Annotated in this window: 98 protein-coding genes (1 of these 98 only partly in view); 60 read left to right on the top strand and 38 right to left on the bottom strand. The window is 70.9% G+C overall.

Going from position 1 to position 113,247, the window contains the following annotated elements; genetic code table 11:
* A protein-coding gene (locus tag DES41_RS00485; protein ID WP_114464936.1) for an FAD-binding monooxygenase crosses the window boundary here: on the top strand, positions 1-174 show its 3' portion. Its footprint begins 1,728 nt before the window's first position; the window shows 174 of its 1,902 coding nt (coding positions 1,729-1,902); its start codon lies beyond the left edge, outside the window; it ends in the stop codon at positions 172-174.
* On the opposite strand, the gene DES41_RS00480 is transcribed toward DES41_RS00485, so the two are convergent.
* From DES41_RS00480 to DES41_RS00450, 7 genes are all read right to left on the bottom strand, one after another.
* Entirely contained in the window at positions 171-1,793 is a 1,623-nt protein-coding gene (locus DES41_RS00480; RefSeq protein WP_170168057.1) for a sensor histidine kinase, read from the bottom strand. The two genes, DES41_RS00485 and DES41_RS00480, sit on opposite strands and share 4 nt — an antisense overlap.
* A gap of 241 nt (positions 1,794-2,034) precedes the next feature.
* On the bottom strand, positions 2,035-2,829 hold the full coding sequence (gene hpaI, locus DES41_RS00475) for a 4-hydroxy-2-oxoheptanedioate aldolase (protein WP_211332860.1): 795 nt from the start codon (positions 2,827-2,829) through the stop codon (positions 2,035-2,037).
* 8 nt (positions 2,830-2,837) lie between these two features.
* Positions 2,838-3,650 carry a 2-oxo-hept-4-ene-1,7-dioate hydratase gene (hpaH, locus tag DES41_RS00470; RefSeq protein WP_114464930.1) on the bottom strand — a complete coding sequence of 271 codons (813 nt, stop codon included), beginning with the start codon at positions 3,648-3,650 and terminating at the stop codon, positions 2,838-2,840.
* A complete protein-coding gene (locus DES41_RS00465; protein WP_114464928.1) occupies positions 3,647-4,525 on the bottom strand; it encodes a fumarylacetoacetate hydrolase family protein in 879 nt (292 codons plus the stop codon). The genes hpaH and DES41_RS00465 overlap by 4 nt, the downstream gene beginning before the upstream one ends.
* Positions 4,522-5,409: an amidohydrolase family protein gene (locus DES41_RS00460; RefSeq protein WP_114464926.1), complete on the bottom strand. Its 888-nt coding sequence runs from the start codon at positions 5,407-5,409 to the stop codon at positions 4,522-4,524. Before DES41_RS00460 ends, DES41_RS00465 begins: the two co-directional genes overlap by 4 nt.
* 2 nt (positions 5,410-5,411) lie before the next feature.
* Positions 5,412-5,825: a RidA family protein gene (locus DES41_RS00455; protein WP_114464924.1), complete on the bottom strand. Its 414-nt coding sequence runs from the start codon at positions 5,823-5,825 to the stop codon at positions 5,412-5,414.
* 2 nt (positions 5,826-5,827) lie between these two features.
* A complete protein-coding gene (locus DES41_RS00450; protein ID WP_114464922.1) occupies positions 5,828-6,799 on the bottom strand; it encodes a Bug family tripartite tricarboxylate transporter substrate binding protein in 972 nt (323 codons plus the stop codon).
* A gap of 207 nt (positions 6,800-7,006) precedes the next feature.
* Between DES41_RS00450 and DES41_RS00445 the strand changes: the two genes are divergently transcribed.
* Both DES41_RS00445 and DES41_RS00440 read left to right on the top strand, forming a co-directional pair.
* Positions 7,007-7,627, top strand: coding sequence for a flavin reductase family protein (locus tag DES41_RS00445; protein ID WP_114466759.1), 621 nt, complete (start codon positions 7,007-7,009; stop codon positions 7,625-7,627).
* Positions 7,624-8,433, top strand: coding sequence for an IclR family transcriptional regulator (locus DES41_RS00440; RefSeq protein WP_114464921.1), 810 nt, complete (start codon positions 7,624-7,626; stop codon positions 8,431-8,433). The genes DES41_RS00445 and DES41_RS00440 overlap by 4 nt, the downstream gene beginning before the upstream one ends.
* Here the strand turns inward: DES41_RS00440 and pbpC are convergent.
* The gene (gene pbpC / locus DES41_RS00435; RefSeq protein WP_114466758.1) at positions 8,381-10,534 is read right to left on the bottom strand and encodes a penicillin-binding protein 1C; all 2,154 of its coding nucleotides are present in this window, start codon (positions 10,532-10,534) and stop codon (positions 8,381-8,383) included. The genes DES41_RS00440 and pbpC overlap by 53 nt on opposite strands.
* A 60-nt stretch (positions 10,535-10,594) precedes the next feature.
* Here pbpC and DES41_RS00430 point away from each other — a divergent pair, with 60 nt between their 5' ends.
* Complete coding sequence (locus tag DES41_RS00430) at positions 10,595-10,846, top strand: antitoxin (RefSeq protein WP_114464919.1); 252 nt, start codon at positions 10,595-10,597, stop codon at positions 10,844-10,846.
* The gene (locus tag DES41_RS00425) at positions 10,843-11,277 is read left to right on the top strand and encodes a type II toxin-antitoxin system VapC family toxin (RefSeq protein ID WP_114464917.1); all 435 of its coding nucleotides are present in this window, start codon (positions 10,843-10,845) and stop codon (positions 11,275-11,277) included. Before DES41_RS00430 ends, DES41_RS00425 begins: the two co-directional genes overlap by 4 nt.
* 8 nt (positions 11,278-11,285) lie before the next feature.
* Here the strand turns inward: DES41_RS00425 and DES41_RS00420 are convergent, their stop codons facing one another.
* Positions 11,286-17,135: an alpha-2-macroglobulin family protein gene (locus DES41_RS00420; protein WP_245965528.1), complete on the bottom strand. Its 5,850-nt coding sequence runs from the start codon at positions 17,133-17,135 to the stop codon at positions 11,286-11,288.
* A 34-nt stretch (positions 17,136-17,169) separates the two neighbouring features.
* Positions 17,170-18,216 carry a DnaJ C-terminal domain-containing protein gene (locus DES41_RS00415; protein WP_245965527.1) on the bottom strand — a complete coding sequence of 349 codons (1,047 nt, stop codon included), beginning with the start codon at positions 18,214-18,216 and terminating at the stop codon, positions 17,170-17,172.
* Positions 18,217-18,371: 155 nt separating this feature from the next.
* On the opposite strand from DES41_RS00415, the gene DES41_RS00410 reads away from it, so the two are divergent.
* Positions 18,372-19,526, top strand: coding sequence for a fatty acid desaturase family protein (locus tag DES41_RS00410; RefSeq protein WP_170168056.1), 1,155 nt, complete (start codon positions 18,372-18,374; stop codon positions 19,524-19,526).
* A gap of 6 nt (positions 19,527-19,532) precedes the next feature.
* On the opposite strand, the gene DES41_RS00405 is transcribed toward DES41_RS00410, so the two are convergent.
* The 8 genes from DES41_RS00405 to DES41_RS00370 form a co-directional block, all read right to left on the bottom strand.
* Entirely contained in the window at positions 19,533-20,339 is an 807-nt protein-coding gene (locus DES41_RS00405) for an SAM-dependent methyltransferase (protein ID WP_114464911.1), read from the bottom strand.
* 113 nt (positions 20,340-20,452) lie between these two features.
* Positions 20,453-21,682: a tetratricopeptide repeat protein gene (locus DES41_RS00400; protein WP_170168055.1), complete on the bottom strand. Its 1,230-nt coding sequence runs from the start codon at positions 21,680-21,682 to the stop codon at positions 20,453-20,455.
* Positions 21,679-22,638: a DMT family transporter gene (locus DES41_RS00395; RefSeq protein ID WP_114464907.1), complete on the bottom strand. Its 960-nt coding sequence runs from the start codon at positions 22,636-22,638 to the stop codon at positions 21,679-21,681. The genes DES41_RS00400 and DES41_RS00395 overlap by 4 nt, the downstream gene beginning before the upstream one ends.
* 53 nt (positions 22,639-22,691) lie before the next feature.
* Positions 22,692-23,438 carry a helix-turn-helix transcriptional regulator gene (locus DES41_RS00390; RefSeq protein ID WP_114464905.1) on the bottom strand — a complete coding sequence of 249 codons (747 nt, stop codon included), beginning with the start codon at positions 23,436-23,438 and terminating at the stop codon, positions 22,692-22,694.
* 113 nt (positions 23,439-23,551) lie between these two features.
* Positions 23,552-24,490, bottom strand: a complete 939-nt coding sequence (locus DES41_RS00385) for a GTPase (protein ID WP_114464904.1) — start codon at positions 24,488-24,490, stop codon at positions 23,552-23,554.
* Between the two features lie 51 nt (positions 24,491-24,541).
* Positions 24,542-24,871 (bottom strand): thioredoxin family protein, encoded by a 330-nt coding sequence (locus tag DES41_RS00380; RefSeq protein WP_114464902.1) that lies wholly within the window; start codon positions 24,869-24,871, stop codon positions 24,542-24,544.
* 24 nt (positions 24,872-24,895) lie between these two features.
* The gene (locus DES41_RS00375; RefSeq protein ID WP_114464900.1) at positions 24,896-25,168 is read right to left on the bottom strand and encodes a hypothetical protein; all 273 of its coding nucleotides are present in this window, start codon (positions 25,166-25,168) and stop codon (positions 24,896-24,898) included.
* A gap of 132 nt (positions 25,169-25,300) precedes the next feature.
* Positions 25,301-26,803: a DegQ family serine endoprotease gene (locus DES41_RS00370; protein WP_114466756.1), complete on the bottom strand. Its 1,503-nt coding sequence runs from the start codon at positions 26,801-26,803 to the stop codon at positions 25,301-25,303.
* A 194-nt stretch (positions 26,804-26,997) separates the two neighbouring features.
* On the opposite strand from DES41_RS00370, the gene DES41_RS00365 reads away from it, so the two are divergent.
* From DES41_RS00365 to DES41_RS00305, 13 genes are all read left to right on the top strand, one after another.
* The gene (locus DES41_RS00365) at positions 26,998-29,226 is read left to right on the top strand and encodes a GGDEF/EAL domain-containing response regulator (RefSeq protein ID WP_114464898.1); all 2,229 of its coding nucleotides are present in this window, start codon (positions 26,998-27,000) and stop codon (positions 29,224-29,226) included.
* The gene (locus DES41_RS00360) at positions 29,223-30,329 is read left to right on the top strand and encodes an ABC transporter substrate-binding protein (RefSeq protein WP_147282781.1); all 1,107 of its coding nucleotides are present in this window, start codon (positions 29,223-29,225) and stop codon (positions 30,327-30,329) included. The genes DES41_RS00365 and DES41_RS00360 overlap by 4 nt, the downstream gene beginning before the upstream one ends.
* On the top strand, positions 30,329-32,650 hold the full coding sequence (locus DES41_RS00355; protein ID WP_114464894.1) for an ATP-binding protein: 2,322 nt from the start codon (positions 30,329-30,331) through the stop codon (positions 32,648-32,650). Before DES41_RS00360 ends, DES41_RS00355 begins: the two co-directional genes overlap by 1 nt.
* The gene (locus DES41_RS00350; protein ID WP_211332859.1) at positions 32,650-34,983 is read left to right on the top strand and encodes an ATP-binding protein; all 2,334 of its coding nucleotides are present in this window, start codon (positions 32,650-32,652) and stop codon (positions 34,981-34,983) included. Before DES41_RS00355 ends, DES41_RS00350 begins: the two co-directional genes overlap by 1 nt.
* 85 nt (positions 34,984-35,068) lie before the next feature.
* Positions 35,069-37,363, top strand: a complete 2,295-nt coding sequence (locus DES41_RS00345; protein WP_211332858.1) for an ATP-binding protein — start codon at positions 35,069-35,071, stop codon at positions 37,361-37,363.
* Between the two features lie 8 nt (positions 37,364-37,371).
* The gene (locus tag DES41_RS00340) at positions 37,372-38,499 is read left to right on the top strand and encodes an ABC transporter substrate-binding protein (protein ID WP_170168054.1); all 1,128 of its coding nucleotides are present in this window, start codon (positions 37,372-37,374) and stop codon (positions 38,497-38,499) included.
* The gene (locus DES41_RS00335; protein WP_114464890.1) at positions 38,496-40,853 is read left to right on the top strand and encodes an ATP-binding protein; all 2,358 of its coding nucleotides are present in this window, start codon (positions 38,496-38,498) and stop codon (positions 40,851-40,853) included. The genes DES41_RS00340 and DES41_RS00335 overlap by 4 nt, the downstream gene beginning before the upstream one ends.
* A 2-nt stretch (positions 40,854-40,855) precedes the next feature.
* Complete coding sequence (locus DES41_RS00330; RefSeq protein WP_114464888.1) at positions 40,856-41,992, top strand: ABC transporter substrate-binding protein; 1,137 nt, start codon at positions 40,856-40,858, stop codon at positions 41,990-41,992.
* Entirely contained in the window at positions 41,989-44,310 is a 2,322-nt protein-coding gene (locus DES41_RS00325; protein WP_114464886.1) for an ATP-binding protein, read from the top strand. The genes DES41_RS00330 and DES41_RS00325 overlap by 4 nt, the downstream gene beginning before the upstream one ends.
* A gap of 108 nt (positions 44,311-44,418) precedes the next feature.
* Positions 44,419-45,621, top strand: coding sequence for an ABC transporter substrate-binding protein (locus DES41_RS00320; protein WP_114464884.1), 1,203 nt, complete (start codon positions 44,419-44,421; stop codon positions 45,619-45,621).
* Complete coding sequence (locus tag DES41_RS00315; protein ID WP_114464882.1) at positions 45,621-47,969, top strand: sensor histidine kinase; 2,349 nt, start codon at positions 45,621-45,623, stop codon at positions 47,967-47,969. Before DES41_RS00320 ends, DES41_RS00315 begins: the two co-directional genes overlap by 1 nt.
* A complete protein-coding gene (locus DES41_RS00310) occupies positions 47,966-50,272 on the top strand; it encodes a sensor histidine kinase (protein ID WP_114464880.1) in 2,307 nt (768 codons plus the stop codon). Before DES41_RS00315 ends, DES41_RS00310 begins: the two co-directional genes overlap by 4 nt.
* A complete protein-coding gene (locus DES41_RS00305; RefSeq protein ID WP_114464878.1) occupies positions 50,269-52,614 on the top strand; it encodes an ATP-binding protein in 2,346 nt (781 codons plus the stop codon). The genes DES41_RS00310 and DES41_RS00305 overlap by 4 nt, the downstream gene beginning before the upstream one ends.
* An 81-nt stretch (positions 52,615-52,695) precedes the next feature.
* Here DES41_RS00305 and DES41_RS00300 read toward each other — a convergent pair whose 3' ends face one another.
* Genes DES41_RS00300 through DES41_RS00290 form a run of 3 tightly spaced genes read right to left on the bottom strand, consistent with a single transcriptional unit; the run spans position 52,696 to position 55,897 of the window.
* Positions 52,696-53,889 (bottom strand): CaiB/BaiF CoA transferase family protein, encoded by a 1,194-nt coding sequence (locus tag DES41_RS00300; protein ID WP_114464876.1) that lies wholly within the window; start codon positions 53,887-53,889, stop codon positions 52,696-52,698.
* Positions 53,886-55,208: an ATP-binding protein gene (locus tag DES41_RS00295; protein WP_114464875.1), complete on the bottom strand. Its 1,323-nt coding sequence runs from the start codon at positions 55,206-55,208 to the stop codon at positions 53,886-53,888. The genes DES41_RS00300 and DES41_RS00295 overlap by 4 nt, the downstream gene beginning before the upstream one ends.
* Positions 55,209-55,240: 32 nt before the next feature.
* Complete coding sequence (locus DES41_RS00290) at positions 55,241-55,897, bottom strand: response regulator (protein WP_114464873.1); 657 nt, start codon at positions 55,895-55,897, stop codon at positions 55,241-55,243.
* Between the two features lie 119 nt (positions 55,898-56,016).
* On the opposite strand from DES41_RS00290, the gene DES41_RS00285 reads away from it, so the two are divergent.
* On the top strand, positions 56,017-56,730 hold the full coding sequence (locus DES41_RS00285; protein WP_114464871.1) for a YebC/PmpR family DNA-binding transcriptional regulator: 714 nt from the start codon (positions 56,017-56,019) through the stop codon (positions 56,728-56,730).
* Between the two features lie 104 nt (positions 56,731-56,834).
* On the opposite strand, the gene DES41_RS00280 is transcribed toward DES41_RS00285, so the two are convergent.
* Complete coding sequence (locus DES41_RS00280; protein WP_114464869.1) at positions 56,835-57,767, bottom strand: M14 family metallopeptidase; 933 nt, start codon at positions 57,765-57,767, stop codon at positions 56,835-56,837.
* A 116-nt stretch (positions 57,768-57,883) separates the two neighbouring features.
* On the opposite strand from DES41_RS00280, the gene DES41_RS00275 reads away from it, so the two are divergent.
* Positions 57,884-59,437 carry an acyl-CoA synthetase gene (locus tag DES41_RS00275; protein ID WP_114464867.1) on the top strand — a complete coding sequence of 518 codons (1,554 nt, stop codon included), beginning with the start codon at positions 57,884-57,886 and terminating at the stop codon, positions 59,435-59,437.
* Here DES41_RS00275 and DES41_RS00270 read toward each other — a convergent pair.
* A complete protein-coding gene (locus DES41_RS00270) occupies positions 59,434-60,156 on the bottom strand; it encodes a GntR family transcriptional regulator (protein ID WP_114464865.1) in 723 nt (240 codons plus the stop codon). The genes DES41_RS00275 and DES41_RS00270 overlap by 4 nt on opposite strands.
* 201 nt (positions 60,157-60,357) lie before the next feature.
* Between DES41_RS00270 and DES41_RS00265 the strand changes: the two genes are divergently transcribed.
* From DES41_RS00265 to DES41_RS00195, 15 genes are all read left to right on the top strand, one after another.
* Positions 60,358-61,527: an ABC transporter substrate-binding protein gene (locus DES41_RS00265; protein ID WP_170168053.1), complete on the top strand. Its 1,170-nt coding sequence runs from the start codon at positions 60,358-60,360 to the stop codon at positions 61,525-61,527.
* A 60-nt stretch (positions 61,528-61,587) separates the two neighbouring features.
* Entirely contained in the window at positions 61,588-62,457 is an 870-nt protein-coding gene (locus tag DES41_RS00260) for a branched-chain amino acid ABC transporter permease (protein ID WP_114464861.1), read from the top strand.
* Positions 62,450-63,457: a branched-chain amino acid ABC transporter permease gene (locus DES41_RS00255; RefSeq protein WP_114464859.1), complete on the top strand. Its 1,008-nt coding sequence runs from the start codon at positions 62,450-62,452 to the stop codon at positions 63,455-63,457. The genes DES41_RS00260 and DES41_RS00255 overlap by 8 nt, the downstream gene beginning before the upstream one ends.
* Positions 63,454-64,197 carry an ABC transporter ATP-binding protein gene (locus tag DES41_RS00250; RefSeq protein WP_114466754.1) on the top strand — a complete coding sequence of 248 codons (744 nt, stop codon included), beginning with the start codon at positions 63,454-63,456 and terminating at the stop codon, positions 64,195-64,197. The genes DES41_RS00255 and DES41_RS00250 overlap by 4 nt, the downstream gene beginning before the upstream one ends.
* Entirely contained in the window at positions 64,187-64,900 is a 714-nt protein-coding gene (locus DES41_RS00245) for an ABC transporter ATP-binding protein (protein ID WP_114464857.1), read from the top strand. The genes DES41_RS00250 and DES41_RS00245 overlap by 11 nt, the downstream gene beginning before the upstream one ends.
* A 20-nt stretch (positions 64,901-64,920) precedes the next feature.
* Entirely contained in the window at positions 64,921-65,331 is a 411-nt protein-coding gene (locus DES41_RS00240; protein ID WP_114464856.1) for a RidA family protein, read from the top strand.
* Positions 65,332-65,651: 320 nt separating this feature from the next.
* Positions 65,652-66,314, top strand: a complete 663-nt coding sequence (locus DES41_RS00235) for an RraA family protein (protein ID WP_114464854.1) — start codon at positions 65,652-65,654, stop codon at positions 66,312-66,314.
* 26 nt (positions 66,315-66,340) lie between these two features.
* Positions 66,341-66,997, top strand: coding sequence for an RraA family protein (locus DES41_RS00230; RefSeq protein ID WP_114464852.1), 657 nt, complete (start codon positions 66,341-66,343; stop codon positions 66,995-66,997).
* Positions 66,994-67,662: a 4-carboxy-4-hydroxy-2-oxoadipate aldolase/oxaloacetate decarboxylase gene (locus DES41_RS00225; RefSeq protein WP_114464850.1), complete on the top strand. Its 669-nt coding sequence runs from the start codon at positions 66,994-66,996 to the stop codon at positions 67,660-67,662. The genes DES41_RS00230 and DES41_RS00225 overlap by 4 nt, the downstream gene beginning before the upstream one ends.
* A 10-nt stretch (positions 67,663-67,672) precedes the next feature.
* Positions 67,673-68,665 (top strand): PDR/VanB family oxidoreductase, encoded by a 993-nt coding sequence (locus tag DES41_RS00220; RefSeq protein WP_114464848.1) that lies wholly within the window; start codon positions 67,673-67,675, stop codon positions 68,663-68,665.
* Positions 68,666-68,695: 30 nt separating this feature from the next.
* Entirely contained in the window at positions 68,696-69,685 is a 990-nt protein-coding gene (locus DES41_RS00215) for an amidohydrolase family protein (protein WP_114464846.1), read from the top strand.
* Between the two features lie 3 nt (positions 69,686-69,688).
* Entirely contained in the window at positions 69,689-70,684 is a 996-nt protein-coding gene (locus DES41_RS00210; protein ID WP_114464844.1) for a DODA-type extradiol aromatic ring-opening family dioxygenase, read from the top strand.
* A gap of 30 nt (positions 70,685-70,714) precedes the next feature.
* A complete protein-coding gene (locus tag DES41_RS00205; protein ID WP_114464842.1) occupies positions 70,715-72,025 on the top strand; it encodes an aromatic ring-hydroxylating oxygenase subunit alpha in 1,311 nt (436 codons plus the stop codon).
* Positions 72,026-72,055: 30 nt separating this feature from the next.
* Positions 72,056-73,051: a Bug family tripartite tricarboxylate transporter substrate binding protein gene (locus DES41_RS00200; protein ID WP_114464840.1), complete on the top strand. Its 996-nt coding sequence runs from the start codon at positions 72,056-72,058 to the stop codon at positions 73,049-73,051.
* Between the two features lie 136 nt (positions 73,052-73,187).
* The gene (locus DES41_RS00195) at positions 73,188-76,343 is read left to right on the top strand and encodes a bifunctional diguanylate cyclase/phosphodiesterase (protein WP_114464838.1); all 3,156 of its coding nucleotides are present in this window, start codon (positions 73,188-73,190) and stop codon (positions 76,341-76,343) included.
* 4 nt (positions 76,344-76,347) lie between these two features.
* Here the strand turns inward: DES41_RS00195 and DES41_RS00190 are convergent, their stop codons facing one another.
* Genes DES41_RS00190 through DES41_RS00175 form a run of 4 tightly spaced genes read right to left on the bottom strand, consistent with a single transcriptional unit; the run spans position 76,348 to position 79,996 of the window.
* Positions 76,348-77,100 carry an enoyl-CoA hydratase/isomerase family protein gene (locus DES41_RS00190; RefSeq protein WP_114464836.1) on the bottom strand — a complete coding sequence of 251 codons (753 nt, stop codon included), beginning with the start codon at positions 77,098-77,100 and terminating at the stop codon, positions 76,348-76,350.
* Positions 77,097-78,053, bottom strand: coding sequence for a Bug family tripartite tricarboxylate transporter substrate binding protein (locus tag DES41_RS00185; RefSeq protein WP_114464834.1), 957 nt, complete (start codon positions 78,051-78,053; stop codon positions 77,097-77,099). The genes DES41_RS00190 and DES41_RS00185 overlap by 4 nt, the downstream gene beginning before the upstream one ends.
* A 27-nt stretch (positions 78,054-78,080) precedes the next feature.
* Positions 78,081-79,217, bottom strand: coding sequence for a CaiB/BaiF CoA transferase family protein (locus tag DES41_RS00180; protein WP_170168052.1), 1,137 nt, complete (start codon positions 79,215-79,217; stop codon positions 78,081-78,083).
* Between the two features lie 2 nt (positions 79,218-79,219).
* A complete protein-coding gene (locus tag DES41_RS00175) occupies positions 79,220-79,996 on the bottom strand; it encodes an enoyl-CoA hydratase-related protein (protein WP_114464830.1) in 777 nt (258 codons plus the stop codon).
* 100 nt (positions 79,997-80,096) lie between these two features.
* On the opposite strand from DES41_RS00175, the gene DES41_RS00170 reads away from it, so the two are divergent.
* The gene (locus tag DES41_RS00170; protein WP_114466753.1) at positions 80,097-80,912 is read left to right on the top strand and encodes an IclR family transcriptional regulator; all 816 of its coding nucleotides are present in this window, start codon (positions 80,097-80,099) and stop codon (positions 80,910-80,912) included.
* Here DES41_RS00170 and DES41_RS39505 read toward each other — a convergent pair whose 3' ends face one another.
* Positions 80,913-81,035: a hypothetical protein gene (locus DES41_RS39505; RefSeq protein ID WP_281277150.1), complete on the bottom strand. Its 123-nt coding sequence runs from the start codon at positions 81,033-81,035 to the stop codon at positions 80,913-80,915.
* Positions 81,032-82,264 carry an MFS transporter gene (locus DES41_RS00165; protein ID WP_114464828.1) on the bottom strand — a complete coding sequence of 411 codons (1,233 nt, stop codon included), beginning with the start codon at positions 82,262-82,264 and terminating at the stop codon, positions 81,032-81,034. Before DES41_RS00165 ends, DES41_RS39505 begins: the two co-directional genes overlap by 4 nt.
* Positions 82,265-82,371: 107 nt before the next feature.
* Between DES41_RS00165 and DES41_RS00160 the strand changes: the two genes are divergently transcribed.
* A complete protein-coding gene (locus DES41_RS00160) occupies positions 82,372-83,295 on the top strand; it encodes a LysR family transcriptional regulator (RefSeq protein WP_114464826.1) in 924 nt (307 codons plus the stop codon).
* Here the strand turns inward: DES41_RS00160 and DES41_RS00155 are convergent.
* The 4 genes from DES41_RS00155 to DES41_RS00140 form a co-directional block, all read right to left on the bottom strand.
* Entirely contained in the window at positions 83,282-83,563 is a 282-nt protein-coding gene (locus tag DES41_RS00155) for a DUF2917 domain-containing protein (protein WP_170168051.1), read from the bottom strand. The two genes, DES41_RS00160 and DES41_RS00155, sit on opposite strands and share 14 nt — an antisense overlap.
* 248 nt (positions 83,564-83,811) lie before the next feature.
* Positions 83,812-84,066 carry a hypothetical protein gene (locus DES41_RS00150; protein ID WP_114464822.1) on the bottom strand — a complete coding sequence of 85 codons (255 nt, stop codon included), beginning with the start codon at positions 84,064-84,066 and terminating at the stop codon, positions 83,812-83,814.
* A gap of 69 nt (positions 84,067-84,135) precedes the next feature.
* Entirely contained in the window at positions 84,136-84,450 is a 315-nt protein-coding gene (locus DES41_RS00145) for a hypothetical protein (RefSeq protein WP_114464820.1), read from the bottom strand.
* A complete protein-coding gene (locus tag DES41_RS00140) occupies positions 84,447-85,718 on the bottom strand; it encodes a DEAD/DEAH box helicase (protein WP_114464818.1) in 1,272 nt (423 codons plus the stop codon). The genes DES41_RS00145 and DES41_RS00140 overlap by 4 nt, the downstream gene beginning before the upstream one ends.
* A gap of 152 nt (positions 85,719-85,870) precedes the next feature.
* Between DES41_RS00140 and DES41_RS00135 the strand changes: the two genes are divergently transcribed.
* From DES41_RS00135 to ggt, 3 genes are all read left to right on the top strand, one after another.
* Entirely contained in the window at positions 85,871-86,905 is a 1,035-nt protein-coding gene (locus DES41_RS00135) for an isocitrate/isopropylmalate dehydrogenase family protein (RefSeq protein ID WP_114464816.1), read from the top strand.
* Positions 86,902-87,564: a YceH family protein gene (locus DES41_RS00130; RefSeq protein ID WP_114464814.1), complete on the top strand. Its 663-nt coding sequence runs from the start codon at positions 86,902-86,904 to the stop codon at positions 87,562-87,564. The genes DES41_RS00135 and DES41_RS00130 overlap by 4 nt, the downstream gene beginning before the upstream one ends.
* Before the next feature lie 102 nt (positions 87,565-87,666).
* Positions 87,667-89,394 (top strand): gamma-glutamyltransferase, encoded by a 1,728-nt coding sequence (gene ggt / locus DES41_RS00125; protein WP_114464812.1) that lies wholly within the window; start codon positions 87,667-87,669, stop codon positions 89,392-89,394.
* Position 89,395: 1 nt separating this feature from the next.
* Here the strand turns inward: ggt and DES41_RS00120 are convergent, their stop codons facing one another.
* On the bottom strand, positions 89,396-90,580 hold the full coding sequence (locus DES41_RS00120) for a patatin-like phospholipase family protein (RefSeq protein WP_114464810.1): 1,185 nt from the start codon (positions 90,578-90,580) through the stop codon (positions 89,396-89,398).
* Between the two features lie 124 nt (positions 90,581-90,704).
* On the opposite strand from DES41_RS00120, the gene DES41_RS00115 reads away from it, so the two are divergent.
* Positions 90,705-92,411 (top strand): long-chain fatty acid--CoA ligase, encoded by a 1,707-nt coding sequence (locus tag DES41_RS00115; RefSeq protein WP_114464808.1) that lies wholly within the window; start codon positions 90,705-90,707, stop codon positions 92,409-92,411.
* Between the two features lie 9 nt (positions 92,412-92,420).
* Here DES41_RS00115 and DES41_RS00110 read toward each other — a convergent pair whose 3' ends face one another.
* Positions 92,421-93,518, bottom strand: a complete 1,098-nt coding sequence (locus tag DES41_RS00110) for an acyltransferase family protein (protein ID WP_170168050.1) — start codon at positions 93,516-93,518, stop codon at positions 92,421-92,423.
* A 149-nt stretch (positions 93,519-93,667) separates the two neighbouring features.
* Between DES41_RS00110 and DES41_RS00105 the strand changes: the two genes are divergently transcribed.
* Positions 93,668-94,036 carry a response regulator gene (locus DES41_RS00105; RefSeq protein ID WP_114464805.1) on the top strand — a complete coding sequence of 123 codons (369 nt, stop codon included), beginning with the start codon at positions 93,668-93,670 and terminating at the stop codon, positions 94,034-94,036.
* Between the two features lie 10 nt (positions 94,037-94,046).
* Here DES41_RS00105 and DES41_RS00100 read toward each other — a convergent pair whose 3' ends face one another.
* Entirely contained in the window at positions 94,047-94,733 is a 687-nt protein-coding gene (locus tag DES41_RS00100) for a GntR family transcriptional regulator (RefSeq protein ID WP_114464803.1), read from the bottom strand.
* A 146-nt stretch (positions 94,734-94,879) separates the two neighbouring features.
* Between DES41_RS00100 and DES41_RS00095 the strand changes: the two genes are divergently transcribed.
* From DES41_RS00095 to DES41_RS00055, 9 genes are read left to right on the top strand one after another with little or no spacing between them, the layout of a single operon-like run.
* Positions 94,880-96,304: an FAD-binding oxidoreductase gene (locus DES41_RS00095; protein WP_211332857.1), complete on the top strand. Its 1,425-nt coding sequence runs from the start codon at positions 94,880-94,882 to the stop codon at positions 96,302-96,304.
* A complete protein-coding gene (locus DES41_RS00090) occupies positions 96,304-96,834 on the top strand; it encodes a TRAP transporter small permease (protein ID WP_114464801.1) in 531 nt (176 codons plus the stop codon). The genes DES41_RS00095 and DES41_RS00090 overlap by 1 nt, the downstream gene beginning before the upstream one ends.
* Entirely contained in the window at positions 96,831-98,108 is a 1,278-nt protein-coding gene (locus tag DES41_RS00085) for a TRAP transporter large permease (protein WP_114464800.1), read from the top strand. Before DES41_RS00090 ends, DES41_RS00085 begins: the two co-directional genes overlap by 4 nt.
* A 32-nt stretch (positions 98,109-98,140) precedes the next feature.
* Complete coding sequence (locus tag DES41_RS00080) at positions 98,141-99,157, top strand: TRAP transporter substrate-binding protein (protein ID WP_114466751.1); 1,017 nt, start codon at positions 98,141-98,143, stop codon at positions 99,155-99,157.
* Positions 99,154-99,942, top strand: coding sequence for an SDR family oxidoreductase (locus DES41_RS00075; RefSeq protein WP_114464798.1), 789 nt, complete (start codon positions 99,154-99,156; stop codon positions 99,940-99,942). Before DES41_RS00080 ends, DES41_RS00075 begins: the two co-directional genes overlap by 4 nt.
* Positions 99,939-100,727 (top strand): SDR family NAD(P)-dependent oxidoreductase, encoded by a 789-nt coding sequence (locus DES41_RS00070; RefSeq protein WP_114464796.1) that lies wholly within the window; start codon positions 99,939-99,941, stop codon positions 100,725-100,727. Before DES41_RS00075 ends, DES41_RS00070 begins: the two co-directional genes overlap by 4 nt.
* Positions 100,728-100,731: 4 nt before the next feature.
* Positions 100,732-101,604 (top strand): isocitrate lyase/PEP mutase family protein, encoded by an 873-nt coding sequence (locus DES41_RS00065; RefSeq protein ID WP_114464794.1) that lies wholly within the window; start codon positions 100,732-100,734, stop codon positions 101,602-101,604.
* A 23-nt stretch (positions 101,605-101,627) separates the two neighbouring features.
* Complete coding sequence (locus DES41_RS00060) at positions 101,628-102,545, top strand: dihydrodipicolinate synthase family protein (protein ID WP_114464792.1); 918 nt, start codon at positions 101,628-101,630, stop codon at positions 102,543-102,545.
* A 5-nt stretch (positions 102,546-102,550) separates the two neighbouring features.
* On the top strand, positions 102,551-103,471 hold the full coding sequence (locus DES41_RS00055) for a ribokinase (protein ID WP_245965526.1): 921 nt from the start codon (positions 102,551-102,553) through the stop codon (positions 103,469-103,471).
* 1 nt (position 103,472) lies between these two features.
* On the opposite strand, the gene DES41_RS00050 is transcribed toward DES41_RS00055, so the two are convergent.
* Positions 103,473-103,898, bottom strand: a complete 426-nt coding sequence (locus DES41_RS00050) for a PIN domain-containing protein (protein WP_114464788.1) — start codon at positions 103,896-103,898, stop codon at positions 103,473-103,475.
* 3 nt (positions 103,899-103,901) lie between these two features.
* Positions 103,902-104,126 (bottom strand): DUF6364 family protein, encoded by a 225-nt coding sequence (locus tag DES41_RS00045; protein WP_114464786.1) that lies wholly within the window; start codon positions 104,124-104,126, stop codon positions 103,902-103,904.
* A gap of 353 nt (positions 104,127-104,479) precedes the next feature.
* On the opposite strand from DES41_RS00045, the gene DES41_RS00040 reads away from it, so the two are divergent.
* The 8 genes from DES41_RS00040 (at position 104,480) to DES41_RS00005 (ending at position 112,878) form a co-directional block, all read left to right on the top strand.
* Positions 104,480-105,382, top strand: coding sequence for an ABC transporter substrate-binding protein (locus DES41_RS00040; RefSeq protein WP_425466335.1), 903 nt, complete (start codon positions 104,480-104,482; stop codon positions 105,380-105,382).
* 3 nt (positions 105,383-105,385) lie between these two features.
* Positions 105,386-106,231 (top strand): ABC transporter permease, encoded by an 846-nt coding sequence (locus tag DES41_RS00035; RefSeq protein ID WP_114464782.1) that lies wholly within the window; start codon positions 105,386-105,388, stop codon positions 106,229-106,231.
* Positions 106,231-107,013, top strand: coding sequence for an ABC transporter ATP-binding protein (locus tag DES41_RS00030; RefSeq protein WP_114464780.1), 783 nt, complete (start codon positions 106,231-106,233; stop codon positions 107,011-107,013). The genes DES41_RS00035 and DES41_RS00030 overlap by 1 nt, the downstream gene beginning before the upstream one ends.
* A gap of 1 nt (position 107,014) precedes the next feature.
* Positions 107,015-107,791, top strand: a complete 777-nt coding sequence (gene hutC, locus DES41_RS00025) for a histidine utilization transcriptional repressor HutC (protein ID WP_114464778.1) — start codon at positions 107,015-107,017, stop codon at positions 107,789-107,791.
* A gap of 152 nt (positions 107,792-107,943) precedes the next feature.
* Entirely contained in the window at positions 107,944-109,497 is a 1,554-nt protein-coding gene (gene hutH / locus DES41_RS00020) for a histidine ammonia-lyase (protein WP_114464776.1), read from the top strand.
* A 21-nt stretch (positions 109,498-109,518) separates the two neighbouring features.
* The gene (gene hutU / locus DES41_RS00015; RefSeq protein ID WP_114464774.1) at positions 109,519-111,234 is read left to right on the top strand and encodes a urocanate hydratase; all 1,716 of its coding nucleotides are present in this window, start codon (positions 109,519-109,521) and stop codon (positions 111,232-111,234) included.
* A gap of 3 nt (positions 111,235-111,237) precedes the next feature.
* Positions 111,238-112,083 carry a phytanoyl-CoA dioxygenase family protein gene (locus tag DES41_RS00010; protein WP_114464772.1) on the top strand — a complete coding sequence of 282 codons (846 nt, stop codon included), beginning with the start codon at positions 111,238-111,240 and terminating at the stop codon, positions 112,081-112,083.
* A 60-nt stretch (positions 112,084-112,143) separates the two neighbouring features.
* The gene (locus DES41_RS00005; protein ID WP_114464770.1) at positions 112,144-112,878 is read left to right on the top strand and encodes a transporter substrate-binding domain-containing protein; all 735 of its coding nucleotides are present in this window, start codon (positions 112,144-112,146) and stop codon (positions 112,876-112,878) included.
* Positions 112,879-113,247: the final 369 nt, after the last annotated feature.

Here is a 113,247-nt window from a genome sequence, read left to right as displayed (position 1 = left end):
GTCTTCGCGGCAGACGGCAGGCCGGGGCAGGACATCTATGCGCTGCGCGGCATCGACCGCGCGCACGGGGCGCTGGTGGTGGTGCGGCCGGACCAGTACGTGGCGCAGGTGCTGCCGCTGGATGCGCACCAGGCGCTGGCCGGCTTCTTCGCCGGCTTCATGCGGGCGGCCTAACGCCGCGCCGGCAGCGCTTCCAGCAGCTCGGCCGCGCGGTCCAGGTCGAACCGGGCCAGCGCCTGTTCCACCTGGGCCACGTGCTGCGCGAGGCCCTGGCCGCGCAGGCGTTGCAGCAGCACGGGCAGGTCCGCCTCGTCCTGCTCGCCGTTGCGCAGGGCTGCCGCGGTGGCACGCAGCGAGTCGTGCCAGGGCTGCTCGTCGGGATCGGGCGCATCGAACAGCGCCTGCAGGCCGGCGGGCAAGGGTGCCTCATGCGACGGCGCGGACGGTGTGCCGTCTGCGGCCTGCGCGGCGCCCGGCCCGGCGCCTTCCTGCAGCGGCACCAGCACGCGGAACACGCTGCCCTGGCCGGGCGTGCTCTGCAGCGTCAGCGTGCCGCCCATGCGTTGGACCAGTTGCCGCGCCAGCGTGATGCCCAGGCCCGTGCCGCCGAAGCGCCGGCTCGCCGAGCCATCGGCCTGGGAGAAGGCGTCGAAGACGCGGGCCTGGTCTTGCGCTGCGATGCCGATGCCGGTGTCGTGCACGGCCAGCAGCACCTGGCCATGCTGGCGCGCCAGCTGCAGCCGCACCGTGCCCTGCTCGGTGAACTTGACGGCGTTGTCCAGCAGCTTGTCCAGCACCTGGCGCAGCCGCGGCCCGTCGCCCTGGAAGGCGTCGCCGAGGCCGGGCTCGGCGTCCAGGCGCAGCGCCAGGCCCTTTTGCTCGGCCGCCGCATGCTGGCTGGCCAGGGCCTCCTGCGCGAGGGCGCGCAGCGAGAAGTCGACCGTCTCGCACTGCAGCTGGCTGCGCTCCAGCTTGGCCATGTCCAGGATGTCGTTCATGAGCCGCAGCAGCGCGGTGGCGGCCTGGCGCACCTTGAACACATACTGGCGCTGCCGCATGTCGAGCTCGTTGCGCAGCACGATCTCGGAGAAGCCGATGATGGCGTTCAGCGGTGTGCGCACCTCGTGGCCCATGTTGGCGAGGAAGGTGGTCTTGGCGGCCACCGCCTGCTCTGCGCGGTCCTTGGCGTCGCGCAGCGCCTGCTCCATCCCCTTGCGTTCGCTGATGTCCACCACCACCCCGTCCAGCCACAGCACGCGGCCCGTGGCGTCGCGCACGGCCTTGCCGCGCTCCCAGGCCCAGAAGCTGTGGCCATCGCGGTGCATGGCGCGGTATTCGAGGGTGTAGCTGCGGCCGGCGTCCAGGGCGGCCTGCACCTCCGCCGTCACGCGCGCATGGTCGTCCGGATGCACCAGCTCGCGCAGCAGTTCGGGCGCGGCCAGGTAGTCGGCCGGCGACCAGCCCGACAGCGCGAGCACGGCCTCGCTGATGAACAGCACGCTCCAGTTCTCGTCGGCGCTGCAGCGGTAGGCGGCGCCCGGCATGCCGTTGATCAGCGAGGCGTATAGCGCCTCGCGTTGCTGGGCCTGCAGCGCGGCGGCCCGGAAGCTCTCCACGGTGCGGGCATTGGCCTCATCGGCATCCTGCCGTCGCCGCAGCGCTGCTGTCTCCTCGTGCAGCTGCAGTGATTCGCCGCGCGCGGTGCGCAGCGCACGCCGCTGTCGCCATGCGACCACCGCCAGCAGCGCCAGCAGGAACGCCAGGGCCATGCACACCAGTTCGAGCATGGCCATGCCGGAAGGGGCGCTGGGTGGCAGCGAAAGCGGAGAAGTCGGCATCCCCTTGGGCCTGGGCTGGATGGAGGGGCTGCGGTGGTGCAGCGGCTGCACCACTATAGGAAGCAAACCGCTCCTATTTCACACATATGCAGTGACCAATCCGCCCGAAACGATGACTTTCGCACAGTCGGCCGGACTTTCTGAACTGCATACATGCGGCATCCTGCCGTGCCGGCCGGGCCCTGGCCGGGCTGGTTCAGTAGCCGGAGCGGCCGTCTGCCGCGCTGTCCTGGCCCAGCCCGAAGTCGGCCGCCAGCCGGCGCGTGGCCTGGGCCAGCAGGCTCACCTCCACGCCCACCGCCACGAAGCGCGCGCCCAGTGCCAGGTAGCGGCGTGCCAGTGCCGCGTCGCCGGTCAGGATGCCGGCGGCCTTGCCGCTGGCGACGATGGTGGCGATGCCGCTCTCGATGGCGGACTGCACCTCGGGATGGCCCGGGTTGCCGCGGTGGCCCATGGAGGCGGCCAGGTCGGCCGGGCCGATGAACACGCCATCGACGCCATCGACGGCGCAGATCGCATCCAGGTTGCGCAGCGCCGTCGCGGTCTCGGCCTGCACCAGCAGGCAGACCTCGGCGTTGGCCTCGTCCAGGTACTGGGTGCGGGTGTTCCAGCGCGAGGCGCGTGCGATGGCCGAGCCCACGCCGCGCACGCCCTCGGGCGGATAACGCGTGGCGGCCACCATGGCGCGTGCCTGCTCGGCCGTGTCGACCATGGGCACGAGCAGGTTGCACGCGCCGATGTCCAGCAGCTGCTTGACCAGCGCCGTGCTGCCCTCGACCGCACGGACCACAGGCTGGGCGCGGTAGGGCGCCACGGCCTGCAGCTGCGCGAGGATGCTGCGCACGTCGTTGGGTGCGTGCTCGCCATCGACCAGCAGCCAGTCGAAGCCGGCCGTGGCGCAGATCTCGGCCGTGTAGGCCTCGGCCAGCGAGAGCCACAGGCCGATCTGCGGCTGGCCGGCAGCCAGCGCCTCTTTGAAGGGATTGCGCATGTGTTCGTTCATCCGAAGTGGCACGACACCGTGCCGAATTCACCATAGTCCGCAACGATGGTATCGCCCTTGGCCACCTCGATCGGCCGGATGAAGGAGCCCGCCAGCACCACCTCGCCGGCCTGCAGCGTCACGCCGTGGCGGTGCAGCCGGTTGGCCAGCCAGGCAATGCCGTAGCCGGGGTGGTTCAGCACGCCGGCGGCCAGGCCGGTCTCCTCGACCTCGCCGTTCTTGCTGACGATGGCGCCGATGCGGCGCATGTCGGCATCAACCAGTTGGGGCTTGAACGGCCGCCCGCCCAGCACCAGCGCGCAGTTGGCCGCGTTGTCGGAGATGGTGTCAAGCACGGTGCGCGGCTTCTTCGTGGCCGGGTCCACGCGGTGCATGCGGGCGTCGAGGATCTCCAGCGCCGGCGTCACGTAGGCCGTGGCGTCGAGCACATCGAACAGCGTGCAGTCCGGGCCCGCCAGCGGCTTGTCGAGCACGAAGGCCAGTTCCGCCTCGATGCGCAACGCCAGGTAGCGCTCGGTGGGGATCACCGCGCCGTCACGGAAGAACATGTCGTCCAGCAGCACGCCGAAGTCGGGCTCGTCGATGCCGACCGCGCGCTGCATGGCCTTGGAGGTCAGGCCGATCTTGTGGCCCTTGATGCGGCGACCCGCGCGCTGCTTGAGCGCCATCCAGGCGGCCTGGACCGCATAGGCGTCCTCGATCTGCATGCCGGGATGCTGCAGCGAGACGATGGGGCAGGGCTGGCGGGTTGCTTCCGCCTGCTGCAGCTGCGCGGCAATGGCCTCGATGACGGTGGTGTCGAGGCTCATCGCAGCACCTCCTCGTCGCGCACGGGGTTGGACAGCGTGCCGATGCCGTCCACCGTGACCTCGACACGGTCGCCGGCCTTGAGGAAGCGCGGTGGCTCGAAGCGCACACCGGCGCCGATCGGCGTGCCGGTGGCGATCAGGTCGCCGGGCTTGAGCGTGATGAAGGTCGACAGGTAGGTGACCAGGTGCGCGAAGTCGAACATCAGGCTGGCCGTGGTGTCGTCCTGGCGCAGCTCGCCGTTCACGTGGGTCGTGAGGTGCAGCTGGCCGTAGCCCGCGGTGAACTCGTCGGCCGTGACGATCCAGGGGCCGATGGCGCCCGAGCCCTGCCAGTTCTTGCCCTGCGTGACGTTGAACTTGGCGTGGTGCACCCAGTCGCGGATGGTGCCCTCGTTCATGATGGTCAGCCCGCCGATGGCGGCCAGCGCTTCCTCGCGCGACGAAGCGCGGCGCACGGGGCGGCCGATGGCGATGACGATCTCGCCCTCGTAGTCCAGCTGCTGCGACTCGGGCGGCGCCAGCAGCGCCTCGCCGTGGCCGACGAAGGAGTCCGGAAAGCGCACGAAGATGCTGGGGTGCTGGGGCAGCGTGCTGCCGTCCTTGTATTCGGCGTTGCGGTGCGCGTAGTTCACGCCGATGCACAGGATCTTCTCGGGCTGCTGCACGGGCACCAGCAACTGCACATCGGCCAGCTGCAGGTCCGGCCGGGCATCGGCCAGTGCCGCACGCGCCTGCTGCAGCGCAGCGTCGCCGCCTTCGAGCAAGGCCTTGACCGAGGCGATGCCGGGCAGCCGGCGCGCGAGGTCGACGATGCCGCCATCGACGGCGGCGCCCCAGCGCACGGTGCCCTGGGAACGGAAGGTGAGGAGTTTCATGGGGTGTCGAAGCCGAAGAAGGTGGCGGGGTTGCTGACCAGCAGCTTGTGCAGCGTGGCTGCGTCGGGCGCGAAGCGGTAGGCCAGTTCCATGAGGTCGCCCTCGTTGGGCGGCTGCTTGACCGAGACCGGGTGCGGCCAGTCGCTGCCCCAGACGCAGCGCGCGGGCGCGGCGTCGATCAGCCGGCGCGCGAGCGGCAGCACGTCGTCCCACGGAAAGCCCGTCCTCGAGGTCTTCTCCGACAGCGACAGCATGACCCAGAAGTTGCCGCGGCCCAGCAGCTCCACGAGCTTGGCCAGGCCGGCATCGGCCTCGCCCTTGGCCAGGTCGGGCCGGCCCATGTGGTCGATCAGCACCGGGATATCCAGCTGCTCGAAGGCCGCGATCTGCTCGGCGATGCCGCTGGCCTCGGGCTGCACCTTCACGTACCAGCCCATCTCGCGGCAGCGGTCGAAGGCGCGTTGCTGTTCGGCCGGCGTGAGGCTGATGCCGAGGCCGGCGCGGGTGAAGCGTGCGCCGCGCACGCCGGCGTCGTGCAGACGGTGCAGGTAGGCGTCGTCGCGCTCGCTGAGTACGACGGCGTTGGCACAGGCCACGTAGTTGCGCGGACCCTCGCCGTTCAGGCCGGCCAGCGCGTCCAGCACCACGGTGTGGTCGGCGCCGTAGGTCGTGGCCTGCACGATCACGCCGCGCTGGATGCCCAGGGTGCGGTGCAAGGCCTGCGCGACCTGCCAGGTCGCGGTCGGCATGGTGTAGGCCGCGCCGGGCCGCACGGGGTACTGCGCGGGCGGGCCGAACACGTGGAACTGGCTGTCGCAGGCCAGGGCCGGCGGCAGCGGATGGGGGGCACGCGGCTGCGGGTCGAAGGGCAGGTAGTCGGGCATGGTCAGGCGATGTACGCGGTGAAGTCGCACTCGATGAGCTTGCCCATGTCGAGTTCGGCCTGCATGGTGTGGCGGGCCGGGCGCGTGGCGGCGTCGGGGAACATCTCGAGCCAGGGCGCGTTGAGCGCGGGCCGCTGCGTGCGGTCCTGCATCCAGACCGTGAGCTTGACGATGTCGTCCGTGCGGCCGCCGGCGGCCTCGACGATGCGGCGCACGTTCTCCAGCATGCAGCGGCACTGCGCCTCGATGCCGGCCGCCGGCTTGCCCGTGGCCGGGTCGTTGCCCTGGATGCTGCCGCTCATGAGCAGCGGCCCGATGCGGCAGCCCGCGGGGATGGGGTTCTTGTGGCTGAAGCCCTCGACGTAGATGCTGGTGCGGCCCGGCGGGGCGGAGCGCGTGAGGCGGGTGTTGTCCATGTTCACTCTGCACTGATGTTGGATTGCTGGATGACCTTGGTCCATTGCGCGTCCTCCTTGGCGAGGAACTGCCCGAACTGCTCGGGCGTCATGGCGCGCGCTTCGGCGCCCAGGGTCGCGAACTTGTCCTGCACCGCCTTGTCGGCCAGGATCTTCTGCAGTGCGGCCGAGAACTTCACGACGATGTCCTTGGGCGTCGCAGCGGGCGCCATCACGCCCGTGAAGGTCTCGGCGCTGAAGCCCGGAAAGCCCGATTCCGCCAGCGTGGGCACATCGGGCAGGCTGGCCAGCCGCTTGGCCGAGGTCACGGCCAGCGCGCGCGTGCGGCCCTGCTGGATGAAGGGCTGGGCCACGGACAGCTGGTCGAAGTTGAAGTCCACCTGGCCGCCCAGCAGGTCGGTGGTGGCCGGCGCGTTGCCCTTGTAGTGGGCGGTGGTCCACTTGGCGCCGGTGGCGCTCTGCAGGTATTCGCTGACGAGGTGGTTGGTCGTGCCCGCGCCGGGCGATGCCATGGTGATGCGGCCTGGCGCGCTCTTGGCAGCGGCCAGGAACTCGGCGAAGGTCTTGTACGGCAGCTTGGGGTTGACCTGCAGCAGCAGCGGCGTGAACGAGACCGAACCCACGGGCGTGAAGTCCTTCTTCCAGTCGTAGGCGGCGCGGCGAAAGATGATGGGCGAGAACAGGATGGGGCCGTTCGCGCCCATGAAGAAGGTATAGCCGTCGGGTGCCGAGCGGGCCACGTGCTCGCCCGCGATCAGGCCGCCCGCACCGGGCTTGTTGTCGACGATGAAGGGCTGCTTGAAGATCTGCTGCAGCTGCTCGCTGATCACGCGCGCGGCGCTGTCGACGTTGCCGCCCGGCGGGTAGGGCAGCACCAGGCGCACCGGTTTGTCGGGCCAGGCCTGGGCCTGGACGGGGGTGGCGAACGTGCCGAAGGCGATGGCCGAGGCGGCGAGCAGGGGCAGGGCTTTCATCCGATGTCTCCTTGTGTTGGTGCGAAGCGGGAGCGGCGCCGGAGGTGGCGCCGCATGGCCTGGACTCTACGGACCGGGCCGGATTTGCTGCAACGCAATAACTCGAATTTGTTCCACACTATGGACGTTTGCACGATGTGGCGCTCGCCGTGTGGCGCGCTGCGTCCGGACAATGCGGGCATCCCATTCACCGAGACAAGCCAGCGCATGCACATCACCGCCGACTCCCTGAGCCCCGAGGCCACCTACCGTCTGCTGTCCGGTGTGGTCGTGCCGCGTCCCATCGCCTGGATCACGACGCTGAACGAGGAAGGCGTGGTCAACCTCGCGCCGTTCTCGTGCTTCACCTTCGTGTCGAACAAGCCGCCCATGCTGGGCGTGAACATCGGCCGCAAGCGCGGCACGCGCAAGGACACGGGCGCCAACATCCACGCCATGCGCGAGTTCGTGGTCAACATCGGCCACAGCGGCCAGTTGCACGCCATCCACGAGAGCAGCGTCGAGCATGCGCCCGATGTCAGCGAGGCCGAACTGCTTGGCTTGGCCACGGCGCCCGGCACCACGGTGCGCACGCCGCGCCTGCTGGATGCGCCCGTGGCCATGGAATGCCGGCTCGACCGCGTGATCGAGTTCGGCAGCACCGGGGCCGAGTTCATCGTCGGCGAGATCACGGTATTCCACCTGCGCGACGGCCTGTACCGCGACGGCAAGGTGCAGACCACGGAACTCGACCCGGTGTGCCGCATCGGCGGGCCGAACTACGCGACGCTGGGCGAGATCGTCACCTTGCGCGCCGTGCCGCAGACGGCCAAGGCCGAGATGCCGTGAGCGTCGATGCGCCCGCCCGCAGCACCGACGGCGCGCAGAGCATCCGCCGCGCGCTGGCCGTGCTGCGCATCGTGGCGGCGGGCCAGGAACTGGGGGTACGCCTGGTCGACGTGGTGCGCGCCTGCGGCCTGAACCGGCCGACGGCGCACCGCATCCTGCGCGTGCTCGTCGAGGAAGGCGCCTGCGAGCAGGACGCCGCCACGCGGCGCTACCTGATCGGCGGCGAGGTCGCGCTGCTCGGCCTGGCGCGGCGGGCGCGCTTTCCGCTGCGCGGCCTGGCGGAGCCGCACCTGCGCGCGCTCGGCGAATCGCTGGGCGACACCACCTTCCTGACCATCCGCAACGGCGACGACTCCGTGTGCCTGGCGCGCTGCGTCGGCAGCTACCCGGTCAAGGTGCTGTCCATCGAGGTCGGCGCGCGCCGGCCACTGGGCGTGGGCGTCAGCGGCCTGGTGCTGCTGGCCTCGCTGCCCGAGGACGAGATGCGCGAGGTGGTGCAACGCAACCGCCAGCGCCTGCTGGCCATGCAGATCGATCCCGACGAGCTGCTGCGCCGCGCCGAGCGCGTGCGCCGGCAGGACCATGCCTTCGCAGCTGTGGGTGTGGTGCCGGGCTCGCGCGCCGTGGCCGTGCCGGTGCGCGACCCCGAGGGCCGCACCGTTGCCGGCATCGCCGTGGCGACGATCACGGCGCGCATGCCGGCCAGCCGCGTGCCCGAGGTGGTGCAGGCCATGGCGGCCGAGGCCGCCGCCATCACGGCCAAGCTGGCCGGGCAGGCGCCGCCGCGCCGCCGCGCGCCGGCTTGACGGCAGCCCCGCGCACCTCGATCCGCACCTGGTCGAGCACCGTGCCCCCGGCATCCACCAGTTGCAGCTGGTGCCGGCCCGGCCAGGGCAGCCAGGCCAGTTCGCGGCCGCGGCCGAGCGGCTTGCCGTCCATGCGCCAGCGCGCGTCCGGGCCCTGGGCGCGCAGCCACAGGCGCTGGTGGGCGGGCGGGATGTCGGGGTCCAGCGCAAGGATGCTGCCGTCCACGGGCGCCAGGATGCGCGGCGTGGCGGCGCGGTCTTCCCTGGTGCCGGCCAGCGCGAACAGTGGCTGCGCCGTACCGGGCAGGAACCACTCGCGGCGGGGGGCCTCCAGCGCATCGCCGAAGCGCACGGCCGCCTGCTCGACACCGGCCGGCGCGCGCGGCGCGCGGCCGGGCGCCTGCCGGTGCAGCTGCTGCATGAGTGCGGCCCAGATCGGCGCCGCGCCGCTGGTGCCGCTCACGTCCCACATCGCCGCACCGCCGGCGTTGCCGACCCACACGCCCACGGTGTAGCGATCGGACCAGCCGATGGCCCAGTTGTCGCGCATGTCCTTGCTGGTGCCGGTCTTCACGGCGGCCCAGCCGCGCGTGGCCAGCACGCTGTCGGTGCCGAAGGTCATGGCGCGCGCCAGCGGGTCGGCCAGGATGTCGCCGACGATGAAGGCCGCGCGCGCGTCGAGCACGGGCGGGCCGGGCGCAGGGCGCGCCCCGGGCACCAGGCGCACGGGGCTGGCGCGGCCGCCGTTGGCCAGCGCGCGGTAGGCGTTGGTCAGCGCGAGCAGCGAGACCTCGGCGCTGCCCAGGGCCAGGCTGGTGCCGTAGTGGTCGCCGCCGTGCGCCAGGGCCAGGCCCAGGGCCTGCAGCTGCCGCGCGAAGGCATCGGGCGACACCATCACCAGCGTGCGCACGGCCGGCACGTTGAGCGAGGAGGCCAGCGCCGTGCGCACCGAGACCCAGCCCTTGAAGCGGCGGTCGTAGTTCTGCGGGATGTACAGGCCGGCCGGTGTGGCGATGTGCGTGGGCGCGTCCTCCAGCAGCGAGGCGGCTGTGAGCCGGCCCTCGGCGATGGCCTGGGCGTACAGGAAGGGCTTGAGCGTGGAGCCGGGCTGGCGCAGCGCGAGCACGCCATCGACCTCGGCCGCGCGGCTCAGCGCGCCCGAGGAGCCGACCCAGGCCAGCACCTCGCCGCTGGCGTTGTCCAGCACCACAAGGGCGCCGTCTTCCACGTTGCGCCCGCGCAGTTCGCGCAGGTGCTGGGCCAGCTGCTGCCGGGCGAAGCGCTGCAGGCCGGCGTCCAGGCTGCTGCGCAGGCTGGCGCCGCCGGTGCCGTCTTCGTGCAGCAGCCGGCGGGCGAGGTGCGGGGCGATGCCTTCGCTGGCCGGCCAGCTGCGGCGCTGCAAGGCGCCCAGCGTCAGCAGCTCGAGCCCGGCGCAGTCGGCCGCGCCGGTGCTGTCCTTGAGCACCGTGCAGGCTCGGCGCGCCACCACGGCCGGCGCTGCGTTGGGCCCGCGCACCAGCGCTGCGGCGATGGCGGCTTCGCGCGCATCCAGCCCGTGCGGCGCCTTGCCGAACAGGCTGCGTGCGAGCGCGTCGATGCCGACGATCTCGCCGCGCAGCGGCACCAGGTTGAGGTAGGCCTCCAGGATCTGGTCCTTGCGCCAGCTGCGCTCCAGCCGCTGCGCAGCCACGGCCTGGCCCAGCTTCTGGCCGACGCTGCGGCCGCCCGGGCCGGCGCGCCAGTCCTCGTCGAGCAGGCCGGCCAGCTGCATGGTCAGCGTGGACGCGCCGCGCGTGCGCGTGTTCCACAGGTTGGCCCAGGCCGCGGCCGAGACCGCGCGCCAGTCCACACCGCTGTGCTGCCAGAAGGCCTGGTCCTCGCTCAGGACCAGGGCCGTGCGCAGCGCCGGCGAGACCTCGGCCAGCGCCACCCAGGGGCCTCGCCGCACGCTGGCGTCGGTGCGGACGCGTTGCAGCACCTGGCCATCGCGCGCCAGCACCAGGGTTTCGGATGGGCGGTGCGCGGCGCGCACCTCGTCATAGGAGGGAAGGGCGTGCGCAGTGGCGCTGCACGCCAGCGCAGCCAGCAGCGCAACAGCCATCCCCTTGAATGCCATCGGCATGGTAGATATCATGGAAGATATCGTCCGAAGGGGTTCCACATGCAGACAGCCAAGGTATTTGTCACGGGCCGCAGCCAGGCGGTGCGCCTGCCGCGGGAGTTCCGCTTTGCCGAAGCGGAGGTCTTCATCCGCCGCGACCCCTTGACCGGCGACGTGGTGCTGTCGCGCAAGCCGGCCGACTGGCAGGGCTTTCTCGACGTGGTGGCGCAGACGCCGGATGTGGACGATTTCCTGGCCGAGCGCAAGCAGACGCACACGCGGCGCGACCCTTTCGAGGGTTGGGGCAAATGAGTGCAGTGGCCACCGTGCCGAACTTGCCGACCGGCAGGCGCTACCTGCTGGACACCAACATCGTCAGCCATGTCATCCGGGCGAAGGACGCCAGCTTGCTGGCGCGCGTCGCGCAGACGCCCATGGGACGCATCGCCATCTCCAGCGTGAGCCTGGCAGAACTGGAATACGGATGGCAGCGCGCAGGTCGCCCGCCGGGCCTGCGCCTGCGCATCGACGCGTTCGTGCAGCGTGTGGATGTGCTGGTCTGGAATGACGATGTCGCCCGGTGCCATGGAGAAGTGCGGGCCGCCTGGGAGGCCCGCGGCGTCAGCCTCGCAGACCTGGACATGATGATCGCGGCGCATGCAGTGGCCATGGACTGCATCCTCGTCAGCCGCGACCAGGCCTTCGGTCACGTGCCGGACCGTCTGGTGCTGGAGGTCTGGTAGGGCCTTCTTCACGGCGCCTGGACCTTCACCCGCGCGTTCGGCAGCTCGCCGAACATCTCGGGCGCGTACATGGCCTCCACGCGCGTGGGCGGCAGCGCGAACTCGCCCACGTTGTTGAGCCGCACCGTGTAGCTGGTCTTGACCTCGCCCTTGGGCAGGAAGCCGTAGTAGCTGCGGAAGGCTTCGAAGCCGCGCTCCTCGAAGGCCGGCCAGGCGTTGCCGCCACGCCGCTCGCCCTGGGTGGCAATGGCCGAGTCGCGGCCCAGGCCGGTGCCCAGGATGGTGGCGCCGCCCGGCACGGGATCGGACAACACCACCCAGCTCATGTCCTGCGCGGCCGTCACGCTGAGCTGGATGCGCAGGATGTCGCCGCGCGTCCAGCGGCCGGGCTGGGCCTGCTCGACGGGCACGACCTCGCGCACGATGCGGTAACCGCCATCGAAAGGGGCCTTCACTTCCACCGCAGCCAGCGACTGCAACGTGAGCCAGGGCTTGCCGCTGCCTTCGTGCGTGGCCTGCAACGTCGCGGCGGCCGTGCCGGGCCACGGCAGGAACTGGGCCGGTGGTGCGCCCTTGGCCGGCCAGTCGGCGCGCACGCTCTCGCTGCCCAGCTGCGCGCGCGTGCTGCCGCTCACCGGGTCGGCCTCGTACTTGGCCGAGAACTTGCGCAGCGCCAGGCTGCCCCACAGGTTGGCCGTGGTGGTCTGCCAGGCGCCGCGCTGCTGCCGCGCGATCAAGCCGCTGGCCAGCCGGCCCATGTCGGCCTGCCAGCCGGCTTCGTTCTGCGCCACCAGCAGCAGGCGTGCGGCATTGGCGTCGGTGTTGGCCATCAGCCACCACCAGGCGTCGCCCTGCTCGGTGGAGAAGCCCACCCGGGTGCCCGAGAACGCCAGCCGCGTGCGCAGCAGCTGCTGTGCCTGTTCCAGCCGCTGGGCGCGCTGCGGCACGTCGCTCACGCGCTGCAGGATCTGCACCCAATCCAGCAGCGCGTGCGTGGGCCATTGCTCGGGCGCGATGGTGAGGCTGGCCAGCAGGCGGGCCGGCGCGCGGCCGCTGCGCGACAGCGCTTCGAGGGCAGCGAGCTTGCGCACGTCCAGGTCCGCGCGCGGGCTCCAGAAGCTGCGCTGCAAACGGCCTTCGACGAAGGCCAGCAGGCCGTCCTCCATCTGGCGGCGCTGCGCCTCGGGCAGCGCGAAGCGCGGGTCGAGCGCGGCCGCCTCGTGGCTCACGGCCAGCAGGTAGGCCGTCAGCGTGTCGCTGCCGCGCGCGGCCTCGCCATCGCGCGGTGGGAAGTAGTTGGCCAGGCCGTCGCTGTCCAGGTAGGTGGGCAACTGGGCCACCACGCCTTTCCACATGGCTTCGTCCTCCAGGCCGAGCGCGCGGCTGGCGCTTTGCTCCAGGCAGCTGTAGGGGTAGCGCTGGAACCAGTCGCGCACACCCGGCAGGCCATCGGCCAGGCGCGGCTGCAGCGCGAGCGAGAGGCCGCCGCGTGGCTTGCCGTTGGTGGCCAGCGCCTGGGCCGGCGGCTGCACGGGCTGCGTGAACGGCCCGTCCAGTTGCACCAGCGTGGCCTGTTGCACGGCGATGGGCACGGCCGGCACGATGCGCTGGCTGACCTTGAGCGCGTCGCGCGCGTTGCCCGACAGGTCGCGCGCCTCGACCTCCCACAGGATGGACTCGGCGCGCGTGTGCGCCAGCTGGGTCGGTGCCACCACGTCCCAGGTGGCTTCGCGCGCCTCGTTCGGCGGGATCTCGATGGTTTGCTGCGTCAGTTCCAGCAGCGTGGCGCGCGGCTTGAACTCCACCCGCATGGCCTTGGCCGTGGTGTTGCGCAGCGTGAACTGCGCGCGGAACCGGTCGTCCTCGCGCACCAGTGGCGGCAGGCCGCTCAAGATCTGCAGGTCCTGCGTGGTGCGCACGCTGGCCTGGCCGGTGCCGAACAGGGCCTGGCCGCTGTCGGCCACGGCGACGATGCGGAATGTCGTCAGCGCGTCGTTGAGCGGCACCTCCACCGTGGCCTGGCCCTGCGCATCCAGCACCACGCGCGGGTTCCACAGCAGCAGCGTGTCCAGCAGCTCGCGTGTGGGGTTGCGGCCACCGCCGCCGCCGGCCGGCACCGCCTTGCGGCCGTAGTGGCGCCGGCCGATGATTTCCATCTGCGCGGTGGCGGTCTGCACGCCCCAGGCACGGCGCTGCAGCATGGCGCCGAGCAGGTCCCAGCTGTCGTTGGGGGCCAGTTCCAGCAGCGCCTGGTCGACGGCGGCCAGCGCCACCTCGGCGCCCGCGGCCGGCTTGCCATCGGGCAGCCTAGCCGTGATGCGCACCTGCACGCGTTCGCGCACCTGGTAGCTGGCGCGCTCGGGCTGCACCTGCACGTCGATGCGGTGGGCGCGCGTGCCGACCTTCAGTTCGGCCACGCCGAGCCGGAAGGCCGGTTTGGAGAGGTCGACCATCGCGCTCGGCGCCACCACCTCGTTGCGGCCGGTCCAGAAAGCGCTCCACCAGCTGCGCGGCGCCTTGTAGCCCCAGGTGAAGAACGAGTACCAGGGCACCTCGCGCAGCCGGCCGCGCAGCACCAGCGCGCTGACGTAGACGTTGGGACCCCAGCCTTCCTGCACCTTCAGACGCAGCGTCGGATCCTGCCCGCTGAGTTCCACCACCTCGTGCCACAGCACACCCTCACGCTCCACGGTGACCAGGGCCGTGGCCTGGCGGAACGGCATGCGCACCTGCAGCGCCACGGTGTCGCCGGGCTGCACCTCGCGCTGCTCGGGCAGCAGGTCGATGCGGTCATGGTTCTCGCCGCCGAACCACAGCTCGCCCTGGCGCGTGACCCAGACCGAGCTGGCCGCCTGCACGCTGCGGCCGGCGTCGTCCTTGGCCGTGACGACCAGCTCGACCTCGCCGCCCTGGCCCAGCTGGGCCTCGCACAGCAGCAGGCCGCGCGCGTCGCTCTTGCCGCTGCAGACGCTGCCCAGGTCCTTCGTCTCGCGCTTCGTGTCGTAGGTGTAGAAGCCGCCGACCATGCGCTTGCGGCTGGTGGTGGCCACATGGGCCTGGGCACGCACATCCAGCGCGACGCCGGCCTTGGGCTTGCCGTTGAGGTCGAGCGCCAGCGCCTGCAGCTGCACCTTGCCGCGTGCGGAGACCCAGCCCTCGGTCTTGAGGCCGGCCACCACGCCGGCCGGCCAGACCGTGTGCGTGCCGCGCAGGGTCTGGATCTCGCCGTTCGGGTCGGCATAGCGGGCTTCCAGCAGCAGCTCCTGCGCGCGCGGCGCGGCCGGGATCTCGGGCAGCGCCACGCGGCCCGCGCCCTGGGCGTCCAGCGTCACGGGCAGCTTGTTGGCGATCACGCGCGGGCCGTTGCTGGCCTCGGATTCCTCCTCGCCTTCGTCGGAGTTGCCCTGGCGCCGGTCGCGCGGCGGCGCGAAGCTGAAGGCGTCATAGCCGTCGAACTGCAGCCAGCGCTCGCGCAGCAGCGCCGAGACCTCCACCGGCAGCTTGGCCGCGCCGCCGCCGGCCACGTAGTTGACCTGCACGTTGGCGGCCAGGGCGCCCGGCTGCACCAGCGGCCCGCTGGTGTTCGCGCTGGCGGTCGGCGCGATGCGGCCTTCCATGACGGGCAGGCGGAACTCCTCCACGCGGAACCGGCCGGATGCCAGGCTGCGCTCGGCCTCGTTCTCCGTGCCGACCAGCTCGATCTGGTACTCGCCGAGCTTGGCGGCGGGCGGCAGCTTGAAGCTGCTCTGCGCGCTGCGCCCGCCCGTCGCCGTGTCGCGCCAGGCCAGCGGCTGCTCGAATTGCTGGCCGCTGCCCACATGGGTGATGCGCAGGGTGGCCGGGCGCCAGGCGGCCGGCGCCAGGCCGGCGCTGGTCTCGGTGCGCAGCAGGTGCTTCATGCCCACGGTCTCGCCGGCGCGCAGCAGCGTGCGGTCCAGGATGGTGTGGGCGCGCAGGTCGGGTGCCACTTCCTGGCTGGTCGGCAGGTCGAAGCGCCAGGGCTCGATGCCGCGGTTCCAGTCGCTGAAGGTGAAGGCCAGGTCGTCCACGCCGTCGGCACCCCGCGCGCGCGCCGTGACGAACCAGGCGGCGGCACCTTCGTCCTGCGCGCAGGACGGCGGCTCGGGCGACAGGCCCTGGAGCTGCACCACGCCCTGGGCATCGGTCTGGCCACTGGCGACGGCGCGGCCGCGGCAGTCGCTGACGGCGACGCGCGCACCGGCCACGGGCTTGCCGCTGTCCAGTGCCGTGACCCAGGCCAGCGCGTTCTCGCGGCCGAGCTTGAAGTGCACGCCCAGGTTGGTGACCAGCGCGGCGGTGCGCACGACCATGGTCCGCTCCGGGCCGTAGCGCTCGTCGAGCAGGGCCGCGCCCAGCTGGCGCGAGGCGATCTCGACCACGTGGAAGCCTGGCGCCATCGGGATGCCGACCACCTCGAAGGGTCGCGGGTCGTTGCCATCCGGCGTGGGCAGTTTCAACTGCTGCACGCCGTTCTGGCCGGCCAGCAGCGACAGCATGCGCGACTGCACCCAGCCCTTCTGGTCGGGGTCGACCACCCGCGGCAGCGGCTGCCGGAGGTCGGCCGCGGCCTGCTTGCGCTCGACCTGGAAGCGGTCGTAGCGCTGCACCTTGCGCCACCATGCCAGGATCTCGGCATCGCTCTCTGGCCGCAGCGTGGCCACCTGGCCATCGGCGATGCGCAGCGCGCCCACGCCGGGCGCGGCCTCGATGCGGCGCACCGTCACAGGCAGCAGGGCAGGGCCGCCGGGTTCGGCCAGGCGCTCGACGATGCCGAAGGGGCGGGAGGCGAACTTGGCCAGCGGCGGCATGGCGCCCGTGCGCACGGCCAGCGGGAAGGTGTCGGCGTTGTCCAGCGGGCGGTCGGAGGCGTCGCGCAGCTTGCCCGGCAGCGTCAGGGTGTAGGCCGTGCCTTCCGTGAACGGCGGGTCGAAGCGCAGGCCGTCGACCAGCGCATCGGTGCTGTCGTCGATCTGCGGTGCGATGCTGCGTCCGCCGCCCTGCAGCCGGGCGGCGGCGGCCTGCTCGCGCGGCAGCGGTGCGGTGAACTGCAGGCGCAGCGGGCGGATCGGCAGGCAGTCGGCCTGGGCGTTCTCGCGTTCGCAGCTGAAGCTGGCCGTGAAGGGGGCGCGCACCGTGAAGTCGAAGCGCCGCTCCACGCGGTTGGCCACCCCGCTGGGTGTGGCCACGCCCGGGCCGTACACGATCTGCAGGTCGGCCGAAGCGGGCAGGCGCCGGTTGCAGGCCAGCGTCTGCACCGCCAGCGGCGACTTGGCGGCCTCCTCCTCGAGCCGGCGCGCCTTCAGCAGCGCGGCCCGGTCGGCGCCCTCGACCAGGCGCACGGGCACGCGTTCGCCCACGCCCTCGACGGCGCACCAGACGTTGGCGCGCACGCTGTCCAGCGTGGCCGGGCCGTTGAGCCGCAGCACGAAGAACTGCTGCTCGTCGACCTGGCCGCCATAGGGCCAGGTGCTGCGCACGACCGGGCCGCCGGTCTGGAACGTGAAGCGGGTGCGGCCCGTCAGCTCGAGGCCCGACGCCGCCGTCAGCTCGCAGCGCTGGCCCGGGGGCAGGTCGTTCTCCAGTTGCCAAACCCATTCGCGTGCGTTGTTCCAGCGGCCCGTGCCCCGGCCTGCGGCCTCGTCGGCACAGCGCACGGTGGCCGGCGCGGGGGCGCGTGCATCGCCGAAGCGGGTGGCGTCCTGGTCGAAGCGCACCACCACCTGGCGCGCCTGGGCGACCTCGCCCTGCGGCGTGACGGACGTGATCTGCAGGGCCAGGGCGGCCGGCGCGGCGAGGGCCGCGAGCAAGAGGGTGGGAAGCAGGGGTTTGAGCGTCACGCTGGCGGTCCTTCAATCGGCCGCCGAGGTTAGCTCACCCCGGGGGGCGCTTGCGGTCGCGCGCACGCAGCGTGCGCTGCCACTCGGCCAGGCGCGGGTCGGCGCCCGCGTTGCTGGCGATCAACTGGTCGAGCAGGATGTCCTGGTCGCTGCCGAAGCGGTCGGGAAATACCGGCTCGATCTCCACCCGCTGCTCGGCACGCGGCCCCCGGTGGCGCACCGGAAAGCCCAGCCCGGGCAGCGCGTAGTGCCGGCGGTCGCGCTGCAGCGCCAGCGGCTGCACGCCGTCCAGCGTGGGGATGGACACCGGTCGGTTGGCCATCCACGCGAACGCGTCGACCGGTACCTTGCAGGACAGGCTGCCGTCGTCGTGCAGCGTGAACAGCGGATGCGGTGCCACGCCGACCTGCACCTCCAGGTCGGCCGGCGCGCGCCGCGCCGCCACGTGCAGCAGGTCGCCGTCGCGCACACCAGGCGGGATGCGCGCCTGCACCTCGTAGTTCTGCACGGGCAGGCTGCCTGTGGCGCCGCAGGGGCCGCAGTCCTCCCGGGCGATGCCGGTGCCGGCGCAGTCGCCGCATTCCTCGGGCTGGCCCGGCCAGCCGAACCAGGCCGAAGGCCGCACGAACGTGCCCTTGCCGCGGCAGCGCTTGCAGGCGTTGGCGAGCGTGCGGTGCCCCTGGCCCGCGCAGTGGTGGCAGACGGGCGTGAATTTGCCGCGCAGGGCCTTGATGCAGCCGGCGGCGGCTTCTTCCAGCGTGAGCTTGAGCTTGCGGCGAATCGGTGGCTGGTCGGGGCGTGCGGCCTGCGCCGGGGGCTCGGTGGGCGGCTCGGCGCCCGCTGCCGGGGCAGGCGGCGGTGGTGGCGGCGGCGGTGGCTCGGGCGCATCAGCCTGGCCCTGGCGGGCGCGCTGGATCGATTCGAAGGCCTGGTTGATGCGCTGCATCCGCGCCACGGCCTGGGCACTGGCATTGCGGTCCGGATGCCAGCGCGACGCCAACCGGCGCCAGGCGGCCTTGATCTCTGATTCGCTGGCGTCGTTGGGCAGGCCCAATTCGGCAAAGGCTTGGTCGTTGCCCACGTGCTTGTTCTCTCCAGCGACGATGGTAGCCGATGTTGTTGCGCTGCAGCATTTTTGGAGACGGCCGGTTTTTCCCCTGCTTTTCGGCCCACCGAGCCCGGGTGCGGCAGGCTCAAATCGCCAGCTCGTGTCACAACAAGTTACAGGGAGTTCCGATGCGATCCACCGCCGCGCCGTTGTCCGCCACCCCGCCTGCGATCTCGCGGGGCCAGCTGATCCGCGAGCTGTCCGTCTTTGCCACGCCGCGCAACAAGAGCGGCGCGTTGCTGCTGCTGCGCGATGGCGCGCTGTACTGGGGCCTGTGGGCCGCCGTGCTGCTGGCGCCCACGCTGGGCTGGAAGATCCTGGCCAGCGTGCTGCTGGGCATCCGCCTGACCTCCATGTACACGCTGGCGCACGATGCTTCGCACCGCACGCTCTTCGCCAGCCGCCGCTGGAACTGGATCGCCGCCCTGGCCCTGGGCGTGCCCTCGGTGCAGAACTACCGGATGTGGACGCATGACCACAACCACGTGCACCACCCGCGCACCAACGGCGACCACTTCGACTTCTACCGCCCGTTCTCCAAGGCCGAGTACGACGCGCTGAGCCCGCTGCAGCAACTGGCCGAGCGCCTGTGCCGCGCGCCCAACGTGTTCGGCCTGTTCGTGTACTGGCTGGTGCGCTGGATTCCCACGCGCGTGTGGCCCAACGTGCGCACACCCCTGGAGCAGCGCGGCGTGTCCATGGCCTATGCCGTGCCGCTGGTGCTGTTCCATGGTGGCATGGTGGCCTTCCTGGCGCTGGTGGCGCCGCGCATCGCCCCCATCGAGGCCGGCACGGCCGTGCTGCTGGGCTGGTTCGGTCCGCTGATGCTGCACTTCTGGATCAGCAGCGCCACGCTGTACCTGATGCACACGCACCCCAACATCCCCTGGTTCAAGGGCGACATCGCACGCTCCGGCGATTACGCGCCCGAGCTGTGCTCCACCGTGCTGACCACGCCCGACTGGTTCAGCAAGATGGTCAACAACGTCTACTGCCATGCCGCCCACCATGCGCACCACGGCATTCCCAGCTACCTGCTGCTGCCGGCGCAAAAGCGCATGAACACGCTGCTGGGCAACCGGCTGGTGGTGGAGCCGCTGTCGCTGTTCTCGATGCTGCGCACGCTGCGCACCTGCAAGCTGTACGACTTCGAGCGCCACCAGTGGCTGGATTTCGAGGGCCTGCCGACGGCCGCGCCGATCGACCTGTCGGCGCGCAACGCGGTGGCGGAGCCGGCGGTATCGCCCGCGCCGCGCCGGCCGCGGCAGACTGCAACGGCCTGAAGGCCTTCAGCCCGCCACGCGGGTGGCGCTCCACGGGGCGCCGTCCACGGTGCCGCGCATGGTGTTGCCGGCCACCTGCCCCGCATAGGTCCGCCCGCCGGCCGTGAAGCGGATGTTCGCGCCGTCCAGCCGCGCTGCGGCCAGCGGTGAAGCCGGCCCCAGGCGGCCTTCCAGCTTCTGGAAGCTCTGCGTGAGCTGCAGCCGCTCGCCGCCCAGCTGCCAGTTGCCGCCCACCTTGGCCGGCACCACCCACTTGAGCGCATTGCAATAGCCTGCGCAGCCCTCGACGACGTTGAACGAGTCGTCGGGCTCCCAGTCCTCCATCGTGAAGGAGTTGGACAGCACGCGCGTGCCGGCCGGCATGCCCAGCAGTGTGGGCCGCAACCGCATGTTCAGGTTGGGCAGCAGGAACAGCGTGACCACGGTGGCTTCGGAGAAGTCGGACGCGAAGATGTCGGCCTGCTCGAAGCTGGCCCGGCCCGCAACGCCCTCGGCTTCGGCGGCGCGCCGCGACAGCGCCACCATGTCGGGGTTGTATTCGATGCCGCGCGCACGTGCGCCGCGCTTGGCCGCCGTGATCACGAGCCGGCCGTCGCCCGAGCCCAGGTCGACCAGCCGATCCTGCGGCGTGAGTCCGGCCATGTCCAGCATGCGATCGACCAGGGTCTGCGAGGTCGGCACCCACACCACGTCCTTGCCGCCCTGGCCGACCTGCGGCTGGTAAGGGGCGCTGGCGGGCTGCGCCCAGGCGTGCGGGCCGATGCTGGCCGCGCCGAGTGCGGCACCAAGGAAGGATCTGCGTGCAATGCTCATCGAAGCTCTCCTGGGCAAAAGGTTGGATGAAGGTGTCGGACGCCCCCGCAGGCAGCCGGTGCGGCGCCGGCAGGACTGGCGATGGAGTCCGGCCGCGTCCGGATGTTCCGCGGTCAGCCCGTCGCGGCGCCACCCGGCGCGCGCAGGCACAGCACCTGGCCCTGGATGGGCTGGCGCTGGTCTTCGCGCAGCACGAGGGGCTGTGCCTGCACGATCTCCAGGCCGTGCTGTGCGGCCAGCGCGCGCAGGTGGTCCGCGCCGTGCGCGTAGCGCAGGCTGGGCCGCAGTTGCAGCGCCTGTCCGTCCGACGACTCCACCGAGAACGCGAACACGCCGCCGGGCTGCAGCACGCGCCGCACGCCCGCGAACACCGGCTCGAGCGCGCCGACATAGATGAACACGTCGGCGGCCGCAACCAGGCCGTAGCGTTCGGGCGTCTGCTGCAGGTAGGCCGTGAGGTCGGCCTGCACCAGCCGGTCGTAGCAGCCGCGCGCGCGGGCCTGCTCCAGCATCGTGGGCGAGAGGTCCAGGCCTTGCAGGCGGCGCGCCAGCGGGCGCAGCAGCGGGCCGCACAGGCCGGTGCCGCAGCCCAGGTCCAGCGCGGCGTCCACCGGCGTGCCGGCCAGGGCGGCCGCGGCCGCCTGCGCCGCGGCCTCGTGGGCGCGGTAGCGCAGCACGTTCAGAAGATGCGGTTCGAAGTCGTCGGCATAGCTGTCGAAGAGGCCGCGCACATAGGCCTGCGGCGCGCCGGCGGGCGCCTCGCCGGCACCCAGGCCGGCCAGGAAGTAGCGGCACAGCGCGGCGTCGGCGCCCGCCGCCAGGGCCTGCTCGAAGGCGGCGCGCGCGGCGTCCGGGCGCTGCAGGTCGCGCAGCAGCTGGCCCAGCAACAGGCTGGCTTCGGCGAGGCCTGGGTCGAGCGCGAGCGCACGTTCGTAGGCGGGCAGGGCGTCGGCATGGCGCTCCAGCGCCTGCAGGGTCTGCCCGCGCAGCTGGTGGGCGGCGGCGGTAGCCGGGTGGTCGGCCAGCAGCGCGTCCAGCAGCGCCAGCGCGTCGCCATGGCGGCCGAGCTGGTTCAGGGCCAGCGCGCGCTGGAAGCGGCCGGCCGGGTTGGCGGGCTCCAGCGCGGCCAGGGCATCGAGCGCGCGCAGTGCATCGCCGGGCCGGCCCAGGCGCAGCCGCACCACGCCCAGGTTCAGCAAGGTGGAGGGCCGGTCCGGCACCAGGGCCGCCGCGGCTTCGAGCCGGGTCTCGGCCTCGGCGTGCCGGCCGGCCTCCGTCAGGCCCACGGCATCGAGGAACAGGGTCTTGGCTTGCGCGAAGGCATCGGCAGTCGGTGCGGTCATGCGGCCGCAGCATAGCGGCTGGGCGCGGGCCGGCGGTGCGCCTGCACGCAGCTCAGCACGCTGGCGCCCACGCAGGCCATGGCCAGCCATTCCGCTGCGCTGGGCGTGCGCCATTCCCACAGGAAGCCGTAGAGCAGCGCGAACAGGGTTTCGAACAGGATCATCTGGCCCACCATGGTCAGCGGCAGCAGCCGGCTCATGCGGTTCCACAGCGCGTTGCCGACCATGGACGCGGCCAGCGCCACGCCCACCACCACGCCGGCCAGGCGCAGCCAGTCCGCGCCGGCGTGCGTGCCTGCATCCAGCAGCAGCGCGAACGGCAGCAGCAGCAGGGCCTGGGCGCCGGTGGCCACGCCGGTGGCGAGGTTCCAGTCCTGCACCGAGACCTGCGGGCGCTGCGCCAGTGCGCGTGCGTTGCCGACGGCATAGGCGGTCCATGACGCCAGGGCGCCCACCGCGCAGAGCAGGCCCACCGGCGAGGCCGCCGCGCCACCGCCCAGCGATTGCCAGCCGATGCACAGGATGCCGGCCAGCCCGCACAGCAGCGAGGGGACGAGCCGGCGCAAGGGCACCGCGCCGTGCGCGCGGCTGCCGATCACGGTGACCGCCACGGGCAGGAAGCCGATCACCAGCGAGGTCATGGCGATGCCGCCACGCTGCACGGCGCTTGCCAGCAGCACGTAGTACAGCGTGTTGCCCAGCAGCGCCAGGCGCGCCAGCAGGCGCCAGTCGGCCCGGCCCAGCTGCGTGGACAGCCGGCGCCAGCGCGGCAGCAGCAGCGCGCTGGCGATGAGGCCGTAGGCCAGGAAGCGGCCCGCCGTCAGCTGCAGCGGCGTGAAGCCGTGCGCCAGCGCGGGCGCGAGGAACACCAGGCCCCAGAGGGCCCCCGCGGCCATGCCGCACAGGATGCCGGTCCAGATGCCTTGGGCCGGGGTGGAGGAAAGCGAGGAAGCCATGCCGCCACTGTGGCGCGGCCGGTGGCTGCCGTCTCGGCCGCGGCTGCTCTGTTTTAGGCCGCGTCTCGCGCCGCGCGCCGGATGGCGGCCGGCGTGCTGCCGGTGGAGCGCCGCATCGCGCGCGTCAGCGCGTTCTGGTCGGCGTAGCCGGCCGCCAGCGCCAGTTCGGCGATGGGCCGGTTGCTGCCGACCAGCCCTTCGCGCACGCGCTCCAGCCGCAGCTGCTGCAGCCAGGCCGCGGGCGTGCTGCCGAGCTCGCTGCGGAACAGGGCATGCAGCCGGCTCACGCTCAGGTGGACCTCCTGCGCCATGCGCTCCGCGGTCCACGGCGCACCGGGCTCGGCCTGCACCCGGGCCAGCAGTGGGCCGAGCCGTGACACCGCGCGCGGCGCCTGCTGGCCCAGCTGGTCCAGCAACAGCGGCACCCAGTGCTGCAGCCGGCCGGTGGTGGCCGGCCCGCCCTGCAGCACCAGGCCCATGTAGTCGATGAGCCGCCAGGCCGCTGGCGCAACGGCCTGGTAGGGCTGGGCGGCCAGCCGCTCCAGCAAAGGCAGCGGCACGTGATGTGCATCAAGGTCCAGGACCAGCGCCTGGTTGCGCTCGTGGGACACCTGGGTGTGGCGCATGCCGGTGTCGACGAAGGCGGCCTGGCCCTGGCCGAGCAAGCGCTCGCGGCCGCCGATGTCCAGCAGCAGCCGGCCGGCCAGCGGCAGCACGAGCTGGGCGTGGTCGTGGCGGTGTTCGTCCGCGGCCAAGCCGTAGCTGCGCAGATTCAGCGTGAACGGTGGTTTCGGCGGCATGGATGGCACGTATAGCACAGGCCTGCGCGCGGGCCGCTGGCTCGAGTACGCGTGAACGAACCGCTCTCACCCCGCGTGGCGCGCGTCGGTTCTGTCTTGCGTTCTGAGCCGGCCTACCTTCCGCGCACCAGGGCCATGACCTTGGCCGCGTCCAGCGTGCGCGCCTGCTCGCGCATCTGCGGCAGGTACTGCTGGTGCAGGCCCTGGGCCTGCTGCGTCAGGCTGGCATAGCTGTCCTTGAGCAACTGGGTGGACAACACGCGGCCACCGGCGTAGTAGCGCTTGGCCACATGGCCCAGCGCGTAGGTGGTGGCAAAGCTCATGCCCGAGCTGACGGCCTGCCGGCCGACGCCGCCCAGCAATCCGCCGCCGAGCTTGCCGAGCAAGCCCCCCAGCAGCTTGCGGCCGGCCTGCTCCAGGTACTGCGAAGTCAGGCCCACGCCCACGGTGGCGAGGAAATCCTTGATGTGGCCACTGTCCAGCTGGTAGCCGTGCGCCTTGCCGACGTTGAACACCAGGCGCATCTGCAAGGGGATGATGGCCATGGTGGAGAGGCTCTCGGGCAGCAACTCGAGCGCGCCGTTGAGGATGGCGGCATTCAGGATGGACTTGTCGAGCGCGGCTTCGTCCACGGCGGGCTTGGCCGGCACAGGGGCTGCGTCGGCGGCCACCAGCGGCGCGGCCGCCACGGCGTCGGCCTGTTGCAGGAAGCCGTCGGCAGCGGCGGGCGCCAAGGCAAGCGCAGCCTTGGCCTCTTCGAGGAAGCGCAGCTCGGCCGGCGAGTGCAGGCCGTCGGCATCGCAGACGCAGACCGCCATCTCGTAGGCCAGCTGGCGCGCATCGGCACCGGGCAGCGCGGCGGCGATGCCGGCCAGTTGCACGCGCTTCATCAGCACGTCCTGCACCAGCGTGGGCAGGTGCACGCCATCGGCCTGGGCCAGGTTGTCGGCGATGCGGCGGATCTCGGCGCGTTCGCGCTCGTGCTTGTCGCCATCGACGAAGGCGGCCATCAGGGCCAGCGACAGGATGGCCCGGGTTTCTTCAGCGGTCATGGGAAAGTTCTCGGCAGCTTGGAATGCCCCGGCGGCGGGGCGGGCCGAAGCTTAAGCCGGGCTGTCTGCCAGGGCCCGCAAGGCCTTGGCCACCGGATGGTGATCGACAGGGCGCACCAGCCGCTCGACTTCCTTGCCATCCTGCAGGAACACCAGCGTGGGCCACAGCTTGACGCTGAACGAGCGGCCCAGCGGCCGGCCCCGGCCGTCGGCGATCTTGATGTGGCGCACATCGGGCCGGTCCTCCAGCGCGCGCGCGATGGCGGGCTGGGCGGCGCGGCAAAAGCCGCAGAAGTTGTCGCCGAATTCCAGCAACACCGGGCCGCGCATGGCATCGACCTCGGCGCGGCCGGGTTCGTCGGAGGAGTAGGGTGCAGACATGGCCGGATGGTAGAGGCGAAGGGCTCAGCGGCCCGTGACGGGGGAGGGGGGTGGCTGGGTGCGAACGCGGGCGCGGTCTTCTTCGGCGCGCTCCAGGGCCTCGGCTTCGGCCTCGCGTGCGGCCTCGGCGTCGGCCCTGTCCTGGGCACGCGCGCGTGCCTGGCGGGTGGCCTCGTCCACATCGCCTGCCGATTCGCGCAGCGGATCGGTGATGGCCTTGCCCAGCGATTCGAGCGCGCTGTCGGTGTGCGCAGGACGTGCGGGCGTGGGTTCTGCAGGGCGGTCGGGCGTTGCCATGGTGTTCTCCTGTTGGGTGCTGTGGCCCGATGGTCGCCTGGAGCCGCACGGCCAGCTGCCGGCCAGCGCCCCGCACGCGCACGGCGTGGGGGCGCCGGCCGCTGTAGTCGCAGGCCTACAGCGGCCCGGCCGTCAACCCAGGCGCACCGGCACGAAGATCTTTTCCTCGCCGCGCTGGATCAACAGTGCCACCGACTTGTCGGCCTTGGCGACGGCGGCGCGGGCCTGCTCGGTGCTGCTGACCGGCGTGCCGTTGATGGCCAGCAGCACATCCCCGGCCTCGACGCCGGCGCGGGCCGCGGCGCCACCGACCTGCTCGACCACCAGCCCGCCATCGGCCAGGCCGGCGGCCTGGCGCTCCTGCGGCTGCAGCGCGCGCAGCGCCAGGCCCAGCCGGCCTTGCGCGGCGGCGTCCGGCGTGGTGGCGGCCACGGCCTGGTCCTTGGCGCCGCCGAGCCTGGCGCGGATCTCCTGGGCACTGCCCTTGCGCCAGACATCCAGCTTGACGGTGTCGCCCGGGGCGGACAGGCCGATGGCCGCCGGCAGGTCGCCCGAGGCCACGATGGTCTTGCCGTCGATGGCGCGGATCACGTCGCCGGGCTGCAGGCCGGCCTTCTCGGCCGGGCCGCCCTTCTCGACGCTGGCCACCAGCGCCCCCTCCGGCTTGTCCAGCTTGAAGGAGTCGGCCAGGGTCTGGTTCACCTCCTGGATGGCCACGCCCAGCCGCGCATGCTCGACCTTGCCGTGCTGCACGATCTGCTGCTGGATGCGGCCCGCCAGGTCGATCGGGATGGCGAACGACACACCCTGGTAGCCACCCGTGCGGCTGTAGATCTGCGAGTTGATGCCCACCACCTCGCCGCGCGTGTTGAACAGCGGCCCGCCAGAGTTGCCGGGGTTCACGGCCACGTCGGTCTGGATGAAGGAGACCGCGCTGTCGCTGGGCAGCGAGCGGCCCTTGGCGCTGACGACGCCGGCCGTCACGGTGTTCTCGAAGCCGAAGGGCGAGCCGATGGCCAGCACCCATTCGCCGGCCTGCAGGTCGGCAGGGGTGCCGATCTTGACGACGGGCAGGTTCTTGGCGTCGATCTTGAGCACTGCCACGTCGGTGCGCGGGTCGGCACCCAGCACCTTGGCCTGGTACTCGCGCCGGTCGGTCAGCTTGACGGTGACCTCCTTGGCGCCCTTCACCACGTGTGCATTGGTCAGGATGGTGCCGTCGGCGCTGACGATGAAGCCCGAGCCCTGGCCGCGCACGAGCGGCGCCTCTTCACGCGGGGCGCGTCCCGGGCGCTGGCCCTGGCCGGGCTGCTGGAAGCGGCGGAAGAACTCGAAGAAGGGATCGTTGCCAAACGGGTCGTCGCGCTGCGCGGCGCGTTCGTCCGCATCGGCCGGATCGGCGCTGCCGGTCACGCTGATGTTGACCACTGCGGGCCCGTACTGCCGCGTGATCGACGAAAAGTCCGGTAGCGCAACAGATACAGGTGTTGCAGTTGTAACTGTTGGTGCAGGTGCTGCATGGGCGGCTTCTGTGCGCGCCAGCCCCACGCCAGCGCCGCCGATGGCCCCGGCGGCCAACAAGGCCAGCACAAGGCGGGAATTTTTCACGGAAAACTGGCTGAATCTCGGGTCCATGGTGTCCATCCTTCGGGTGTGTTGGGGATGACTGAAATGATGGGACTGTGGTCTTAGACCAGACTTAAACGGCTTGTATGCCGTTTCAAATCCTTACTGTCAGAACTAGCAGCTGACGTGTAGCGCAGAGTCTTGATGCAATCGTGCACTTTGTTGCAAAGCAGTACGCCTGTGTACCCCGCACGAGGCCTGACATGAACGATCAAGAACTACTGGAATTCGTGGAGGACGGCGCCCCACCCGCGCTGGAGACACCACAGGGCGCCACACCCTGGCGCATCCTCGTCGTCGACGACGATGCCGATGTGCACGAGAGCACGGCGTTCGGCCTGCGTGGCATGGAGATCGAGGGCCGGCCGCTGCAGCTGCTGCATGCCTATTCCGGCGCGGAGTCGGTCGCACTGCTCGCGCGTGAGCAGGACATCGCGGTGATCCTGCTCGATGTGGTCATGGAGAGCGAGCAGGCGGGCCTGGCGACGGTGGACCGCATCCGCGGCGAACTGGGCCTGGCCCATGTGCGCATCGTGCTGCGCACCGGCCAGCCCGGCCATGCGCCCGAGATCGACACCATCCGGCGCTACGACATCAACGACTACAAGACCAAGAGCGAGCTCACGCGCGTCAAGCTCTACACGGCGCTGACGGCGGCGATCCGCTCCTATGACCAGTTGCTGCGGCTGGACGCGAGCCGCCGCGGGCTGGAAAAGATCATCGAGGCCAGCAACCAGTTCCTGGCAGAGCAGGGCCAGCGCACCTTCGCCGAGGGCGTGATCACGCAGATCGCCAGCCTGATCGGCGTGCAGCCTGAGGGTCTGGTCTGTGCATCGCGCCGCACGACCGACGACGAGGCGGCGACGCAGTACACGGTGATCGCCGCCGCAGGTGCCTTCGCCGGACTGATGGACCGGGACATCGCCGACATCGGCGACAGCCTGGTGTCCGACAGCCTGGCCCGTGCGCTGGCCGAGCGCCGCAACGTGCTGGAGCCCGGCCACCTGACGCTGTTCTTCGCCGGCCGCGACGGCAACGACTTTGCCGCCTTCGTGCGGGCCGGCGCGCCGCTGCGCGACGTGGATGCGCGGCTGCTGCAGGTGTTCTGCGCCAACATCGCGCTGTCGGCCTCCAACATCGACCTGCTGGCGCGCCTGCGCGAGTACGCCTTCAAGGACCGGCTGCTCGACATGCCCAACCGGCTGGCGCTGCTGCAGCACATCGACCGCGAGTTGGGCGCGGGCCGCGGCGCGGGCCAGATGCTGGCATTGCTGGACATCGACCGCTTCGCCGAAACCAACGACATGTTCGGCTACGCCTACGGCGACCTGCTGCTGCAGGCCATCGCGCGGCGGCTCGCGCTGGGCCTGCCGCCGCAGTGCCTGCTGGCGCGCGTGGCCGGCGACACCTTCGGCATCTGGTTCGCGCGCGCGGCGCTGGCGCCGGACCGGCTGGCTGCGCTGCTCGAACCGGTGTATGTGGTCGAGGGCGTGGCGCGGCCGGTGTCCTTCTCCATCGGCCTCGTGGCGAGCGATGCCGACGCCGGCAGCGGCCAGGATCTGTTCAAGAACGCCCTGATTGCGCTCAAGCAGTCCAAGGGCGCAGGCCAGGGCCACATCCAGACCTACACGGCCGAGGTGGGCGTGGCCACGCGCGAGCGCACGCGGCTGCTGCACGGCCTGCAGCAGGCCTTCGACCGCGAGAACCTGTTCGTCGTCTACCAGCCTCAGCTCGCGCTGGCCAGCGGCCGCGTGGTCGGTGCCGAGGCGCTGTTGCGCTGGCGCACCGAAGACGGGCGCTTCATCTCGCCGGCCGAGTTCATTCCGGTGGCCGAGCAGTCCGGCCTGATCGTGCCGATCGGCCACTGGGTGCTGCGCACGGCGCTGCGCGCGCTGGTCCGCCTGCGCCAGGACCAGCCCGACCTGCGCATGGCGGTCAATGTCTCGCCGCTGCAGTTCGCACAGCCGCAATTCCTGGCCGAGGTCGAGGCGGCGCTGAGCGAGGCCGCACTGCCCGCCGACAGCCTGGAGCTGGAGATCACCGAATCGGTCGCCGTGATGGGCATCGAGCGCGTCTCGGCCCTGCTGGGGCAGATCAAGGCGCGCGGCATTGCGGTGGCGATCGACGACTTTGGCACGGGTTTCTCGTCGCTCTCCTACCTGGACCGCCTGCCGGCCGACCGGCTCAAGATCGACCGCGCCTTCATCACCGCGCTGGACGCGGGCGACGCCACGGCCCGCATCGCCGAAATGATCGTGCCGCTGGGCCACCGGCTCGGCATGCAGGTGCTGGCCGAAGGCGTGGAAACCGCTTCGCAAGCGCAGGCCCTGCGCCTGCTCGGCTGCGACGAGGTGCAGGGCTACCTGTACGGCAAGCCGATGCCACTGGACGCCTTCACCGCCTGGCTGGCCCAGCGCCAAGGCGGGGCGTGAGACGCCGCACCCTGCTGGCGGGCATGGGCACACTGGCCACGCTCGGCGCCTGCAGCCGCCCGGTGCCGTTCAAGCTCGGTTTCCTGGCCGGCCTGTCGGGGCGCACGGCGGTCACCAGCGAGGACGGGCGCAACGGCACCATGTTGGCCGTGGAACAGGCCAACCTGGCCGGTGGCATCGGCGGCCAGCCCCTGGAACTGCTGGTGCAGGACAACGGCGAAGATGCCGATGCCGCCCGCCGCGCCATGCAGGCGCTGGTCGCCGCGGGCGTGCAGGCCACCGTCGGGCCGTTCTCCAGCAAGGTCGTGCAGGAACTGCTGCCGCTGGCGGAGAAGGCCGGCGTGCTGATGCTCAGTCCGGCCGCCACGGCCTCGGTGCTGGCGCGCCAGGACGATGCCTTCGTGATGCTCAACCCCTCCACGCGCGAGCTCACGCGCGCCTACGCCGAACTGCTGTGGCAGCGCGGCCAGCGTCGGCTGGCCGTCGCCACCGCCACGGATGCACGCAACGGCGTCTACGCCATGGCCTGGCGCGACGGGTTCAGCTCCGCCTTCCTGGCCCTGGGCGGCGTGCTGACGGCGCACCAGGGCTTCGCCTCCGACGCGTCCACCGCCTATGGCGACGTCGTGCGCGCGCTGGTGGCCAGCGGTCCGGACGGCCTGGTCTTCGCCTGCGGCAGCGTGGACGCCGTGCGCCTGGCCCTGCAGGCGCGCAAGCAGGCCGCTGCGCTGCCGGTCACTGTGGCCGAAGGTGCCGGAGGCGAGGCCCTCATCGCGCTGGGCGGCACGGCGGTGGAGGGCATCGTGGTCGGCCAGCTGCACGACCGCAACAGCCGCGCGCCGCGCTACCTCGGCTTCGTCGATGCCTACCAGGCCCGCTTCGGCCGCCTGCCGGGCTACCACGCCGTGCTCTCGCACGATGCCGTCACCGTGCTGGTGCAGGCGCTGGCGCGCCGGGACGCGGGCGAGCCGCTCAAGCAGGCCGTGCTGCGCCATGGACCCTACGACGGGCTGCAGCAGCCCATCGTGCTCGACCGCTTCGGCGACACCGTGCGCCTTCCGTACTTCGTCGTCGTGCGCGGCGGTCGCTTCGAGCCACTGTGATGCGCTCCGGGCGGGTCTGGAGGTTGCGCTACCACCTCTCTGCGCTGCTGTTGACGACCATGGCGCTGACCTTCGCTGTGGTCAGCACCGTGCTGGTGGTCTGGCGCGTGCCGCAGATCGAGCGCGCCAGCCTGCAGGCCCTGACCGACGAGGTGCACGACGTGGCCGAACGGCTGGAGCTGCTGCTGGGTGAACGCCAGGCCAGGCTCGAACTGATGGCCAGCAGGCTGCGGGGCCGCACGCCGGAGCAGGCGGGCACCGTGCTGGCGGTCAACCTGCACGGCGACCGGCTGTTCGGCGCCGTCTACCGGGTGTCGCCGCGCGGGCGGGTCGAAGCCATGGGCCTGGCAGCGCAGGCGGGCGGGCACGTGCAGGACTTCCTGGGCAGTGACCTGTCGTCCAACGCCTTGTTCAAGGCCGTCAGCGCCGCCCAGCCCACGGCCTGGAGCGGCCGCCTGCTGTCGACGCAGTCCGGCGCCCTGGTGGTCGGCGTGGCGCACCGCGACGCGGGTGGCCACGTGCTGATCGGCGAGGTGCCCACGGCGGTGCTGCTGGAGGATCTGCGCTCGGTCGCTGGCGAGGACGCCGCGGTGGTCTGGGTGGTGGATGGCGGCGGCGAGGTGGTCGCCGACACCCAGGGCCGCCAGATGGGCCGGCTCAACCTGCACGACTCGCCGCTGCTGCAGGCCGCGGTGCGAGGCCAGCCGGTGCCTGCCGACTTCGAATTCGAGCGGCGCCCCATGCAGGCGGCGCTGGCAGCCGCGCCGACGCTGGGCTGGTACGTGATCGCCAGCATGCCGCGTGGCTGGAGCCATCCGGAGGTGCGCAGCACGGCGCTGTATGCCGGCGCCAGCTTCGTGGGCTGCCTGCTGATCGGCCTCTTGGTGGCGCCGTTCTGGGCCGGCCGGCTGGTGCGGCCGCTGCAGGCCATCGTGACGCGCGCCGCGTTGAACACGGCTGGCCGCGCGGGCGGCAGCCCCTGGCCGCGCGGGCCGGTGGCCGAGTTCAACCGGCTGTCCAGCGACCTGGAGGCCATGGGCCACGCCGTGCAGGAGCGCGAGCGCAAGCTGCAGGCGCTGTTCAACGTGGCGCCGGTGCCGATGGCGCTGACCGACATGGACGACGCCCACAGCTTCCTGGACGTCAACGACGTGTGGTGCGAGGAGATGGGCTACAGCCGCGCCGAGGCAGTCGGGCTGAACTCGATGGAGCTGGGCATGTGGGATTCGACGCAGCGGCACGAGGCGCTGCTGCACACGCTGGACGACGGCAGCTTCGTCGGCGAGGCCGAGGTGATCTGCAAGAACGGCGAGGCCAAGCTCTACAAGTCCTTCGGCCGCGTGGTGCGCTTCAAGGACCAGAACCTGGTCGTGTGGGGCAGCATCAACATCGGGGCGCTGCGCGCGGTCGAGCAGGAGCTGCGCACGCTCAACCACGACCTGGAGGCGCGCGTGGCCCAGCGTGCCGATGCGCTGGCCATGGCCAACGAGGAACTGTCCGACACCCTGGCGCAACTGCGCTCGGCCCAGACCGAACTGGTGCAGACCGAGAAGATGGCCGCGCTGGGGGGGCTGGTGGCCGGCGTGGCGCACGAGCTGAACACCCCGCTGGGCAACGGCGTCATGGCCATCAGCGCGGTGGCCGACGAGACGCGCCGCTTCCGCGCCGCGGCGCAGGCCGGCCTGCGCCGGGCCCAGCTGCAGGACTGGATCGGCGGCCTGGAGCAGGGTTGCGACATCGCCGGGCGCAACCTGCACCGCGCGGCCGATCTGGTGCACAACTTCAAGCAGGTGGCGGTGGACCAGACGAGTTCGCAGCGGCGCTGTTTCGAACTCGCCGAGGTGGTGCACGAACTGGTGGTCAGCCTGCGGCCGACCTTCGCGCGCACCCCCTACCGCATCGTCGTGGACGTGCCCGAGCACGGCCTGCGGCTGGACAGCTACCCCGGCCCCCTGGGCCAGGCCCTCGCCAACCTGATCCAGAACGCCGTGCACCACGGCTTCGACGGCCGCGACCACGGCACGGTGCGCATCACGGCCGGGCGCGGCGAGGACCAGACCATCCGGCTGCGCGTGGCCGACGACGGCGTCGGCATCCCGCCCGCGCTCATTGGCCGCATCTTCGATCCCTTCGTGACCACCAAGAAGGGCCGGGGTGGCACCGGGCTCGGCCTGCACATCAGCTACAACGCCGTCGTCCAGCTGCTGGGCGGCATGCTGACGGTGGACAGCGCGCCGGGCCAGGGCGCCGTGTTCGAGATGCGGCTGGCGCCCGTGGCGCCGCGCGCCGCGCCGGCGGCTGGAACCGAGGCTGTCCTGTGATGGCGGCCGCGCCCCTCCCGCGCACCTGGCGCATGCGCACCCACCTGTCGGCGCTGCTGGTCGTCACCATGTTGCTGACGGTCACCGTGGTGGGCACGGCGATCCTGCTCACGCGGCTGCCGGCGATCGAGCAGGGCAGCCAGGCCCAGTTGCAGGCCGGGGTGGAGCGGCTCGCCGGGCGGCTGGAGCTGCTGCTCGGCACCGCACAGAGCCGGCTCGAGCTGCTGGGCACGCTGGTGGACGGCGCGGAACCCGGCCCCGCCAATGCACTGCTGGACGAAGGCCTGCGCGCGGGCCTGCGCTTCGATGCCGTCTACCAGCTCTCGCCCGACGGGGTGGTGCAGGCCGCCGGCCTGTCGGGCGACTGGCAGTCCCGCCGGGGCGACCTGGTGGGCCGTGACCTGTCGACCAACAGCCTGTTCCAGGAGGTCTCGCAACGCTCCGGCACGGTCTGGAGCGGGCGCTACCGCTCGGTGCTGACCGGCCTGCGCGCCGTGGGGCTGGCGGTGCGCGACGAACAGGGCCGGGTGCTGATCGCCGAAGTGTCCCCGCAGGCGCTGGTGCGCGCGGTGCAGGTCGCGGCCGGGCGCACGGCCGCCTCGGTCTGGATCGTCGACCGCCACGGCGATGTGCTCGCCGACACCGGCGATGGGCTCGATCGGGAGCGGCCGGACATGCGCGGCTGGCCACCCACGCAGGCGCAGCCGACCGGCGGCACGGCGACGGTCGCATTCGAGCACCGCGGCCGGACGCACCGCGCGGCCATCGCGCACTCCAGCGCGCTGGACTGGTATGTCGTGGGCCATGCGCCGCAGGACTGGGCCAACCCGCGTGTGCAGCGCCTGCTCTCCTACCTGGGGCTGTCCTTTGCCGGCTGCCTGCTGGTCGGCCTGCTGGTCGCGCCGTTCTGGGCCGAGCGGCTGACGCGGCCGCTGCAGCGCATCCTCGACCGCACGGCGCGCGCGACCCGCGGCGAGATCGGCGAGATCGGCGAGGCCACCTGGCCGCGTGGCCAGGTGGCGGAGTTCAACCAGCTGTCCGGCCACCTGGAGGTGATGGCCAACGCCTTGATGGAGCGCGAGCACAAGTTCTTCGCGATCTTCAACGCGGCGCCGGTGCCCATGAGCGTGACCGATGCGCGCCGCGGTTACATCCTGCTCGATGTCAACGAGGCCTGGTGCCGCGAGTTCCGCTTGCGGCGCGAGCAGGTGCTGGGCCGCACGGGCATGGACATCGGCATGGTGTCGACGGCGCAGAGCGAGGCCCTGGAGACGCGCCTGCAACAGCCGCGGCTGCAGAACGAGGCAGTGCTCAAGCGCGGGGACGGCAGCACGATCCAGGTGCAGGTGTTCGCGCAGCGTGTGGTGCTGGCAACGCAGGACCTGATGCTGTGGGCCGTGGTGGACGTCGGCCCGATGCGCCAGGTCGAACAGCAGCTGCGCGAACTCAACCAGCAACTCGGCGCGCGGGTGGCACAGCGCACCGAGGCGCTGGCGGCCTCCAACACCGAGCTGGCCGCCACCGTGGCGCAGTTGCGTGCGGCGCAGGAAGAGCTGGTGCGCACCGAGAAGATGGCCGCGCTGGGCGGCCTGGTGGCCGGCGTGGCCCACGAGCTCAACACCCCCCTGGGCAACGCCGTCATGGCGGTCAGCGCCATGGCCGATGCGGTGCGCCGCTTCCAGGCCGACATGGCCGCGGGCATCCGGCGCAGCGCGCTGCAGCAGCTGCTGGACCGCGTGGAGCAGGGCACCGACATCGCCCAGCGCAACCTGCACCGGGCCGCCGACCTGGTGCACAGCTTCAAGCAGGTCGCGGTGGACCGCACCAGCGCGCAGCGGCGCAGCTTCGAGGTCGGCGAAGTGGTGCACGAGATGGTGGTGAGCCTCAAGCCCAGCTTCTCGCGCAAGCCCTGGCGCATCGAGGTGGACGTGCCGGCCGAGGGACTGCGCCTGGACAGCTACCCCGGCGCGCTGGGCCAGGTCCTGGGCAACCTGATCCAGAACGCGGTGGTGCATGGCTTCGAAGGCCGCGACGCCGGCACGGTGCGCATCACGGCCTGGCGTGGGGAGGACCAGTCGATCCGGCTGCGCGTGGCGGACGACGGCAGGGGCATCGCGCCCGAGCACATCGCGCGCGTGTTCGACCCCTTCATGACCACCCGCATGGGCCGCGGCGGCACCGGGTTGGGCCTGCACATCAGCCACAACGCCGTGACGACGCTGCTGGGCGGCACGCTGACCGTGCAGAGCGTGCCGGGCGAGGGCGCCTGCTTCGAGTTGCGCCTGCCGGCGCAGGCGCCGCGCGCACAGGAGCAGGCGCCATGGGCCGCATGAACACGGGCGGGCGCGGCGACTGCGTGCGCAACGGCCGCTGCGGGTGTCCATGATGCTGGTGCGTGGCCGCTGGGGGGTGTGGTCCTTGCGCAGCCATCTGTCGGTGCTGCTGATGCTGAGCATGCTGCTGACGCTGCTCCTGGCCGGCAGCGCGGTGCTGGTCTGGCGCATTCCGCGCATCGACAGCGCCAGCCGGCAGGCGCTGCAGCAGGAGGTCGGCGAGATGGCGGCGCGCATGGAGGTGCTGCTGGGCAATCGGCAAGCACGCTTGCAATTGCTGGCCGCGCTGCTGGAAGGGGGCCCCACGCTGGCGCCGGATGCGCTGCTCGACCAGGGCGTGGGCGCGGGCGATGTGCTGAGCGTGGCCTACCGGCTGTCGCCGCAGGGCCGGGTGGTGGCGGTCGGCCTGCCGCCCGCACTGCGGCCGCGGCGCACCGACCTGCTGGGCAGCGATCTGTCGTCCAGCAGCCTGTACCGCACGCTGGCCGGGCGCACCGGCGTGGCCTGGAGCGGGCGCTACCTCTCCGTGCTGAGCGGCCAGCTCACCGCCGGCCTCGCGCTGCGCACGGGCCGCGGTGAGCTGCTGGTGGCCGAAGTGCCCTTCGCCATGCTGCTGGACACCGTGGAGACGGCCGCGGGCACGGGTGCGTCGGCGATCTGGGTCGTGGACCAGGCCGGCGAGGTGATCGCCGACACCGACGGTGGCCGGGACATCGGCAAGGTCAACATCCGCAACAGCCCGCTCATGCAGGCAATGGTGCAGGGCCAGGCCGATGGGCGCAGCTTTGCGTTTCCGGACGGCCAGCTGCGCGTCGCGTTCGCGCATTCGCCCTCGCTGGGCTGGTATTTCGTCGGCCATGCGCCCACCGGGATGGCGGACCCGCGGATCCGCGGCCTGGTGCTGGCCGTGGGCGCCGCCTTTCTGGCCTGCCTGGGCATCGGCCTGCTGATGACGCCGTTGTGGGCCAGCTACCTGGGCAGGCCGCTGCGGGACATCGCCGCGCGCGCGGCCAGCACGCTGCGCGGCGAGCCCGAGCCCGCGGTCTCGCCGCCGGGGCCGGTGGCGGAGATCAACCGGCTTGCGCACCACCTGGTCCGCATGGCGGCGGCCATGCGCGAGCGCGAGCTGGAGTTCCTGGCGATCTTCAACGCCTCGCCGGTGCCGATGGCGGTGACCGATGCCGACCAGGGCTACCGCCTCTTGCACGTCAACGATGCCTGGTGCCAGGCCCTGCAGTTCCGCCGCGAGGACGCCATCGGCCGCTCGGGCGTCGGGTTGCGGTTGTTCACCGCGGCGGAGCGCGACGCGCTGGGCCGCCAGAGCCAGGGCGACCGCACGGTGAGCAAAGGCACGGTGCGGCGTGCGAGCGGCGAGCGCATGCAGACGCAGTTCTTCGGCCAGCGCTTCGAGCTGGGTGGCGAGCGCTGGCTGATCTGGGCCTTGATCGACATCGGCCCGATCCAGCGCGTGGCGCTGCAGTTGCGCGCGCTGAACCAGCAGCTGGAGGAACGCGTGCAGCGCCGCACCACGGCATTGGCGCAGGCCAATGCCGATCTGTCGCAGACGGTGGAGCAGCTGCGCTCGGCCCGCAGCGAGCTCGTCCGCGCGGAGAAGATGGCCGCGCTCGGGAGCCTGGTGGCGGGTGTGGCGCACGAGCTCAACACGCCGCTGGGCAACGGCGTGATGGCCATCAGCGCCATGGGCGATGCCACGCGGAGCTTCCAGGCCGCGATGCAGGCCGGCGTGCGCCGCGAGGACCTGCGCCAGCTGGTCGAGAGCATCGCGCAGGGCACGGACATCGCCGGGCGCAACCTGCGCCGGGCCGCGGAACTCGTGCACAGCTTCCAGCAGGCCGCGGCGGACCAGACCGGCGCGCTGCGGCGCAGCTTCGAACTCTCCGAGGTGGTGCACGAGATGGTGGTGAGCCTGCAGCCCAGCTTCGCGCGCAAGCCCTGGCGCATCGAGGTCGACGTGCCCGCCACCGGCTTGCGCATGGACAGCTACCCGGGGGCGCTGGGCCAGGCCCTGGGCAACCTGATCCAGAACGCGGCGCTGCACGGTTTCGACGGCCGCAGCCACGGCACGGTGCGGATCACGGCCGGCGCGCTGGCGGACCGGCGCATCTGGCTGCACGTGGTCGACAACGGGCGCGGCATTGCGGCCGAGCACCTGAACCGCATCTTCGACCCCTTCATGACGACCAGGATGGGGCGCGGCGGCACGGGCCTGGGCCTGCACATCAGCTACAACGCCGTCGTCAACCTGCTGGGTGGCACCCTCACGGTGGACAGCGTGCTGGGCCAGGGCGCCTGCTTCGCGATGCGCCTGCCAGCCGAGGCGCCGCGCGCGGCCGGTGCTGCTGCGGTGGGCGCCCCATGAGGCACCGCATGGCCATCGGAACCGCGACCGGCGCGAGCCGGCGTGCCTGGCTGGCGGCGGCCGTTGCCTCGGCCGGGCTGCTGCCCGGCTGCGGGCGCCAGCGTGCCGTGCGCGTCGGCGTGCTGCTCGACCTGAGCGGGCGCTTCGGCCGGCTGAACGAGGACGGCGCCAACGGCGTGCTGCTGGGCGTCGAGCAGGCGAACCAGGCCGGTGGCGTGCAGGGGCGCCGGCTGGACATGCTGGTGCGCGACACCCGCGGCATCGCCGGGCAGGCCGACGCGGCCGCGGCGGCCCTGCTGGCCGAGGGCGTGGACCTGGTGATCGGGCCCTTTTCCAGCATGGTGGCGGGCCGCATCGCACCGCTCTTCGATGCGGCGCGGGTGGTGCTGCTGTGCCCGATCTCCACCGACATGGCGCTCACCGGGCGCGACGACCACCTGCTGCGGCTGAACCGCAGCACCCGGGACAGCGCCATCGACTACGCCTGGTGGCTGCACGGGCGGGGCCTGCGCCGCCTGGCCCTGGCCACCGACACGCGCAGCCAGGCCGGCAACGCCTGGCGCGGGCTGCTGCGCGATGCATTCGCCCAGCTCGGCGGCAAGGTGGTGGCCGATGCCGAGTTCGGCGCGTCCGCACAGCCGACGGTGCACGCGCTGGTGCGCCAGCTGCTCACGGCGCGGCCCGACGGGCTGGTGTTCGCCTGCAGCGGCGTGGACGCTGCGCGCCTGGCCCAGCAGGCGCTCAAGCTCGGCGCGGGCCTGCCGATGGCGGCACCCGACTGGGCCGACACCCCGGCCCTGTTCGAGGTCGGCGGGCGCGCGGTGGAAGGCATGCTGGTGGCCTCGGCCTCCGACGTGGGCGACACCTCGGAGCGCTACCTCGCGTTCCACCGGGCCTATGGCAAGCGCTTCGGCACGCTGCCGAGCTACCGCAGCATCGCTGCGCACGACGCCGTGTCGGTGCTCGTGCAGGCGCTGCAGCGTGCCGCGCCCGACGAGCCGCTGCGCGATGCGATCCTGCGTTGCGGCCCCTACCAGGGCGTGCAGCAGAGCATCGTCTTCGACCGCTACGGCAATGCCAACCGCCAGGCCTTCCACCGCATCGTGCGCAACGGGCGCTTCGAGACGACACCGTGAGCAGCCGCACGTCCAGGCCATGGCGCCGCCCCGTCCTGCGCCTGCGCAGCCACCTGGCCGCGCTGCTGGTGGCCGCCACGCTGCTGAGCTTCGCGCTCGTCGCGGTGGCGCTGCTGGCCTACCGCATACCGGGCATCGAGGCCGAAAGCCGTCTCGTCCAGGCCCATGCGGTCGAGGCGATGCGCAAGCGGCTGGAATCACTGCTGCAACGCCACCGCGGCCGGCTGGCACTGCTGGAACAGGTCATCGATGCCGCGCCGCAGGCGGATGCCAACGCCGTGCTGGACAGCGGCGTTGGCACCGGCGGCGACAGCGGTGGTGACAGCGACGCGCTGCGTGCGCTCTACCGCGTCTCGGCCCAGGGCCGCATCACGGCCGTGGGCCTGCCGGCGCCGCTGCGGGCGCAGCGCGAGGACCTGCTGGGCAACGACATGTCCGGCAACCCGCTGCTGCGCGCCTTCGACGGACCGGTGGACGCGGCGTGGAGCGTGCTCTACCCCTCCTTGCTCAATGGCGAGCCCTCGGCGGCAGTGGCCCGGCGCGATGCGCACGGCGACGTGCTCGTCGCCGAGCTGCCGCTGGCCGCGCTGCTCGATGCCATCCGCGTCGTGGCGGAGGCGCGTTCGTCCACGATCTGGGTGGTGGACCGCGCCGGCGTGCTGGTGGCCGACAGCCGCGGCGGCGCAGACATCGGCAGGCTGAACATCCATGACCTGCCGCTGATGCAGGCCCTGTTGCAGGGGCAGGTGCCGGCCGAGCGCATGCGCATGGAAGGCAGCTGGTTCCACGCCACGGTGTCGTACTCGCCGGCGCTCGGCTGGTTCTTCATCGGCCGCGTGCCTTCGGGCTGGGCCAACCCCGAGGTGCGCGACACCGTGCTGTCTGCCGTCGTGGGCGCGGCCGGCGCGCTGGCCGTGGCGCTGTTGGTCGCGCCGCTGTGGGCGCGCCGCATTGCGCGGCCGCTCGGCCGCATCATCGCGCGGGCCGACCGCAGCGCCAGCGGCGAGAACGCAGCGCTGCCCTGGCCGCGCGGCTCCGTGGCCGAGTTCAACCGCCTGGCCGACGAGCTCGGTTCGCTGACCGCTGCCGTGCATGCCCGCGAACGCAAGTCGCAGGCCATCTTCCATGCCTCGCCGGTGCCGATGGCGGTGGCCGACGTGGCCGACGGCTACCGCCTGGTCGACGTCAACCACGCCTGGTGCGAGGAATTCCGCTTCCGGCGCGAGGACGTGCTCGGGCGCAGCAGCCTGGAGCTCGGGCTGTGGGTCGATGCCAGCGACCCCGTCGCGCTGCGCCGCCATGCGGAGCGCGGCGAGAGCATCGGCGAAGTCTGGCTGCGGCGCAGCGATGGCACGACCATGCAGGTGCACCTGCACGCGAAGCGGGCACAGCTGCCCGGTGGGCTGCGCACCATCTGGGCTTGCGTGGACGTGGGGCCGCTGCGGCGCGGCGAGCAAGAGCTGCGCGAGCTCAACCAGCAGCTGGAGGAGCGCGTGCAGCGGCGCACGGCGGACCTCGCGCAGGCCAACGCCGAGCTGTCGCAGCCCGTGCAGCAGCTGCGCGTGGCCCAGGGCGAACTCGTGCGCGCCGACAAGATGGCCGCGCTCGGCGGCCTGGTGGCCGGCGTCGCGCACGAGATCAAGACGCCGTTGGGCAACGGCATGGTCGCGGTCGACGCCATGGCCGATGCCGTGCGCGGTTTCCAGGCCGCGATGCCAGCCGGCGTGCGCCGCGGCGATCTGCAGCAGCTGGTGGACCGCCTCGCGCAGGGCACGGACCTGGCCGAACGCAACATGCGCCGCGCTTCCGAGCTCGTGCAAAGCTTCAAGCAGGTGGCGGTCGACCAGACCAGCGCACAGCGGCGCAGCTTCGAGATCGGCGAGGTGGTGCGCGAGATGGTGGTGACGCTCAGACCCAGTTTTGCGGGCCAGCCCTGGCGGATCGAGACCGACGTGGCGGCCAGCGGGCTGCAGCTGGACAGCTATCCGGGCGCGCTGGGCCAGGTGCTGGGCAACCTGATCCAGAACGCCGTGCTGCACGGCTTCGCTGGCCGCGCGCACGGCACGGTGCGCATCACGGCCGGGCGCGGCGAGGACGGGCGGATCTGGCTGCGCGTGGCCGACGACGGGCACGGCATCGCGGCCGCGCACATCGGCCGGATCTTCGACCCGTTCATGACGACCCGCATGGGAAGTGGCGGCACCGGCCTGGGCCTGCACATCAGCCAGAACGCGGTGACGAGCCTGCTGGGAGGGACCTTGACGGTGACCAGCACCGAAGGCGAGGGCACCTGCTTCGAACTTCGGCTGCCGGTGCAGGCGCCCGAACACGTGCCTGCGGGCGAGGAGGTCTGAACATGGCGCGCGACATGCACCGAGGCGGCAGGCTGTGGGCCTGCGGCCTGGCTGTTCTGCTCGGGCTGGCGGCATTCAGTCCCAAGGAGCCGGTCCGGGTCGGCTTCTTGGGGGGACTGACCGAGCGCGCATCGGGCTTCAGCGAGGACGCACGCAACGGCGTGATGCTCGGCGTCGAACAGCGCAACCAGGCCGGTGGCATCGAAGGGCGGCGGATCGAGCTGATCGTGCAGGACCACGGCGACGGGCTGGCCCGGGTGCCCGCGGCCTTCCAGGCTTTGCGCGAAGCCCGCGTGGTCGCCGTGATCGGCCCCTACTCCAGCGCAGTGGGTTTGGAGGTCATGCCCCTGGCCAATGCAGCGCGGCTGCTGATGCTCAGTCCGAACGTCGCGGCCAACGCACTGGCCAGCCAGGACGACTACATGGTCCGCATCGGCCGCACGGTGCGGCAGGCGGCGCAGAGCTATGCGCAACTGCTGCACGAGCGTGGTCACACGCGCATCGCACTGGCCAGGGACATGGGCAACGCGGTGTTCTCCACCACCTGGAGCGAAGACTTCCATGCGGCGTTCAGCGCGCTGGGCGGCGCCGTGGTGGCCCAGGCCGACTTCGGCGCAGAGCCTGCTGTCTCGTACGAAGACGCAGTGCGCACGATGCTCGCCGCGCAGCCCGATGGCCTGCTGTTCATCGGCCCTGCGACAGACGTTGCGCGCCTGGCGCAGCAGGCGGCCAAGCTGGCGGCTGCGCTGCCGATGGCCGCTGTGGACTGGGCCGCCAATGCGTCCTTGATCGAGCTGGGCGGCAGCGCAGTGGAAGGCATGGTGTTCATGCAGACGCACCAGCGCGATGACGACTCGCCGCGTTACCTGGCCTTCGTCTCTGCTTACGAGGCACGCTTCGGCAGAACGCCCACGGCCAGCGCGATCGCCGCCTACGACGCCACCAGCGTGCTGGCCGATGCGCTGGCGCGCGCCAGCGTGCGCGGCAAAGCCGACGAGGACCCCAAGGACGCGGTGCTGCAGAACGGTCCCTACGAAGGCCTGCAGCAAACGATTCGCTTCGACCGCTTTGGCGACACCGTGCGCGCGGCCTACCCCACGGTTGTGCGCAACGGTCGCTTCGAGAGGCTGCCACGATGAGAAAGACATTGCGCGTCTGGCGCCTGCGCAGCCATCTGTCGGCGCTGCTGGTGGTGACCATGCTGCTGACCTTCGCCCTGGTGGGCGGCGCGATCCTCGCGTGGCGCATCCCGAAGATCGAGCATGCGAACTGGCTTGCAGCGCAGCACGAGGTGCGGGAGATGCGGGCGCGGGTCGAGCTGCTGCTGGGCGCGCGCCAAACCCGACTGGAACTGCTGGAGACCGTGCTGGACGATGCGCCGGCCGACCAGGCCAACCGTTTGCTGGACAGCGGCGTGCGCGACGGAGACATGTTGCGCGTGGTCTACCGTGTGTCGTCCGCGGGAAAGATCGTCGCCGCGGGCGTTCCGGAGGCCCTTGGCGCGCAGCGGCAGGATCTGCTGGGCAGCGACCTCTCGGCCAACAGCCTGTTCCGGACCGTCGCCTCGGGGTCGGGCGTGGCGTGGAACGGCAAGTACCCATCCATGGTGACCGGCACCGCCACCGTTGGCGTTGCAGCCCGCGACGTGCATGGCGATGTGCTGATTGCCGAGTTTCCGCTGAGCGCGCTGCTCACTGTCGTCTCGGTGGCCGCAGGCGGCCGCGCCACGTCGACCTGGGTGGTTGACCGCGGTGGCGAAATCGTCGCCGACACCAAGCAGGGGCAGGAGGCCGGCAAGCTCAACATCCGCAACTGGCCGCTGATGCAGAGCGTGCTGCAGGGGCGCGATTCGGTAGAAACCTTCCACTATCGGGGCAGCGAATTCCAGGCTGCTGTGTCGCACTCGCCTGCGCTGGGTTGGTACTTCGTGGGGCAAACGCCCGTGGGATGGGCCAACCCCGGGGTGCGCAACCTGGTCATCGCCGTCGCCGGTGCAGTGTTTTGCGGCCTGCTGATCGGGCTGGTGATCGCACCGTTCTGGGCCACGCGCATGGCGCGCCCGCTGCGCCAGCTCATCGAGCGCGCTGGGCGCAGCACCAGCCCCCAGGGCGCGGGCCAGGCCTGGCCGCGTGGTTCGGTGGCCGAGTTCAACCGCCTGGCGGGGGACCTCGAAGCCATGACCAGCACGCTGCAGGAGCGCGAGCAGAAGTCGCAGGAAATCTTCAATGCCTCGCCCGTGCCCATGGCGGTGGCCGATGCGGACGACGACCACCGCCTGCTGGACGTGAACCAGGCCTGGTGCCGCGAGTACGCCCATCGTCGCGAGGATGTGGTCGGGCGCACCGCGCTGGACATCGGTCTCTGGCTGGAGCCGACGGCGCGCGTGGCGCTGCGCGACCATGCAGAGAAAGGCGAGTCGATCGACGATGTCTGGCTGCGGCGCAGCGATGGTTCCACGGTGCTCGTGCAGTTGCACGCCCGGCTGCTGGTCCTGCGGCGCCAGCGGCTGATGATCTGGGCCACGATCGACCATGGGCCCTTGCGCCGCATCGAGCAGGAACTGCGCGAACTGAACCAGGAACTGGAGCTTCGGGTGGAACAGCGCACCCTGGCGCTCGCGGCCGCCAATGGCGAGCTGTCGCTGACTGTCGAGCAGCTGCGCGCCGCGCGCGCCGAGCTGGTGCGGGCCGAGAAGATGGCGGCGCTGGGCCACCTGGTCGCTGGCGTGGCGCACGAGCTGAACACCCCCATCGGCAACGGCGTGATGGCGCTCAGCGCCATGGCCGATGCCACGCACGGCTTCAGGGCGGCCATGCAAACCGGCTTGAGGCGGGTTGAACTGCAGCAGTTCGTGGCCAGCGTGGAGCAGGGCACCGACATCGCCGGGCGCAACCTGCAACGCGCAGCCGAACTGGTGCGCAGCTTCAAGCAGGTGGCGGTGGACCAGACCAGTTCGAAGCGTCGCAGTTTCGAGCTCAGCGAGGTGGTGCACGAGATGGTGGTCAGCCTGCGGCCGACGTTCAACCGCACGCCCTACCAGGTCGAGGTGAATGTTCCGCAGACCGGCCTGCGGCTGGACAGCTATCCCGGCGCACTGGGTCAGGCCATCGGCAACCTGATGCAGAACGCCGTGGTGCATGGCTTCGACGGGCGGGGGCACGGCACCGTGCGCATCGATGCGCAGCGCGCCGAGGATGGCCGCATCGTGTTGCGCGTGGCCGATGACGGCAGAGGCATCGCGGCCGAACACATCGGTCGCATCTTCGAGCCCTTCATGACCACCAAGATGGGCCGTGGCGGCACCGGCCTGGGCCTGCACATCAGCTACAACGCGGTGGTCAATGTGCTGGGCGGCAGCTTGACGGTGCAGAGCGTCCCGGGCGAGGGCAGCTGCTTCGAATTGCAGCTGCCGTCCGAGGCACCCGACAGCAGGCCGGCCGCGCTGGGCGCGGCGTGAGCGTGCGGTGCACTGGCAGATTTTCCAGTTGCGGGTGCAGGTTGCCACTGTTGCAATCGAACACGCAGCGTCGATGTTTCCAAGCCCATCTCATCGTTCGGTGACGATATGAATGAACAAGAATCGAGGGAGTTCTTCGGCGACGACGAGGACGTCCACGCGAGCACGCCGACAGGCCTGCGCAGCACCTGGGCCGAGGAGGCTGGTTGCAAGAACTGGCGGAGGCGGTCGTTGGCCTGCCTCCTTGTGGCAGCGTGCTGCCTCGCAGGCTGCGGTCCCAAGCCGCCGATCCGCATCGGCTTGCTGGTAGGCCTGTCCGACCGCACGGCGGTGTTCAGCGAGGACGGACGCAACGGGGTGATGCTGGCCATCGAGGAGCGCAACCAGGCAGGTGGCGTGGCGGGGCGGCAACTGGAGCTGGTCGTGCAGGACTACGGCACGGGCCCGGAGAAGGCCACCGCGGCGGTGCAAGCGCTGATCGATGCGCGGGTCGACACCGTGATCGGCCCCTATTCGAGCGATGTCGCCGTGCAGATGCTGCCGCAGATCGACAAGGCCCGGTTGCTGGTGCTGAGCCCTGTCGTGTCGGCTGTGGCGTTGGCGGGCAAGAACGACTACCTGGTCCGGCTCAACCGCACGACCCGCGACAACGCGCGTGACCTGGCGCGCCGGCTGTATGAACGTGGCCAACGGCGTGTGGCTTTGGCCACCGACGTGCGCAATCCCGCGTACTACGTGTCCTTGCGCGACGACTTCCGGCTGGCATTCACCGAACTCGGGGGCACGGTGGTGGCCGACGCAGAGTTCGGCCGCGACCCGGACACCTCGTTCGAGAACGTGGTGCGCACCATGTTGGTCGGCCGGCCGGACGGGCTGGTGGCGTGCACCACCAGCGTGGACGCGGCGCTGATTGCGCAGCAGGCGGTCAAGCAGACGCGAGGCATCCCGATCACGGCGGTCTACGGCAGCGAGGCGCTGATCGAACTGGGTGGCCAGGCCGTCGAAGGCATGCTGGTGGCGCAGGCCCACGACCGCGCGGACACCTCGCCGGGCTACCAGGCCTTCCACCGTGCCTACATGGCGCGCTTTGGCCGGGAGCCCACCTACAGCGCAATCTTTTCCTACGACGCTGTGACGGTGGCCACCGAGGCCTTGGCGCGCTCCGCGCAGGGTGAGTCCTTGCGCGATGCCGTGCTGCGCAACCAGCCCTACCAGGGCGTGCAGGAGCCGATCCGCTTCGACCGCTTCGGTGACAGTGCGCGTGCTGCGTACTACAGCATCGTGCGCAACGGCCAGTTCGTGCCCCTGTGATGCGGCACGCGGCAGCCTGGGGCGTTTGGTCGCTGCGCAGCCATCTGTCGGCGCTGCTGATGGCGACGATGCTGCTGACGCTGGCGGTGGTGGGCGCCGTGGTGCTGGCCTATGGCATTCCGCGGCTGGAGCGTGCCAGCCGGGTCGCGCTGCGCCATGAGGTGGGCGAGATGGCCGAGCGCATGGAACTGCTGTTGCGCACGCGGCAGACCCGGCTCGAGCTGGTGGAGCTTCTGCTGCACGACATGGCGCCGCAGCATTACAACAGCTTGCTCGACAAGAGCGTGCGCAATGGAAACACGCTGCGCGTGGTCTACCGGGTCTCTGCGCAAGGCCGCGTGGAGGCGGTGGGCTTGCCGGCCGCGCTGCAGGCGCGGCGCGCCGATCTGCTGGGCAGCGACGTGTCGGCCAACAGCCTGTTCCGCGCTGTTCCCACGAAGACCGGCGTCGTCTGGAGCGGCAGGTACCGCTCCATCTTGACGGGCGATCTCACTGCCGGCATGGCCTATCGGGACGGTGACGGCCACGTGATGATTGCCGAAGTACCGATCGGTACCTTGCTGGGCACGGTCGAACTGGCCGCGGGCGGGCGCTCGTCGTCCATCTGGGTCGTCGACCGGAGCGGCGAGATCATCGCGCACACGGGCCAGGGCGACGACGTGGGCAAGCTCAACATTCGCAACTGGCCGCTGATGCAGGATCTGCTGCAAGGCCGCGAGGTGGCGACGCGCCTGCGCTTTCAGGGCGGCGACTTCCATGTGGCCGCTGCCCATTCCCGTGCGCTGGACTGGTACTTCGTTGCGAAGGCCCCGGCGGGGCTGGCCAACCCGGAGGTGTTGACCCTGGTGCTGCACGTGGCCACGGCGTTCGCAGCTTGTGCCGTGATCGGCTTGCTGATGGCGCCGTTCTGGGCCAGCCGCTTGGTGCGGCCGTTGCAGAGGATCGTGGCCCGGGCGGCGCAGACCACGGCCGGCGGCGCGCTGGATCTGTCCTGGCCACACGGGTCGGTTGCGGAGTTCAACCGCCTGTCGAGTGATCTGGAGCGGATGGCGATGACGCTGCAGGAGCGCGAGCAGACAGCCCAGGCCATCTTCAATGCAGCACCCGTGCCGATGACGGTACGCGACCGCGACAACGAGTACCGGTTTGTGGACGTCAACAGTGTCTGGTGCCGCGAGCTGGGGCGCGACCGCGCGCAGGTTCTCGGACGCACGTCGCGCGAAATCGGGCTGTGGACGGATGACGGAGCGGCCGCGCGCGTGCAGCAACGCGTGTTGAACAACGAGGCACTCGAAGACGCCTGGCTCCTGCGCGGCGATGGCTCCAGGCTGATGATGCAGCTGTATGGCAGGTTGGTGGATCTGCCCAGCGCAAGGCTGACCATCGGCGTGTGTGTGGACGTGAGCCCGATGCGCCGCATCGAAGCCGAGCTGCGCGATCTCAACCAGCAACTCGAAGCGCGCGTGGAGCGGCGCACCGCGGCCCTGGCGGCATCCCACGAGGCGCTGTCCCAAACGGTGGCGCAGTTGCGCACGGCCCAGGACGAACTGGTGCGCTCCGAGAAAATGGCGGCGCTCGGCCATCTGGTGGCGGGTGTGGCGCACGAACTGAACACGCCGCTGGGCAATGGCGTCATGGCGGTCAGCGCCCTGGCCCATGCCATGCAACGCTTCAAGGCGGGCGCGGCCGACGGTGTGAAACGGGCCGATCTGGCGCAACTGGTGGACAGCGTGGCGCAGTGCGTGGACATCGCAGAACGCAATCTGCGCCGCGCGGCAGAGTTGGTCCAGAGTTTCAAGCAGGTCGCGGTGGACCAGACCAGTTCGCAGCGGCGCCGCTTCGAGATCAGCGAGGTCGTGCACGAGACCGTGGTGAGCCTGCGGCCCAGCTTCAGCCGCACACCCTACCGCATCGAGGTGGACGTGCCTGCGAGCGGCTTGCAGCTGGACAGCTACCCCGGCGCGCTGGGCCAGGCGCTGAGCAACCTGGTTCAGAACGCGCTGCTGCACGGTTTCGAAGGCCGCGACCGCGGTACGGTGCGGATCACCGCTGGGCGCGACGCCACTTGCGCTGACGACCGGCGCATCTGGCTGTGCGTGGCCGACGACGGGCACCCCATCGCGCCCGAGCACGTCGACCACATCTTCGAGCCCTTCATGACGACGAAGATGGGGCGCGCGGGGACGGGCCTGGGCCTGCACATCAGCCACAACGCGGTCGTCGATGTGCTGGGCGGCACGTTGACGGTGCGCAGCGTGGAGGGCGAGGGCAGCCGCTTCGAACTGCGGCTGCCGGCCAGCGCGCCAGCGCAACGGCCGAGCGACTTCGGCGCCATGGGCTCTGCATGAAGCAGCGGGCCTGGCGTCTGCGCAGCCACCTGGCGGCCTTGTTGCTGGCCACCATGGGGCTGAGCTTCACGGTGATCGTCGTCTCCGGGCTGCTGTGGCGGCTGCCGCAGCTCGAACTGGACAGCCGGCGCCTGTTGCGCCAGCAGACCCACGACGTGGCCGCGCGCATGGACCTGCTGCTGGCGGCACGCCAGGCGCGCCTGATCCTGCTGGCTGCCGTGCTGCGCGGCGACGACGCGGCGGCCGACGGCGCGCTGCTGCAGACCCATGTGGGCGCCGGCCAGGAGTTCCAGGCGCTGTACCTGCTGTCGCCAGCTGGGCAGGTGCGTGCGCTGGCGCTGCCTGCCGCGGGCTTGGCGGCCGAGTGGGTCGGGCGCGACCTGTCGGACAACCCGCTGTACCGCGGTGTGCGCACGGGCCGCGACGCCGCCTGGAGCGGCAGCCAGCCGTCGCTGCTCGGCAGCACGCCGGCCGTCGGCCTGGCCTACCGCCGCAACGACGGTGCCGTGCTGATCGGTGAGGCGTCGGCCGCGTTCCTGCAGGAGGTGATGCAGACCGCGGCGGACGACCGCACGTCCGATGTCTGGCTGGTGGATGGCACTGCCAACATCCGCGCCGACACCGAACAGGGCCGCTACGTGGGGCAGCTGCAGCTGGACGGCTGGCCGCTGCTGCAGGCGGCGCTCGCTGGCACCGAGCCGCCGGGCGGCTTCTCGCTGGAGCAGCGCAGCTACTGGGCCGTGGCGGTGCCGGCCACGCGGCTGGGCTGGGTCGTGGTTGGCCGCACGCCGGCCGGCTGGGCCCATCCCGCCGTGCGCGAGTTGCTGCCTTACGCGGCCGTCGTCGTCGCCGGCTCCGTCGCCATCGGCCTGTGGATCGCGTCGGTCTGGGCCCGCCGCATGAGCCGGTCGCTGCAGGACATCCTGGCGCGCGCGGCGCGCACGACCGCCGGCGCTGCCGCGGGCCACAGCTGGCCGCGCGGCAGCGTGCGCGAGTTCAACGCCGTCTCCAGCGATCTCGAGGGCATGGCGGCTGCGCTGCAGGCGCGCCAGCAGAAGTTCCAGGCCATCTTCAATGCCGTGCCGGTGGCCGCCGCTGTGGTCGACGCCGACAACGGCGGCCGCGCGCTCGACGTGAACGAGGCCTGGTGCCGCGTGCTGGGGCACCGGCGCGAGGACGTGCTGGGACGCACCGCCGTGGAGGTCGGCGTGTTTTCGGCCGAGCAACTGGCGCGGATCGCGCCCATGCAGGGCGACAGCATGGCGCTGGAGATTCCGATGTGGCGCCGCGACGGCCAGCCGGTGCAGATGCTGTCTTTCGGCCAGCGCGTGCGCCTGCCGAACGCGCACTGGGTGGTGTGGACCAACGTGGACGTGACGGCGCTGCGCTGTGTCGAGCGCGAACTGCAGGCGCTGAACCAGGAGCTGGAGCAGCGCGTGGCGCAGCGCACGCAGGCCCTGTCCGATGCCAACGCGCAGCTGGCACGCACGGCCGAGCAGCTGCGCCTGGCGCAGGACGAACTGGTGCATTCGGAGAAGATGGCCGCGCTGGGCGCGCTGGTGGCCGGCGTCGCACACGAGCTGAACACGCCGTTGGGCAATGGCGTGATGGCGGTCAGCGCGGTGGCCGACGAGGCGCGCCGCTTCCGCGCGCTGGCGCAGTCCGGCATCCGGCGTGCCGACCTGCGCCAGCTGACCGACAGCGTGGAGCAGGGCATCGACATCGCGCAGCGCAACCTGCGCCGCGCCGCCGACCTGGTGCAGAGCTTCAAGCAGGTGGCGGTGGACCAGACCAGTGCGCGGCGCCGCCGCTTCGAGCTCGGCGAGGTAGTGCACGAGATGGTGGTGAGCCTGCAGCCCAGCTTCAGCCGCACGCCCTACCGCATCGAGACCGAGGTGCCGGCCACCGGCCTGCTGCTGGACAGCTACCCCGGCGCGCTGGGCCAGACCATCGGCAACCTGATCCAGAACGCCGCGCTGCACGGCTTCGACGGGCGCGACCACGGCACGGTGCGGCTGTCCGCCGGGCGCGCCGACGACGGCCAGTTCTGGCTGCATGTGGCCGACGACGGCAAGGGCATCGCGCCGGAGCACATCGACCGCATCTTCGAGCCCTTCATGACCACCCGGATGGGCCGCGGCGGCAGCGGGCTGGGGCTGCACATCAGCTACAACGCGGTGGTCAACGTGCTGGGCGGCGCGCTGACGGTGCACAGCGTGCCGGGGCAGGGCGCCTGCTTCATGCTGCGCCTGCCGAGCGAGGCGCCGCAGTCTGCGCCGGCTGCGCTGGAGCCGCTGCCATGAAGCCGCACGCCTGGCGGCTCGCCGACCACCTGACCGCCCTGCTGCTGGTGGCGATGCTGGTCAGCTCCGCGCTGGCCGGCGGCGCGCTGCTGCTCTACCGCATCCCCGAGATCGGGCGCCAGGGTCAGGCGCTGCTGCAGCGCGAAGTCGATGGCATGGCCGCGCGCCTGGTGCTGCTGCCGCAGACCGTGGAGGGCCAGCTGGCGCAGGTGGGCATGCTGCTCGACCAGGTTCCGGCCGGCCAGGCCGACAGCCTGCTCGACACCAGCATCGACAACGCCCAGGTGGCGGTGGCGATGTACCGGCTCGGACCCGATGGCCGGATCCAGCAGCTCGGGCTGCCACGTGCGCAGCGCGACCGGCGTGCCGCGCTGCTTGGACGCGACCTGTCGCGCAGCCGGCTGTTCGCATCGCTGCCCGGCGGGGCTGGCATGGCCTGGGACGGCGGCCACCTGTCGCCGGTCAGCGGCGCGCCGACGCTGGCGGCCGCCGTGCGCGATCGGCAGGGCCATGCCATCGTGGTCGAGCTGTCGGCCGAGGCACTGGTGCGGACGGTGGCCCTGGTGGTGGGCGGCGATGCCGCGCCCATGTGGGTGGTCGGCCCGGGCGGCGACGTCGTCGCGCACACCGTCGCCGGCGCGCCCGACCGGCCGGACCTGCAGGCCTGGCTGCAGGCGGCGGCCGCGGCGCCGGCGGCAGCTGCGCCCGTGCTGCGCTGGGACGGCCGCGCCTGGCTGGCGGCCGTGGCCGCCGTGCCCGCCCTGGGCTGGCGCATCGTCGGCCGCATGCCGTCGGGGCTGGACCACCCGCAGGTGCGCCAGCTGCTGGTCTACAACGGCCTCGCGGTGGCGGCCAGCCTGCTGGCGGCCATCGTCATGGCGCTGCTGTGGGCGCGCCGCATGGGGCGGCCGCTGCAGCAGACCGTTGCGCGTGCGCGCCGTGCCATGGCCGGCGAATTGCCGCTGGCGCCGGCACAGCGCAGCACGGTGGTCGAGTTCAATCAGCTGGCGCAGGAGATCGAGGCGATGGCCGTGGTACTGCACGAGCGTGAACTCAGCTGGCAGAGCATCTTCGATGCGGCGCCGCTGGCGATGGGCGTCAGCGACACCCGCGACGCCATGCGGCTGCTGGCCGTCAACGCTGCCTGGTGCCGCGACTTCGGCTTTGCGCGCGAGGAGGCGGTCGGCCGCAGCCCGGTGGAGCTGGGCATGTTCGCCGAGCCGCCCACCCGGGAGGCGATGGATGCGGTCATCGCGGCCGGCCCGGTGCAGACCGAACTGCGCTTGCTGCGGCGCGACCGCCAGGAGCTGCTGATCGTGATGTTCGGTCCGCACCCGGTGCCCGGGTCCGACCGCGAGGTGATCTGGGCCTCGATGGACATCGGTCCGCTGCGCCAGGCCGAGCACGCGGTGCGCGAACTGAATCAGCAGCTCGAGGCCCGCGTGGCGCAGCGCACCGAGGCCCTGGCCGGCACCCACGCGGCGCTGACGCAGACCGTGGAGCAGCTGCGCCTGGCCCAGGCCGAGCTCGTGCATGCCGAGAAGATGGCGGCGCTGGGTGCGCTGGTGGCTGGCATCGCGCACGAACTGCAGACGCCGCTGGGCAACAGCCTGTTGGCCCTGGGCAGCCTGGTGGAGGTGCTGGAGTGCTTCCAGCAGGCCAGCCAGGCCGGCCTGCGCCGGGCCGATTTGCAGACCTTCCTGGCTGGCGTGGAGGAGGGCGCCGAGATCGCCGAGCGCAGCCTGCGCCGGGCTGCCGATCTGGTGCAGAACTTCAAGCAGGTGGCGGTCGACCAGACCAGCGCGCAGCGGCGGCCCTTCGAACTGCACGCCGTGGTGCGCGACATGGCGGCGAGCCTGCGCCCCGGCCTGGCCGGCACACCCTACGCGATCGATGTCGAGTTGCCGGCCAGCGGCCTGCTGCTGGACAGCTACCCCGGCGCGCTGGGCCAGACGCTGGGACAACTGGTGCACAACGCCGTGCTGCACGGCTTTGCCGGGCGCGACCATGGCCGCGTGCACATCACGGGCGGGCGCGGCGAAGACGGCCAGGTCTGGCTGCGCGTGGCGGACGATGGCTGGGGCATCGCGGCGGAGCGCCTCGCGGGACTGTTCGATCCCTTCGCGGCCGGCCGGGCCGGGCCTGGCACGTCGACCGGCCCGCGCGGCGCGGGCCTGGGCCTGTACATCGCCGCCAATGCGGTGGCCACGCTGCTGGGCGGCCGCCTGACGGTGCACAGCACGCAGGGCCAGGGCGCCTGCTTCGAGCTGCGCCTGCCAGACAGCGCACCGGGGCGGCGCAGCGCTGGCGGCGACACGCCAGCGCCATGGCAGCCGGCATAGAGCGACTGCGCCGGCCCCCCCGGCCCGCGGTGCGGGCATGCCGCCACGGGCATGCCGGCGGCCTGCGCCAGGCCGCCTGCGTCAGCCCGCGGTTATGCGGCGCGCGCGCAGGTCGGCGATCTGGGCCTCGGCGTAGCCCAGCTCGCACAGCAGCGCCTCGCCGTGCTCGCCGGTGGCCGGCGGCTGCAGCCGGATGCCGGGCCGCTGACCGTCCAGCGTGAGCGGCAGCAGCGGCACCTTGGCCATCTGGCCATCGTTCATGCGCAGCGCGCCGAAGCCGCCGCTGGCGTTGAGGTGCGGATCGTCGAAGAGTTCCTGCGGCTTCACGATCGGCGCGAACGGCAGCTCGTTGGCCTCGAACACGGCCGCCAGTTCGGCCGCGTCGTACCCCGCGAGGTGCGCGCGCAGGATGGGCAGCAGCCAGTCGCGCGCGCGCACGCGGTCGTTGTTGCTCGCCAGGCGCGGGTCGGCCAGCAGCTCCTGCAGGCCGAATGCATTGCAGAACACCGTCCACTGCTTGTCGCTGACAGCGGCCAGGAAGATCTGCGCACCGTCCTTGACCGTGAACACGTCGTACACGGCCCAGGCCGAGATGCGGCTGGGCATGGGGTCCGCCGCGCGGCCGGTGGCGGCGAACTGCATCATGTGCTGCATGACCAGGAACACGTTGTTCTCGAACAGCGCCGACTGCACCTCGCAGCCCTGGCCGGTCTGCTCGCGCTGGCGCAGTGCGGCCATGGCGCCGATGGCACCGAACATGCCGCCCATGATGTCGTTGACGCTGGTGCCGGCGCGCAGCGGGTCGCCGCTGCGGCCGGTCATGTAGGCCAGGCCGCCCATCATCTGCACCACTTCGTCCAGCGCGGTGCGGTTCTCGTACGGCCCTGGCAGGAAGCCCTTGTGGCTCACGTAGATCACGCCCGGGTTGAGCTTCTTGACGCTGGCGTGGTCCAGTCCGAGCTTGGCCATGGTGCCGGGCTTGAAGTTCTCGCTCACGATGTCGGCCGTGGCCACCAGGCGCAGCGCGGCCTCGCGGCCCTCGGGCTGCTTCAGGTCCAGCGCGATGCTCTTCTTGTTGCGGTTGAAGGCCGGGAAGAAGCCGGCGCCCGCGCCGAGCAGGCGGCGCGTGTTGTCGCCCTCCAGCGGCTCGACCTTGATGACCTCGGCGCCCAGGTCGCCCAGCAGCATGCCGCAGGTCGGGCCCATCACCATGTGGGTGAACTCGACGATGCGGATGTCGGCGTAGGGCAGGGGCGGGGCGGCGGTGTCTGTCATGCGGTGGGGGTGTCGGGGGCGAAGCGCAGCGTGGCGGCCAGGCCGCCCAGGCGCGGGGAGGAGTCCAGCCGCAGTGTCGCACCGTGGCGTTCGGCGATGGCCTGCGCGATGGTCAGGCCCAGCCCGCTGCCGCCGGCCGCGGCGCCGGGGCTGCGGTAGAAGCGTTCGAACACGCGGGCGCGCTCGGCCGGCGCAATGCCGGGCCCGCTGTCGTGCACGGCCACACCGTGCGGGCCCAGCACCAGGTCGACGCGGCCGCCCTCGGGGCTGTACTTGATGGCGTTGTCCAGCAGGTTGCGCAGCAGGATGGCCAGCGCATCGGCATCGCCGCGCACGGCGGGTAGCGCGTCTGCGTCGCCCTCGGTCTCCAGGCCCAGGTCGATGCCGCGCGCCTGGGCCTGCGGCAGGGCCTCGGCCACGGCCTGGCGGGCCAGCGGCGCCAGGGCCAGCGGCGGCAGCGGGGCGCCGTCGCGCACGGCGGCTTCCTGGCGCGCCAGCAACAGCAGCTGTTGCATGAGCCGGATGGCACGGTCGATGCCCAGCTGCAGCCGCGCCAGCGCGGTGGCGCGCGCGCTCTCGTCGGCTGCGCGTTCCACGGCCTGGGCCTGCAGCTTGAGCGCGGCCAGCGGCGAACGCAGTTCGTGTGCGGCGTTGGCGACGAAGGCGCGCTGCGCGGCGAAGGCCTGGTCCAGCCGGCCGAACAAGGCGTTGATCTCGTCCACCAGCGGCAGCACCTCGTCCGGCAGGCCGGTGCCCTGCAGCGGCGACAGGTCGTCCGCCGCGCGCAGCGCGACCTCGGCGCGGGTGCGCGCCAGCGGCGCCAGCGAGCGGCTGATGCCCCACCAGGCCAGCAACATGAGCAGCGGCGCCATGAGCGCCATCGGCAGCGTGGCGCGCAGCGCCAGCGCCCGCGCGCGGGCCTGGCGCGCGTCCAGGTTCTGCGCGATCTGGACGGTCTGGTAGGGGCTTTGCACGCTGTAGACGCGGTAGTGCACGCCGTCCAGCCGCGCGTCCGAGAAGCCCAGCACGGCCCGGGGCGGCAACGGCGTGGGCACGGAGCGGAACAGCTGCACGCCGTCCGGGCCCCAGATCTGCACCAGGTACTCTTCGCTGCCGTCCACATCCCGCGCGGGCGGTGCCAGCGGCAGGCCGCCGCGCAATGCGTGCGCCATCTGCTGCAGGTGGTAGTCGAACATCTCGTCGGCCTGGCGCAGCGCGCTGCGCCAGGCGGTGCCGGCCAGCACGGCGGCGGCCAGCACGATGATGGTCATCACGTAGGCGAGCAGCCGGCGCTGGAGCGAGTGGCGTGCGTTGTTCATTCCCTGGGGCATTGCTCAGGCACCACTCGGCATCACTTGGGCATCAGGTAGCCCAGCCCGCGCACGTTCTGGATCAGGCCGGGGCCGAGCTTCTTGCGCAGGCCGTGGATGTAGACCTCCACGGCGTTGGAGCTGATGTCGTCCTTCCAGCCGTAGAGCTTCTCCTCGAGCTGGGCGCGCGAGAACACCACGCCGGGCCGGGCCATCAGCGTCTCCAGCACCGCCCACTCGCGCGCCGACAGCACGATGGGTTCGCCGCCCTTGCTGGCCTCGCGCGTGGCCGGGTTGAGCGCCACGTCCTGGTAGCGCACCACCGGATCGGCGCGGCCATGGGCGCGGCGGATCAGCGCGTGGATGCGGGCCAGCAGTTCGTCCAGGTCGTAGGGCTTGAGCACGTAGTCGTCGGCACCGGCATTGAGGCCGGCCACGCGCTCGGCCACGGCGTCGCGTGCCGTCACGATCAGCACCGGCGCGGTGTCCTGGCGCGCACGCAGCGCGCGCAACACCTCCAGGCCGTCGCGCCGGGGCAGGCCCAGGTCGAGCAGCACGAGGTCGTAGCGCTCGGCCTTGAGCGCGGTGTCGGCCATCTCGCCGTCGCGCACCCAGTCCACGGCGAAGTGCTCGGCCCGCAGGAGGTCGAGCACGGTCTCGCCGATCATGGTGTCGTCCTCGACCAGAAGCAGTCGCATGGGAAAGTCCTCGTTGCGGGGATTATCCCGAGGCCGGCGGCGCGAAACTGAAGCGGGGCTGAAAGCCGGCCGCGGTCCCGGTCATGGCCTAATAGCGGGTTTCTTCAAGGAGATGCGACATGGGCGCACAGTGGAAATCGAAGGGCAAGGAGCTGGTGGCCAACGCCAAGGGCAAGCTGTTCAGCAAGCTGGCCAAAGACATCATGCTGGCCGCACGCGCCGGTGCCGACCCGGCCGGCAATTCCAAGCTGCGGCTGGTGGTGGAACAGGCGCGCAAGGCCTCCATGCCCAAGGACACGCTGGACCGCGCAATCAAGAAGGGCGCGGGCCTGACCGGCGAGGCCGTGCACTTCGACCATGTGATCTACGAAGGCTTTGCGCCGCACCGCGTGCCGGTGATGGTGGAGTGCCTGACCGACAACGTGAACCGCACGGCGCCCGAGATGCGCGTGCTGTTCCGCAAGGGGCAGCTGGGCACCTCGGGCTCGGTGTCCTGGGACTTCGACCATGTGGGCATGGTCGAGGCCGAGCCGGCCGCCGCCGGCGCCGACCCCGAACTGGCCGCGATCGAAGCCGGTGCGCAGGACTTCGAGCCGGGCCACGAGGAAGGCAGCACGCTGTTCCTGACCGATCCGGGCGACCTGGACCTGGTGAGCCGCGCACTGCCGGCCCATGGTTTCACGGTGCTGTCGGCCAAGCTCGGCTACAAGGCCAAGAACCCGATCGATCCGGCCAGTCTGTCGCCCGCGGAACTCGAGGAGGTCGAGGCCTTCCTGGCCGCCATCGACGCCAACGACGACGTGCAGAACCTGTTCGTCGGCCTGGCCGGCTAACTGACCAGCGCACCGGCCGCAGCAGCCTGCCGTTGCCGGTGTGCAGCAGTGCGCCGCCCGGTGCCTGGCGCGCACCGCGGGCCGGCCCGTAGCCGCCGGCTGCGTCAGTCCAGCGGCTTGGTGAGGTACACGGCCTCGCGGCCCACGATGGGCTCGCGCGTGGGCATGAAGACCGTGCAGTCGTTGCAGGGCGCGACGATGGCGTGCGGCCCGTCGGTGGCGATGAGTTCGCCCTGGGCGAAGCTCTCCAGCCCGATCAGCGGGCGCGTGAAGTGGAAGTCGGTGGTGCGCACGAGGTGCGTCTCGAGCAGCTCGAAGCGCAGCTGCGGCTGGGCGGGGGCCTTGGCCGGCGCATCGACGAGGCCGAAGTGCGCGAGGAAGTCCAAGGTCACGGCGGTCGCGAGGTCCGAGGAGGCCTGCTGGAAATGCTGGCCGCACTCGGCCACCAGCGCCACGCCGGGCCCCGGCCCCTCGCTGCCGTGCGTGCCGTACTGGATCAGTGGCGTGCCCGAACCCAGGCCGCGGGGCATGACCAGGTGCAGGGCCGGGCGGCCGATGGCCAGCGCCACGGCGGCATTGCGCGAAAACGCGGGGTACACCCAGAACGGCGGCACGGCCTGGCTGGTGGAGTGGATGTCCAGGATGTGGTCCGCCGCCTCGACCACGCCGCGCAGCGCGCGGGCGCGCTGCAGTTCGGGGCTGTCCTCGGCGCCGTCCAGCCAGTCGGTGGACCAGATGCGGTTCATGTTGTGCACCAGCTGCCGGCTCTCGAACGGGCGCTCGATGTCGAAGCTCTCGTAGGCCGCCACGTTGGCGAAGCTCACCGTGAGCGTGCCGATCTTCGGCCGCACGCCGCCGTCCAGCAGATGCGTCGCAGCCACCATGCCGCAGATCTCGTTGCCGTGCGTCAGCGCATTGATGAGCACATGCGGGCCGGGCTTGCCAGAGGTGAAGCGGTGCACGTAATCGACACCGGTGTTGCCCTGCCGGTAGGCCGACAGGTCGCGCGGCAAGACTTCGAGTGGGGGTGTGGTCATCGGGTCATCTTACGATCCAGTGGTGCGCGGCAAGCACCGTGATAAATTGAATTCAAAATAGAATCCTATTTTATTTGTGCATTGACATGCGCCCACAAGCCAAGGAGACGACGCCCATGACCACCGCCACTTCCCCACGCCGCCAGACGCTGGCCGACCTCTTGCGCCGCACCCGCCTGCGCTACCCCGCCAAGACCGCCATCCGCTGCGGCACGGTGTCGTGGACTTATGCGGAACTGGACGACACCTGCACCCGCCTGGCCCGCGGCCTGGCCGGGCAGGGCGTGGCCGCCGGCGACCGCGTGGCCGTGCTGGCGCGCAACTCGCATGCCTTCGTCGCGCTGCGCTTCGCGGTGGCGCGGCTGGGCGCCGTGCTGGTGCCGATCAACTTCATGCTCAACGCCGAGGAGGTCCGCTACATCCTCGACCACTCGGGCGCCAGCCTGCTCGCCATGGACAGCCTCTCGGCCGCCGTGGCACGCGAGGCCGCCGCCGGCACGGCCGTGCGCCAGCAGGTCTGGCTGCCCGGTGAGGACGCATCGGAGCCGGTGCCGGGCCTGCCGACGTTCGACGCGCTGCTGCTCGACGGCCCCGCGCTGCCCGAACCCGCGCTCGACCACGACGCGCTGGCCCAGATCATCTACACCAGCGGCACCGAGTCGCGGCCCAAGGGCGCCATGCTCACGCACGCGGCGGTCATCGCCGAATACGTCACCTGCCTGGTCGACGCCGAGATCGCGCATGGCGACGTGGTGCTGCACGCGCTGCCGCTGTACCACTGCGCCCAGCTCGACGTGTTCCTGGGCCCCTGCATCTACGTGGGTGCCACCAACGTCATCACTGGCAAGCCCACCGCCGAAAACCTGCTGGCGCTGATGGGCCGCGAGGGCATCACCTCGTTCTTCGCGCCGCCCACGGTCTGGATCGGCCTGCTGCGCGCGCCGCAGTTCGACACCACCGACCTCACGCGCCTGGCCAAGGGCTACTACGGCGCGTCCATCATGCCGGTGGAGGTGTTGAAAGAGATCCTGCGCCGCCTGCCCGGCACACGGCTGTGGAACCTGTACGGCCAGACCGAGATCGCGCCCGTGGCCACCGTGCTGCTGCCCGAAGACCAGCTGCGCAAGGCCGGCTCTGCCGGCCGCGCCGCGCTGAACGTGGAGACCCGCATCGTCGACGACGCCATGCAGGACGTGGCGCCCGGCCAGGTCGGCGAGATCGTGCACCGCTCGCCGCAACTGCTCAGCGGCTACTACCGCGACCCCGAGCGCACGGCCGCGGCCTTCGAGGGCGGCTGGTTCCACAGCGGCGACCTCGGCATGCTCGACGACGAGGGCTACCTCACCGTGGTCGACCGCAAAAAGGACATGATCAAGACCGGGGGCGAGAACGTGGCCAGCCGCGAGGTCGAAGAAGTGCTGTACGGCATCGAGGGCGTGTCCGAGGTCGCCGTGATCGGCCTGCCGGATGCCAAGTGGATCGAGGCCGTCACGGCAGTCATCGTCCTCAAGCCAGGCAGCATGCTCGACGAGGCCGGGGTGATCGCCGCCGCCTGCACGCGCCTGGCGCATTTCAAGGTGCCCAAGCGCGTGCACTTCGTCGACGCGCTGCCCAAGAACCCCAGCGGCAAGCTGCTCAAGCGCGAGCTGCGCCGGCTCTACGACAACTAGGAAGCGGGCCGCCGGGACTTCGCGCCGGCCGGCAGGTCCGGCCCCGCACCGGGCAGCTCGATCGGCACGCCGAACTCGGCGCTGTAGCGGTGCTTCTCCATCTCGCCGATGCAGCGCGCGCGGTCGTGCGCGGCCAGCGCGTCCAGTAGCCGGGCGTGTTCGTCCAGCGTACGGGCGCGGTCGTCGGCGCGCTCGTACTTGTTCCACATCAGCGGCTCGGCCATGGCCCACAGCCGCCGCACCTCTTCCAGGATCAGGTTGTTCGGCGACAGGCTGAACATGCGGAAGTGGAACTGCCGGTTCAGTTCGATCAGGCCGCGGATGTCGACCGCCGCCGCCTTCTCGCGCATGCCGTCGTTCAACGCGCGCAGCATGGCCAGCGTCTCATCGTCCGGCCAGCGGATCGTGCTCATCAACTCCGTTTCCAGCAGGTGCAGCATGCGGCGGATCTGCGCGTGCTCGCCTGGCGCGCGCTTGGTCACGAAGTAGCCCTGGTTGCGCCGGTGCACCAGCAGCCCCTGGTCGGCCAGCACGTTCATGGCCTCGCGCAGCGGCACGCGGCTGACCTCCAACTGCTCGGCCATCTCTTCCTGGCGGATCTGCTCGCCCGGGCTCAGCTCGCCGTTGACGATCATGGCTTTCAACTGCTGCAGCGTGTGCGCCATGGCGCCGCGGGCCTTTTCGGGCGTGGGTTTCGGGGTGGTCGCGGTGTCGGTCATGGCATGCCTGCAGAGCGTCCGGCGCAAAAGGTGCCGGGCAGAAGTGGCAGATGCTAGCGCCCCTGTCGCCTAGGGGGAACCCCAATCCCATTCAAAATTGAATTCAATATGATCTAACGCAATTGAATGCGATGCCGAATGTTCGGCGGCTGCGCTCAAGTCCACCCACGGCAGACCTCGAAGAGGCAGAAGGAGACAAGGATGCGCAGAACATGGACCCGCGTGGCGGGATGGTTGCTGGCTGGCACGCTGGCCTGCGCAGCGCAGGCGCAGGAGACGCTCAAGGTCGGCGTGCTCATGAGCTACTCCGGCGTCAGCGCGCTGGCTGGCCAGTCCACCGACAACATCATCAAGCTGTACCAGACCAAGTACGGCAGCGAGGCCGGCGGCCGCAAGCTGGAGTTCGTGCGGCGCGACAGCACCGGCCCCAACCCCGAGGTGGCGCGCCGGCTGGCCCAGGAACTCATCGTGCGCGAGAAGGTGCAGATCCTGATCGGCCCGGACTTCACGCCCAACGTGTTGGCCGTGGCACCGCTGATCACCGAGGCCAAGGTGCCGGCCATCATCACCGGCGCGGCCACGCAGGGCATCGTCGGCGAGAAGTCGCCGTACTACCTGCGCACCTTCTTCTCCGTGCCGCAGGTGGTGCGGCCGATGGCCCAGTGGGCCGCCAAGAACGGCATCAGGAAGGTCGCCGTGATCGTCGCCGACTACGGTCCGGGCCAGGACGCCGAGGCCACCTTCGCCAAGAGCTTCGCCGAGGCGGGCGGCAGCATCGCCACCACCATCAAGGTGCCCGTGCGCAACCCCGAGTTCTCGGGCTACATGCAGCGCCTGAAGGACGCCAACGCCGACGCGGTGTTCGTCTTCATGCCCATCGGCGAGCTGTCGCTGCAGTTCCTCAAGGCCTATGCGGATGCGGGCTTGAAAGACGGCAAGCTCAAGCTGCTGGCCACCTCCGACGTGACCGACGAGACCACGCTGGACGCCACCGGCGACGCCGCGCTGGGCGCCATCACGGCCGGCAACTACTCGCCGCTGCACGACTCGGCGCTGAACCGCGAATTCGCCGCCGCCTACGACAAGGCCGTGGGCAAGACGCCGCGCCTGTCGCTGTACCACCCGGTGATGTGGGACGCGATGCACATCCTGTACAGCGCGCTGGAGGCGCAGCGCGGCGCCAAGTTCGATGCCGACAAGTTCATGGCCTCGGCGCGCGGCATGGCCTTCGAGAGTCCGCGCGGCCCCATCGCCATCGACAAGCAGACCGGCGACATCGTGCAGAACACCTACATCCGCCGCGTCGAACGCGTGAACGGCGTGCTGCAGAACGTCGAGTTCGACGTCGTCAAGAACGTGCCGGCCAAGTAGGCCGGTTCAGGCACACGCCCGCCACCCATTCAACGCCACGCCCCGCGCGTGGCTCCCACGATGATTCTCCTCACCACCCTGTTCAACGGGTTGGCCTACGGCATCTTGCTGTTCGTCATGGCCGTCGGCCTGTCCATCACCATGGGCATGATGCGCTTCGTCAACCTGGCGCACGTGAGCCTGTGCATGCTGGGCGGCTACGTGTCGGCCAGCGCCATGGAGCTGTGGGGCCTGCCGTTCCTGGCCACGCTGCCGTTGGCCTTCGTGGCCACCGCGCTGTTCTCGGTCGCGCTCGAGCGGCTGGTGCTGCGGCACTTCTACGGCGCCGACGACCTGACCCAGGTGCTGCTGACGATCGGCCTGGTGTTCATGTCGGTGTCGGCCGCGGCCTTCGTCTGGGGGCCGTCGTTCAAGCCGGTCGACGTGCCGGCCTGGCTGACCGGCCGCGCCGCGGTGCTGGGCCTGGAGCTGGAGCGCTACCGGCTGTTCCTGCTCGCGGTGGGCGGGCTGCTCACGGCCGCCATCTTCTTCGGCCTGGAGCGCACACGCTTCGGCGCCATGGTGCGCGCCTGCGTGGACAACCGCCGCGCCGCCTCGGCCTGCGGGCTGGACACGCACAAGGTCTTCGCGCTGACCTTCGCCATCGGCGGCGGCCTGGCGGGCCTGGGCGGCGCGCTGTCGGCCAGCCTGCTCGGGCTGGATCCGAATTTCCCGTTCCGTTACCTCGTCTACATGCTGATCGTGGTCTCGGTCGGCGGCATGGGCACCATCCTCGGTTCGCTCGCGGCGGCGCTGTTCATCGGCGTGGCCGACGTGGCCAGCAAGTACTACCTGCCGGCCGCGGGCGGCTCGATCATCTACCTCGTGACCGTCGCGGTCATGCTATGGCGGCCCGAAGGCCTGCTGGGCCGCAAGGTGCGCCATGCGTGAGTTACCGCACGCCTTCTTCCGCGCCCGCGCGCGCTGGAGCACCTGGGAAACCGCGTTCTGGCTCTGCTGGGCCATCGCGTTCTTCGTGCCCGGCGCCAACCTCGCGCTGCTGACCCAGGTGCTCGTCTGGGGCCTGTTCGCGCTGTCGCTGGACCTGCTGCTGGGCTACCGCGGCATTCCCTCACTGGGCCACGCGGCCTTCTTCGGCATCGGCGCCTACACCGCGGGCTACCTCGGCAAATTCGGCTGGACCGAGCCGATCTCGGGCCTGGTGCTTGCGGCGCTGATGGCCGGCATCACCGGCCTGGCCACCGGCCGCATCGTGCGCGGCCTGCATGGCGTGGGCCTGCTCATGGTCACGCTGGGGCTGAACCTGCTGCTGTACGACTTCGTGCACCGCTCCACCGAACTCACGGGCGGCGACGACGGCCTGCAGGGCATCACCATCGCGCCGGTGCTGGGCCTGTTCCGCTTCGACATGTTCGGCCGCACCGGCTATGTCTACGTGCTGGCCGTGGTGTTCGTGCTGTTCCTGCTGGTGCGTGCGCTGCTGCACTCCGCCTGGGGCCTGGCGCTGCTGGGCGCACGCGACAACGCACGGCGCATGACCATGCTGGGCGCGCCCGTGGCCGGCGACCTGACCTGGGCCTTCGGCATCTCCGCCGCGCTCGCCGGTGTGGCCGGTGCGCTGCTCACGCAGACCACGCAGTTCGTCTCGCCCGAGGTCATGTCGTTCCAGCGCTCGGCCGACCTGCTGGTGGTGCTGGTGATCGGCGGCGCGGCCATGCTGTACGGCGGCTTCGCGGGCGCGCTGGTGTTCCTGGTGCTGCGCGACCTGCTGGCGGCGCTGAACCCGATCTACTGGTACTTCTGGATCGGCCTGGTGCTGGTGCTGATCGTGAGCTTCTTCCGCAAGGGCATCCTGCCGACGCTGCGCGCGGCGTGGCAGCGCCGCGCGGCCGCACGGCAGGCATTGCCGGCCCCGGAGGTGGCGCGATGAGCGACACCGTACTGGCCACGCGCGGCCTGGGCATGTCCTTCGGCGGCCTGCGTGTGTTCGCAGGCATCGACTTCGCCCTCGCGCGCGGCGAGCGCCATGCCGTGATTGGTCCCAACGGCGCGGGCAAGAGCACCTTCGTCGCGATCGTCACCGGGCTGCTGCGGCCGACGGCCGGTGCCGTGCTGCTCGACGGGCACGACGTGACGCGCAGCAGCGCCGGCGAGCGCGTGGCCGCGGGCATCGTGCGCACCTTCCAGATCAACACGCTGTTCCCGTCGCTGACGCCGCTCGAATCCGTGGTGCTGGCGCTGTGCCAGCGCGACAAGCAGGCCCGGCCTTCGTTGCGCGCGCTGCGGCGTTGCACGGCGCAGATCGACGAGGCCGCCGACTTGCTCGAACGCTTCGGCCTGGCCGACGACGCGCAGCTGCCGACGCAAGAACTGGCCTACGGCCAGCAGCGTTTGCTGGAGGTGGTGCTGGCCTACGCCCTGCGCCCGCGCGTGCTGCTGCTCGACGAGCCTGCCGCAGGCCTGTCGACCACGCAGGGCCATGCGCTGTTCGAGCGCCTGGCGCAGCTGACCGAGGGCACGACGCTGCTGTTCATCGAGCACGACATGAACATCGTGTTCCGCTACGCCCAGCGCGTGACCGTGCTGGCCGGCGGCAGCCTGCTCGCCCAGGGAACCCCTGACGAGATCCGCGCCCACGCAGGCGTCCGAAAGGCCTACCTTGGAAACTAGTGCCGCCTTGCTCGAAGTGCGCGACCTGCAGGCCGGCTACGGCGCCTCGCGCGTGCTGCATGGCCTCAGCCTCACGCTGCACGCGGGCGAAACGCTGGTCGTCGTCGGCCGCAACGGCGTGGGCAAGACCACGCTCGTGGAAACCATCATCGGCCTGACCGACCACCACGGCGGCGACATCCTGCTCGATGGCGCACCGGTGCAGGCACTCGCGCCGCACCTGCGCAACCGCGCAGGCATCGCCTGGGTGCCGCAGCAGCGCGAGGTGTTTCCCTCGCTCACGGTGGAGGAGAACCTCCAGGTGGTCGCGCGGCCCGGCGACTGGACGCTGGCACGCGTCTACGAACTCTTCCCGCGGCTGGCCGAGCGCCGTCGCAACCACGGCGACGAGTTGTCCGGCGGCGAGCAGCAGATGCTGGCGCTGGGCCGCGCGCTGATGACCAACCCACGCGTGCTGCTGCTCGACGAGCCGGTCGAGGGCCTGGCGCCCATCGTCGTCGAGGAGATGCTGAACGCCATCGACCGCATGCGCGCCACCGGCCGCATGGGCATCGTGCTGGTCGAGCAGAAGTACGACCTCGCGCTGGCGCGCTCCGAGCGCTGCATCGTCATCGACCACGGCGCCGTGGTCCACACCGGCCCCAGTGCCGCGCTGCTGGCCGACCAGGCGCTGATCGACCGCCACCTCGGCCTATCGCATTGACCTTCAAGGAGAGACCCACCATGTCCAGTTCCACCACCACCCGCCGCCCGCGCTCGATCGAGGTCGAAGGCGTGACCCACGGCGCCGCGCCCATTCCGATGGCCGCCCGCGTCGGCAACATCCTGATGACGTCCGGCGTGATGGGCAAAGACCCCGCCACCGACACCTTGCCGGCCGACGGCCCGTCGCAAGCGCGCTTCCTGTTCCAGAACCTGGGCACGCTGCTGGCGAACGGGGGCGCCACCCTGGACGACGTGGTGCGCATCACCGTCTTCGTGAAGGACAACGGCCAGCGCGAGGCGATCAACGCCGAATGGGTCAAGTGCTTCCCGGACCCGCACGACCGGCCGGCCCGGCATACGCAGGTGGTGGATCTGCCGGGCGTGATGCTCGTGCAGCTCGAAGCCATCGCTGTCATTCAGGAGCGTTGAGATGAAACGATTCCACGGTATGTGCCCTGACCGCGCCGACGGTGTACTCCGCTCCGCGAATGTCCCCCGCCCCGGGCCGCAGGCGGCCCGGGGCTCCTCCTTGATTTCGCTGCGTGGAGCACACCATCGTCGTGGTCCAGCAGCGTCGCATCGCACGACTCCGCACGACGCGATGTGTTTAGGGTCGAGGGTACTGGGTGGCCCCTGCAGCGAAATAAAGGAGGAGCCTGGGCCGCCTGCGGCCCTGGCGGGGGACATTCGCGGAAGGGGCCACCCGGTGGCCTCGACCGGCGCGCAACGCAGCAAGGCGGATCACTGACATGGCAGACGACTTCGTCAAGCGCCTGAACAGGCTGGACTGCTGCGCCGTCTCCGACGCCATGGACAAACTCGGCCTTGCAGGTGGCGTCAGCGGGCTCGGGCAGCGCGCCAGCACGCGCCGCATCGCCGGCCGCGTCGTCACCTACAAGCTGGTGCCCAAGGACCAGGCGCCCGTGGTGTCCGGCCCGCCGCGTCACCTGGGCACCACCGCCATCGAGGCCGCGCAGCCCGGCGACGTCATCGTGGTGGAGCAGCGCACCGGCCTTGATGCGGGCTCCTGGGGCGGCATCCTGTCGCTCGCTGCCAAGGTGCGCGGCGTGGCCGGCGTGATCGCCGACGGCCCCGTGCGCGACATCGACGAGGCCCGCGGCTACGACTTCCCCGTCTACTGCCGCAGCCTCACGGCCCGCACCGCGCGTGGGCGCGTGGCCGAGGCCTTCACCAACGAGCCCGTCACCATCGGCGAGATCACCGTCCACCCCGGCGACTACGCCATCGCCGACGCCAGCGGCGTGGTCTTCGTGCGCGCCGACGACATCGCCCGGCTGCTCGACGCGGCCGAGGCCATCGCCGGCCGCGAGGCCGCCATGGCCCGCGCGCTGATGGCCGGCCAGCCCGTGAGCCAGGTCATGGGCGCCGACTACGAACACATGCTGCGCTGACAGCGCCACCGAACCCGAGGACCACCATGACCGACAAGAACGTCACGCGCGCCAGCGCTCTCGACACCGCCACCCTCAGCGATGCGCTGGACAAGCACGGCCTGAACGGCCAGTGCTACCGCATCAAGCCGCGCAGCACCGATTCGCGCATGACCGGCCGCGCTTGGACGCTGCTCTATGGCCCCGCCGGTGTGCCCGCCGGCACCGTGGGCGACTACATCGACGATGTGGCGCCCGGCAGCGTGATCGTGCTGGACAACGGCGGGCGTGACAACGCCACCGTCTGGGGCGACATCCTGACCGAGGTGGCGCATGCGAAGGGCATCGCCGGCACGCTGATCGACGGCGTCAACCGCGATGTCGCGCTGAGCCTGCAGCTGGGCTACCCGATCTACAGCCGCGACCACTGGATGCGCACCGGCAAGGACCGCGTGCAGGTCGAGGCCACGGGCGTGCCCGTGAACATCGGCGACGTGCGCGTGTGCCCGGGCGACCTCGTGCGCGGCGATGCCGACGGCGTGGTCGTCATCCCCAAGGCGCAGGAAGACCAGGTGCTGGCCACGGCCGAGGCCATCCAGCAGGCCGAGGACGCCATCCGCGCGTCGGTGCGCGCCGGATTGAGCCTGCGCGAGGCGCGCGTGCAGCACGGCTACCACCAGCTGCAGACGCGGGAGGCGAAATGAGCACCGGATTGCCGCGGCCGGCCGGTCCAACCATCCGGGACGCCATCGAGCGCGTGGACGCTGCCACCGTGGCCGCCGCGCGCGCATTGCCTGCCGCCACGCTGCACGAGGCCGGTGGCCGCATTGGCGTGCTGCCGTCCGCCATCAAGCCGGTGGCGCCCGCCTTCCGCGTCTGCGGGCCGGCCGTCACCGTGCAGTCGCCGGGGGGAGACAACCTCTGGCTGCACCGCGCGCTGTACATCGCCGCGCCCGGGGACGTGCTGGTGGTGCACGTGAGCGGCGCGCACGACTTCGGCTACTGGGGCGAGATCATGTCGGCCGCGGCCAACGCGCGCCAGCTCGGCGGCCTGGTCATCGACGGCTGTGTGCGCGATGGCGCGGTGCTGGCCGACTTCGGTTTTCCGGTCTTCGCGCGCGGCCTGTGCATCCGCGGCACCGGCAAGGACTTCGGCGCGCGCGGCTGGATCAACCACCCCGTGCTGTTCGAAGACCTCGTGGTGCAGCCCGGCGACCTCATCGTCGGCGACACCGACGGCGTGGTCGCGTTGCCGCGTGCGCGGGCCGCGGAGATCGTGCAGCTGGCCCAGGCGCGCGAAGCCAAGGAGGCCGGCATCGTGCAGCGCATCCAGAGCGGCGAGCGCACGCTCGAGGTCTACAACTTCTGAGCGCGAGGCGATGTCTACCACCCATCCCTTGCTGTCCGTGCGCGTGCACGCCGTGCGCGCCGAGGCGCTGGACGTGCAGTCCTTCGAGCTGCGGGCGCTGGACGGCAGCACGCTGCCGGCCTTCAGCGCCGGGAGCCACATCGATGTCGAGGTCCCGACTGCTGCCGGGCCGCTGCTGCGCCAGTACTCGCTGTGCAACGACCCCCAGGAGCGGCACCGCTACGTGATCGGCGTGGGCCGCGACGTGGCCAGCCGCGGCGGCTCGGTCGCTCTGCACGACCAGCTGCGCACCGGCGCCACGCTGCGCATCAGCGCGCCGCGCAACAACTTCGCGCTCAACGAAGCCGCGCCGCACAGCGTGCTGGTGGCCGGCGGCATCGGCATCACGCCCATGCTGGCGATGGCGCGCCGCCTCGCGCTGCTGGGCCGGCCGTGGACGCTGTACCACTGCGTACGCTCGCCGTGCCGCGCGGCCTTTGCCGAAGAGCTGCAGGCGCTGGCGCCGCCCGGTGGCATGGGTCGGGTGGTCACCGTCGTCGACGGTGTGCCGGGCGCCGCCAGGCTCGACCTGGCCGCGCTGGTGCGCGAGGCCCCGCAGGGCGCGCACTTCTACTGCTGCGGGCCCGTGCCCATGCTCGAAGCCTTCGGCCGCGCCACGGCTGGCGTCGACGATGCGCGTGTGCACGTGGAGTGGTTCAGCGCGCCGGCACCGGCCGCCGCGGCTGAGGCCCCGGCCGGCACCTTCAGTGTGCAGCTCCAACGCAAGAACCGCCGCTTCGACATCCCGGCCGACAAGACCATCCTCGAAGTGCTGCTTGATGGCGGCATCGACGTCGACCACTCGTGCCGAGAAGGCCTGTGCGGCACATGCGAAACGCGCGTGCTGGCGGGCGTGCCCGACCACCGCGACCCCATCCTCGCGGGCCGCAAGGACCCGCCGCAGGACCGGATGCTGATCTGTGTTTCCCGCTGCGCCAGCGCTGAGCTGGTGCTCGACCTTTGACCCCTTCCCTTTTTCCAGGAGACCCCACCCATGATCATCGACTCCCACGCCCACGTCGTCGTCCCGCCCGAGAGCTACAAGTACATGGCCGAACTCGTGGCCAGCCGCGCGAATCCTGCGGCCGCGCCCAAGCTGACCGACGAGGCCGTGCGCACCGCCGGCCAGACCATCATCGACATCATGGACAAGGTCGGCACCGACATCCAGTTCCTGTCGCCGCGGCCCTACATGCAGATGCACTCGGTCAAGCCGGCCAAGGTCACCGCGCTGTGGACCCAGCACATGAACGACCTGGTCTACCGCACGGTGCAGATGTTCCCCACGCGCTTTCGCGCCGTGGCCGGCCTGCCGCAGTACCGCGACGAGAGCCCCGAGAACTGCCTGGCGGAGCTGGAGTTCCGCGTGAAGGAGCAGGGCTTCATCGGCTGCCTGCTGAACCCGGATCCGACCGAAGGCGACGCATCGCCGCCGCCCGGCCTGGGCGATGCGTTCTGGCATCCGCTGTACGAGAAGCTCTGCGCGCTCGACATCCCGGCGCTGATCCACTCGGCCGGCAGCTGCCAGCCGCGCGAGAGCTACACGCTCAAGTTCATCAACGAGGAGAGCATCGCCATCGTCTCCCTCATGAACTCGCCGGTGTTCGAGAAGTTCCCGAACCTGAAGCTCATCGTGCCGCATGGCGGCGGCGCCATTCCGTACCACATGGGGCGCTTCCGGGCCTGGAGCGTGCGCAAGGGCGGCCCCTCCTTCGACGACCAACTCAAGCGCCTGCACTTCGACACCACCACCTACGACCAGGACGCGCTGGAGCTGCTGTTCAAGGTGGTCGGCCCCGACCGCGTGCTGTTCGCCACCGAGAACCCGGGCACCGGCAGCGCCATCGACCCGAAGACCGGCCGCGCCTACGACGATCTGAAGCCCGTGATCGAGGCCATCCCTTTCCTGACGGATGCGGACCGGCGCAACATCTTCGAGTGCAACTGCACCAAGCTGTACAGCCGCTTCCGCAAGGATGCCTGAGCCATGGCACAGATCGTTCTGGGCATCGGCGCCTCGCACACGCCGCTGCTGACCCTCACGGCCGAGCAGTGGCAGCACCGCGCGGCGGCGGACTACGCCAACACGCAGCTCAACATGAGCGACGGCCGGCTGCTGCGCTATGACGAGGTGTTGGCCGAACTCGGCCCGCGCAGTGCCGAGCAGATCAGCCCGGAGATCCTGGCGGCCAAGGAGCGTGCCTGCCATGCCGCGCTGGATCGGCTGGGCGACGCGCTGGCCAATGCCGCGCCCGACGTAGTGATCATCGTGGGCGACGACCAGCGCGAGCTGTTCGGCCCGGCCAACCAGCCGGCCATCGCGATCTTCCACGGCGACGAGATTGCTACCAGCGACAAGTTCGGCGACGAGGACGGCGCCGAGTGGGTCAAGGCCATGGGCCGCGGCTACCTGATGGACGACACGCACGTGGTGCCGGGCGCGGGCGCCTTCGCGCTGGAGCTGATCCGCGGGCTGATCGATGCGGAGTTCGACATTGCCACCTGCGCGCGCGTGGACGATCCCAAGGTGGCCGGCTTCGGCCACGCCTACGGCTTCATCGTCAAGCGGCTGTTCCAGGGCCGCGCGATCCCGGTGGTGCCTGTGCTGCTGAACACCTACTACGGCCCCAACGTGCCGAGCCCGACGCGCTGCTGGAAGCTGGGCCGCGCGCTGCGCCAGGTGATCGAGGCCAGCCCTGGCAAGCAGCGCGTGGCGGTGGTGGCTTCTGGCGGCCTCAGCCACTTCGTCGTCGACGAGGTGCTCGACCGCGGCGTGCTCGACGCGATGGCGCGTGGCGACGAAGAGGCGCTCGCCGCCATCCCGCGAGGTGCGCTCAATTCCGGATCGTCCGAGATCCTGAACTGGATCGTCGCGGCTGGCGCGGCCGGCGGCCTGCCGCTGCGCTGGCACGACTACCAGCCGCTGTACCGCACGCCGGCCGGCACCGGCGTGGGCGCGGCCTTCGCCATCTGGGGCGCTTGAAACAGAAGTGAAGAAGGAAAGGAGACCACGATGTTGAGCGAAGAAAAGAACCGCTTGCTGACCCAGGTCGGCTCGGGCAAGCCCATGGGCGAGCTGCTGCGCCGCTACTGGATGCCGATCGCCGGCGTGTCGGAGTTCGACCAGCGCAGCACCAAGCCCGTGCGCCTGCTCGGCGAAGACCTGGTGCTCTACAAGGACCTCAGCGGTGCCTTCGGCCTGGTGGACCGCCGCTGCGCGCACCGCCGCGCCGACCTGGCCTACGGCATGGTCGAGCACCACGGCCTGCGCTGCAACTACCACGGCTGGTGCTTCAACCAGACCGGCCAGTGCGTGAGCCAGCCCTTCGAGGACACCTGCTTTCCCGAGCGCAACGCCAAGGAGCGCGTGCGCATCAAGGCCTACCCGGTCGAAGCCAAGGGCGGCATGCTGTGGACCTACATGGGCCCGCAGCCCGCGCCGCTGCTGCCCGACTGGGAGGCCTTCTCGTGGCCCGACGGCTTCGCCCAGGTGGTGATCTCCGAGGTGCCGTGCAACTGGTTCCAGTGCCAGGAGAACTCCATCGACCCGGTGCACTTCGAGTGGATGCACGAGAACTGGGGCAAGCGCCTGCGCACGGGCGACACCGCGCTCGGCCCCACGCACCTGAAGCTGGAATTCGACGAGTTCGAGCACGGCTTCGTCTACCGCCGCATCAAGGAAGACACCGACGAGAAGGACGACGCGTGGACCATCGGCCGCGTCTGCCTGTGGCCCAACGGCTTCTTCCTGGGCGAGCACTTCGAATGGCGCGTGCCCATCGACGACGAGAACACGCTCAGCGTGACCTGGAAGTACACGCGCGTGCCCCAGGGCCGCGAGCCTTATGTGCAGGAGCGCATCCCCACCTGGTACGGCCCGCTGACGGACGCCGACGGCCAATGGATCGACACCCACGTGATGAACCAGGACTTCCTGGCCTGGGTGGGGCAAGGCACGATCGCCGACCGCACGCAGGAGCACCTGGGCGCCAGCGACCGCGGCATCGTGGCGATCCGCCGCCGCTTCTTCGAGGAGATGGAGGCCATCGCGGCCGGGGCCGAGGCCAAGGGCACGATCCGCGACCCGGCCCGCAACATGCGCGTGGCGCTGCCGATGATGGACCGCGCGCAGACGCTGGAGGGCTACACGGTCGAGCAGATCCTGGCCAGCCCGCGCATGAAGCTGTTCTACACCACCTACATCTTCCAGGCCGGCCAGCCCGAGGATGTGCAGCGCGCGTTCTCGCAGGCCATGGGCATCGAGGTCGGCGAATTCGACGGCGTGATCGGCTCGCGCGGCGCGGCCGCCAAGCCCGCAGCCTGACACCACCACAACGACAACGAGGAGACAGACATGCAGACCACACACCGCCATCTCTCGCGCCGGCAACTGCTGGCCGCCGGCGCCGGTCTGGCCGCGCTCGACGCCACCGGCGCGCAGGCCCAGACCGCCGACTTCCCGAACCGGCCCATCCGCATCGTGCTGCCGTTCCCGCCCGGCACTGTCAACGATGCCGTGCTGCGCCTGGTGGGCGAGGGCCTGACGCAACGCTGGAAGCAGCCCATCGTGATCGACAACCGCCCGGGCGCCAGCTCGATCATCGGCACCGACCTGGTGGCCAAGTCGGCGCCCGACGGCTACACGCTGCTGGCCAACATTACGCTGGTGGTGCAGAACCCGGCGCTGCGCAAGAAGCTGCCCTACGCCTTCAACGAACTGCGCGCCGTGACGCAGTTCAACCGCCAGCAGTTGCCGGTGTTCGTGCGCGCCGACCTGCCGGTGCAGAGCGTCACGCAGCTGCTGGAACTGGCGCGCGCCCAGCCCGGCAAGATCAATTTCGCGACCTGGGGCCTGGGCTCTACCGCGCACCTGCTGCAGGAGAAGATGCGCGTGGACAACGGCGCGCCCATGACGCATGTGCCCTACAAGGGCGGCGCCGACATCATCAAGGCGCTGCTGTCGGGCGAGGCCGACGTGGCCGTGGCCGACCTGCTGAGCCCGGACGCGCATTTCAAGTCGGGCAAGCTGCGGGTGATCGGCGTCACCGGGCCGGTGCGCCTGCCCAACATGCCGAACGTGCAGACGTTGCAGGAGGCCGGCGTGACCGGCTTCGACGGCTACAACTGGCTGGGCCTGTTCGCGCCGGCGCGCACGCCCGATGCCGTCGTGCGCAGGATCGCCGAGGACATCAACGCCGTGCAGGCCGATCCGTCGCTCACACGCCGCTTCATGGAGGAGATGTATGTGACCCCGTCTGCCACCACGCCCGAACAGTTCGCCCAGATCGTCGACCGCGACCTGCAGACCTGGACATCGGTGATACGCCGCGTTGGGATCACGCTGGACTGACCGGGAGGAAGGTGTTGCCGCCATGAAACTGGCGCGTGGTTTGCACGTATGTTTTCTGTGATTCGATCACATATGATGCAGATAGCTCGGTAGCCAGACCCACCCGTTCGTGGAAAGGGGCTCGGGCGCAGGCAGCATGACGACACCTAGCCCATCCGAGCCCGATCGCCGCACCGCGCCACAGGCCGCAGGGCTGTGGCTGCGTCCTGCGCTGGCTGCGGGGCTGACCAGCGCGGCATTGGCGCTGGTTCCCTGGCTCTACGTCCAGCACCGCCACAGCGACACGGAGCTGGCGCTGCGCGCGCTGGTGGCCCACGAGGCCGACAGCGCCGTGTCCAATGTGCAGACCCAGCTGCGCTCCTTCGAGCTCGTGATGCGCGGCGTCAAGGGCTTCTTCGAGGGCTCGGACGAGGTCGATGCCGCCGAGTTCCGGGCCTTCGTGGATTCGCTGGCGCTGCAGCGCACAGCCCCGGGGCTGCAGGGCGTGGGCTTCGTCGCCCACCTGCGCGGCGCCGCCGTGCCGCGCCATGCCGCCGCGGCCGCCTTCGATGCCTCCGGCCTCGTGCTGCGCCCGCCCGGGCAGCGCGAGGCCTACGCCCCCATCCTGTTCATGGAGCCGCCCACGCGCAACAACCGGAGCGCGCTGGGCCTGGACGTGCTGACCGTGCCCATGGCCCGTGCGGCGGTGGAGCAGTCCATCGCCACCGGTGCGCTGGCGCTGACGGGCAAGCTGCAGCTGGTGCAGGACGTGGGCGGCGGACCGGAACCCGGCTTCGTGATGTACCTGCCGGTCTACATGCCGCAAGCCCATGGGCCCGGCCAGGAACCGCAGAGCCTGGGGCCCGTGGGCTGGGCCGATGCGCCGTTCCGGCTGCGCGATCTGCTGGCGCCCGTCGCCGCGGACCTCATGCCCGGCCTGCACCTGCAGGTGTTCGATGGCGAGCAGGCGTCCGAAGCCAACCACCTGTTCGGCCTGCTCGACGGCCAGCCAGCGCCGTTCGACGGCGCCCCCGCCACGGCCTTTGCCGTGCACCGGGTCGCCAGCTTCGGCGGGCGCAACTGGACCTACGTGCTGACGCCGACGGCGGCCTTCATCGCGCAGCACAGCGCCAGCGACCACCGGGGGCTGGCGCTCACCGGCCTGCTGCTGAGCCTGTCGGCCGGCGTCATCGTGTTCCTGCTGCTGAACGCGCGCAACCGAGCGCAGCGGCTCGCGCTCCAGATGAGCGGGGAAGCGCGGGCGCTGTCGGTGGAGATCGCCGGCACGCTCAATGCCATCCCCGACCTGCTGGTCGAGATGGACGGCGAGGGCCGCTACCTTGCCTTGCGCGCACGCCGCCTGGACGGATTGATCGCGCCGCCCGAGCAGATCATCGGGCGAACCGCGCACGACTTGCTACCGCCCGCCGCGGCCGCCACCGTGCTGCAGGCGCTGGCGCTGGCGCGCGACCATGGGCGCAGCGCCGGCCTGCGCCTGGAGGTGGAGATCAAGGGCCAGCCGCGCTGGTTCGAACTGTCGGTGGCCTGCAAGACCGAGCATGCCGATCCGGCGCAGGCCCGCTTCATCGTGCTCTCGCGCGACATCACCTCGCGCATGCGCATCTTGCAGGCCCTGCAGGAGAACGAACGCGTGCTGCTGGAGGCGCAGCGCGTTGCGGCCCTGGGCCATTTCCGGGTCGATCGCTCGGACCGGGCCTGCCATCTGTCGCCGGCTTGCGCGCGGCTGCTGGGCCTGCCGCCGACCGAGCGGCTGGCGTTCGACCGCTTCCTCGCCTGCGTCGACGCGCGCCAGCGCCAGCGTGTCGAGTCGCTGTGCCTGGGCGAGGCTGCGCCCGTGGCGCTGGAGTACGAGTTCCGCCTGGCGCAGGGCGACGGCGCCGTGCCACGCTGGCTGCTGCTGAGCACGCCCGGTGCCACCGAGGACGGGGCCGAGCGCTTCTTCACGCTGCAGGACATCAGCTCGCGGCGCACCTCGCAGGAGCAGCTGCACCGGCTGGCCTACTACGACCAGCTCACCGGTCTGCCGAACCGCAGCCTGTTCGTGAAGGAGGCCACGCAGCTGCTGGCGGCGGCCCAGGCCCGGGGCATGGTGGGTGCCGCCATCCTGCTGGACCTGGACCGCTTCAAGGCCATCAACGACAACTGGGGCCACCGCAGCGGCGATGCCGTGCTGCGCGAGGTGGCGCAGCGCTTGCGCGACTGCGTGCCCGCCGAGCACCTGGTGGCGCGCCTGCACGCCGACGAGTTCATCGTGCTGCTGGACGCGCTGGGCGACGACGAGGAGGAAGCCCAGCGGCTGGCGCAGGACCGCTGCCGCAGCGTGCTGCGCATGCTGGCCGTGCCGTCCCAGGTCGGCGGGCGCGAGCTGTACTGCTCGGCCAGCATGGGCATCGCGGTGTTCGGCCGCGAGGCGCTCACGCTGGAGGAGTTGCTGGCGCGCGCCGATTCGGCCATGGAGCTGGCCAAGCACGACGGGCGCAGCACCTTCCGCCTGTTCGACGAAGGCCTGCGCAACAGCGTGGCCGAGCGCGCGCAGCTGGAAGCCGCGCTGCGCCAGGCCGTGCCGCGCAACGAACTGCGGCTGCTGTACCAGCCGCAGATCGACGCCGACGACGCGCTGGTGGGCGCCGAGGCGCTGTGCCGCTGGACCCATCCCGAGCGCGGGCCGGTGTCGCCGGCGGTCTTCATCGCGCTGGCCGAGGACAGCGGCAGCATCTACGCCCTGGGCGAATGGGTGCTGCGCACGGCCTGCCGCGAGCTGGCCGGCTGGCGCCCCGGCACGCCGCTGGGCCAGGCGGTGATGGCCGTCAACGTCAGCGCGCGCCAGTTCCACCACCCGGACTTCGTCAGCCAGGTGCTGGACGCGCTGCACAGCACCGACGCCGATCCGGCGCGGCTCAAGCTGGAGCTCACCGAGAGCGTGGTCGCGCGCGACCTGGACGCCATCGTGAACAAGATGGGCGCGCTCAAGTCGCTGGGCGTGCGCTTCTCGCTGGACGACTTCGGCACCGGCTATTCCTCGCTCTCCTACCTCAAGCGGCTGCCGCTGGACCAGCTCAAGATCGACCAGTCCTTCGTGCGCGACCTGCTGGCCGACCCGAACGACGCGGCCATCGTGCGCACCGTCATCGCGCTGGGCGCGAGCCTGGGCCTGGACGTCGTGGCCGAGGGCGTGGAGACCGCCGAGCAGCGCGCCGTGCTGCTGGCCGCCGGCTGCCACATCTACCAGGGCTACCTGTTCGCACCGCCGCTGCCGGCGGAGGGCCTGCTGGCGCTGGCCGGCCGCTCCTGAAGGCTCAGCGGCCCTCGAAGCGCGGCAGCCGCCGCTCCGCCATCGCGCGCACGCCTTCGCGGAAGTCGGCCGTCGCGTAGTGGGCCTGCTGCATGGCGCGCTCGTGCCGGTTGAGCTGCTCGATGGCGTCTGCCAGGCCGCGGCGCAGCGTGGCGCGCGTGCTGGTCACCGCCAGCGGCGCCGACGCGGCGATCTCGGCCGCCAGCGCCAGAGCGCCGGCGCGCACCTGGTCCTCGGCCACCAGCTGGTCGACGAGCCCGATGCGCAGCGCCTCCTCGCCGCCGATGCGCCGGCCCGTGTACAGCAGCAGGCTGGCCTGCTGCGGGCCGACCAGGCGTGGCAGCGTCGCGCTGAGGCCAAACCCGGGGTGAAAGCCCAGCCGGTTGAAGTTGGCCGAGAAGCGCGCCTGCGCGCAGCTGACGCGGAAGTCGGCCGCCACGGCCAGGCCCAGGCCCGCGCCGATGGCCGCACCCTGCACCGCCGCCACCACGGGCTTGGCGGTGCGGAACAGGCGCATGGCCTGCACATAGAAGGCGGCAGGGTCCTGCGCGCCGCTGCTGAAATCGGCACCGGCGCAGAACACGCGGCCCTCGGCCGCCAGCACGCTGCAGCGCACGGCCGGGTCGGCGTCCAGCCGCTCCAGCAGGTCGGCCAGTTCGCGCAGCATCTCCAGGCTGGCGTGGTTGTGGGGCGGGCGGCGGATCTCCAGCAAAGCCACATGTGCGTGGCCGCAGTCCAGTCGGGCGATGTCCGTCATTGCACTTCGATCTTCGCGATGTCCACGTACTGCTTCCACTTCGCGCGCTCCTCGCGCTCGAAGGCCGCCAGCTCGGCCAGGCCCACGCTGGCCGGCGTGAACGCGAAGCCCTCCAGCCGCGCCCTGATCGGGTCGGTCGTCACGGCCTCGTTGATCCAGGCGTTGAGCTGCTGCTGCACGGCCAGCGGCGTGGCGGCCGGCACGGCGATGCCCAGGAAGCCGCCGCGGATCGTGAAGTTGGGAATGCTCTCGGCGACCAGCGGCAGATCGGGGTAGCGCTTGAGGCGCGCGTCGCTGTGCACGGCCAGCGCACGCAGCTGGCCCGAGGCGACGAAGGAGTCGCCCTGCACGGTGTCGGTGAACACCACCTGGATCTGGCCCGCCATGAGTTCGGACATCGCCTGGCCCACCTGTTTGTAGGGGATGGCCGTGAGCGCGATGCCGGCCTCGTGTGCGAACAGCGCGGCCGTGACCTTGGAGGTGGCGTTGAAGTGCCCGTAGTTGAGCTTGCCGGGCGCCGCCTTGGCCGCGCGGACGAAGTCCTGCAGCGTCTTGTAGGGCGCGTCCGGGCGCACCAGCAGGTAGGTCGAGCCCGGGCCGAAGGAGCCCACCAGGCGGAAGTCCTTGCCGGGGTCGTAGGGCAGCTTGTGGAACAGCGCCGGGTTGGCCAGGTGCGTGGAGGTGGTGGCCAGCAGCAGCACCGAGCCGTCGGCCGGCGCGGTGCGGGCCGCCTCCACGCCGATGATGCCGTTGCCGCCGGGCTTGTTGTCCACGACCACGGCGCGGCCCGTCTTCTTCGTGAGGAACTCCGACAGCATGCGCGCGGAGATGTCGCCCGAGCCGCCGGGGCCGAAGGGCACGATGATCTGGATCGGCTTGTCCTGCGCCCGGGTGGGCAGCGCCGCGGCCAGCGGCAGCGCCGCCAGGCCCCGGAGCCAATGTCTTCTGTCCATGCTGGTGTCTCCTTGTCGTGGGTGGGATCAGCCCCGCAGGTCCTGCGTGTGCTCGCCGAGTTCGGGTGCGCGGCCGCGCACCGGCGGGCGCTCGCCGTCGAAGGACAGCGGCAGGCCGACCACGCGCAGGTCGACCTCGGGGATGTTCTGGAAGATGCCGATCGCCTCGGTCTGCGGCTGCGCCATCACCTGGGCGAAGTCCTGGATCGGCCCGCACGGGATGCCCGCACCTTCGAGCGCGGCGATCCAGTCGGCGGTGGAGCGCTGGCGGAACAGCGCCTCCAGCTGCGGCACCAGTTCGGCCTTGTGCTCCACGCGCAGCGCATTGCTGGCGTAGCGCGGGTCGCTGGCCCATTCCGCGCGGCCGACCAGGCGCGCCAGCTTGGCGAACAGCCGGTCGTTGGCAGCCGCCACCACCAGCTCGCCATCGGCCGTTGGCAGCGCCTGGAACACCACCACGTTGGGGTTGCCGCTGCGGTGCCGCGCGGGCTGCTGGCCGGTGGCCTGGAAGCCCGCCATCGCCACCTGCAGCCAGCCCAGTGCCGTCTCGAACAGCGAGGTGTCGACCACGCAGCCCTTGCCGCTGGTGCTGCGCTGGAACAGCGCCGCGATGCAGCCCAGCGCGGCCCAGATGCCGCTGCCCAGGTCGAGCACCTGCATGCCCACGCGCGCCGGCGGCCCGTTCTCGGCGCCGTTGATGCTGAACAGGCCCGCATAGGCCTGCACCATGGGCTCGTAGCCTGGCGCGAGCTGCTTGGGGCCCTTGTGGCCGAAGGCCGTCAGGGAGCAGTACACCAGCCGCGGGTTGGCCGCGCAGAGCACGTCGGGCCCCAGCTGCAGCTCGGCCAGCGCGCCCGGGCGCATGTTCTGCACGAACACATCGGCCTCGGCGATGAAGCCGTGCAGCCATTGCAGGTCGGCCGGATCCTTGAGGTCCAGCGTGACGCTCTTCTTCCCGTGGTTCATCGCCTGGAAGGTGGTGGCCGTGCCGCGCCAGAACGGCGGGCCCCAGCCGCGCGCGTCGTCGCCCGTGCCGGGCCGCTCCACCTTGACCACGTCGGCACCCAGGGCCGAGAGGATCTCGCCGGCGTAGGGGCCGGCGATGTTCTGCGCGACCTCGACCACGCGGATGCCCTTGAGCGGTTGTGCTGCGGATCGGTCCATGCTCATCTCCCTGTGAAGCGGGGCGCGCGCTTCTCGATGAAGTGCTGCACGCCCTCGCGAAAATCCTCGGTGCCGCGGCAGGCGGCGATCTCGCGGTCGGCCACGTCGGTGGCTTCCAGCAGCGTCTGTGACCGCGCTTCGCGCAGCTGGCGCTTCATGGTGCGCACCGCGCGCGGCGATGTCGCGTTCGCCAGATCGCGTGCGCGTTCCAGGACGGCCTCGAGGAAGCCCTCGGCCGGCAGCTGGTGTGCCAGCCCCATGCGCTCGGCTTCGTCTGCCAGCAGCGTGCGCCCGCTCAGCAGCAGGTCGGCCGCATGCATGGGGCCCACGAGCCGCGGCAGCAGCCAGGCGATGCCATGCTCGGCAACCAGCCCGCGCCGTGCGTAGGGGGCGGTGAGCTTGGCGCCTGCGGCCACGAAGCGCAGGTCGCAGTACAGCGCCAGGCACAGGCCCACGCCGGCCGCCGCGCCGTTGATGGCGGCCACGAGCGGCTTGTCGATGCGGTCCATGAAGGCGTAGCGCCGGCCTTCGGCCAGCGGGCCGCTGCGCTGCTGGCCATCGCCCTGGCGCAGCACCTCCATGTCCATGCCGGCGCAGAAGGCGCGGCCCGCGCCGGTCAGCACGATGCAGCGCACGTCCTCGTCCTGTTCGGCCAGGGCCAGCGCCTGGCGCAGCTCGGTCTCCAGCAGCGGTGTCCAGGCGTTCATGCGCTCGGGCCGCTGGAAACGCAGCACGGCGACGCGCTCGGCCACGCCGTAGTGCAACTCCTTGAAGTCCATCCCTTGTCTCCGTTGTCGTCGGGTCGGCCGCAGTATTGGGGTGCAGAAGGCCTGCGGCAAGAACCCAATTTCGTTCTCCGAAATTGCGAGAATCGTGCGCATGGCCTCCGAACCTTCCACCCGCAGCCGCACGCGTGCCTCGGGCAGCTTCGTGCGCAGCACGCCGGGCAGCCATTCGTTGGAGCGCGGCCTGGCCCTGCTGCGCGCCTTCCGGCTCGGCGGGCGCACCTTGGGCAATGCCGAACTGGCCGAGCGCAGCGGCCTGCCGCGCCCGACCGTGAGCCGGCTCACGCGCTCGCTGGTGGAGGCGGGGTTCCTGGCCTACGACCACCAGCAGCAGGGCTACCGGCTGGGCGCCGTGTGCCTCACGCTGGCGCTGGTGTTCCGCGCGTCCGAGCGCGCGCTGGAGGTGGCGCTGCCGCTGATGCGTTCGCTGGCCGAGGGGCGGCGCGTCAATGTCGGCCTGGCCATGGCCGACCAGCTGGAGATGGTCTACCTCGACTCGGTGCGGCTGAGCCGGCTCGGCATGTTCCGGCGCATCGTGCCGGGCTCGCGCATCCCGATCGCCAGCACCGCGCTGGGCTGCGCCTTCCTGGCCGGCCTCGGCGCGGCCGACCGCAAGGCGCTGCTGGCGCGCCTGCGCCAGGCCCACGGCAGCGGCTGGCCGGCGCAGCAGCGCAGTGTGGATGCGGCGCTGGCCTGCGTGCGCGCACAGGGGTTTTGCCGCGCGCAGTGGCAGGCCGGCATGGTCTCCGTGGCTGCGCCGCTGCGCACGCCCGGCGGCGACCTGTACGCGCTCAACGTGAGCTTTCCGGTGCCCGCGGCATCCACGCAGGAGGACGACGGCAACCATGTCGACCTATTGCTGCGCCTGGCCGCCGACATCCAGGCGGCGTGGGCTGCGGCAGACCTGTGATCAACCGCCGCACAGCGCGGCCAGCGTGAGCCAGGCCTGGGCCAGCGCAGGGTCACGCCAGGCCGGTGCCATCGCCGCGCAGGCGGCCGCCAGCGCCAGTGCCCAGAGCGCCTGGGCCTTCATGCGGCGGCCGCCCGCAGCAGCGGCCGTTCGTCGATGGGCCAGTGCAGCGCCGCGGCCAGCACGCCCAGGCCCATCGCCGCCAGCCAGACCGGCTCGTAGGAGCCTGTGGCCTGGAACACCAGGCCGCCGAGCCAGACGCCGAGGAAGCCGCCGATCTGGTGGCCCAGGAAGACGAAGCCGAACAAGGTGCCGAGGTAGCGCACGCCGAACACCTGGGCCACGATGCCGTTGGTCAGCGGCAGCGTGCCCAGCCAGAGCAGGCCCATCGCGGCTGCGAAGGCGTACAGGCTGGCGCTGGACAGCGGCGCCAGCAGGAACAGCGCCATGGCGGCGCTGCGCGCGAGGTAGACGCCGGCCAGCAGGCGCTTTCGGCTCCAGCGCGCACCGAGCAGGCCGGCGGCGTAGGTGCCGGCCACGTTGGTCAGGGCGATGATGGCCAGCGCCGCCACGCCATCGGCGGGGCGCAGGCCGCGGTCCAGCAGGTAGGCGGGCAGGTGGCCGGCGATGAAGGCCAGCTGGAAGCCGCAGGCCCCAAAGCCCAGGTTCAGCAGCCAGAAGCCCGGCTGGGCGAAGGCTTCGCGCACGGCGCGGCCCAGCGGCAGGGCCTCGCCCGGCGCGCCAGCCGCCGCCTGGCGGTCGTTCAGCGGCCAGGCCAGTGGCAGCAGCAGTGCGGCGGTGACCGACAGCACGCCCAGCGCGGTCGCCCAGCCCCAGCCCGCGATGAGGCCCTGCGCCCCGGGCACCAGCGCGAACTGCCCGATGCCGCCGACCGCGCCGGCGAGGCCCAGGGCCCAGCCGCGCCGCTGCGGCGCCACCAGGCGGCTCAGCGCCGCGTAGACCACGCCGAAGGCCGTGCCCGACAGCGCGATGCCGATGCACACCCCCGACGCCAGCACCAGCGCCATGGCGTTGGGTGCCCAGGCCATGCCGGCCAGGCCGAGCGCGTAGAGCAGCAGCCCCACCGCCACCACGCGGGTGGCGCCGAAGCGATCGGCCAGCATGCCCGTGAAAGGCTGGGCCAGGCCCCAGACAAGGTTCTGCACGGCCAGCGCCAGCGCAAAGGTTTCGCGCGTCCAGCCGCGGTCCTGCGTCATGGGCAGCATGAACAGGCCCTGCACATGGCGCACGCCGAGGGCGAGCCCCATGACGAGGCCGCCGGCCAGCACCAGCACCCAGGCCTGGGTCCACCAGGCGCTGCGCTTGCAAGGAATCGAGGAGAGGGGTTGCATGGGCACGATTGAACGCGGCGCACCGCATCCGCACAATGGATGATTTGGTGCGCCAGCCATGCGCGGGGTGCATGGCTGCCAGGGCCGCAGCGCGACACAATGGCGCGATGTCCATCCCGCTCGTGCGCCTGTCGTCCCTGGATCTGCTGAGGGGCTTCGTCGCGGTCGGCCGGCGCCTGAGCATCACGCAGGCTGCCGACGACCTGTGCCTGACGCAGTCGGCCGTGAGCCGGCAGGTGCACCAGCTGGAGGAGCAGCTGGGCTGCAGGCTGTTCGTGCGCCAGCACCGCGGTGTGGCCTTCACAGCCGAAGGCGAGCGCCTGTTCCGCAGTGCCGACGGTGCCCTGCAGCAGCTGCAGGACGTGATGGGCGAGCTGCGCCGCAGCGAGGAGCGCCGGCCCGTCACCGTCACGGCCAGCGTGGGCGTGGTCGGCCTGTGGCTGCTGCCGCGGCTCGCGGCGCTGCAGCACCTGCATACCGGGCTGGACGTGCGGCTGTCGGCGAGCAACCAGTTGAGCGACCTGCGCGCCGATGGCATCGACCTTGCGCTGCGCTACTGCAGCGCGGCCGATGCGCCGGCCGACGCGCAGCGCCTGTTCGGCGAGACGCTGGCGCCGGTGGCGCATCCGCGGCTGGTGGAAGAGGCGGCGCGCGACCCCGGCGCGCTGGCGCGCATGGCCTTGCTGGAGCTGGACGACCCGCGGCCCTGGCTGCAGTGGCGCGGCTGGCCGCTGGCCAAGAGCGGGGCGCGCGGGCGCGCGCAGCCCGCCATGCTGCGGCTGAACCAGTACGACCAGGTGATCCACGCCGCGCTGGCGGGGCAGGGCGTGGCGCTGGGCCGGCTGGAGCTGCTGCAGCCGCTGCTGGCGGGCGGCCAGCTGGCGCTGCTGGCCGGTCCGCACGGCCCGCGGCCCAGCCCCTATGCGTTCTGGCTGCTGCAGGCCGATGCAGCGCCGCGCGCCGATGTGCAGCGCGTGAGCGAATGGATCCGTGCCGAGGCCGCCGGCACGGCGGCGCTCAGCGCCAGCTGAACACGCCCCGCCGTGCGCGGCCGGGCGTGGGCAGTTCCACGCTGCAGCGCACGGCCCTGCCGCTGCTGCGCAGGTGCGTGAGGAAGTGCGGCCCGGCGTGCGCGACACGGTGCCGCTGGCCGGGCTGCAGCACGATGTGGGGGCTGGCACCCGCATCGGCTGGCGTCTCGCGCGTCAGCCACAGCTGGCCTGCGTGGCAGTGCAGCACCGTGCCGGCGGGCAGGTGCAGGCGGCGGCAGGCCTCGTCCAGTTGAAGTTCGTGGGGCATGGCGTTCTCCGGTGGCGCCTGCAGTGTGCGGCGCCACGCGCTGCCGCGGCATGCAAAGACGGGCGCAGAACCATGCGGCTCGCGCATGCCTGGGCGGCGGCACCGCGGTTGGAGCCACGGCCGGCCATGCGCCGGCCGGGCCAGGCGCCGGAATCGCCGAGGCCATCGTCTGGCTGCTGCCGGACAAGGCCTCCCCTGTCACGGGCAGCGTGCCGAAGGTGGCCGGCGGCCTGTCGCCGTGCGGATGCTCAGTCGGGCGTGAAGCGCGCCTCGAAGCGCGCGGCGTCGGCCTGCAGCTCGAAGGTGACGAGCTGGCCGTTCTTGCCATCGGCGAGCCGGTGCGCGGCGAACAGGCTCCAGCGGCCCTGCGGGTCGTAGCTGGGCGGGTCCACCAGCGCGTACATGTGGGGCACGAAAACCTCGTGCGCGAAGACCTGGCGCTCACGGTTGCGCGGCGAGGGGTAGAGCTTGTAGAGGGGGGTGTTGATGGTCTGTGCGGCCATGTCGGCTCCTGGATGCGGCGGCCTTGCGTGTGCGCGGCAACGGTCAGGCCGCGATGTTAGGCGAGTGCGTCAGGCCAATGCGTCGCCGAACCGGCTCTGGAACGCGGCGCAGAACGCCGCCGATCCGGCCAGCGACAGGCTGAACACCTGGCGCGGCGCGCCGCTGCCGTCGGCTTCCTCGCTGCGCTGCAGTTCGGCATGCCAGTCGCCGCCGTCCTCCACGGGCACTGGTGCGCCGAAATGGGCGCTGGCCCAGTCCAGCACGGCGGCGATCTCGGCCTCCACGGCGGCCGCCTGCGCGGGCCGCACCGCGGCCATGGCCTCGAAGAGGCCGGTGTCGTCGCCGCCCTCGCTGTGCTCGAACAGCAGGAACTGCAGGTTCATGGCTTGGTGCCCGCTGCCGCGGCCGCTGCGGCGCGCAGCTTGTCCTTCTTGCTGGGCCGCCGGCCCTTGATGCCGCCCTGCGGATCGGACACCACGGCCGGTGCCGCTTCCTTCGCCTCGAACCCCGGCACCTGTTCGCGCGGCACGTCCAGGCCCTGGCGCTTCTCGATGAGCTGGAAATGCGCCTCGGCCGCGGCCGGCACGAAGCTCAGCGCCACGCCGCTGGCGCCCGCACGGCCGGTGCGGCCGATGCGGTGCACGTGTTCGGTGGGCGAGCGCGCGAGATCGAAGTTGACGACGGCCGGCAGCTGCACGATGTCGATGCCGCGCGCGGCGAGGTCGGTCGCCACCATCACCTGCACGCGGGCGGCCTTGAAGTCGGCCAGCACCTGGCTGCGCTTGCCCTGGCTCAGCTGGCCGTGCAGCGGTTCGGCCGACAGGCCGGCCTTGCGCAGCTTGTTGGCCACGGTCTCGCAGGCCAGCTTGGTGGCCACGAACACCAGCACCTGGGGCCAGCCCTCCTGTGCGATCAGGTGGCGCAGCAGCTGCGTGCGCCGGCCGGTGTCGACCACGATGGCGCGCTGGGCGATGTCGGGCAGGGCGGCCAGCTGCGCCGGGGCCTGCACCTGGGCCGGCTCGCGCAGCAGCGCGTCGGCCAGCGCCTGCACGTCCGGCGGGAAGGTGGCGGAGAACAGCAGCGTCTGGCGCTCGGCGGGCAGCCGGCGCAGCAGCTGCTGCAGTTCGTCGGCGAAGCCCAGGTCGAGCAGGCGGTCGGCCTCGTCGAGCACCAGGGCCTGCAGGCCGTCCAGGCGCAGCGCATTGCGCGCGGCCAGGTCCAGCGCACGGCCCGGCGTGGCGACGACGATGTCGGCGCCGCCGCGCAGGGCCAGCATCTGCGGGTTGATGGAGACGCCGCCGATGGCGCGCACCAGGCGCGGCACATCGGGCAGCTCGGCGGCCAGGGCCTGCACCTGCTCGGCCACCTGGGTGGCCAGCTCGCGCGTGGGCACCAGCACCAGCGTGTGCAGGCGGCGCGGCTGCTGGCGCGGCGACGCGCTCCAGCGCTGCAGCAGCGGCAGCACGAAGGCGGCGGTCTTGCCCGAGCCGGTGGGGGCGCTGGCGCGCAGGTCGCGGCCCTGCAGGAGCAGCGGGATGGCTGCGGCCTGCACGGGCGTGGGCTGGTCGTAGCCCTGCGCGGCAGCGGCATGCGCCAGCGCGGGCAGCAGGCCCAGGGCGGAAAACGGCGGGGCCGGATCGGATTCGTTCATGCGGGAAGGGCGCTGCGCGCAAGGAGGGTCGACGCGGGGGCCGGCGCGGCAGTGTACGTGGGCGGCCCCCGCGCCCGTTGCGGTCTTGGAATCCGTGGATGGCCGCGGGTATGCTGCGCGCGCAAGTTTCACGACGCGACAGGATTGCCACCATGACCACGCCCATTCCCGCCACCCTGATCCCCGGAGACGGCATCGGCCCGGAGATCGTCGACGCCACGCTGGCCGCGCTCGATGCGCTGGGCGCACCCTTCGCCTGGGACCGCCAGGTCGCCGGCCTGGGCGGTGTGCAGGCCGCCGGCGACCCGCTGCCCCAGGCCACGCTGGACAGCATCCGCCGCACGCGGCTGGCGCTCAAGGGGCCGCTGGAGACGCCCTCGGGCGGCGGCTACCGCTCCTCCAACGTGCGGCTGCGCGAGGAGTTCCAGCTGTACGCCAACCTGCGCCCGGCGCGCACCGTGATCCCGGGCGGGCGGTTCGACAAGATCGACCTGCTGGTGGTGCGCGAGAACCTGGAAGGCCTGTACATCGGCCACGAACACTATGTGCAGATCGACGACGACCCGCACGCGGTGGCCATGGCCACCGGCATCAACACGCGCGCCGGCAGCCGCCGCATCCTCGAATACGCGTTCGACACGGCGATTGCCACCGGCCGCAAGAAGGTCACGCTGGTGCACAAGGCGAACATCATGAAGGCGCTGACCGGCATCTTCCTGGAGACCGGCGAGCAGCTCTATGCCGAGCGCTACCAGGGCAAGTTCCAGCTGGAAACCGTGATCGTCGATGCCTGCGCGATGAAGCTGGTGCTGAACCCCTGGCAGTTCGACATGCTGGTGACGACCAACCTGTTCGGCGACATCCTGTCCGACCTGGTGGCAGGCCTGGTCGGCGGCCTCGGCATGGCCCCAGGTGCCAACATCGGCAAGGACGCGGCGATCTTCGAGGCCGTCCACGGCTCGGCGCCCGACATCGCGGGCAAGGGCATCGCCAACCCGGTGGCCATCATGCTGGCGGCCGCGCTGATGTTGGAGCACGTCAAGTTGCCGGACCTGGCACGCCGGCTGCGCCAGGCCATCGACGAGACCCTGAACGTGGACCAGGTGCGCACCGGCGACCTGGGCGGCAAGGCCGGCACGGCGCAGTTCACGCAGGCCCTGGTGGCGCGCATCAAGGCATCTGCATGACGGTGCCGATCCTGTCGCTGGCCGAGGCCCGCGTGCTGGGCGTGCTGATCGAGAAGCAGCGCACCGTGCCCGACACCTATCCGCTGACGCTGAACAGCCTGGTGGCCGGCTGCAACCAGAAGACCAGCCGGCATCCGGTGATGGAACTGAGCGACGCCCAGGTGCAGGATGCGCTGTCCGCGCTGCGGGGCATGGCCTTCATCAACGAGACCAGCGGCGGCCGCGCCATGCGCTACGCCCACAACGCCGACGGCGTGCTGCGCATTCCCTCGCAATCGCAGGCCCTGCTGGCGGTGCTGTTGCTGCGCGGCCCGCAGACGGCGGGCGAGCTGCGCATCGCCAGCGAGCGCATGCACAACTTTGCCGACATCTCCTCGGTCGAGGCCTTCCTCGACGAGCTGGCCGAGCGCCCGGCCGGCGCGCTCGTGGCGCGGCTGGGGCGCCTGCCCGGTGCCCGGGAGAACCGCTGGATGCACCTGTTGTCGGGCCCGGCACCCGAGGGTGCGGCCGCTGTGGACCAGCTTGCATCGGCCGCAGATCCGGCCGGCGAGGTGCCGGCGCTGCGCGCCCAGGTGCAGCGGCTGGACGCTGAGGTGGCCGCGCTCAAGGCCACGGTGGCGCGGCTGTGCACGGAGCTGGGCATCGCGCAGGACGCCTGACCCACCGCGCAGATGTAACTCCTGTTGAGCGCCTGCGGCACACGCCGAAAGCGCAGCAGAATCACGGTCCCGCACCGTATGCAATACAACAGGAGACTCTCGATGCGTTGGACTTTTTCCCTCAGCGTGTGTGCCGCCGGTTGCGCGGCCGTCTGGACCAGCGCCGCGCTGGCGGCCTCGCCGGCGCCGGTGGCGGCCGAGAACGGCATGGTGGTCTCGGCCCAGCACCTGGCGACCCGGGTGGGCGTGGACGTGCTCAAGGACGGCGGCAACGCCATCGACGCCGCGGTGGCCGTGGGCTACGCGCTGGCGGTGGTCTATCCCGCGGCCGGCAACCTGGGCGGCGGCGGCTTCATGACCATCCGCCTGGCCGATGGCCGCAGCACCTTCCTCGATTTCCGCGAGAAGGCGCCGCTGGCCGCCACGGCCAACATGTACCTGGACAAGGACGGCAACGTCATCAAGGGCGCGAGCACGCTGGGCCACCTGGCCGTGGGCGTGCCGGGCTCGGTGTCGGGACTCGAGTACGCACGCGAGAAGTACGGCACGCAGCAGCGCGCCACGCTGATTGCACCTTCGATCAAGCTCGCACGCGAAGGCTTCGTGCTCGAACAGGGCGACATCGACCTACTGGTCACGGCCACGGCCGACTTCCGCCGCGACGCGCCCACGGCCGAGATCTTCCTGAACCGCGGCGAGCCGTTCCAAAGCGGCCAGAAGCTGGTGCAGCGCGACCTGGCCGGCACGCTGCAGGCCATCAGCGAGCGCGGTGTCGACGGCTTCTACAAGGGCCCCGTGGGCGCGGCCATCGTGGCCTCCAGCCAGGCGGGCAAGGGCATCATCACCCAGGCCGACCTGGACCAGTACAAGACGCGCGAGCTCAAGCCCGTGGAGTGCAATTACCGCGGCTACGGCATCGTCTCGGCACCGCCGCCGAGCTCGGGCGGCGTGGTGATCTGCGAGGTCCTGAACATCCTGGAGGGCTACCCGCTCAAGGACCTGGGCTGGGGTGCGGCGCAGGGCGTGCACTACCAGATCGAGGCCATGCGCCACGCCTACGTGGACCGCAACAGCTACCTGGGCGACCCGGACTTCGTCAAGAACCCGATGGAGCGGCTGCTGTCCAAGGATTACGCGGCGCGCATCCGTGCCGTGATCGCGCCCGACAAGGCGGCCGACAGCCGCGCGCTCAAGCCCGGCGTGGCGCCGCACGAGGGCAGCAACACCACGCACTACTCGATCACCGACAAATGGGGCAACGCGGTTTCCGTCACCTACACGCTGAACGACTGGTTCGGCGCCAAGGTCACCGCCGCCGGCACCGGCGTGCTGCTCAACAACGAGATGGACGACTTCACGGTCAAGGTCGGCGTGCCCAACCTGTACGGCCTGGTGCAGGGCGAGGCCAATGCGATTGCGCCCGGCAAGCGGCCGCTGTCGTCCATGAGCCCGACCATCGTGACGGGCAAGGACGGCCAGCCCCTCATGGTGGTCGGCACGCCCGGTGGCAGCCGCATCATCACGGCCGTGCTGCACACCATCCTCAATGTGCTGGACTACGGCATGACGGTGCAGGAGGCGGTGGACGCGCCGCGCTTCCACCAGCAATGGCTGCCGGCGCCCACCAACGTCGAAAACCGCATGCTCTCTCCCGACACGCGCCGCATCCTGGAAGGCTGGGGCCACCAGTTCGCCGCGCCGCAGCCGGCCAACCACCTCGCCGTGATCCTGGTGGGCGCGCCGGCGCTGGATGGCAAGCCCGTGCCCGGCAAGCGCTACTTCGGCGCCAACGACCCTCGGCGCAACACGGGGTTGGCGGCGGGCTACTGAGTCAGGTCCAACCCAGGAACGTACGCACCTGGGCGGCCTGGGCCAGCGTGTCGGCGCGGCCCAGCGCCATGAGTTCGCCCGTGAAGCCGGCGTCGAACAGCAGGTAGCTCGCGAAGGCCGAGGACTGCGTGGCCGCATGCATGGCCGGGCCGCCGGCCGCGAACAGCCGGCGCACCACACCGGGCAGCGACTGCGCGTGGCGCGCGGCGATGGTGTCCAGCCGTTGCGAGGGCGCGATCAGCAGCAACTCCACCGGCCGCAGCGCGGTGCCGTTGCGCGCCGTGGGCGGTACCAGGGCCAGCGTCTGGTTGATGCGCTGCAGGCGCTCCACATCCACACCCAGCGCATCCAGGAAGATGCTGGACAGTGCATGGCCGGCGATCTGCGCCGCGCTGGGCCGGCCGGTGTGCAGCGTGGGGCTGCTGCCGCGCGGCTCCTGCAGCCGGCCCGCGCCCACGGCCAGGATGCGCGCGGCGCCCAGATGGATCGCAGGCGAGAGCGGTGCGGCCTGGCGCATCGAGCCATCGCCGAAGTACTCCGCCGCGTCGACGGTCCCGATCGCGGTGGCCGGAAACACGAAGGGGATCGCCGACGAGGCCAGCAGGTGCGCGTGCGCGATCGGCCCCGGCACGGCACGCCGCTGCGAGCGCAGCCACGGCTCCATGGCCACGGCCGATTGGTAGAAGGTGCAGTGGTCGCCGGCGCTGTAGCTCGAAGCGGTGACGGCCAGGGCCTGCAGGTGGCCGGCCCGCAGCAGCGCGGGCAGCCGCTCCAGCGGCACCAGGCGCTGCAGCAGTTCGGCCAGCGGCCGGTTGTCGAGCAGACTGTGCGGCTGGGCCTGGCGCCAGCGCGCCAGCAGCCGGGCCACGCCCCAGAGCATGCGCGCGCGGCCCGGGGTGTCCAGCAGGTCCAGCGCATCGGCGCGGTAGACCTGCGCGGGCCGCAGGTGCGCCCAGACCTCGGCGATGGCGGCCACGGCCGCGTCGAAGTCGTCGGTGCCGCAGGCGAGCGCCGCGGCATTGATGGCACCGGCCGAGGTGCCGACGATGATGGGAAAGGGGTTGCCCGCGTGGGCGGCCGCGCTGCCCTGGCGCAACTGCGCGAGCGCCTGCAGCACGCCGACCTGGTAGGCGGCCCGGGCGCCGCCGCCGGTCAGCACCAGCGCCGTGGGGGAGGGGTGAGCCATGGGCCCGCAGTGTAGGAGCGGGCAGCCCTGTCCCGGGCCCGACAGGCTCTAGGGGCCATCCCGGAGCGCGTGCGGCATTTTCTGGCCTACCCTCGCCTGTTTTGACCACTGCTGGCTCCTGCCCATGTCCTTGACCGCCGACCGCCCCCACCACAAGTTCTGGCCCTCGCGTGTGCCGCGTGCACTGACGGTGCCGGCCACCTCGCTGTGGCACAACCTGGCGACCAGTGCGGCGCGCTACCCGGACAAGCCAGCCCTGGTGTTCTTCGACCGCGTGACCAGCTACGGCGCATTGGCAGCGCAGGCCGAAGCCCTGGCCGGCGCCCTGGCCGCGCAGGGCGTGCAGCGGGGCGACCGCGTGGCGCTGTTCATGCAGAACTGCCCGCAACTCGTGGTGGCGCATTTCGCCATCCTGCGCGCCAACGCCGTGGTCGTGCCGATCAACCCGATGAACAAGGCCGAGGAACTCAAGCACTACCTCGTCGATGCCGACGCCAAGGTCGCCATCACCACGGGCGACCTGGCCGGCGCGCTGGCCCAGGCCAGCGACGCGCTGCCGGCGCCGCAGCGGCTCGCGCACCTGGTCGTCTCGCAGTTCACCGATGCGTTCGATGCCGCGGCGGCCGACGGCCCGGCCATGGCCACGGCCTGGCGCGACTGGCTGCTGCCGCGCCATCCGCTGCCGGCACTGGCCGGCGGCGCCGTGCACGCCTGGGACGCGCTGCTGGCGCAAGGCCTGCCCGCGCCCGAGCACACGGTGGGTGCGCACGACATGGCGCTGCTGCCCTACACCAGCGGCACCACGGGCATGCCCAAGGGCTGCGTCCACCACCACAGCAACCTCATGCACAACGTGGTGTCCAGCATGCTGTGGTCGTGCTCGAACTCTGAATCCGTGGTGCTGGCCGTGGTGCCCATGTTCCACATCACCGGCATCGTCAGCATGATGCACACGGCGATCGCATCGGGCGCCACGCTGGTGCTGATGCCGCGCTGGGACCGCGACGTGGCCGGCTACCTGATCTCGCGCTGGAAGGTCACCGCCTGGACCAACATTCCCACGATGGTGGTCGACCTGCTGGCCAGCCCCAAGCTGCCGGACTACGACCTCACAAGCCTGCAGCAGATCGGCGGCGGCGGCGCCGCCATGCCGCAGGCCATCGCCCAGCGCCTGGAGGAGCAGTACGGCCTGCGCTACCAGGAGGGCTACGGCCTGACCGAGACGGCCGCGCCCACGCACACCAACCCCTTCGAGCGGCCCAAGCAGCAGTGCCTGGGCATCCCGATCAGTTCCACCGACGCGCGCGTCATCGATCCCGACAGCCTGCAGGAGCTGCCTGCCGGGGAGTCGGGCGAGATCATCGTGCACGGCCCGCAGGTCTTCCACGGCTACTGGAAGCAACCCGAGGCCACGGCGGCGGCCTTCATCGAATTCGACGGGCGCCGCTTCTTCCGCACCGGCGACATGGGCCGCATGGACGAGGACGGCTACTTCTTCATGACCGACCGCCTGAAGCGCATGATCAATGCGAGCGGCTTCAAGGTCTGGCCGGCCGAGGTGGAGCTGCTGATGTACCGCCACCCGGCCGTGCAGGAGGCCTGCATCATCGCCACGCAGGACGCCTACCGCGGCGAGTCGGTCAAGGCCGTGGTGGTGCTGCGGCCCACGCACCGGGACACCACGGCCGAGGAGATCATCGCCTGGTGCCGCGAGAACATGGCGGCCTACAAGGTGCCGCGCCAGGTGGCTTTCGCCGATGCCTTGCCCAAGAGCGGCAGCGGCAAGGTGATGTGGCGGCTGCTGCAGGAGGCCGAAGGCCCCGCGCGCTGAGGCGGGTGCTCAGCCGGCCTGGGCCCGGTGCGCAAAGGTCCGCAGCAATGCGGCCTTGAGCGGGCCCTTCAAACGCTCGGTCCGCGCGCCGAGCAGCCACACCACGAGCAGCGGGCCCAGCACGACGGGCAGCGCGCGGTATTCCCACCATCCCAGCCCGTGCGCCAGCGCGCCGAAGAACTGCAGCAGCGGGTTGTGGAAGAGGTACAGGGCGAAGGTGTAGCCGGCCAGGGCGCGGATGCCGCGTTCCAGCCGTGGCGGCACCGCTGCGTCGTCCTGCAGCAGGCGCCGCGCACCCACGAAATGCAGGGCGACGAGCGCGCCCACCAGGTAATCCCCCAGGAAGTTGGCCGACCAGCCAAGCTGCCGGGAGGTGGCGCTGCCCAGCCACTGCGCGGTGAAGCGGGCCAGATCCTGGGGCAGGGCCGAGTCGCGGTACGCGAGGTAGGCCGCCAGCGTGGCGGCGCACAGCAAGCCCGCGGCGCCGGGGGACAGGCGCTGGGCGAGCCGTGTGCGGTAGGCCCAGACGCCGGCCAGCCAGACCGGCAGCAGCAGCAGGATCTTGGGGCCCATCACGAGCGCGACCAGGCCGCAGGCCAGCCAGCGCCCACGTCCCCGCGTGAACAGCCAGGCGCCGAACAGCACGTAGTACCAGAACTCGTAGCCGACCGACCAGTACGGCGTGTTGGAAAAAGGGTGGAGCGACCAGAACCACAGCTCGTTGGCGAAGGCCAGGCTGGCCACGGTGCGGGCGACCGGATGGCTGTATTCGTACCAGGTGAAGTCGTACAGGTGGGGGGCGAGCCGCATGCCGATCGCGTCGACCAGCAGGGTCAGCAGCAGGGCCGGCACGCAGACCGACCATAGCCTTGCGAGCCGTGCCGCCGCATAGCCGCGCGGACTGGCGGCTTCCCGGGTGGCCACGTGGGCGATCACGAAGCCCGACAGCACGAAGAACAGCATCACCGCATCGCTGCCGAAGACGGCGAACCGCCACAGGAAGGGCAGCCCGCCCGACAGGCGTTCGAAGCTCGCGTGCAGCACGAACACCGCGAGCGCCGCGAGAAAACGCAGCAGATCCAGATACACCGACAGACTGCGGCTCACACCCTGTTGTCCCCATGCGTGCGTTGGTACCAGCGGCGCGCATTGTGACCGAGCGGCGGCAGCGTCGCCGCGGCACGAAGCGCGCTTGACCTACATCAAATGATGTGGGCGGGCGCTAGCATCGCGGCAACCACTGGCCACCCCCCTCCATGCTGCTGCGCATCTTCCTCGTGGAAGACAACCCTCTCATCCGCCAGACCATGCAGGAAATGCTGGAAGAGGTGCTGGCAGCGCAGGTCGTCGCCTGGGCCGACGGGGAGAACACGGCCATCGAGGCGATGCGCCGCACGGAATGGGACGTGGCCCTGGTCGACCTGTTCCTCGCGCAGGGCTCCGGCCTGGGCGTGGCCAGGGCGTTCGAGCGGCGGGGCGCCGGGCAGCGCGTCTATGTGCTGAGCAACTACGCGACGCCCAGCATCCGCGAGCGCTGTGCCGCGATCCGCATCGACGGCATCTACGACAAGTCCACCGAACTCGACCGGCTGCTCGAGGCACTGGGCCAGCTGCAGCGGCCCTGACGCACGCGCCTCAGGCCGCCGCCGCGCGCCGCGCCTTGAGGCTGGCCATGTAGTTCTCGCGCGTGCCGGCGACGTGCACGCGCATGAGCGCGTCGAAGGCTGCGAAATCGCCAGCGCTGAAGTGGGCCAGCAGCTGCTGGTGCTGTTCGTAGCCGGCCGGGCGCAGCACGTCGGCCGGGGCCGACAGGTGCGTGCGCAGCGCGGCGATCTTGGCACCCGCCGTGGCGTAGGCGGCCTGCAGGTAGCTGTTGCCACAGTGCAGGACGAAGGCCTCGTGCAGCCGCGTGTCGGCACGGCTGTAGCGCACGCCGTCCTTGCTCTTGCGTGAGGCCGTCATTTCGGAGATGGCCGCCTGGACTTCGGCGATGGTGTCCTCACGTGCGTGGCGGAACGCCAGTTCGGCGGCGCGCGGCTCGATCAGCATGCGGAACTCGCACAGCGCCTGTACATCGGCCTCGCTGGCCTCGAACACATAGCTGCCGCGCTGCGGCTTGACCGCCACCAGGCCCAGCTGCTGCAACTGGTTCAACGCCTCGCGCACCGGCGTGCGACTGACGCCGAACGAGTTGGCGAGCTGCTCCTCCGGAATCATCTCGCCCAGCGCGAACTGGCCGTCGACGATGGCTTCGCGCAGGCGCTGTGCGACCTGGGTGGCCAGCGAACGGGGGGCTTCGATCTTGAAACTGGGTGCGCTCACGGCGCGGTCTCCTGTGGTGCGCCCATGACGGCAAAGGGCTTCTGAGTCTCGCAGAACAAACCCTTTTCCCGTGCAGGCGGGTGCATTCTGTCATTGGTGTTTGTACTAGTGCTTTAGTACCTTACATACAAGGATACTTCTGTGCCATGAACATGACCATCCCGGCGGGCGCAGACGCGGCCCGCGCCATCGAAGTGCTCACCAGGCTGCGCGACCAGTTGGGCGCAGCGGCGGTGCTGATCGGCGCCGACGTGCCCGAGCGCAACCGGAACGACTGGAGCACGCAGCCGCCGACGAACCCGCTGGCCGTGGTCCGGCCCGTGGACGCCGCCGGCGTCTCGGCCGCGCTGCGCGCCTGCCGTGAGGCCTCCCTGCCCGTGGTGCCACAGGGCGGCCTGACCGGCCTGTGCGGCGGCGCCCGGCCCGAGGACGGCTGGGTCGCGCTGTCGCTGGAACGCCTGGTGGGCGTGGAAGAGATCGACCCCGACAGCGCCACCATGACCGTGCGTGCCGGCACGCCGCTGGAAGCCGTGCAGCGCGCCGCGACGGACGCGGGCCTGTACTTCGCGCTCGACCTGGGCTCGCGCGGCTCCTGCGCCATCGGCGGCAACCTGTCGACCAATGCCGGCGGCAACCGCGTGATCCGCTACGGCATGGCGCGCGAGCTGGTGCTGGGGCTGGAATGGGTGCTGCCCGACGGCACCATCGTCACCAGCCTCAACAAGATGATGAAGAACAATGCGGGCTACGACCTCAAGCAGTTGTTCATCGGCAGCGAAGGCACGCTGGGCGTCATCACGCGCATCGTGCTCAAGCTGCACCCGCAGCCGGGCTGCACCATGTCGGCGCTGTGCGCGCTGCCGGACTACCCGTCGGTGGTGCGCCTGCTGAACGCATCGCGGCGCGGCCTGGGTCCGCTGCTGTCGGCCTTCGAGGTGATGTGGCCCGACTACTGGGAAGTGGTCACGCAGCGCGTGGGCGTGCGCCCGCCGGTCGCGGGCGCGCACGGCTTTTACGTGCTCGTGGAGGCCCAGGGCACGGACGAGGCCGTGGACGGCCCGCGCTTCGCCGCCTGGCTGGAGCAGTTCGCCGATGGCGGCGGCCTGGCCGACGCGGCGTTGGCCCAGTCGGTGGCCGACACGCAATCGTTCTGGGCACTGCGCGATGCGTGCTCGGAGTTCTTCCAGGTCCTCGGCCCCCACGTCTCCTACGACGTGGCGCTGGCGGTGCGCGACATGGACGCCTTCGCTGCGCAGTGCAAGGCCGCGCTGCTGGCGCAGATCCCCGGCTGCGAGAGCGTCTACTACGGCCACATCGGCGATGGCAACGTGCACCTGGTGGCCTGGGTCCCCGGCCTGTCCATCGAGGAGCAGCCCAAGAAGCGCATGGACGAGGTGATCTACGGCACCGTGCGCGACTTCAAGGGCAGCATCTCGGCCGAGCACGGCATCGGCACGGCCAAGAAGCCCTACCTGTCGTATGCGCGCAGCCCGGAAGAGATCGCGCTGATGCGCACGCTCAAGCAGGCGCTGGATCCGCAGAACCTCTTGAACCCCGGCAAGGTGATTTGATGGACCGCCTGTTCAAGGCCATCGAGTTCGTGCTGGCCATGCTGCTGCTGGGCATGGTGCTCATGGTGTTCGGCAACGTGCTGCTGCGCTATGCCTTCAACTCGGGCATCCAGGTGTCGGAGGAGATGTCGCGTTTCTTCTTCATCTGGCTCACCTTCATCGGCGCCATCGTCGCCATGCGCGAAGGCGCGCACCTGGGCATGGACAACTTCGTCAACAAGCTGTCGCGCCGCGGCAAGCTCGTCTGCCTCACGCTGTGCCAGCTGCTCACGCTGCTGTGCTGCGCGATGATGTTCCGCGGCACCTGGGTGCAGCACGAGATCAACGCGACCACGGCCGCGCCCGTCACCGGCCTGTCGATGATCTGGGTCTTCGGCGTCGCCTACCTGACGGCGGTCGCCATCGGCGCGATGGCGCTGCGCACGCTGTGGCGCATCGCGCGCGGCCAGGTGGCCGATGACGAACTGGTCGCCATCAGCGAGAGCGAGGAAAACCTGCACCCGACGACACCGGCAGGAGCACGGCCATGACGATCGCCGTCTTCACCTTCTCCTTGCTCGGCGCCATGATGCTGGGCCTGCCGATCGCGTTCGCGCTTCTGGTCTGCGGCGCCGCATTGATGGTGGCGCAGGGCCAGATCGACACCACCATCCTGTCGCAGAAGCTGGTCGAGGGTGCCGACAGCTTCCCGCTGCTGGCGATCCCGTTCTTCATGCTGGCCGGTGAGCTCATGAACGCGGGCGGCATCTCCAAGCGCATCGTGCACTTCGCCCTGGCCTGGGTCGGCCACATCCGGGGCGGCCTGGGCGTGGTAGCGATCTTCGCCTCGGTGCTGATGGCGGCGATCTCTGGCAGTGCCGCGGCCGACGCGGCCGCCATCGGCGCGCTGCTGATCCCGATGATGCGCAAGGCGGGCTACAACGTGCCGCGCTCGGCCGGCCTGATCGCCGCCGGCGGCGTGATCGCGCCGGTGATCCCGCCGTCCATCGGCCTCATCGTGTTCGGCGTGATCGCCAACGTGTCGATCGGCAAGCTGTTCCTGGCGGGCATCTTCCCGGGCCTGATGATGGGCCTGGCCCTGCTGCTGACCTGGCAGTGGGTGGCGCGGCGCGACCAGGTCTCCGTGCTGCCGCGCCAGAGCATGGCCGCGCGTGGCCGCGCCGCGTTCGACGGCATCTGGGCACTGTTGATGCCGCTGGGCATCATCGGCGGCCTGAAGTTCGGCGTGTTCACGCCGACCGAGGCCGGCGTGGTGGCCTGCGTCTACGCCTTCGTGCTGGGCGCCTTCGTCTACCGCGAACTGCCGCTGCGCCAGCTGTACCCCTTGCTGGTGTCGGCGGCCAAGAGCACGGCCGTGGTGGTGTTCCTGATCGCCGCGGCGCTGGTCTCGGCCTGGCTCATCACCACGTCGGAGGTGCCGCAGCAGGTCTCCGCCCTGCTGCAGCCGTTCATGTTCAACAAGATCGTGCTGATGTTCGTGATCATGTTCATCGTGGTCATCGTCGGCACGGCGCTCGACTTCGCGCCCACGCTGATGATCCTGACGCCGGTGCTGATGCCGGTGATCAAGGAGGCCGGCATCGACCCGGTGTACTTCGGCGTGCTGTTCATCATGAACAACGCCATCGGCCTGATCACGCCGCCCGTGGGCATCGTGCTGAACGTGATCTGCGGCGTCGCCAAGATCTCGATGAAGGACCTCATGCAGGGGCTGTGGCCCTTCCTGTGGGCCGAGCTGGCCGTGCTGTTCCTGCTCGTGCTGTTCCCCGACCTCGTGCTGGTGCCGCTGCGCTGGCTCAGCTGACCGCTTTCCTTCTACACCCTGGAGACATGACCATGCACCACATTTCCCGCACCGCCCTGACGGCCGTGGCCGCCGCCACCTTGCTGCTGGCCGCCGGCGCCGCCAGCGCCCAGTTCCAGAGCCGCAACTTCCGCGTCTCCAATGGCGTGAGCAAGGAGCATCCCATGGGCAACGGCCTCGCGGCCATGGGCGCCTGCACGCTGGAGAAGTCGGGCGGCAAGATGAAGATCCAGGCCTTCTGGGATGGGTCGCTGGGCAGCGACCTGACCAGCACGCAGAGCGTGCGCACCGGCTCCATCGACATGGTGCTGACCTCCACCGCGCCGGTGGTGTCCATCGTGCCGGCGCTCGGGGTGTTCGACCTGCCCTTCCTGTTCAACACCGCCACCGAGGCCGACCAGCTGCTGGACGGCAAGGTGGGCGACTATTTCTCGTCCAAGATGCCGGCCGTGGGCCTCATCAACCTGGCCTGGTGGGAGAACGGTTTCCGCCACACCACCAACTCCAAGCGCCCGATCACGAAGTTCGAGGATTTCGACGGCGTGAAGATGCGCGTGATGCAGAACAACGTCTACCTGGACACCTTCAAGACCCTGGGCAGCAATGCCGTGCCCATGGCCTTCACCGAGGTCTATTCGGCGCTGGAAACCAGGACCGTGGACGGCCAGGAGAACCCGTTCACCAACATCGAGAACATGAAGTTCTACGAGGTGCAGAAGTACCTCACGCTGTCCAAGCACGCCTACAGCCCGACGCTGGTGCTGTTCTCCAAGAAGATCTGGGACGGCCTGTCGGAGCAGGAGCACGCCGTGCTGAAGGAGTGCGCCGTGGTCGGCCGTGCCGAGCAGCGCAAAGCCAACCGCGCCATGGAAGCCAAGAGCGTGGACAACCTGCGTGCCAAGGGCATGGCCGTCAACGAGATCAACCCGGCCGAGACGGCGCGCATCCGCGAGAAGACCCGTGTCATCTACGAGCGCCACGCCAAGGCCATCGGCGAAGAGCCGATCGCGCTGGTGACCGACGAACTGAAGCGGATCCGCGGGCAATGAGCGGAGTTCTGGAAGGGCAGGTCGCCTGGGTCACGGGCGGCGGCAGCGGCATCGGCCTGGCCGGCGCGGTGGACCTGGCCAAGGCCGGTGCACGCGTCGTGATCTCCGGCCGCGACGCGGCCAAGCTCGACGCCGCCATCGCGGAGGCCGAGTCGCGCGGCGCGCCGGCCGGCAGCATCACGGCCAGGCCGCTCGACGTGGCCGATGCCAAGGCCGTCAATGCGGTGGCCGCTGCGATCCAGGCCGAGCTGGGCCGGGTCGACATCCTGGTCAACAGCGCGGGGCTCAACTACCCCAAGCGCTACTGGTGCGACACCGATGCCGAGACCTTCGCCGACGTGGTGGGCATCAACCTCAACGGTGCCACCTACTGCACGCTGGCCGTGGTCATGGGCATGCGTGCGCGCGGGCAGGGCACGGTCATCAACGTGGCCTCGTTCGCGGGCTTCCACTACGAGTACATGACCGGCCCGGCCTACACGGCGAGCAAGGCCGCGATGATGGCGCTGACGCATTCCTTCAACATCGAGGAGTGCGTGAACGGCCTGCGCGCCACGTCGCTGTGCCCGGGCGAGGTGGCCACGCCCATCTTGAAGAAGCGGCCGGTGCAGCCGACCGAGGCCGACAAGGCCCGCATGCTGCAGGAGGCCGACCTGGGCCGCACCATCCGTTTCATCGCCGAGGCGCCCGCGCACGTGTGCGTCAACGAACTGGTGATCTCACCGGTGTGGAACCGCACCTACGTGCAGGACCAGCCGCTGGTCCGTAAGAAGCCCGCCGCATGACAGCACCCCTGGTTGTGGCCGTCACCGGCTCGGGCCAGGGCATCGGCCTGGCCGTGGCGCGCCGGTTTGCCGAGCGCGGTGCGCGTGTCGTCGTTTCCGACGTCGATGCCGCGCGCTGCCAGCGCGCGGCCGACGAGATCGGCGCATTGGCCGTGCCGGCCGACGTGACCGACGCTGCGCAGTGCCGCCAGCTCGTCGAGCGCACCGTGGCTGCGCATGGGCGGCTCGACGTGATGGTCTGCAACGCCGGCATCATGCAGTTGAAGCCCTTCCTCGAACTCGAAGCCGCCGACTGGGACCGCATGCTGGGCGTCAACGCCAAGGGCTGCTTCCTGAGCCTGCAGGCGGCGGGGCGGCAGATGCTGCAGCAAGCGCCGCTGGCCGCCGGCCGGCCGCGCGGCAAGATCATCACCATCGCCTCGATCGCCGGCCGCAGCGGCGCCGGCCCCATCGCCGCGGTGACCCCGCACTACCGCGCGAGCAAGGCGGCCGTGCTGAGCCTCACGCAGTCGGCCGCCATCGCGTTCGCGCCGCACCTGACCGTCAACGCCATCTGCCCCGGCCTGGTCGAGAGCGAGATGTGGCGCGGCATCGACCGCGACTGGGGTGCCCTGCAAGGCCTGGGCGAGGGGCAGTTCTGGCAGCAGCGCATCGCCAGCATCCCGATGGGCCGGCCGCAGCAGCCCGAGGACGTGGCCGACCTCGCCACCATGCTGGCAGCGCCAGAATCCGACTACATGACCGGCCAGGCCATCAATGTCGATGGCGGCCTGATGATGAACTGAAGCCATGCCACATCCCGCAGCCACACTCAAAAGCCTGCTCGCCAGCGGCACCATCGTCCAGGCGCCCGGCGCCTACGACGGCCTCAGCGCCCGCCTGGTCGAACGCGCCGGCTTCCCCGCGATCTACATGACCGGCTTCGGCGCCACGGCCACGCGGCTGGGCCAGCCCGACATCGGCCTGCTGACGCAGACCGAGATGACCACGCACGCGCGCGACATGGTGCGCGCCGTCGGCATCCCCGTGATCGCGGATGCCGACACCGGCTACGGCGGCCCGTCCAACATCGAGCGCACGGTGCGCGAGTACGTGCAGGCCGGCGTCGCGGCGATCCACCTGGAAGACCAGGTGGCGCCCAAGCGCTGCGGCCAGATGGCCGGCATCCGCCTGATCGACGCGGCCGAGAACGCGCGCCGCCTGCGCTGTGCGGTGCAGTCCCGCGGCGATGACGGCCCGCTCGTGATCGGCCGCACCGACGCGCTGCCGGCCGCCGGCATCGACGAGGCCGTGGCGCGCGCCCAGCGCTACCAGGACGCGGGCGTGGACCTGGTGTTCGTCGACGGCATCAAAACCGTGGCCGAGGTCGAGGCCGTGGCGCGCCGCGTGGCCGGCCCCAAGGTGGTCTCCATCGTCGACGGCACGCCGGCCGTGGCTTTGACGGCGCCGGAGCTGCAGGCCATGGGCTTTTCCATCGTGTTCTACGCCGTCACCGCGCTGTTCAGCGCCGCGCGCGCCGTGCAGGAGTCGCTGGCCGCGCTGCATGCCGGCGGCACGCCGGGCGCGCTGGCGCAGCCCGGCCTGTCGTACGCCGCGTTTGCCGACACCGTGGGCCTGGCGCACCACCAGCAGCTGGACGAGCAATTCGGCGGCTCCAACTGATTTCACCGACTCGAAAGTCAACCATGACCACCACCGTATCCCATGCCGGCATCTGGCCCGCGCTGCTGACGCCGCTCAACGCCGACCTCAGCATCGACATCCCCAAGTTCGCCAAGCATTCGAAGGCGCTGATCGACGGCGGCTGTGCCGGCGTCACGCCGTTCGGCACCACGGGCGAAGGCCCGTCGTTCACGGTGGCTGAGCGCCGCGCCGCACTGGAAGGCCTGATCGCCGGCGGTGTGCCGGCCGAGCGCATCCTGGTCTCGACCAGCTGTGCCGCACTGCCCGACACTTTGGAGCTCACGCGCCACGCGCTGTCCGTGGGCGCCACGCGCTGCCTGATCCTGCCGCCGTTCTTTTTGAAGGGCGTGCCCGACCAGGGCGTGATCGATTCCTACCGCTATGTGATCGACGGCGTGGCCGACGCGCGGCTGCGCGTGGTGCTGTACCACATTCCCCAGGTCTCGGGCGTGCGCCTGTCGCACCAGGTCATCTCGACCTTGCGCCTGCTGTACCCCGACACCATCGTCGGCCTGAAGGACAGCGGCTGCACGCGTGCCGATTCGGTGGCCTATGCCGAAGCCTTCATGCCCGGCATGCAGGTCTGGGTCGGCAACGAACCCGACCTGCCCACCATGGGCGCGCGTGGCAGCCTGGGCGCCGTGAGCGGCATCGCCAACGTGATGCCGCACCTGGTCGGCCGCCTGGCACTGGCGCAGGGCGACGAGGCGGCGCATCGCGACCTGCAGCGCGTGCGTGCCTTCCTGGACATCCTGGGCGGTTACGGCATGACGGCGGCGTTCAAGGCCATCATGGCCATCCTCGACGGCGATGCCGGCTGGCGCCGCGTGCGGCCGCCGCTGGTGGCGCTGGACGATGCCGAGCTGGCGCGCATCGAGGCGCAGATGGCTGCGTTCGCGCTGGATCGCCAACAGGACTGATGCAGATGGTCGATGTCGTCTGCATCGCCAGCTGGAACGCCGACCTGGTGTCGCGCGTGCCGCGGCCCATGGCGCGCGGCGAGACCGTGCTGGCGCGCTCGTTCGACATCAGCCCCGGCGGCAAGGGTTCGAACGCGGCCGTGGCCTGCGCGAGGCAGGGCGCGCGCACGGCCGTGGTCGCGCGCATCGGCCGCGACGATTTCGGCCGCATGGGCCTGGACCTGTGGGCGCGCGAAGGCATCGCGACCGAGCACGTGGAGCAGGTCGAAGGCGAGCGCAGCGGCGTGGCGCAGATCCTGGTGTTCGACGATGGCGACAACAGCATCGCTGTGGCGCCGGGCGCCGGCACCGGCCTGGGTGAAGCCCAAGTGCATGCCGCGCGGGCCACGATCGCCGGTGCGCGCGTCGTCATTGCCTCCAACGAGGTGCCGCAGGCGGCCACGCTGGCCGCGTTCCGCATCGCGCGCGCGGCAGGGGTCACCACGCTGCTGAACCCCGCGCCTGCCGCCGAACTGCCGGACGCGTTGCTGGCGCTGACCGATCTGTTGACCCCCAACGAGACCGAGCTGCGCAGCCTGGCGCAGCTGCCGGCCGATGCGCCGCTGGCGCAGGGCGCGCAGCGCCTGCTGGCCTGCGGCGTGGGCGCCGTGCTGGCCACGCTGGGCGCTGAAGGCTGTTGTTTGTGGCGCCCGGGCGTTGCGCCGCTGACCATCGCCGGCTGGCGCATGGAGGCCGTGGTCGACACCATCGGCGCCGGCGACACCTTCAACGGCGCGCTGGCCGCTGCGCTCGCACGCGGCCTGCCGCTGGAGCAGGCCATGCAGCGCGCCAACGCGGCGGCGGCGCTGTCGGTCACGGGGCAGGGCGCCATCGGCGGCATGCCGACGGCGGCGCAGGTGGGCGCCTTGCTGGCGACGCGCGGCTGACTCAGGGCGCGCCGGCTGCAAACGGGTTGGCGATGCGCACCGGTCCCATCTTGTCCCCGGTGTTCAGGTCCTCGCTGAACAGCGTGCTGCAACCGGCCGTTTGCGCGCTGGCCACGATCAGCGCGTCGTAGAACGAAAGGCTGCGCGTCTGGTGTAGATCCAGTCCCATGCGCACGATCACCGGCGTGACCTGGACGATCTCGAACTGCTCGTACAGATCGAGCCGCGCGCGGATCTGCTGCGCCGGCATGCGCAGCTTCCTGATGGCGACATTGCAGTATTCCTGCAGCACCTGGGTGGACAGCACGCCGCTGGCCTCTTCGTACAGCCGCTTCAGCAGATCCAATGCCGTCCGCTGTTTGGCGGGCAGGTCGCTCGCTTCCGCGTAGACGAGGATGTTGGTGTCGATGAAGCTGCGTTCGCCCATGGCTCAGCGCGCGTTGGCTTCGTCGCGGTCGAAGTGCCAGCCGTCGAGCCGGGCGTTTGACTGAAGGCAGTTCGCCTCGAACTGCGCCCACTGCTGCTCGCGCTGGGCGCTGCCCGCCAACTGCTCCAGGTAGTCGCGCACGGCTTGGTTCAGGCTCTTGCCCATCTTCTGGGCGGCTTCGCGGGCGCGTTGCGCGACCTGCTCGTTCACGGATAGCGTGATGTTCATGAATGGCTCCGGTTCACACATATTATGTGCGCAAGTTTGACGTGTTTTCAAGCTTGGCACGCTCCCTGCTGGTGCTCCTCCATTCGCTGGCAGCCCTGCCGGTGCAGGCACCGTCCCGGTGCCTGCCTACCAGCCCAGCCCGTGGGCGCGCCCCAAATTGGGGATACTCACGGGTTAATCTGTATATACAGGTCTGCTCAAGCGAATGAGACTGCGCCGCGCGTGCCCTCACCGGGGTGCCAACGGCAAGACGGAAGCATTCCGAAGCGTTCAACCCAACCGAGGAGGGCCGCATGGCCAAGACAGTTTTCTCCAAGATCGCCACCGTGCTGGCCGCAGGCGCGCTGGCCGCGATGGCCCAGGGCGCTGCCGCGCAGACCAAGGTCGTGATCGGCATGTCCGGCTGGACCGGCTTCGCGCCGCTGACGCTGGCCGACAAGGCTGGCATCTTCAAGAAGAACGGGCTGGACGTGGAGATCAAGATGATTCCGCAGAAAGACCGCCATCTGGCCCTGGCCTCCAAGTCCATCCAATGCGCCGCCACCACGGTGGAGACGCACGTGGCCTGGAACACCAACGGCGTGCCGATCGTGCAGATCGTGCAGCTGGACAAGTCCTACGGCGCCGACGGCATCGCCGTGCGCAACGACATCAAGGGCTTCGCCGACCTCAAGGGCAAGACCGTGGCGGTGGACGCGCCCGGCACCGCGCCGTATTTCACGCTCGCCTGGCTGCTGAGCAAGAACGGCATGAGCATCAAGGATGTCAAGACCGTCACGCTGGCGCCGCAGCCGGCCGCCCAGTCCTTCGTGACCGGCCAGAACGACGCCGCCGTGACCTACGAGCCCTACCTCTCCACCGTGCGCGACAACGCCGCCGCCGGCAAGATCCTGGCGACCACGCTGGACTTCCCGCACATCCAGGACACGCTGGGCTGCGCGCCCGACTTCCTGAAGGCCAACCCCGCAGCCGCCAAGGCGCTGGTGGACTCCTACTTCCAGGCGCTGGAGATGATCAAGGCAGACACGGCCAAGTCCAACGAGATCATGGGCGGCGCGGTCAAGCAGACCGGCGAGGCCTTCGCCAAGTCGGCGAACTTCCTGCGCTGGCAAGACAAGGCGGCCAACCAGAAGTTCTTCGCCGGTGAGCTGGAGACCTTCATGAAGGAGGCCGCGGTGATCCTGCAAGAGGCCGGCGTGATCCGCAAGCAGCCCGACAACTGGTCGGCCATGTACGACGCCAGCTACATCAAGTAAGCCATGGCCGGCGACACCACCCGCGTCCTTTCCGCGTCGCTGCCGGCGGCCCCTGCCGGCCGGCGCCGCCGCGGCATGGTGCCGTTGGAGCCCGTCAGCCCGCAGGCCCGCTGGCTGCTGGGCCTGGCGTTCTTCGTGCTGTTCGTGGCGGTCTGGGCGTTCTTCACGCTCGGCGGCTTCGTCTCGCCGACCTTCCTGGCCAGCCCCATCACCATGGTGCAGGAAGCCTGGCTGCTGTTCACCGAGTACGGCTTCATCCACGACATCGGCATGACGGTGTGGCGCGTGCTGGGCGGCTTCATCCTGGCGGCCGTGGTCGCCGTGCCGCTGGGCATCGCGATGGGGGCGTACAAGCCGGTCGAGGCCTTCCTCGAACCCTTCGTCTCGTTCTGCCGCTACCTGCCGGCCTCGGCCTTCATCCCGCTGCTGATCCTGTGGGCCGGCATCGGCGAGACGCAGAAGCTGCTGGTGATCTTCATCGGCTCGGTGTTCCAGATCATCCTGATGGTGGCCGTGACCGTGGGCGGTGCGCGCAAGGACCTCGTGGAGGCCGCCTACACGCTGGGGGCCGACAGCCCCGGCATCGTGCGCCGCGTGCTGATCCCTGGTGCCGCGCCCGGCATCGCCGAAACCCTGCGCCTGGTGCTAGGCTGGGCCTGGACCTACGTGATCGTGGCCGAACTGATCGGCTCGTCCTCGGGCATCGGCCACATGATCACCGACAGCCAGGCCCTGCTGAACACCGGCCAGATCATCTTCGGCATCATCGTCATCGGCCTGATCGGGCTGGTGTCCGACTTCATCTTCAAGGCGGTCAACAAGAAGTTGTTCGCCTGGGCCAGCCTGTGATGAGCAATCAACTTTCCATCCGCGGCGTCTCGCGCACGTTCACGAGCCCGGGCGGCAAGTCGACCCAGGCCTTGCAGCCGGTCGACTTCGAGGTCCGCAAGAACGACTTCGTCACCATCCTCGGCCCCTCGGGCTGCGGCAAGTCCACGCTGCTGCGCATCGTCGCGGGGCTGGACTACCCGACCAGCGGCCAGGTGCTGCTGGATGGCCAGAACGTGGAAGGCCCGGGCGCCGACCGCGGCATGGTGTTCCAGAGCTACACGCTGTTCCCCTGGCTCAACATCGAGCAGAACATCCGCTTCGGCCTGCGCGAGCGGAACCTGCCCGAAGCCCAGCAGAAAGAGCGGGCCGACTACTTCATCGCCAAGGTCGGGCTGCGCGGCTTCGAGCAGCACTTTCCCAAGCAGCTCTCGGGCGGCATGCAGCAGCGCACGGCGATCGCGCGCGCGCTGGCCAACGACCCCAAGATCCTGCTCATGGACGAGCCCTTCGGCGCGCTCGACAACCAGACGCGCGTGCTCATGCAGGAGCTGCTGCTGGGCATCTGGGAGGCCGAGCAGAAGACGGTGTTGTTCGTCACGCACGACATCGACGAGGCCATCTTCATGGCCAGCCGCGTGGCGGTGTTCAGCGCGCGGCCCGGCCGCATCAAGACCGAGATCGCGGTGGACCTGCCGCACCCGCGCCACTACACGGTCAAGACCACGCCCGCGTTCATGGAGCTCAAGGCCCGGCTGACGGAAGAGATCCGCGCCGAGTCGATGGCTGCTGCGGAACATTGACATGAAAGCCGGCGCCGCGCCCGCCCCACGCCCGCCCGCCCGCTCCGAGGCGGCGCCGGCGCTGGCGCTGTACGAGCAGGTGAAGGAGCACATCACGCGCCGCATCCAGAGCGGCGAGTGGCCGGCCGGGCACCGGCTGCCTTCCGAGCACGAGCTCGTGGCGCAGTTCGGCATCTCGCGCATGACGGCCAACCGCGCGCTGCGCGAGCTCATGGACCAGGGCAGGGTGGTGCGCGTGGCCGGCGTGGGCAGCTTCGTGGCCGAGGCCAAGCCGCAGTCCACGCTGCTGCAGATCGCCAACATCGCCAGCGAGATCCGCGGCCGTGGCCACGACTACGGCTTCCAGCTGATCGCGGCCGAGCGCGTGGCCGCGTCGCCCGATGTGGCGGTGTGGATGGACGTGCGCATGGGCGAATCGCTGGTGCACTGCATCTGCCTGCACCTGGAAGACGGCGTGCCCGTGCAGCTGGAAGACCGCTACGTGAACCCGCGCATCGTGCCGGCCTTCCTGGAGCAGGATTTCTCCAGCGTGCCGCCCAGCGAATACCTCGTGCGCAACGTGCCCTTCGACCAGATCGAGCACCTGGTCGATGCCGTGCTGCCGACGGCCGAACAGGCCGAGCGCCTGGCCATGGACCGGGCCGAACCCTGTTTGCTGCTGACGCGCCGCACCTGGGCGCGCGGGCAGACCATCACGCTGGTGCGCTGCCTGCATCCCGCGTCGCGCTATCGGCTGGGCAGCCGTTTGCGCAACGATGGGAATCAGGGGCTGGCATGAGCGCACGCGGCGAGGGGCCCCGCGCAGCGGGGATCGACGCCAGCGCGAATGCCGCGGGGGCACCGACCAGCGCGACCGTTGCATTGGCAGGGCACGACGGAGGCGCCTTGCCTGAACTTTTTGCGCCCGTACTTGTATAGACAGGAGATGCCATGAGCAGTGAAACCGACACCTTGACGCTGTCGCCCGGCGACGTGGGCCTTGCCCAGTTGCGACGCATCCACGCAGGCGGCGTGCGACTGGCGATGGACGAGGGCGCCCGCGCCGGCCTGCTGGCCGCGCAGGCCACCGTGCAGTCCATCCTCGACGCCGGTGCCGTGGTCTACGGCATCAACACCGGTTTCGGCAAGCTCGCGCAGACAGTGATCCCGCCCGAGCGGCTGGCCGAACTGCAGCGCAACCTCGTGCTCTCGCACAGCGTGGGCACGGGCTCGCCGCTGGCGGCCGGCGTGGTGCGGCTGGTGCTGGCCACCAAGGCCGTGAGCCTGGCGCGGGGCCACTCGGGCATTCGGCCGGAGATCGTCGACGCGCTTCTGGCGCTGTTCAATGCCGGCGTGGTGCCGCGCATCCCCGCCAAGGGCTCCGTCGGTGCCTCGGGCGACCTGGCGCCGCTGGCCCACCTGGCCTGCGTGCTGATCGGCGAAGGCGAGGCCGAGCTGGCGGACGGCCGCGTGGTGCCCGGTGCCGAGGCCATGCGCGCCATCGGCCTGGAGCCCTTCGTGCTGGGCCCCAAGGAAGGCCTGGCGCTGCTGAACGGCACCCAGGTCTCGACCGCGCTGGCGCTGGCCGGCCTCTTCGGTGCCGAGAACGTGTTCGCCGCGGGCCTGATGGCCGGCGCGCTGTCGCTCGAAGCCATCCAGGGTTCGATCAAGCCCTTCGATGCGCGCATCCATGCCGCGCGGGGCCAGCCGGGCCAGATGGCGGTGGCCGACGCCGTGCGCGCGCTGCTCGACGGCAGCGAGATCATTCCCGGCCACGCCAACTGCGGCCGCGTGCAGGACCCGTACTCGATCCGCTGCATTCCGCAGGTCATGGGCGCCTGCCTGGACAACCTGGCCCACGCAGCGCGCGTGCTGGTGATCGAGGCCAATGCGGCATCGGACAACCCGCTGGTGTTCACCGACACGGGCGAGGTCATCTCGGGCGGCAACTTCCACGCCGAGCCCGTGGCCTTCGCGGCCGACATCCTGGCTTTGGCCATCGCCGAGATCGGCGCCATTTCCGAGCGCCGCATGGCGCTGCTGCTGGATTCGGGCCTGTCCAACCTGCCGCCATTCCTGGTGCGCGACGGTGGCGTCAACTCCGGTTTCATGATTGCGCAGGTGACGGCCGCGGCGCTCGCGTCCGAGAACAAGTCGCTGGCCCACCCGGCCAGCGTGGACAGCCTGCCTACCTCGGCCAACCAGGAAGACCATGTGTCGATGGCCACCTTCGCGGCGCGCCGTCTCGGCGACATGGTGCAGAACACGGCCGTGGTCGTCGGCATCGAGGCCATGGCCGCCTGCCAGGGCATCGAGCTGAAACACGAATTGAAGAGCAGCCCGCTCATGGAAGCCGAGTTCGACGCGATCCGCGCGCACGTGGCCTTCATCGAACAGGACCGCTACCTCGCGCCCGATGTGGAGTCGATGCGGCAATGGGCGCTGGGTGCGCAGGGTCGAACCTGGCCCCCTGCCGTCACTGCCATCCTGCCCAGCCACGCCTGAACGCCCCCCAAGGAGACCGCCATGAACGCACCCGCACCCTTCGTCGCCGACATCGGCACCCGCCACGACCCCAGCCGCAAGATCGCCGCGCCCACGGGCACGCAGCTGTCGTGCAAGAGCTGGCTGACCGAGGCGCCGTTCCGCATGCTGCAGAACAACCTGCACCCCGACGTGGCCGAGCGGCCCGAAGACCTCGTGGTCTACGGCGGCATCGGCCGCGCAGCGCGCAACTGGGAATGCTTCGACCAGATCCTGGCTTCGTTGAAAGACCTGGATGAAGACGAGACGCTGCTGGTGCAGTCGGGCAAGCCGGTGGGCGTGTTCAAGACCCATGCCGATGCACCGCGCGTGCTGCTGGCCAACTCCAACCTCGTGCCCAAGTGGGGCACGTGGGAGCACTTCAACGAGCTCGACCGCAAGGGCCTCTTCATGTACGGCCAGATGACGGCTGGCAGCTGGATCTACATCGGCGCGCAGGGCATCGTGCAGGGCACCTTCGAGACCTTCGTCGAAGCCGGCCGCCAGCACTACAACAACAGCCTGACCGGCAAGTGGATCCTGACCGCCGGCCTGGGCGGCATGGGCGGTGCGCAGCCGCTGGCCGGCGTGCTGGCGGGTGCCTGCGTGCTGGCCATCGAATGCCAGCAGAGCAGCATCGACTTCCGCCTGCGCACGCGCTACCTAGACAAGCAGGCCCGGGACATCGACGACGCGCTGGCCCTGATCGCGCAGCACACGGCCGCCGGCGAGGCCATCTCCATCGGCCTCCTGGGCAACGCGGCCGAGATCGTGCCCGAGCTGGCCCGCCGCGCGAAGGCCGGCGGCATCAAGCCCGACCTGGTGACCGACCAGACCTCGGCCCACGACCTGATCCACGGCTACCTGCCGGTGGGCTGGTCGGTGCCGCAGTGGAAGGCCGCCATGGCCGACCCGGCCCAGCACGCCAGCTTGAAGGCCGCGGCCGCCAAGGGCTGCGCCGTGCACGTGCAGGCCATGCTCGACTTCCAGGCCATGGGTGTGCCGACCGTGGACTACGGCAACAACATCCGCCAGGTGGCCAAGGACGAAGGCGTGCAGAACGCGTTCGACTTCCCGGGCTTCGTGCCGGCCTACATCCGCCCGCTGTTCTGCGAGGGCAAGGGACCGTTCCGCTGGGTCGCGCTCTCGGGCGACCCCGAAGACATCTACAAGACCGACGCCAAGATCAAGGAGCTGTTCCCCGACAACAAGCACACGCACCGCTGGCTCGACATGGCGCGCGAGCGCATCGCCTTCCAGGGCCTGCCTGCGCGCATCTGCTGGCTCGGCCTGGGCGAGCGGCACCTCGCGGGCCTGGCTTTCAACGAGATGGTGCGCACGGGCGAGCTCAAGGCGCCCATCGTGATCGGCCGCGACCACCTGGACACGGGCTCGGTTGCCAGCCCCAACCGCGAGACCGAAGGCATGCGCGACGGCACCGACGCCGTCAGCGACTGGCCGCTGCTCAATGCACTGCTCAACACCGCCGGCGGCGCCACCTGGGTCAGCCTGCACCACGGCGGCGGCGTGGGCATGGGCTACTCGCAGCACGCCGGCATGGTCATCGTGTGCGACGGCACCGAGGCAGCGGACAAACGCCTGGCGCGCGTGCTCGTCAACGACTGCGGCTCGGGCGTGATGCGCCATGCCGATGCTGGCTACGAACTGGCGATCGCCACGGCCAAGAAGTTCGGCCTCAAGCTGCCGATGGTCAAGTAAGCCATGGCCGGCTTGCCCGACACCGAAGCGCTGCGCCAGCGCGTGGCCGAGCGCGTGGACGATGCCACCGTCCTCCAGTTCCAGCGCGACGGCGCCTGCGTCATCCGCCAACTGCTGACGCAGGACGAACTCGCGCTGCTGGCCGAAGGCATCGAAGAGAACCTGGCCGCCCCCAGCCCACGTGGCAAGGTGGCGAGCCGGCCCGACGACCCGGGCCGCTTCTTCGAGGACTTCTGCAACTGGCAGCACATCGGTGCCTACCGCCGCTTCATCCACGAGACGCCGCTGGCCCTGCTGGCCCAGCGCCTCATGGGTTCGCGCGAAGTGCGGCTCTACCACGACCACCTGCTGGTCAAGGAACCCGGCACACGGCAGAAGACGCCCTGGCACCAGGACCAGCCCTACTACAACATCGACGGCCTGCAGAACGTGAGCATGTGGATCCCTGTCGATCCGGTGCCGCGCGCATCCACGCTGGAGTTCGTGGCCGGCTCGCACCAGGGCCCCTGGTTGATGCCGCGCACCTTCATGGACCACCAGGCCAGGTGGTTCCCCGAAGGCAGCCTGGCGGACCTGCCCGACATCGAAGCGGCGCGCGAGCGCTTTCCCATCCTGGGCTGGGACATCGCACCGGGCGACTTCGTCTGCTTCCACATGCTCACCCTGCACGCTGCGGCCGGTGTCGGCAACGTGCAGCGCCGGCGCGTGTTCTCGCTGCGCTTCCTGGGCGACGACATCCGCCATGCGCCGCGGCGCTGGACGACCTCGCCCGATTTCCCGGGCCTGGCCGACGAACTGCCGGCCGGCGCGCCCATGGACCATGCGCTGTTCCCGCGCCTGGTCGGCTGAGCGCCCGGCCCCGATCCTGCTAGGTTCCACGTTTCCTTGACTTCCCCACCGGAGAACCCCATGACCCTTCGCCGCCACCTGCTCGCACTGGCCCTGCTGTCGTCCACCGCCCTCGGCGCCCACGCGCAGGCCGTGCTCAAGGTCGCCACCGACGCCACCTTCCCGCCCATGGAGTTCTTCGAGAACAACCAGCGCACGGGCTTCGACACCGAGCTCGTCGAAGCCATCGGCAAGCAGATGGGCCGCAAGATCGAGTGGGTGGACATCGACTTCAAGGGCCTGATCCCGGCGCTGGTCTCCAAGCGCGTGGACATGGCCGTGTCGGCCATCTACATCACCGACGAGCGCAAGAAGGTCGTCGACTTCACCGAGCCCTACTACGCTGGCGGCCTGGTCGCCATGGTCAAGGCCGACAACGCCACGATCAAGGGCCCCGCCGACCTGGCCGGCAAGAAGGTCAGCGTGCAGGTGGGCACCAAGTCCGTCAGCTACCTCAAGGAGGCGCACCCCAAGGCCCAGCTCGTCGAGGTCGAGAAGAACCAGGAGATGTTCAACCTCGTGGACATCGGCCGCAGCGACGCCGCCGTGACGGGCAAGCCCGCCGCCTACCAGTACGTGCGCACGCGCCCGGGCCTCAAGGTGCTGCCCGAGCAGCTCACCACCGAGGAATACGGCATGGCGCTGCGCAAGGATTCGCCCGAATTGACCAAGGCCGTGAACGAGGCGATCGCCATGCTCAAGGCGAACGGCAGCTATGCGGCCATCGTCAAGAAGTGGTTCCCGGCCACGCCCTGATGCAATTGGCTACCGGCTAAATGAGATCCTCTGCATCCATGGGCCCAGCGCAGCGACGGCCCGAATCCGGGGCCGAGCGCAGCGATGGCCCGACTGGGACTTCCCCCTGTGCCCCTGCCGAGGAGTGCAGTGCCATGGGCTGCGCGGGGAACCTCGCGCTTCGTGAACTGACTCATTGCGCTTGTTCGAGCGTAGTGAGCGAAGCGAACGGTGCGAGTTGCGCAATGCAGCCCATGGCGCGAGCACCGCAGGTTGCCCGGAGCGCCAGCGCAGGGACAGGGGCACCGGGGTCGCCTTCTTTTGCTTACTTTTCTTGGGCGATTGCCAAGAAAAGTGAGTCGTCGTGCGGGGGCGAAAACCCCGCCTCCT

The sequence above is a fragment of the Pseudorhodoferax soli genome (assembly GCF_003337555.1).
GTDB lineage: Bacteria > Pseudomonadota > Gammaproteobacteria > Burkholderiales > Burkholderiaceae_C > Pseudorhodoferax > Pseudorhodoferax soli.
The sequence above is the reverse complement of the archived record's forward strand: the minus strand, read 5'-3'. Positions and strand labels throughout refer to the sequence as shown.

Excerpts from the sequence above, each read along its gene's own strand:
- DES41_RS00265 (WP_170168053.1), top strand. The coding sequence starts at position 60,358 with ATGCGCAGAACATGGACCCGCGTGGCGGGATGGTTGCTGGCTGGCACG.
- DES41_RS00050 (WP_114464788.1), bottom strand. The coding sequence starts at position 103,898 with ATGGGCGAACGCAGCTTCATCGACACCAACATCCTCGTCTACGCGGAA.
- DES41_RS00365 (WP_114464898.1), top strand. The coding sequence starts at position 26,998 with ATGAACGATCAAGAACTACTGGAATTCGTGGAGGACGGCGCCCCACCC.
- DES41_RS00185 (WP_114464834.1), bottom strand. The coding sequence starts at position 78,053 with ATGGACAGAAGACATTGGCTCCGGGGCCTGGCGGCGCTGCCGCTGGCC.
- DES41_RS00085 (WP_114464800.1), top strand. The coding sequence starts at position 96,831 with ATGACGATCGCCGTCTTCACCTTCTCCTTGCTCGGCGCCATGATGCTG.
- DES41_RS00300 (WP_114464876.1), bottom strand. The coding sequence starts at position 53,889 with ATGACAGACACCGCCGCCCCGCCCCTGCCCTACGCCGACATCCGCATC.
- DES41_RS00105 (WP_114464805.1), top strand. The coding sequence starts at position 93,668 with ATGCTGCTGCGCATCTTCCTCGTGGAAGACAACCCTCTCATCCGCCAG.
- DES41_RS00385 (WP_114464904.1), bottom strand. The coding sequence starts at position 24,490 with ATGACCGCTGAAGAAACCCGGGCCATCCTGTCGCTGGCCCTGATGGCC.
- DES41_RS00075 (WP_114464798.1), top strand. The coding sequence starts at position 99,154 with ATGAGCGGAGTTCTGGAAGGGCAGGTCGCCTGGGTCACGGGCGGCGGC.
- pbpC (WP_114466758.1), bottom strand. The coding sequence starts at position 10,534 with ATGGCTGTTGCGCTGCTGGCTGCGCTGGCGTGCAGCGCCACTGCGCAC.
- DES41_RS00200 (WP_114464840.1), top strand. The coding sequence starts at position 72,056 with ATGCAGACCACACACCGCCATCTCTCGCGCCGGCAACTGCTGGCCGCC.
- DES41_RS00215 (WP_114464846.1), top strand. The coding sequence starts at position 68,696 with ATGATCATCGACTCCCACGCCCACGTCGTCGTCCCGCCCGAGAGCTAC.
- DES41_RS00060 (WP_114464792.1), top strand. The coding sequence starts at position 101,628 with ATGACCACCACCGTATCCCATGCCGGCATCTGGCCCGCGCTGCTGACG.
- DES41_RS00195 (WP_114464838.1), top strand. The coding sequence starts at position 73,188 with ATGACGACACCTAGCCCATCCGAGCCCGATCGCCGCACCGCGCCACAG.
- ggt (WP_114464812.1), top strand. The coding sequence starts at position 87,667 with ATGCGTTGGACTTTTTCCCTCAGCGTGTGTGCCGCCGGTTGCGCGGCC.
- DES41_RS00210 (WP_114464844.1), top strand. The coding sequence starts at position 69,689 with ATGGCACAGATCGTTCTGGGCATCGGCGCCTCGCACACGCCGCTGCTG.
- DES41_RS00175 (WP_114464830.1), bottom strand. The coding sequence starts at position 79,996 with ATGGACTTCAAGGAGTTGCACTACGGCGTGGCCGAGCGCGTCGCCGTG.
- DES41_RS00275 (WP_114464867.1), top strand. The coding sequence starts at position 57,884 with ATGACCACCGCCACTTCCCCACGCCGCCAGACGCTGGCCGACCTCTTG.
- DES41_RS00230 (WP_114464852.1), top strand. The coding sequence starts at position 66,341 with ATGACCGACAAGAACGTCACGCGCGCCAGCGCTCTCGACACCGCCACC.
- DES41_RS00080 (WP_114466751.1), top strand. The coding sequence starts at position 98,141 with ATGCACCACATTTCCCGCACCGCCCTGACGGCCGTGGCCGCCGCCACC.
- DES41_RS00145 (WP_114464820.1), bottom strand. The coding sequence starts at position 84,450 with ATGAACCTGCAGTTCCTGCTGTTCGAGCACAGCGAGGGCGGCGACGAC.
- DES41_RS00135 (WP_114464816.1), top strand. The coding sequence starts at position 85,871 with ATGACCACGCCCATTCCCGCCACCCTGATCCCCGGAGACGGCATCGGC.
- DES41_RS00140 (WP_114464818.1), bottom strand. The coding sequence starts at position 85,718 with ATGAACGAATCCGATCCGGCCCCGCCGTTTTCCGCCCTGGGCCTGCTG.
- DES41_RS00320 (WP_114464884.1), top strand. The coding sequence starts at position 44,419 with ATGAATGAACAAGAATCGAGGGAGTTCTTCGGCGACGACGAGGACGTC.
- DES41_RS00290 (WP_114464873.1), bottom strand. The coding sequence starts at position 55,897 with ATGCGACTGCTTCTGGTCGAGGACGACACCATGATCGGCGAGACCGTG.
- DES41_RS00445 (WP_114466759.1), top strand. The coding sequence starts at position 7,007 with ATGCACATCACCGCCGACTCCCTGAGCCCCGAGGCCACCTACCGTCTG.
- DES41_RS00450 (WP_114464922.1), bottom strand. The coding sequence starts at position 6,799 with ATGAAAGCCCTGCCCCTGCTCGCCGCCTCGGCCATCGCCTTCGGCACG.
- DES41_RS00330 (WP_114464888.1), top strand. The coding sequence starts at position 40,856 with ATGGCGCGCGACATGCACCGAGGCGGCAGGCTGTGGGCCTGCGGCCTG.
- DES41_RS00395 (WP_114464907.1), bottom strand. The coding sequence starts at position 22,638 with ATGGCTTCCTCGCTTTCCTCCACCCCGGCCCAAGGCATCTGGACCGGC.
- DES41_RS00380 (WP_114464902.1), bottom strand. The coding sequence starts at position 24,871 with ATGTCTGCACCCTACTCCTCCGACGAACCCGGCCGCGCCGAGGTCGAT.
- DES41_RS00425 (WP_114464917.1), top strand. The coding sequence starts at position 10,843 with ATGAGTGCAGTGGCCACCGTGCCGAACTTGCCGACCGGCAGGCGCTAC.
- DES41_RS00305 (WP_114464878.1), top strand. The coding sequence starts at position 50,269 with ATGAAGCCGCACGCCTGGCGGCTCGCCGACCACCTGACCGCCCTGCTG.
- DES41_RS00115 (WP_114464808.1), top strand. The coding sequence starts at position 90,705 with ATGTCCTTGACCGCCGACCGCCCCCACCACAAGTTCTGGCCCTCGCGT.
- DES41_RS00250 (WP_114466754.1), top strand. The coding sequence starts at position 63,454 with ATGAGCGACACCGTACTGGCCACGCGCGGCCTGGGCATGTCCTTCGGC.
- DES41_RS00355 (WP_114464894.1), top strand. The coding sequence starts at position 30,329 with ATGCGCTCCGGGCGGGTCTGGAGGTTGCGCTACCACCTCTCTGCGCTG.
- DES41_RS00030 (WP_114464780.1), top strand. The coding sequence starts at position 106,231 with ATGAGCAATCAACTTTCCATCCGCGGCGTCTCGCGCACGTTCACGAGC.
- DES41_RS00120 (WP_114464810.1), bottom strand. The coding sequence starts at position 90,580 with ATGGCTCACCCCTCCCCCACGGCGCTGGTGCTGACCGGCGGCGGCGCC.
- DES41_RS00410 (WP_170168056.1), top strand. The coding sequence starts at position 18,372 with ATGCGATCCACCGCCGCGCCGTTGTCCGCCACCCCGCCTGCGATCTCG.
- DES41_RS00160 (WP_114464826.1), top strand. The coding sequence starts at position 82,372 with ATGTCCATCCCGCTCGTGCGCCTGTCGTCCCTGGATCTGCTGAGGGGC.
- hpaH (WP_114464930.1), bottom strand. The coding sequence starts at position 3,650 with ATGAGCCTCGACACCACCGTCATCGAGGCCATTGCCGCGCAGCTGCAG.
- DES41_RS00285 (WP_114464871.1), top strand. The coding sequence starts at position 56,017 with ATGGGCGCACAGTGGAAATCGAAGGGCAAGGAGCTGGTGGCCAACGCC.
- DES41_RS00240 (WP_114464856.1), top strand. The coding sequence starts at position 64,921 with ATGTCCAGTTCCACCACCACCCGCCGCCCGCGCTCGATCGAGGTCGAA.
- DES41_RS00130 (WP_114464814.1), top strand. The coding sequence starts at position 86,902 with ATGACGGTGCCGATCCTGTCGCTGGCCGAGGCCCGCGTGCTGGGCGTG.
- DES41_RS00165 (WP_114464828.1), bottom strand. The coding sequence starts at position 82,264 with ATGCAACCCCTCTCCTCGATTCCTTGCAAGCGCAGCGCCTGGTGGACC.
- DES41_RS00070 (WP_114464796.1), top strand. The coding sequence starts at position 99,939 with ATGACAGCACCCCTGGTTGTGGCCGTCACCGGCTCGGGCCAGGGCATC.
- hutU (WP_114464774.1), top strand. The coding sequence starts at position 109,519 with ATGAACGCACCCGCACCCTTCGTCGCCGACATCGGCACCCGCCACGAC.
- DES41_RS00455 (WP_114464924.1), bottom strand. The coding sequence starts at position 5,825 with ATGGACAACACCCGCCTCACGCGCTCCGCCCCGCCGGGCCGCACCAGC.
- DES41_RS00010 (WP_114464772.1), top strand. The coding sequence starts at position 111,238 with ATGGCCGGCTTGCCCGACACCGAAGCGCTGCGCCAGCGCGTGGCCGAG.
- DES41_RS00260 (WP_114464861.1), top strand. The coding sequence starts at position 61,588 with ATGATTCTCCTCACCACCCTGTTCAACGGGTTGGCCTACGGCATCTTG.
- DES41_RS00405 (WP_114464911.1), bottom strand. The coding sequence starts at position 20,339 with ATGAGCATTGCACGCAGATCCTTCCTTGGTGCCGCACTCGGCGCGGCC.
- DES41_RS00005 (WP_114464770.1), top strand. The coding sequence starts at position 112,144 with ATGACCCTTCGCCGCCACCTGCTCGCACTGGCCCTGCTGTCGTCCACC.
- DES41_RS00190 (WP_114464836.1), bottom strand. The coding sequence starts at position 77,100 with ATGACGGACATCGCCCGACTGGACTGCGGCCACGCACATGTGGCTTTG.
- DES41_RS00045 (WP_114464786.1), bottom strand. The coding sequence starts at position 104,126 with ATGAACATCACGCTATCCGTGAACGAGCAGGTCGCGCAACGCGCCCGC.
- DES41_RS00170 (WP_114466753.1), top strand. The coding sequence starts at position 80,097 with ATGGCCTCCGAACCTTCCACCCGCAGCCGCACGCGTGCCTCGGGCAGC.
- DES41_RS00090 (WP_114464801.1), top strand. The coding sequence starts at position 96,304 with ATGGACCGCCTGTTCAAGGCCATCGAGTTCGTGCTGGCCATGCTGCTG.
- DES41_RS00480 (WP_170168057.1), bottom strand. The coding sequence starts at position 1,793 with ATGGCCATGCTCGAACTGGTGTGCATGGCCCTGGCGTTCCTGCTGGCG.
- DES41_RS00460 (WP_114464926.1), bottom strand. The coding sequence starts at position 5,409 with ATGCCCGACTACCTGCCCTTCGACCCGCAGCCGCGTGCCCCCCATCCG.
- DES41_RS00220 (WP_114464848.1), top strand. The coding sequence starts at position 67,673 with ATGTCTACCACCCATCCCTTGCTGTCCGTGCGCGTGCACGCCGTGCGC.
- DES41_RS00150 (WP_114464822.1), bottom strand. The coding sequence starts at position 84,066 with ATGGCCGCACAGACCATCAACACCCCCCTCTACAAGCTCTACCCCTCG.
- DES41_RS00340 (WP_170168054.1), top strand. The coding sequence starts at position 37,372 with ATGGCCATCGGAACCGCGACCGGCGCGAGCCGGCGTGCCTGGCTGGCG.
- hutH (WP_114464776.1), top strand. The coding sequence starts at position 107,944 with ATGAGCAGTGAAACCGACACCTTGACGCTGTCGCCCGGCGACGTGGGC.
- DES41_RS00065 (WP_114464794.1), top strand. The coding sequence starts at position 100,732 with ATGCCACATCCCGCAGCCACACTCAAAAGCCTGCTCGCCAGCGGCACC.
- DES41_RS00280 (WP_114464869.1), bottom strand. The coding sequence starts at position 57,767 with ATGACCACACCCCCACTCGAAGTCTTGCCGCGCGACCTGTCGGCCTAC.
- DES41_RS00400 (WP_170168055.1), bottom strand. The coding sequence starts at position 21,682 with ATGACCGCACCGACTGCCGATGCCTTCGCGCAAGCCAAGACCCTGTTC.
- hutC (WP_114464778.1), top strand. The coding sequence starts at position 107,015 with ATGAAAGCCGGCGCCGCGCCCGCCCCACGCCCGCCCGCCCGCTCCGAG.
- DES41_RS00155 (WP_170168051.1), bottom strand. The coding sequence starts at position 83,563 with ATGCCCCACGAACTTCAACTGGACGAGGCCTGCCGCCGCCTGCACCTG.
- DES41_RS00325 (WP_114464886.1), top strand. The coding sequence starts at position 41,989 with ATGAGAAAGACATTGCGCGTCTGGCGCCTGCGCAGCCATCTGTCGGCG.
- DES41_RS00235 (WP_114464854.1), top strand. The coding sequence starts at position 65,652 with ATGGCAGACGACTTCGTCAAGCGCCTGAACAGGCTGGACTGCTGCGCC.
- DES41_RS00055 (WP_245965526.1), top strand. The coding sequence starts at position 102,551 with ATGGTCGATGTCGTCTGCATCGCCAGCTGGAACGCCGACCTGGTGTCG.
- DES41_RS00310 (WP_114464880.1), top strand. The coding sequence starts at position 47,966 with ATGAAGCAGCGGGCCTGGCGTCTGCGCAGCCACCTGGCGGCCTTGTTG.
- DES41_RS00375 (WP_114464900.1), bottom strand. The coding sequence starts at position 25,168 with ATGGCAACGCCCGACCGCCCTGCAGAACCCACGCCCGCACGTCCTGCG.
- DES41_RS00315 (WP_114464882.1), top strand. The coding sequence starts at position 45,621 with ATGCGGCACGCGGCAGCCTGGGGCGTTTGGTCGCTGCGCAGCCATCTG.
- DES41_RS00225 (WP_114464850.1), top strand. The coding sequence starts at position 66,994 with ATGAGCACCGGATTGCCGCGGCCGGCCGGTCCAACCATCCGGGACGCC.
- DES41_RS39505 (WP_281277150.1), bottom strand. The coding sequence starts at position 81,035 with ATGAAGGCCCAGGCGCTCTGGGCACTGGCGCTGGCGGCCGCCTGCGCG.
- DES41_RS00270 (WP_114464865.1), bottom strand. The coding sequence starts at position 60,156 with ATGACCGACACCGCGACCACCCCGAAACCCACGCCCGAAAAGGCCCGC.
- DES41_RS00295 (WP_114464875.1), bottom strand. The coding sequence starts at position 55,208 with ATGAACAACGCACGCCACTCGCTCCAGCGCCGGCTGCTCGCCTACGTG.
- DES41_RS00035 (WP_114464782.1), top strand. The coding sequence starts at position 105,386 with ATGGCCGGCGACACCACCCGCGTCCTTTCCGCGTCGCTGCCGGCGGCC.
- hpaI (WP_211332860.1), bottom strand. The coding sequence starts at position 2,829 with ATGCGCAATCCCTTCAAAGAGGCGCTGGCTGCCGGCCAGCCGCAGATC.
- DES41_RS00350 (WP_211332859.1), top strand. The coding sequence starts at position 32,650 with ATGGCGGCCGCGCCCCTCCCGCGCACCTGGCGCATGCGCACCCACCTG.
- DES41_RS00465 (WP_114464928.1), bottom strand. The coding sequence starts at position 4,525 with ATGAAACTCCTCACCTTCCGTTCCCAGGGCACCGTGCGCTGGGGCGCC.
- DES41_RS00255 (WP_114464859.1), top strand. The coding sequence starts at position 62,450 with ATGCGTGAGTTACCGCACGCCTTCTTCCGCGCCCGCGCGCGCTGGAGC.
- DES41_RS00040 (WP_425466335.1), top strand. The coding sequence starts at position 104,480 with ATGGCCCAGGGCGCTGCCGCGCAGACCAAGGTCGTGATCGGCATGTCC.
- DES41_RS00430 (WP_114464919.1), top strand. The coding sequence starts at position 10,595 with ATGCAGACAGCCAAGGTATTTGTCACGGGCCGCAGCCAGGCGGTGCGC.
- DES41_RS00180 (WP_170168052.1), bottom strand. The coding sequence starts at position 79,217 with ATGGACCGATCCGCAGCACAACCGCTCAAGGGCATCCGCGTGGTCGAG.
- DES41_RS00095 (WP_211332857.1), top strand. The coding sequence starts at position 94,880 with ATGAACATGACCATCCCGGCGGGCGCAGACGCGGCCCGCGCCATCGAA.
- DES41_RS00370 (WP_114466756.1), bottom strand. The coding sequence starts at position 26,803 with ATGGACCCGAGATTCAGCCAGTTTTCCGTGAAAAATTCCCGCCTTGTG.
- DES41_RS00390 (WP_114464905.1), bottom strand. The coding sequence starts at position 23,438 with ATGCCGCCGAAACCACCGTTCACGCTGAATCTGCGCAGCTACGGCTTG.
- DES41_RS00205 (WP_114464842.1), top strand. The coding sequence starts at position 70,715 with ATGTTGAGCGAAGAAAAGAACCGCTTGCTGACCCAGGTCGGCTCGGGC.